112 protein-coding genes (2 of these 112 only partly in view) are annotated in these 109,043 nt (G+C 70.7%); 62 read left to right on the top strand and 50 right to left on the bottom strand.

The window, feature by feature from the left end; genetic code table 11:
* The 5 genes in view from KHU32_RS01065 to terL are tightly spaced (at most 37 nt apart) and all read left to right on the top strand, a layout consistent with a single transcriptional unit that may run on beyond the window.
* On the top strand, nucleotides 1-1,373 hold the 3' portion of the coding sequence (locus KHU32_RS01065) for a hypothetical protein (protein WP_213668202.1). Its footprint begins 508 nt before the window's first position; only the last 1,373 of its 1,881 coding nucleotides appear in the window; its start codon lies off the left edge, out of view; it ends in the stop codon at nucleotides 1,371-1,373.
* Nucleotides 1,373-1,813 carry a hypothetical protein gene (locus tag KHU32_RS01060; RefSeq protein WP_213668201.1) on the top strand — a complete coding sequence of 147 codons (441 nt, stop codon included), beginning with the start codon at nucleotides 1,373-1,375 and terminating at the stop codon, nucleotides 1,811-1,813. Before KHU32_RS01065 ends, KHU32_RS01060 begins: the two co-directional genes overlap by 1 nt.
* 37 nt (nucleotides 1,814-1,850) lie before the next feature.
* On the top strand, nucleotides 1,851-4,133 hold the full coding sequence (locus KHU32_RS01055; RefSeq protein ID WP_213668200.1) for a glycosyl hydrolase family 28-related protein: 2,283 nt from the start codon (nucleotides 1,851-1,853) through the stop codon (nucleotides 4,131-4,133).
* Nucleotides 4,130-4,459, top strand: a complete 330-nt coding sequence (locus KHU32_RS01050; RefSeq protein ID WP_213668199.1) for a UBA domain-containing protein — start codon at nucleotides 4,130-4,132, stop codon at nucleotides 4,457-4,459. Before KHU32_RS01055 ends, KHU32_RS01050 begins: the two co-directional genes overlap by 4 nt.
* On the top strand, nucleotides 4,437-5,861 hold the full coding sequence (gene terL, locus KHU32_RS01045) for a phage terminase large subunit (RefSeq protein ID WP_213668198.1): 1,425 nt from the start codon (nucleotides 4,437-4,439) through the stop codon (nucleotides 5,859-5,861). Before KHU32_RS01050 ends, terL begins: the two co-directional genes overlap by 23 nt.
* Nucleotides 5,862-5,876: 15 nt before the next feature.
* On the opposite strand, the gene KHU32_RS01040 is transcribed toward terL, so the two are convergent.
* Nucleotides 5,877-6,098 carry a hypothetical protein gene (locus tag KHU32_RS01040; protein WP_213668197.1) on the bottom strand — a complete coding sequence of 74 codons (222 nt, stop codon included), beginning with the start codon at nucleotides 6,096-6,098 and terminating at the stop codon, nucleotides 5,877-5,879.
* Nucleotides 6,099-6,149: 51 nt separating this feature from the next.
* Between KHU32_RS01040 and KHU32_RS01035 the strand changes: the two genes are divergently transcribed.
* From KHU32_RS01035 to KHU32_RS01020, 4 genes are read left to right on the top strand one after another with little or no spacing between them, the layout of a single operon-like run.
* A complete protein-coding gene (locus KHU32_RS01035) occupies nucleotides 6,150-6,449 on the top strand; it encodes a hypothetical protein (RefSeq protein WP_213668196.1) in 300 nt (99 codons plus the stop codon).
* Nucleotides 6,446-6,919 carry a cell wall hydrolase gene (locus KHU32_RS01030; protein ID WP_213668195.1) on the top strand — a complete coding sequence of 158 codons (474 nt, stop codon included), beginning with the start codon at nucleotides 6,446-6,448 and terminating at the stop codon, nucleotides 6,917-6,919. The genes KHU32_RS01035 and KHU32_RS01030 overlap by 4 nt, the downstream gene beginning before the upstream one ends.
* 60 nt (nucleotides 6,920-6,979) lie before the next feature.
* Nucleotides 6,980-7,603: a glutathione S-transferase family protein gene (locus KHU32_RS01025; protein ID WP_213668194.1), complete on the top strand. Its 624-nt coding sequence runs from the start codon at nucleotides 6,980-6,982 to the stop codon at nucleotides 7,601-7,603.
* A gap of 23 nt (nucleotides 7,604-7,626) precedes the next feature.
* Entirely contained in the window at nucleotides 7,627-7,983 is a 357-nt protein-coding gene (locus tag KHU32_RS01020) for a DUF952 domain-containing protein (RefSeq protein ID WP_213668193.1), read from the top strand.
* On the opposite strand, the gene KHU32_RS01015 is transcribed toward KHU32_RS01020, so the two are convergent.
* Nucleotides 7,956-8,846 (bottom strand): DMT family transporter, encoded by an 891-nt coding sequence (locus KHU32_RS01015; RefSeq protein WP_249680467.1) that lies wholly within the window; start codon nucleotides 8,844-8,846, stop codon nucleotides 7,956-7,958. The two genes, KHU32_RS01020 and KHU32_RS01015, sit on opposite strands and share 28 nt — an antisense overlap.
* A 90-nt stretch (nucleotides 8,847-8,936) precedes the next feature.
* Here KHU32_RS01015 and KHU32_RS01010 point away from each other — a divergent pair, with 90 nt between their 5' ends.
* The gene (locus KHU32_RS01010) at nucleotides 8,937-9,983 is read left to right on the top strand and encodes a quinone-dependent dihydroorotate dehydrogenase (protein ID WP_213668192.1); all 1,047 of its coding nucleotides are present in this window, start codon (nucleotides 8,937-8,939) and stop codon (nucleotides 9,981-9,983) included.
* Nucleotides 9,980-10,846 carry a TIGR01459 family HAD-type hydrolase gene (locus KHU32_RS01005; RefSeq protein WP_249680466.1) on the top strand — a complete coding sequence of 289 codons (867 nt, stop codon included), beginning with the start codon at nucleotides 9,980-9,982 and terminating at the stop codon, nucleotides 10,844-10,846. The genes KHU32_RS01010 and KHU32_RS01005 overlap by 4 nt, the downstream gene beginning before the upstream one ends.
* A 48-nt stretch (nucleotides 10,847-10,894) precedes the next feature.
* Here the strand turns inward: KHU32_RS01005 and KHU32_RS01000 are convergent, their stop codons facing one another.
* The 3 genes from KHU32_RS01000 to KHU32_RS00990 all read right to left on the bottom strand — a co-directional run bounded on the left by KHU32_RS01000 (nucleotide 10,895) and on the right by KHU32_RS00990 (nucleotide 13,862).
* Nucleotides 10,895-11,875: a tripartite tricarboxylate transporter substrate-binding protein gene (locus KHU32_RS01000; protein ID WP_213668191.1), complete on the bottom strand. Its 981-nt coding sequence runs from the start codon at nucleotides 11,873-11,875 to the stop codon at nucleotides 10,895-10,897.
* Between the two features lie 65 nt (nucleotides 11,876-11,940).
* Complete coding sequence (locus KHU32_RS00995; protein ID WP_213668190.1) at nucleotides 11,941-12,723, bottom strand: MipA/OmpV family protein; 783 nt, start codon at nucleotides 12,721-12,723, stop codon at nucleotides 11,941-11,943.
* Entirely contained in the window at nucleotides 12,720-13,862 is a 1,143-nt protein-coding gene (locus tag KHU32_RS00990) for an SDR family oxidoreductase (RefSeq protein WP_213668189.1), read from the bottom strand. The genes KHU32_RS00995 and KHU32_RS00990 overlap by 4 nt, the downstream gene beginning before the upstream one ends.
* Before the next feature lie 502 nt (nucleotides 13,863-14,364).
* On the opposite strand from KHU32_RS00990, the gene KHU32_RS00985 reads away from it, so the two are divergent.
* Together KHU32_RS00985 and KHU32_RS00980 are read left to right on the top strand one after the other, a co-directional pair.
* The gene (locus tag KHU32_RS00985; RefSeq protein WP_213668188.1) at nucleotides 14,365-15,048 is read left to right on the top strand and encodes an AzlC family ABC transporter permease; all 684 of its coding nucleotides are present in this window, start codon (nucleotides 14,365-14,367) and stop codon (nucleotides 15,046-15,048) included.
* Nucleotides 15,045-15,359: an AzlD domain-containing protein gene (locus KHU32_RS00980; protein WP_213668187.1), complete on the top strand. Its 315-nt coding sequence runs from the start codon at nucleotides 15,045-15,047 to the stop codon at nucleotides 15,357-15,359. Before KHU32_RS00985 ends, KHU32_RS00980 begins: the two co-directional genes overlap by 4 nt.
* Nucleotides 15,360-15,366: 7 nt before the next feature.
* On the opposite strand, the gene KHU32_RS00975 is transcribed toward KHU32_RS00980, so the two are convergent.
* From KHU32_RS00975 to KHU32_RS00950, 6 genes are all read right to left on the bottom strand, one after another.
* On the bottom strand, nucleotides 15,367-16,353 hold the full coding sequence (locus tag KHU32_RS00975; RefSeq protein ID WP_213668186.1) for a sensor domain-containing diguanylate cyclase: 987 nt from the start codon (nucleotides 16,351-16,353) through the stop codon (nucleotides 15,367-15,369).
* 75 nt (nucleotides 16,354-16,428) lie between these two features.
* Nucleotides 16,429-17,400 (bottom strand): Bug family tripartite tricarboxylate transporter substrate binding protein, encoded by a 972-nt coding sequence (locus tag KHU32_RS00970; RefSeq protein WP_213668185.1) that lies wholly within the window; start codon nucleotides 17,398-17,400, stop codon nucleotides 16,429-16,431.
* Between the two features lie 119 nt (nucleotides 17,401-17,519).
* On the bottom strand, nucleotides 17,520-17,909 hold the full coding sequence (locus KHU32_RS00965; protein WP_213668184.1) for a RidA family protein: 390 nt from the start codon (nucleotides 17,907-17,909) through the stop codon (nucleotides 17,520-17,522).
* Entirely contained in the window at nucleotides 17,906-18,532 is a 627-nt protein-coding gene (locus tag KHU32_RS00960) for a hypothetical protein (RefSeq protein WP_213668183.1), read from the bottom strand. The genes KHU32_RS00965 and KHU32_RS00960 overlap by 4 nt, the downstream gene beginning before the upstream one ends.
* Nucleotides 18,533-18,614: 82 nt before the next feature.
* A complete protein-coding gene (hslO, locus tag KHU32_RS00955; RefSeq protein ID WP_314075566.1) occupies nucleotides 18,615-19,568 on the bottom strand; it encodes an Hsp33 family molecular chaperone HslO in 954 nt (317 codons plus the stop codon).
* 162 nt (nucleotides 19,569-19,730) lie between these two features.
* Complete coding sequence (locus tag KHU32_RS00950; RefSeq protein WP_213668182.1) at nucleotides 19,731-20,228, bottom strand: MarR family winged helix-turn-helix transcriptional regulator; 498 nt, start codon at nucleotides 20,226-20,228, stop codon at nucleotides 19,731-19,733.
* Nucleotides 20,229-20,363: 135 nt separating this feature from the next.
* Here KHU32_RS00950 and KHU32_RS00945 point away from each other — a divergent pair, with 135 nt between their 5' ends.
* From KHU32_RS00945 to KHU32_RS00930, 4 genes are all read left to right on the top strand, one after another.
* Nucleotides 20,364-21,398, top strand: coding sequence for a M29 family metallopeptidase (locus KHU32_RS00945; protein ID WP_213668181.1), 1,035 nt, complete (start codon nucleotides 20,364-20,366; stop codon nucleotides 21,396-21,398).
* On the top strand, nucleotides 21,395-22,147 hold the full coding sequence (locus tag KHU32_RS00940) for an alpha/beta fold hydrolase (protein WP_213668180.1): 753 nt from the start codon (nucleotides 21,395-21,397) through the stop codon (nucleotides 22,145-22,147). The genes KHU32_RS00945 and KHU32_RS00940 overlap by 4 nt, the downstream gene beginning before the upstream one ends.
* Before the next feature lie 3 nt (nucleotides 22,148-22,150).
* On the top strand, nucleotides 22,151-23,413 hold the full coding sequence (locus KHU32_RS00935) for an acyl-CoA dehydrogenase family protein (protein ID WP_213668179.1): 1,263 nt from the start codon (nucleotides 22,151-22,153) through the stop codon (nucleotides 23,411-23,413).
* A gap of 70 nt (nucleotides 23,414-23,483) precedes the next feature.
* Nucleotides 23,484-24,791 (top strand): class I adenylate-forming enzyme family protein, encoded by a 1,308-nt coding sequence (locus KHU32_RS00930; protein ID WP_213668178.1) that lies wholly within the window; start codon nucleotides 23,484-23,486, stop codon nucleotides 24,789-24,791.
* A gap of 5 nt (nucleotides 24,792-24,796) precedes the next feature.
* Here the strand turns inward: KHU32_RS00930 and KHU32_RS00925 are convergent, their stop codons facing one another.
* The 6 genes from KHU32_RS00925 to KHU32_RS00900 form a co-directional block, all read right to left on the bottom strand.
* On the bottom strand, nucleotides 24,797-25,735 hold the full coding sequence (locus tag KHU32_RS00925) for a ketopantoate reductase family protein (protein WP_213668177.1): 939 nt from the start codon (nucleotides 25,733-25,735) through the stop codon (nucleotides 24,797-24,799).
* Nucleotides 25,736-25,890: 155 nt separating this feature from the next.
* A complete protein-coding gene (locus KHU32_RS00920) occupies nucleotides 25,891-26,283 on the bottom strand; it encodes a RidA family protein (protein ID WP_213668176.1) in 393 nt (130 codons plus the stop codon).
* 242 nt (nucleotides 26,284-26,525) lie between these two features.
* On the bottom strand, nucleotides 26,526-27,308 hold the full coding sequence (locus tag KHU32_RS00915; RefSeq protein ID WP_213668175.1) for a DUF4394 domain-containing protein: 783 nt from the start codon (nucleotides 27,306-27,308) through the stop codon (nucleotides 26,526-26,528).
* A gap of 121 nt (nucleotides 27,309-27,429) precedes the next feature.
* Nucleotides 27,430-28,104, bottom strand: a complete 675-nt coding sequence (locus KHU32_RS00910) for an anti-sigma factor (protein WP_213668174.1) — start codon at nucleotides 28,102-28,104, stop codon at nucleotides 27,430-27,432.
* The gene (locus KHU32_RS00905; RefSeq protein WP_213668173.1) at nucleotides 28,101-28,631 is read right to left on the bottom strand and encodes a sigma-70 family RNA polymerase sigma factor; all 531 of its coding nucleotides are present in this window, start codon (nucleotides 28,629-28,631) and stop codon (nucleotides 28,101-28,103) included. The genes KHU32_RS00910 and KHU32_RS00905 overlap by 4 nt, the downstream gene beginning before the upstream one ends.
* The gene (locus tag KHU32_RS00900) at nucleotides 28,628-29,254 is read right to left on the bottom strand and encodes a hypothetical protein (protein ID WP_213668172.1); all 627 of its coding nucleotides are present in this window, start codon (nucleotides 29,252-29,254) and stop codon (nucleotides 28,628-28,630) included. Before KHU32_RS00900 ends, KHU32_RS00905 begins: the two co-directional genes overlap by 4 nt.
* A 35-nt stretch (nucleotides 29,255-29,289) precedes the next feature.
* Here KHU32_RS00900 and KHU32_RS00895 point away from each other — a divergent pair, with 35 nt between their 5' ends.
* Nucleotides 29,290-30,120, top strand: coding sequence for an aldo/keto reductase (locus tag KHU32_RS00895; protein WP_213668171.1), 831 nt, complete (start codon nucleotides 29,290-29,292; stop codon nucleotides 30,118-30,120).
* 16 nt (nucleotides 30,121-30,136) lie between these two features.
* Here the strand turns inward: KHU32_RS00895 and KHU32_RS00890 are convergent, their stop codons facing one another.
* On the bottom strand, nucleotides 30,137-31,546 hold the full coding sequence (locus KHU32_RS00890; RefSeq protein ID WP_213668170.1) for a TRAP transporter large permease: 1,410 nt from the start codon (nucleotides 31,544-31,546) through the stop codon (nucleotides 30,137-30,139).
* Between the two features lie 4 nt (nucleotides 31,547-31,550).
* Nucleotides 31,551-32,099 (bottom strand): TRAP transporter small permease subunit, encoded by a 549-nt coding sequence (locus tag KHU32_RS00885; RefSeq protein ID WP_213668169.1) that lies wholly within the window; start codon nucleotides 32,097-32,099, stop codon nucleotides 31,551-31,553.
* Nucleotides 32,100-32,288: 189 nt separating this feature from the next.
* On the opposite strand from KHU32_RS00885, the gene KHU32_RS00880 reads away from it, so the two are divergent.
* Genes KHU32_RS00880 through KHU32_RS00845 form a run of 8 tightly spaced genes read left to right on the top strand, consistent with a single transcriptional unit; the run spans nucleotide 32,289 to nucleotide 40,602 of the window.
* Nucleotides 32,289-34,286, top strand: coding sequence for a proton-conducting transporter transmembrane domain-containing protein (locus KHU32_RS00880; RefSeq protein ID WP_213668168.1), 1,998 nt, complete (start codon nucleotides 32,289-32,291; stop codon nucleotides 34,284-34,286).
* Nucleotides 34,286-35,248: a respiratory chain complex I subunit 1 family protein gene (locus tag KHU32_RS00875; RefSeq protein ID WP_213668167.1), complete on the top strand. Its 963-nt coding sequence runs from the start codon at nucleotides 34,286-34,288 to the stop codon at nucleotides 35,246-35,248. Before KHU32_RS00880 ends, KHU32_RS00875 begins: the two co-directional genes overlap by 1 nt.
* A gap of 40 nt (nucleotides 35,249-35,288) precedes the next feature.
* On the top strand, nucleotides 35,289-35,957 hold the full coding sequence (locus tag KHU32_RS00870; RefSeq protein WP_213668166.1) for a hydrogenase-4 component E: 669 nt from the start codon (nucleotides 35,289-35,291) through the stop codon (nucleotides 35,955-35,957).
* Nucleotides 35,954-37,375, top strand: coding sequence for a proton-conducting transporter transmembrane domain-containing protein (locus tag KHU32_RS00865; protein ID WP_213668165.1), 1,422 nt, complete (start codon nucleotides 35,954-35,956; stop codon nucleotides 37,373-37,375). The genes KHU32_RS00870 and KHU32_RS00865 overlap by 4 nt, the downstream gene beginning before the upstream one ends.
* Entirely contained in the window at nucleotides 37,372-38,871 is a 1,500-nt protein-coding gene (locus KHU32_RS00860) for a hydrogenase large subunit (RefSeq protein WP_213668164.1), read from the top strand. The genes KHU32_RS00865 and KHU32_RS00860 overlap by 4 nt, the downstream gene beginning before the upstream one ends.
* Complete coding sequence (locus tag KHU32_RS00855) at nucleotides 38,868-39,239, top strand: glyoxalase superfamily protein (protein WP_347265487.1); 372 nt, start codon at nucleotides 38,868-38,870, stop codon at nucleotides 39,237-39,239. The genes KHU32_RS00860 and KHU32_RS00855 overlap by 4 nt, the downstream gene beginning before the upstream one ends.
* Nucleotides 39,239-39,757 (top strand): NADH-quinone oxidoreductase subunit B family protein, encoded by a 519-nt coding sequence (locus KHU32_RS00850; RefSeq protein ID WP_213668163.1) that lies wholly within the window; start codon nucleotides 39,239-39,241, stop codon nucleotides 39,755-39,757. Before KHU32_RS00855 ends, KHU32_RS00850 begins: the two co-directional genes overlap by 1 nt.
* A complete protein-coding gene (locus tag KHU32_RS00845; protein ID WP_347265486.1) occupies nucleotides 39,754-40,602 on the top strand; it encodes a DUF429 domain-containing protein in 849 nt (282 codons plus the stop codon). The genes KHU32_RS00850 and KHU32_RS00845 overlap by 4 nt, the downstream gene beginning before the upstream one ends.
* Nucleotides 40,603-40,707: 105 nt before the next feature.
* Here KHU32_RS00845 and KHU32_RS00840 read toward each other — a convergent pair whose 3' ends face one another.
* From KHU32_RS00840 to KHU32_RS00825, 4 genes are read right to left on the bottom strand one after another with little or no spacing between them, the layout of a single operon-like run.
* Nucleotides 40,708-41,163, bottom strand: a complete 456-nt coding sequence (locus KHU32_RS00840; RefSeq protein WP_213668161.1) for a GNAT family N-acetyltransferase — start codon at nucleotides 41,161-41,163, stop codon at nucleotides 40,708-40,710.
* A gap of 53 nt (nucleotides 41,164-41,216) precedes the next feature.
* Complete coding sequence (locus KHU32_RS00835; RefSeq protein ID WP_213668160.1) at nucleotides 41,217-42,140, bottom strand: peptidoglycan-binding protein; 924 nt, start codon at nucleotides 42,138-42,140, stop codon at nucleotides 41,217-41,219.
* Complete coding sequence (locus KHU32_RS00830; protein ID WP_213668159.1) at nucleotides 42,137-42,727, bottom strand: hypothetical protein; 591 nt, start codon at nucleotides 42,725-42,727, stop codon at nucleotides 42,137-42,139. Before KHU32_RS00830 ends, KHU32_RS00835 begins: the two co-directional genes overlap by 4 nt.
* On the bottom strand, nucleotides 42,724-44,121 hold the full coding sequence (locus tag KHU32_RS00825) for a hypothetical protein (protein ID WP_213668158.1): 1,398 nt from the start codon (nucleotides 44,119-44,121) through the stop codon (nucleotides 42,724-42,726). Before KHU32_RS00825 ends, KHU32_RS00830 begins: the two co-directional genes overlap by 4 nt.
* 186 nt (nucleotides 44,122-44,307) lie before the next feature.
* Here KHU32_RS00825 and KHU32_RS00820 point away from each other — a divergent pair, with 186 nt between their 5' ends.
* A complete protein-coding gene (locus tag KHU32_RS00820) occupies nucleotides 44,308-44,631 on the top strand; it encodes a hypothetical protein (protein WP_213668157.1) in 324 nt (107 codons plus the stop codon).
* Between the two features lie 124 nt (nucleotides 44,632-44,755).
* Nucleotides 44,756-45,517, top strand: coding sequence for a class II aldolase/adducin family protein (locus tag KHU32_RS00815; protein WP_213668156.1), 762 nt, complete (start codon nucleotides 44,756-44,758; stop codon nucleotides 45,515-45,517).
* Between the two features lie 60 nt (nucleotides 45,518-45,577).
* Here the strand turns inward: KHU32_RS00815 and KHU32_RS00810 are convergent, their stop codons facing one another.
* Nucleotides 45,578-46,609 (bottom strand): aspartate-semialdehyde dehydrogenase, encoded by a 1,032-nt coding sequence (locus tag KHU32_RS00810; protein ID WP_213668155.1) that lies wholly within the window; start codon nucleotides 46,607-46,609, stop codon nucleotides 45,578-45,580.
* Between the two features lie 144 nt (nucleotides 46,610-46,753).
* On the opposite strand from KHU32_RS00810, the gene pqqA reads away from it, so the two are divergent.
* From pqqA to KHU32_RS00730, 16 genes are all read left to right on the top strand, one after another.
* On the top strand, nucleotides 46,754-46,834 hold the full coding sequence (gene pqqA / locus KHU32_RS23510) for a pyrroloquinoline quinone precursor peptide PqqA (protein ID WP_213669605.1): 81 nt from the start codon (nucleotides 46,754-46,756) through the stop codon (nucleotides 46,832-46,834).
* Nucleotides 46,835-46,860: 26 nt separating this feature from the next.
* Nucleotides 46,861-47,766, top strand: a complete 906-nt coding sequence (gene pqqB / locus KHU32_RS00800) for a pyrroloquinoline quinone biosynthesis protein PqqB (protein WP_213668154.1) — start codon at nucleotides 46,861-46,863, stop codon at nucleotides 47,764-47,766.
* Between the two features lie 8 nt (nucleotides 47,767-47,774).
* The gene (gene pqqC, locus KHU32_RS00795) at nucleotides 47,775-48,551 is read left to right on the top strand and encodes a pyrroloquinoline-quinone synthase PqqC (protein ID WP_213669604.1); all 777 of its coding nucleotides are present in this window, start codon (nucleotides 47,775-47,777) and stop codon (nucleotides 48,549-48,551) included.
* Nucleotides 48,552-48,603: 52 nt separating this feature from the next.
* Nucleotides 48,604-48,861, top strand: a complete 258-nt coding sequence (gene pqqD / locus KHU32_RS00790) for a pyrroloquinoline quinone biosynthesis peptide chaperone PqqD (protein WP_213668153.1) — start codon at nucleotides 48,604-48,606, stop codon at nucleotides 48,859-48,861.
* Nucleotides 48,858-49,934, top strand: a complete 1,077-nt coding sequence (gene pqqE / locus KHU32_RS00785) for a pyrroloquinoline quinone biosynthesis protein PqqE (RefSeq protein ID WP_213668152.1) — start codon at nucleotides 48,858-48,860, stop codon at nucleotides 49,932-49,934. The genes pqqD and pqqE overlap by 4 nt, the downstream gene beginning before the upstream one ends.
* An 83-nt stretch (nucleotides 49,935-50,017) precedes the next feature.
* Nucleotides 50,018-51,235, top strand: coding sequence for a PQQ-dependent sugar dehydrogenase (locus KHU32_RS00780; RefSeq protein WP_249680465.1), 1,218 nt, complete (start codon nucleotides 50,018-50,020; stop codon nucleotides 51,233-51,235).
* Nucleotides 51,235-51,822 carry a c-type cytochrome gene (locus KHU32_RS00775; protein WP_213668151.1) on the top strand — a complete coding sequence of 196 codons (588 nt, stop codon included), beginning with the start codon at nucleotides 51,235-51,237 and terminating at the stop codon, nucleotides 51,820-51,822. The genes KHU32_RS00780 and KHU32_RS00775 overlap by 1 nt, the downstream gene beginning before the upstream one ends.
* 95 nt (nucleotides 51,823-51,917) lie before the next feature.
* Nucleotides 51,918-53,084 (top strand): cell division protein ZapE, encoded by a 1,167-nt coding sequence (gene zapE, locus KHU32_RS00770; RefSeq protein ID WP_213668150.1) that lies wholly within the window; start codon nucleotides 51,918-51,920, stop codon nucleotides 53,082-53,084.
* A 133-nt stretch (nucleotides 53,085-53,217) separates the two neighbouring features.
* Nucleotides 53,218-53,754, top strand: coding sequence for a hypothetical protein (locus KHU32_RS00765; protein ID WP_213668149.1), 537 nt, complete (start codon nucleotides 53,218-53,220; stop codon nucleotides 53,752-53,754).
* Between the two features lie 251 nt (nucleotides 53,755-54,005).
* On the top strand, nucleotides 54,006-54,959 hold the full coding sequence (gene mdh, locus KHU32_RS00760; protein ID WP_213668148.1) for a malate dehydrogenase: 954 nt from the start codon (nucleotides 54,006-54,008) through the stop codon (nucleotides 54,957-54,959).
* Between the two features lie 8 nt (nucleotides 54,960-54,967).
* A complete protein-coding gene (locus KHU32_RS00755; RefSeq protein ID WP_213668147.1) occupies nucleotides 54,968-55,216 on the top strand; it encodes a hypothetical protein in 249 nt (82 codons plus the stop codon).
* Nucleotides 55,213-56,409 (top strand): ADP-forming succinate--CoA ligase subunit beta, encoded by a 1,197-nt coding sequence (sucC, locus tag KHU32_RS00750; protein ID WP_213668146.1) that lies wholly within the window; start codon nucleotides 55,213-55,215, stop codon nucleotides 56,407-56,409. Before KHU32_RS00755 ends, sucC begins: the two co-directional genes overlap by 4 nt.
* A 2-nt stretch (nucleotides 56,410-56,411) precedes the next feature.
* Nucleotides 56,412-57,308 (top strand): succinate--CoA ligase subunit alpha, encoded by an 897-nt coding sequence (gene sucD / locus KHU32_RS00745; protein ID WP_213668145.1) that lies wholly within the window; start codon nucleotides 56,412-56,414, stop codon nucleotides 57,306-57,308.
* A 118-nt stretch (nucleotides 57,309-57,426) separates the two neighbouring features.
* Nucleotides 57,427-60,306, top strand: a complete 2,880-nt coding sequence (locus tag KHU32_RS00740; protein ID WP_213668144.1) for a 2-oxoglutarate dehydrogenase E1 component — start codon at nucleotides 57,427-57,429, stop codon at nucleotides 60,304-60,306.
* Nucleotides 60,307-60,420: 114 nt separating this feature from the next.
* Complete coding sequence (gene odhB, locus KHU32_RS00735; RefSeq protein WP_213668143.1) at nucleotides 60,421-61,647, top strand: 2-oxoglutarate dehydrogenase complex dihydrolipoyllysine-residue succinyltransferase; 1,227 nt, start codon at nucleotides 60,421-60,423, stop codon at nucleotides 61,645-61,647.
* A gap of 2 nt (nucleotides 61,648-61,649) precedes the next feature.
* Nucleotides 61,650-61,877 (top strand): hypothetical protein, encoded by a 228-nt coding sequence (locus tag KHU32_RS00730; protein ID WP_213668142.1) that lies wholly within the window; start codon nucleotides 61,650-61,652, stop codon nucleotides 61,875-61,877.
* A 77-nt stretch (nucleotides 61,878-61,954) separates the two neighbouring features.
* Here KHU32_RS00730 and KHU32_RS00725 read toward each other — a convergent pair whose 3' ends face one another.
* Nucleotides 61,955-62,920 (bottom strand): Bug family tripartite tricarboxylate transporter substrate binding protein, encoded by a 966-nt coding sequence (locus KHU32_RS00725; RefSeq protein ID WP_213668141.1) that lies wholly within the window; start codon nucleotides 62,918-62,920, stop codon nucleotides 61,955-61,957.
* A 225-nt stretch (nucleotides 62,921-63,145) separates the two neighbouring features.
* The gene (locus tag KHU32_RS00720) at nucleotides 63,146-64,123 is read right to left on the bottom strand and encodes a Bug family tripartite tricarboxylate transporter substrate binding protein (RefSeq protein WP_213668140.1); all 978 of its coding nucleotides are present in this window, start codon (nucleotides 64,121-64,123) and stop codon (nucleotides 63,146-63,148) included.
* Nucleotides 64,124-64,225: 102 nt separating this feature from the next.
* On the opposite strand from KHU32_RS00720, the gene KHU32_RS00715 reads away from it, so the two are divergent.
* From KHU32_RS00715 to KHU32_RS00705, 3 genes are all read left to right on the top strand, one after another.
* Complete coding sequence (locus KHU32_RS00715; RefSeq protein ID WP_213668139.1) at nucleotides 64,226-65,554, top strand: replication-associated recombination protein A; 1,329 nt, start codon at nucleotides 64,226-64,228, stop codon at nucleotides 65,552-65,554.
* A gap of 34 nt (nucleotides 65,555-65,588) precedes the next feature.
* Nucleotides 65,589-65,930 carry a fluoride efflux transporter FluC gene (locus KHU32_RS00710; protein WP_213668138.1) on the top strand — a complete coding sequence of 114 codons (342 nt, stop codon included), beginning with the start codon at nucleotides 65,589-65,591 and terminating at the stop codon, nucleotides 65,928-65,930.
* An 81-nt stretch (nucleotides 65,931-66,011) separates the two neighbouring features.
* Entirely contained in the window at nucleotides 66,012-67,349 is a 1,338-nt protein-coding gene (locus KHU32_RS00705) for an LLM class flavin-dependent oxidoreductase (protein ID WP_213668137.1), read from the top strand.
* A gap of 81 nt (nucleotides 67,350-67,430) precedes the next feature.
* On the opposite strand, the gene KHU32_RS22955 is transcribed toward KHU32_RS00705, so the two are convergent.
* The 4 genes from KHU32_RS22955 to KHU32_RS00685 all read right to left on the bottom strand — a co-directional run bounded on the left by KHU32_RS22955 (nucleotide 67,431) and on the right by KHU32_RS00685 (nucleotide 71,141).
* Nucleotides 67,431-67,967 carry a glyoxalase superfamily protein gene (locus tag KHU32_RS22955; RefSeq protein ID WP_249680464.1) on the bottom strand — a complete coding sequence of 179 codons (537 nt, stop codon included), beginning with the start codon at nucleotides 67,965-67,967 and terminating at the stop codon, nucleotides 67,431-67,433.
* 224 nt (nucleotides 67,968-68,191) lie between these two features.
* Nucleotides 68,192-69,079 carry a glycosyltransferase family 2 protein gene (locus KHU32_RS00695; protein ID WP_213668136.1) on the bottom strand — a complete coding sequence of 296 codons (888 nt, stop codon included), beginning with the start codon at nucleotides 69,077-69,079 and terminating at the stop codon, nucleotides 68,192-68,194.
* Nucleotides 69,076-69,633, bottom strand: coding sequence for a hypothetical protein (locus KHU32_RS00690; RefSeq protein WP_213668135.1), 558 nt, complete (start codon nucleotides 69,631-69,633; stop codon nucleotides 69,076-69,078). The genes KHU32_RS00695 and KHU32_RS00690 overlap by 4 nt, the downstream gene beginning before the upstream one ends.
* Nucleotides 69,630-71,141 (bottom strand): aldehyde dehydrogenase family protein, encoded by a 1,512-nt coding sequence (locus KHU32_RS00685; RefSeq protein ID WP_213668134.1) that lies wholly within the window; start codon nucleotides 71,139-71,141, stop codon nucleotides 69,630-69,632. The genes KHU32_RS00690 and KHU32_RS00685 overlap by 4 nt, the downstream gene beginning before the upstream one ends.
* Nucleotides 71,142-71,260: 119 nt before the next feature.
* Here KHU32_RS00685 and KHU32_RS00680 point away from each other — a divergent pair, with 119 nt between their 5' ends.
* The 4 genes from KHU32_RS00680 (at nucleotide 71,261) to KHU32_RS00665 (ending at nucleotide 74,411) form a co-directional block, all read left to right on the top strand.
* Entirely contained in the window at nucleotides 71,261-71,767 is a 507-nt protein-coding gene (locus KHU32_RS00680; protein ID WP_213668133.1) for a pyridoxamine 5'-phosphate oxidase family protein, read from the top strand.
* 75 nt (nucleotides 71,768-71,842) lie between these two features.
* A complete protein-coding gene (locus tag KHU32_RS00675) occupies nucleotides 71,843-73,051 on the top strand; it encodes a CaiB/BaiF CoA transferase family protein (RefSeq protein WP_213668132.1) in 1,209 nt (402 codons plus the stop codon).
* Between the two features lies 1 nt (nucleotide 73,052).
* Nucleotides 73,053-73,895, top strand: a complete 843-nt coding sequence (locus tag KHU32_RS00670) for an alpha/beta fold hydrolase (RefSeq protein ID WP_213668131.1) — start codon at nucleotides 73,053-73,055, stop codon at nucleotides 73,893-73,895.
* Nucleotides 73,896-73,994: 99 nt separating this feature from the next.
* Nucleotides 73,995-74,411, top strand: a complete 417-nt coding sequence (locus tag KHU32_RS00665; RefSeq protein WP_213668130.1) for a hypothetical protein — start codon at nucleotides 73,995-73,997, stop codon at nucleotides 74,409-74,411.
* Between the two features lie 3 nt (nucleotides 74,412-74,414).
* Here the strand turns inward: KHU32_RS00665 and hemB are convergent, their stop codons facing one another.
* The 4 genes from hemB to purD form a co-directional block, all read right to left on the bottom strand.
* The gene (gene hemB, locus KHU32_RS00660) at nucleotides 74,415-75,413 is read right to left on the bottom strand and encodes a porphobilinogen synthase (RefSeq protein ID WP_213668129.1); all 999 of its coding nucleotides are present in this window, start codon (nucleotides 75,411-75,413) and stop codon (nucleotides 74,415-74,417) included.
* A gap of 109 nt (nucleotides 75,414-75,522) precedes the next feature.
* Nucleotides 75,523-76,809, bottom strand: coding sequence for an O-acetylhomoserine aminocarboxypropyltransferase/cysteine synthase family protein (locus KHU32_RS00655; RefSeq protein ID WP_213668128.1), 1,287 nt, complete (start codon nucleotides 76,807-76,809; stop codon nucleotides 75,523-75,525).
* 104 nt (nucleotides 76,810-76,913) lie between these two features.
* The gene (locus KHU32_RS00650; protein ID WP_213668127.1) at nucleotides 76,914-77,660 is read right to left on the bottom strand and encodes an SDR family NAD(P)-dependent oxidoreductase; all 747 of its coding nucleotides are present in this window, start codon (nucleotides 77,658-77,660) and stop codon (nucleotides 76,914-76,916) included.
* 93 nt (nucleotides 77,661-77,753) lie between these two features.
* Complete coding sequence (gene purD, locus KHU32_RS00645; protein WP_213668126.1) at nucleotides 77,754-79,022, bottom strand: phosphoribosylamine--glycine ligase; 1,269 nt, start codon at nucleotides 79,020-79,022, stop codon at nucleotides 77,754-77,756.
* Nucleotides 79,023-79,094: 72 nt separating this feature from the next.
* Between purD and xseA the strand changes: the two genes are divergently transcribed.
* The 5 genes from xseA to KHU32_RS00620 all read left to right on the top strand — a co-directional run bounded on the left by xseA (nucleotide 79,095) and on the right by KHU32_RS00620 (nucleotide 87,388).
* Complete coding sequence (gene xseA / locus KHU32_RS00640) at nucleotides 79,095-80,525, top strand: exodeoxyribonuclease VII large subunit (RefSeq protein ID WP_213668125.1); 1,431 nt, start codon at nucleotides 79,095-79,097, stop codon at nucleotides 80,523-80,525.
* On the top strand, nucleotides 80,522-81,304 hold the full coding sequence (locus tag KHU32_RS00635; protein ID WP_213668124.1) for a M23 family metallopeptidase: 783 nt from the start codon (nucleotides 80,522-80,524) through the stop codon (nucleotides 81,302-81,304). The genes xseA and KHU32_RS00635 overlap by 4 nt, the downstream gene beginning before the upstream one ends.
* Nucleotides 81,305-81,463: 159 nt before the next feature.
* Nucleotides 81,464-82,762: an efflux RND transporter periplasmic adaptor subunit gene (locus KHU32_RS00630; protein ID WP_213668123.1), complete on the top strand. Its 1,299-nt coding sequence runs from the start codon at nucleotides 81,464-81,466 to the stop codon at nucleotides 82,760-82,762.
* A gap of 10 nt (nucleotides 82,763-82,772) precedes the next feature.
* On the top strand, nucleotides 82,773-85,934 hold the full coding sequence (locus KHU32_RS00625; protein WP_213668122.1) for an efflux RND transporter permease subunit: 3,162 nt from the start codon (nucleotides 82,773-82,775) through the stop codon (nucleotides 85,932-85,934).
* Nucleotides 85,931-87,388, top strand: coding sequence for a TolC family protein (locus tag KHU32_RS00620; protein WP_213668121.1), 1,458 nt, complete (start codon nucleotides 85,931-85,933; stop codon nucleotides 87,386-87,388). The genes KHU32_RS00625 and KHU32_RS00620 overlap by 4 nt, the downstream gene beginning before the upstream one ends.
* Here the strand turns inward: KHU32_RS00620 and KHU32_RS00615 are convergent.
* The 10 genes from KHU32_RS00615 to hpnI all read right to left on the bottom strand — a co-directional run bounded on the left by KHU32_RS00615 (nucleotide 87,385) and on the right by hpnI (nucleotide 97,435).
* Nucleotides 87,385-88,728, bottom strand: a complete 1,344-nt coding sequence (locus KHU32_RS00615) for a hypothetical protein (RefSeq protein WP_347265485.1) — start codon at nucleotides 88,726-88,728, stop codon at nucleotides 87,385-87,387. The two genes, KHU32_RS00620 and KHU32_RS00615, sit on opposite strands and share 4 nt — an antisense overlap.
* 13 nt (nucleotides 88,729-88,741) lie before the next feature.
* Nucleotides 88,742-89,185 carry a molybdenum cofactor biosynthesis protein MoaE gene (locus tag KHU32_RS00610; RefSeq protein WP_213668120.1) on the bottom strand — a complete coding sequence of 148 codons (444 nt, stop codon included), beginning with the start codon at nucleotides 89,183-89,185 and terminating at the stop codon, nucleotides 88,742-88,744.
* Nucleotides 89,186-89,187: 2 nt separating this feature from the next.
* Nucleotides 89,188-89,439 (bottom strand): molybdopterin converting factor subunit 1, encoded by a 252-nt coding sequence (gene moaD, locus KHU32_RS00605; protein WP_213668119.1) that lies wholly within the window; start codon nucleotides 89,437-89,439, stop codon nucleotides 89,188-89,190.
* Nucleotides 89,440-89,443: 4 nt separating this feature from the next.
* A complete protein-coding gene (locus KHU32_RS00600; protein WP_213668118.1) occupies nucleotides 89,444-90,067 on the bottom strand; it encodes a hypothetical protein in 624 nt (207 codons plus the stop codon).
* A 53-nt stretch (nucleotides 90,068-90,120) separates the two neighbouring features.
* Complete coding sequence (gene pgsA / locus KHU32_RS00595; RefSeq protein ID WP_213668117.1) at nucleotides 90,121-90,723, bottom strand: CDP-diacylglycerol--glycerol-3-phosphate 3-phosphatidyltransferase; 603 nt, start codon at nucleotides 90,721-90,723, stop codon at nucleotides 90,121-90,123.
* 4 nt (nucleotides 90,724-90,727) lie between these two features.
* Nucleotides 90,728-92,635 carry an excinuclease ABC subunit UvrC gene (uvrC, locus tag KHU32_RS00590; protein ID WP_249680463.1) on the bottom strand — a complete coding sequence of 636 codons (1,908 nt, stop codon included), beginning with the start codon at nucleotides 92,633-92,635 and terminating at the stop codon, nucleotides 90,728-90,730.
* A 1,536-nt stretch (nucleotides 92,636-94,171) separates the two neighbouring features.
* Nucleotides 94,172-94,597, bottom strand: a complete 426-nt coding sequence (gene folB, locus KHU32_RS00585) for a dihydroneopterin aldolase (RefSeq protein ID WP_213668116.1) — start codon at nucleotides 94,595-94,597, stop codon at nucleotides 94,172-94,174.
* A 53-nt stretch (nucleotides 94,598-94,650) separates the two neighbouring features.
* A complete protein-coding gene (locus KHU32_RS00580; RefSeq protein WP_213668115.1) occupies nucleotides 94,651-95,436 on the bottom strand; it encodes an SDR family oxidoreductase in 786 nt (261 codons plus the stop codon).
* Between the two features lie 17 nt (nucleotides 95,437-95,453).
* Nucleotides 95,454-96,302: a hopanoid biosynthesis-associated protein HpnK gene (hpnK, locus tag KHU32_RS00575; RefSeq protein ID WP_213668114.1), complete on the bottom strand. Its 849-nt coding sequence runs from the start codon at nucleotides 96,300-96,302 to the stop codon at nucleotides 95,454-95,456.
* Nucleotides 96,299-97,435, bottom strand: coding sequence for a bacteriohopanetetrol glucosamine biosynthesis glycosyltransferase HpnI (hpnI, locus tag KHU32_RS00570; protein ID WP_213668113.1), 1,137 nt, complete (start codon nucleotides 97,433-97,435; stop codon nucleotides 96,299-96,301). Before hpnI ends, hpnK begins: the two co-directional genes overlap by 4 nt.
* A 45-nt stretch (nucleotides 97,436-97,480) precedes the next feature.
* On the opposite strand from hpnI, the gene KHU32_RS00565 reads away from it, so the two are divergent.
* Nucleotides 97,481-98,395, top strand: coding sequence for an MlaA family lipoprotein (locus KHU32_RS00565; RefSeq protein ID WP_213668112.1), 915 nt, complete (start codon nucleotides 97,481-97,483; stop codon nucleotides 98,393-98,395).
* Nucleotides 98,396-98,447: 52 nt separating this feature from the next.
* On the opposite strand, the gene KHU32_RS00560 is transcribed toward KHU32_RS00565, so the two are convergent.
* Nucleotides 98,448-100,523: a TonB-dependent receptor gene (locus tag KHU32_RS00560; RefSeq protein ID WP_213668111.1), complete on the bottom strand. Its 2,076-nt coding sequence runs from the start codon at nucleotides 100,521-100,523 to the stop codon at nucleotides 98,448-98,450.
* Nucleotides 100,524-100,724: 201 nt separating this feature from the next.
* Entirely contained in the window at nucleotides 100,725-101,630 is a 906-nt protein-coding gene (locus KHU32_RS00555) for a LysR family transcriptional regulator (protein WP_213668110.1), read from the bottom strand.
* 161 nt (nucleotides 101,631-101,791) lie between these two features.
* Between KHU32_RS00555 and wrbA the strand changes: the two genes are divergently transcribed.
* Nucleotides 101,792-102,391, top strand: a complete 600-nt coding sequence (wrbA, locus tag KHU32_RS00550) for an NAD(P)H:quinone oxidoreductase (protein WP_213668109.1) — start codon at nucleotides 101,792-101,794, stop codon at nucleotides 102,389-102,391.
* Between the two features lie 4 nt (nucleotides 102,392-102,395).
* Here wrbA and KHU32_RS00545 read toward each other — a convergent pair whose 3' ends face one another.
* Complete coding sequence (locus KHU32_RS00545; RefSeq protein WP_213668108.1) at nucleotides 102,396-103,349, bottom strand: 2-hydroxyacid dehydrogenase; 954 nt, start codon at nucleotides 103,347-103,349, stop codon at nucleotides 102,396-102,398.
* A gap of 158 nt (nucleotides 103,350-103,507) precedes the next feature.
* Here KHU32_RS00545 and KHU32_RS00540 point away from each other — a divergent pair, with 158 nt between their 5' ends.
* Nucleotides 103,508-104,977, top strand: coding sequence for an amidase (locus tag KHU32_RS00540; RefSeq protein WP_213668107.1), 1,470 nt, complete (start codon nucleotides 103,508-103,510; stop codon nucleotides 104,975-104,977).
* Between the two features lie 70 nt (nucleotides 104,978-105,047).
* Here KHU32_RS00540 and KHU32_RS00535 read toward each other — a convergent pair whose 3' ends face one another.
* Both KHU32_RS00535 and KHU32_RS00530 read right to left on the bottom strand, forming a co-directional pair.
* A complete protein-coding gene (locus KHU32_RS00535; protein WP_213668106.1) occupies nucleotides 105,048-105,545 on the bottom strand; it encodes a hypothetical protein in 498 nt (165 codons plus the stop codon).
* Between the two features lie 260 nt (nucleotides 105,546-105,805).
* Nucleotides 105,806-106,303, bottom strand: a complete 498-nt coding sequence (locus KHU32_RS00530; RefSeq protein WP_213668105.1) for a hypothetical protein — start codon at nucleotides 106,301-106,303, stop codon at nucleotides 105,806-105,808.
* A gap of 263 nt (nucleotides 106,304-106,566) precedes the next feature.
* On the opposite strand from KHU32_RS00530, the gene KHU32_RS00525 reads away from it, so the two are divergent.
* The 3 genes from KHU32_RS00525 (at nucleotide 106,567) to KHU32_RS00515 (ending at nucleotide 108,577) form a co-directional block, all read left to right on the top strand.
* Complete coding sequence (locus KHU32_RS00525) at nucleotides 106,567-107,166, top strand: nitroreductase family protein (RefSeq protein WP_213668104.1); 600 nt, start codon at nucleotides 106,567-106,569, stop codon at nucleotides 107,164-107,166.
* A gap of 7 nt (nucleotides 107,167-107,173) precedes the next feature.
* Nucleotides 107,174-107,932: a phytanoyl-CoA dioxygenase family protein gene (locus KHU32_RS00520; protein ID WP_213668103.1), complete on the top strand. Its 759-nt coding sequence runs from the start codon at nucleotides 107,174-107,176 to the stop codon at nucleotides 107,930-107,932.
* 96 nt (nucleotides 107,933-108,028) lie between these two features.
* Nucleotides 108,029-108,577 carry a Yip1 family protein gene (locus tag KHU32_RS00515; RefSeq protein ID WP_213668102.1) on the top strand — a complete coding sequence of 183 codons (549 nt, stop codon included), beginning with the start codon at nucleotides 108,029-108,031 and terminating at the stop codon, nucleotides 108,575-108,577.
* A 60-nt stretch (nucleotides 108,578-108,637) separates the two neighbouring features.
* On the opposite strand, the gene modA is transcribed toward KHU32_RS00515, so the two are convergent.
* Nucleotides 108,638-109,043: the 3' portion of a molybdate ABC transporter substrate-binding protein gene (gene modA / locus KHU32_RS00510; RefSeq protein ID WP_213668101.1), read on the bottom strand. 374 nt of this gene lie beyond the right edge of the window; only the last 406 of its 780 coding nucleotides appear in the window; its start codon lies off the right edge, out of view; it ends in the stop codon at nucleotides 108,638-108,640.

The raw sequence follows: 109,043 nt of genomic DNA, 5'->3' as shown, positions 1-109,043 counted from the left end.
CGGTCACGGCCTCGGCGCCCATCTTCAGCCCTGCGCAGCTGCATTCCGCCTTCCGCTTCCGTGGCCGGCTGGGGACGATCAGCGCCGTCGCCTCGGCCACCACTGCGACGCTGGCCCTGGCCGAGGAATTGCCGGACACGCAGCCCAGCGCCGATTGGGAGGAGGCAGTCTTCAGCTGGGCGCGCGGCTTTCCCGTCACCGCCTGCTTCCATCAGGACCGCCTCGTCATCGGCGGTTCACGCGACCTGCCCAACCGCCTGTGGCTCTCGCGCTCCGGCTCGCTCTTCGACTTCGACAAGGGCAGCGGTCTCGACGACGAGGGCATCGAGTTCGGCCTCTTCTCGGACCAGGTGAACGCCATCCGTGCCGTCTTCTCCGGCCGCCACCTGCAGGTCTTCACGACGGGCGGCGAATGGATGGTGACGGGCGAGCCGCTGACGCCTTCCTCCATCCAGCTCAATAGGCAGACCCGCATCGGCAGCAGCCCCGCGCGCCTGATCCAGCCGGTGGATGTCGACGGCAGCACCATCTTCGCCGCGCGCAGCGGCAGCGCGATCCACGAATTCGCCTATACGGACGTGCAGCAGGCCTACCAGTCCAACGACCTCGGCATGGTCGCGCAGCACCTTCTCCGCGGGCCCGTGGCCATGGCCTACGACCAGACCCGGCGCCTGCTGCACGTCGTCATGGAGGATGGCGGCATGGCCACGCTCACCCTCTTCCGCAACGAGGAGGTGACGGCCTGGACGCGACAGGAGACGCACGGCGCTTTCCGCAGCGTCGCCGAGCTCGACGGGCGCGTCTTCGTCGTGGTGGAGCGCTTCGGTACCACGCGGCTGGAACGCTTCGAGCCGGGCTTCGGTCTCGACGCCGCGCTGGACGGCATGGCAGCCGTTGCCCAGATCCATTGGAGTGGCCTCGCGCATCTCGAAGGGGCCGCGGCGGGCATCCTTGCGGACGGCGCGCCGCGCGACGATGCCACCGTCTCGCACGGCGCCGTGACGCTCGACGCTCCGGCGCGAAGCGCGCAGATCGGCCTGCGCTTCGCCCATGAGATCGAGCCGCTGCCGCCGGAGATGTTCAGCGCCGCCGGTGCGCGCGCGGCACCGCTGCGCCTGGTCTCGGTCGGCTTCCGCCTGCTGGAGACCTCGGCGCTGGACGTGGATCTCGGCCGCGGCCCGGCGCCGGTCTCCTTCCGCCGGCTGGACACGCCGGTGCTCGATGCCGCGCCGCCGCTTTTCAGCGGCGACGTGCGGCTCTCCGCGCTCGGCTGGCGGCGCGACGCGATGCGTCCGCTCTGGCGCATCCAGGGCGATGCGCCGCTGCCGCTCACGCTGCTCTCCGTCACCACCGACATGAGGACGAACGACTGATGGCCGCTCTGGGTTCCCTCGCGACGCTCGCTTCGGCTGGCGTCGGCCTCTATGCGCAGAACCGCGCCCTGCAGCAGAACGCCGCGACGCAGCGCGCGCAGGCCGAGCTGACGCAGAAGCAGGAGGTCGCGCGGCAGCAGCAGCTCACGCTCCAGCAGCAGGCCGATCAGCGCGCGCGTGGCGAGCAGGTGGCGCGCACCGTCGCCTCGGTGCGGGCGCGCCTGGCCAGCGGCGGCCTTTCCGTCGACGACGGTTCGGCCGCCGTGGTGACGCAGGGGCTGAAGGCCGATGCCGCCGCCGGCCAGGCCGACAGCGACGCGCTGTTTCGCGCGCGCCTTGCTGCCGGCCGCTCCTCCCTGCTTCAGCCGGACGGCTCGCTGACGACCTGGCTGCGCGCGGCGCCGACCTTCGGCAACGCGCTGCGCAACCTGCTGGACTGACATCCCTGCCGCCAACCAACGATCTTCGGAGCAAACGATGTCCGAGCACATTCGCATCGGCGATATCGCGCCGCGCGTGCACTACGTCGCTGACGGCGTGCAGACGGAATTCACCTATCCCTTTCCGATCTTCCAGGCCGGCGACATCGCCGTGCTGCGCGACAGCGTGCCCGCGCGCTTCGGCTACACGGTCGATGGCGCGGGCCGCTCGGGCGGCGGCACGCTGCGCTTCGCCCAGGCACCGGCGGCCGGCACGCGCGTCACTATCCTGCGCCGGCTTCCTATCACGCGCGTCACCGACTTCCAGTCGAACGGCGTGCTGCGCGCGGCCACGCTCAACGACGAGCTGGACAGCCAGATGGCCTCCCTGCAGGAGGTGCGCGACGACGTCTCCGGCACCCTGCGCCTCGACTTATCCGAGGCGCCGTCGGGCACCGTGCTGCCGTTGCGGCAGGCGCGCGCGGACAAGCTGCTGGGCTTCAACTCCCTGGGCGAGGTCACCGTCTATGACCGCAGCGGCGTGCTGGCCGCGGCCTTTCCCGGCGCCATCCCGCGCAGCGTCGAGGACAAGCTGGCCGAGACGCTGACGGCGCGCGACTTCGGCGCGGTGGGCGACGGCATCACCGATGACGGGCCGGCACTCCAGGCGGCGATGAACGCGGCGGGCAGCGCCGGGCGCTACCTCGTGATCGGCGAGGGTACCTTCCGCACCACCATGCCGCTGGCGCTGTCCGGCAATGCCGCGGGCCTGACCATGCGCGGCAGCCTGCTCTATGCGGGCCCCGGCGGCCGGGCGGCGCTGACGATCGGCGATGGCGGCGCCATACGCAACGCGACCAAGGCCTATAAGGGCCTGCGTGTGGCGCGCGCGACGGTCAGCGACTGGACCGATTTCGACGATGTCGGGATCCTGCTGCGCAACATGGATGCCTGCCTGGTCGAGGTGCATCTCGCCGAGGGCTTCACCGTCGGCATCCGCACGCTCGGCGTGGAGCGCGGCTTCGAGGACAGCAACCTCTTCCTCGGCCGCATCGTCAACAACTGCATCGGCCTCGACATCCGCTGCCAGACCGCGGCCGGCTGGAACACCTCCATGCGCTACCATGGCGGGCATTTCGCGGTGGCGAGCGCGCTGCATCCGACCCTCAGCCGCTACGGCGTCCGCTTCTCGGCGGCACCGGGCGCCTATGTCGCGCACAACCGCCACGTCTTCTTCGGCCCGGCCTTCGAGCTCCAGGCCCGCGACCGGCCGGCGATCCTCGGCATCCCCTTCCTGTCGGAGGTGAGCAGCCGCGCGGTCATGGCCTATGGGCTGCGCATGGAGGGCTGCTCGCCCTATGCCGCGCACCACACCGCCAATGCGCAGGACCACGTCTACGAGATCGCCTGGGCGAGCCAGGGCTATGCACTCGACGTGCTCTATGGTCCCGGCGCCACGCGCGTCGGCGCGGTGCTGCGCGGGCTGCACCAGGCGGCGGCGCATCGCGAGTTCACGCGCGAGGTCGGCAGCGTGCCGAGCCTGCGCGCCGCCGCCTTCCGCTGGACGGCGACGCAGACAGGCTTCGACCGCCTGGCCTGCCTTTCCTCCAATGTCGGCGGCGGCGCGGCGACGCTGGCCGACTTCGCCTTTCCCGGCCTGGAGAGCTTCGTGCTGACCGATCGCGGGGTGATCCTTCCCGGCGGCCGCGGGCTCGGCTTCGTCGTCGATGCGCGGCGCGCGCGGGAATTCGCGCTCGCCGTGGATGCCGATAATCCGCGCCTGGTCGTGCAGTGCTTCGACGGTGCCATGAACCTGCTGACCAGCGGCGCGGGCCAGCTCGTGCGTGCCTCGGGCATGTCGCTCACCTGGAGCGAGTCCGCGCGATGGTGGCAGGGCTCGGCCGATATGACGGATGCGGATCTCACCAGGCTGCAGGTCGTGCGGCTGGAACCGGCGGTGGCCTTTGCCATCATCGGCGTGGCGCGGATCGGCGCGAATTACGAGGTGCGGGCCATGCGGCTCTGCACCGATCCGGCCGTCTCGCCGCCGCTGCTCTACGGCCTGCCGGATCTGCGCCATGGCTCGCGCGAGCTGAAGGCCGAGGCCGAGTGGGATGCGCCGCTGATCGCCGCCGGCGCCACGGCGCAGCTCAACGTGCCGCTGCCCGGCGCGCGGCCTGGCGACTTCGTGCAGGCGGCCTTCAGCCTCGCGACCTCGGGCGTGCTCTTCCTGGCGCAGGTGGGCGCGCAGGACGTGGTGTCCGTCACCGCCTGGAACCGCACCGCCGCCGGGGTGGACCTCAATCCAGGAACGGTGCGCGTGCGGCTGGTGAAGTCTTGAAGCGCCGCAAGCCGCGCCCCGTCGCCGAGCCCGACCTCGCGCCCGCCGTCGCCGAGGTGATGGCCGATTACATGGGCTTCCTCCGCGCCTCGCGCGTGGAGGGGGAGGCCGATCCCAAGGCCTTCGGCGCCCGGCATGCCGCGGCGAAGTCGGCGCTCGGGCATATCGAGCAGCTGCTCAAGCTCTCCGGAGCCTCGGAGGACGAGGCGGCGCAGGCGCTCGACGAATGCCGGGCCGCGCTGGGGGAGGCGCGCCGCGAGATCGGCGGCCTGTCCGATGATCCACCAGAGGAGACGCCCCCCGATGACGACGGAGACGCCGGCTGACCTGCTGGAATTCGTCTGGGTCTGGAACCGGCTCCAGGGCCTGGGCACGCCGCCCGTGCATCGCCGCATCCTCCGCTGGCTGGAACAGGAAGCGCCGTCGCAGCGCCGGCTGCTGATGGCCTTCCGCGGCTGCGGCAAATCGACGCTGATCGGGCTCTTCTGCGCCTGGTCGCTGTACCGGCGGCCGGAGCTGCGCATCCTGGTGCTCGCGGCCGAGCAGTCGCTGGCGGGCAAGATGGTCGGGCATGTCCGCCGTATCATCGAGCGCCATCCCCTCTGCGCGCCGCTGCTGCCGGAGCGCGACGAGGCCTGGGCGGCCGACCGCTTCACGGTGGCGCGGCCCGGCGCGCTGCGCGATCCCTCGATGCTCGCGCAGGGCCTGCAGGGGAACATCACCGGTGCGCGCGCCGAGCTCGTGATCTGCGACGATGTGGAGGTCGCGGGCAATTGCGACACGCCGGGCAAGCGGCTCGACCTGCGGGAGCGGCTGGCGGAGACCGAGTTCGTCCTGACCCCGGGCGGCACCATCCTCTATGTCGGCACGCCGCACACGGAGGAGAGCCTCTACCGCCCGGGCGACCCCTTCCTAGCGGGCTACCGCCGCCTGGAGGTGCCGATCGAGGACGCAACGGGCCGCAGCGCCTGGCCGGAACGCTTTTCCGAGGCCGCCATCGCCGCGCTGCGCCGGCGCGTCGGCCCGCTGCATTTCCAGCGCCAGATGCTGCTCCAGCCCATCGCCGCCGGGGCCGCGCGCCTCGATCCCGCGCTGCTGCTGCGCTACGCCGAGGAGGTGGAGTATCGCGAGGCCAATGGCTGCGCGCAGCTCTGGCTGCTGGGGCGGCGCATGGCCTCGGGCGGCGGCTTCTGGGATCCCTCCTTCGGGCGCGTGGAGGGCGGGGACGGTTCCGTCCTGGCCGCGACCTATACGGATGGCGAGGGCGGGCACTACCTCCATCGCCTCGCCTGGATCACCCAGCGCGAGGACGCGCCCGACGATCCGGCGACGCAGCAGTGCCGCCAGGTCGCGGCTCTGGCGCAGGAGCTGCGCCTGCCGGTGCTGCGCGTCGAGACCAACGGCCTCGGCCGCTTCCTGCCGGCCTTGCTGAGACGCGAGATGGCGCGGGCCGGCGCGGCCTGCGTCGTGGTGGAGCATGCCAGCCACCGCGCCAAGGCCGACCGCATCCTCGCCGCCTTCGATCCGCTGCTGGCCGCGCGCCGGTTGCACGCGCATGACAGCGTCTTCCGCACCGGATTCGTGCGCGAGATGGCCGAATGGCGACCCGAACTCCGCGGCGCCCGCGACGATGCGCTGGACGCCGTCTCGGGCTGCCTGCTGGCCGAGCCGGTGCGGCTGCCCGCGCTGTCGCGCGTGACAGGGCCCTCCTGGCGGGGGGCGGGCTGAGCCGCCCGCCTGCCGTCAGGCGGCGGGGCGCTTCAGAATCTCGCTCGCGTGGCGGACACGCCCGGCCGCGGTGATCTCGAAGCGGCCATCCTCGCGCGGCTGGGCGAAGCCCATCTCGGCCAGCCGTTTCAGGCAGGGCTCGTCCGCGAGGCCGGTCGGCCGCCCGTGCCGGCGCACCAGGGTCAGCCGGTGCAGCGCCGAGCGGCAGCAGGTTTCCAGATACGGCTCATTCCACATTCCCCGCTTCTACCACGCGCGGCGCGGTTTGGCGCGCCCCGAGGAGGTCCCATGGATCCCACCGACCCCACCACCTTCTGGTGGATCAACGCCGCGCAGGCGCCCGCCATGGGCGCGCTCTACTGGCTCCTCTACGGCATCAGGCGCGACCTGGACCGGCGCGGCGGCCCCGACCCGCAGGACGGCCTCAGCCGCACCCGCGAGGACCTGGCGGCCTTCAAGCTGGAGGTGGCGCGGACCTACGTGCCCCTCTCGCTCATCCGCGACGTGGACCGCCGCCTGACCGAGCAGCTCCTGCGCATCGAGAGCAAGCTGGCCGAGGTCCATCGCCGGCAGGATCGCGGCGAATGAGCGCGCCCCATCCCCTGCCGGCGGCCAGCGCCGCGGGCGAGCTGCTGGCCCGCATCCTCCATGCCGAGGCCGGGGGGCGGCCGGTGAAGGCGGTCGAGGGGCTGGCCTGCCTGGCGATGAACCGGGCGCACGCGGCCCTCGCCTCGCCGGAAGGGCGGCTCCGCTTCGCCGCCGGCACCGCGCCCGAGACCCTGCCGAGGGCGCTGATCGCCGTGCTGCGCGCGCCCTTCCAGTTCCCGGTGCTGCATCCGCGCCACCGCCGGCATGCGCGCTTCGCCCATCCCCGCGACGACGATCCCTTCCTGGCCGTGTGCCGGCGCGTGGCCCAGCGGGCGCTCTCGGGCGCGCTGCGCGACACGGCCGGCGGCGCCACGCATTGGCATGCGGACACGCTTCAGCCGGCCTGGGCCCTGGGCCGCGTGCCCTGCGCGGAATTCGGCGGCCTCGTCTTCTATCGGCTGGAGGGCTGATGGCGTTGCCGGCCCGGGGCGGATCGGGGATGGTTGGAAAAATCCCGACGGTGCCGCCCCATGCTCACATTCTACTATTCCCCCAATGCCTGCTCCCTCGCCTCGCACATCGCGCTGGAGGAGGCCGGTGCGGCCTATGAGCCGCGCCGCGTCGATTTCGGCGCCGGGCAGCAGAAATCCGCCGACTACATGGCGCTGAACCCGAAGGCGCGCGTGCCCGCGCTGGTGACGTCGCGCGGCGTGCTGACCGAGACGCCGGCCATCCTCGTCTTCATCGCGCAGAGCTTCCCCGAGGCCCGGCTGGCGCCGCTGGACGACGCCTTTGCCCTGGCGGAGATGCAGGCCTTCAACAGCTACCTCTGCTCGACCGTGCACGTCGCGCATGCGCACAAGGTGCGCGGCACGCGCTGGGCCGATGAGGAATCCTCCTTCGCCGACATGCGCCGCAAGGTGCCCGAGACCATGAGCGCCTGCGCCGAGCTCCTCGAGACTCACCTGTTGAAGGGCCCCTGGGTGATGGGCGAGGCCTTCACCGTCGCCGACCCCTACCTCTTCACCATCGTGCAATGGATGAAGGGCGACGGCGTGGATCTCGCCGCCTTCCCGCGCCTCTCCGCGCATCGCGCCAACATGGCGGAGCGGCCGAGCGTGAAGAAGATCCTGGCGCGCGAGAGCGCGGCCTGAATGGCCGGCCTCGGGAGGCACCGATGGACGCGCTGATCTACACCCTCGTCCGCGGCGAGGACTGGCGCGCTGCCGAGGCCGCCGGCGCCTATCACGGCAGCGCCGACGACCGGCGCGACGGCTTCCTGCATTTCTCGGCCGCCGCCCAGCTGCGGGCGAGCGCGGCGAAGCACCGTGCGGGCGAGGCCGATCTCTGGATGGTGGAGGTCGAGGCCGCGGCGCTCGGCGAGGCGCTGCGCTGGGAGCCGGCGACGGGCGGCAGCCGGCCCGGCCTCTTCCCGCATCTCTACGGCCCGCTGCCGCTATCGGCGGTGCGCCGCGCGGTCCATGTGCCGCTGGATGCGGGGGGGCTTCACGCGTTCCCGGCCGGGATCGCTTGAGACTGCCGGGCGGCGCGCGACACCGCGCGCTCGCTCATCACGCAGGCCATCGCCACCACCGCGCCGCCCGCGACGACGGGCAGGGTCGGCACATTGCCGAAGATGGCGAAGTCCAGCGCGACGGCCCAGGGCAGGGCGACGAAGTCGAAGGGCGCGAGGCGGGACGGCGGCGAGACCCGGAAGGCCAGCGCCAGCATGACCGTGCCGGTGCCGGCGATGACGCCGTTCACGATCAGCTGGGTCCATTGCAGCGCCGAGGGCTCCACCCAGTGCCAGGCCGCGAAGGGCAGGGTGGCCGCGCCGCCGATGATCGCGGGCCATAGGACCAGCCGCGCGACGCCCCGCTCGTCCCGCAGGCTGCGGTTGAGGATGACGTTCGTCGTGTAGCAGATCGTGCCCACCAGGGCGCAGGCGAAGCCGAAGAGGCTGCCGCGCTCGCCCTCGCCCAGATGCGGCGAGAGCGCCAGCAGCACCCCCGAGAACCCGACGGCGGACCAGAGCCAGGCGCGGCCGGGCACCGGTTCCTTCAGGTAGATCGCGGCCCCGATCAGGGTGAGGAAGGGTGCCGTGAAGAAGATCAGGTAGCCGTCGGCCAGGGGCAGGTGGCGGAAGGCCAGGAAGAAGAAGGTTGCGGCGCCGAGCATGGAGAGCGCCCGGGCCAGGTGCCGCCCCGGATGGCGCGTGCCGAGCGGCCCGCCCGCCCCGCGCACCAGCCCGCGGGCGAGGAAGAGCAGCCCCAGCAGGACCGCGTAGCGGAGGAAGATGGTCTGCGCGGCGGAGAAGCCGCCCGAGAGAAGCTTGCTGTTGGCGTCCAGCAGACCGAACAGGCCAATGCCTGCCATGAGCAGCAGCGGGCCGCGCAAAGCTTTTCCCCCAATTCCCGGAATTCCCTGGTGTCGCCGTGGGCGGGCCGCCTGTCAACGCGGGGCGATCTGCCCTATCCAGGCCGGGTCATGACGCCCTCCCTCGCCTCCGCCCTCATGCCGCTGATGCGCGGCCTCGACGCCGAAACCGCGCATCGGGCTGCCCTCCGGCTTCTCGCGCTCGGCCTTGCCGGCCGGGATTCGGGGCCCGACGCCCCGAACCTCGCCACGCGGGCCCTTGGCCTCGGTTTCTCCAACCCGATCGGCCTCGCCGCCGGCTTCGACAAGGATGCGACGGCCATCCTGCCGCTGCTGCGCCTGGGCTTCGGCTTCGTGGAGGCGGGCACCGTCACGCCGCGCCCCCAGGCGGGCAATCCCCGCCCGCGCCTCTTCCGGCTGACGGAGGACCAGGCGGTCATCAACCGCATGGGCTTCAACAATGCGGGCCTGGATGAATATCTCGGCCGCCTGAAGGGCCTTTCCCTCCCGCTGCCGGGCGTGCTCGGCGCCAATGTCGGCGTGAACAAGGAGGGCGCGGACCCCGAGCGGGACTACCCCGCCCTCTGCCGCAGCGTCGCCCCGCATGCCGACTACGTGACGATCAACGTCTCCTCCCCCAACACGCCCGGCCTGCGCGACCTGCAGGGCGAGGAGCGGCTGGCCGCCATCCTGGCCGCGGTGAACCCGCCCGGCGTCGGCAAGCCCGTGCTGGTGAAGCTGGCGCCCGACCTCGCCGAGGACGCGCTGGCGCCGATCGTCGAGGTCTGCGTGGCCGCCGGCGTCGCCGGCCTCATCATCAGCAACACGACCATCGCCCGCCCGGCCAGCCTGCGCTCGCCACTGAAGGGCGAGGCGGGCGGCCTTTCGGGCGCGCCGCTCTTCGAGCGCTCCACCGAGATGCTGGCGCGGGCCTATCGGATCGCCGATGGGCGCCTCGTGCTGATCGGCGCCGGCGGCGTGTCGAGCGGTGAGCAGGCCTATCGCAAGATCCGGGCGGGCGCCTCGCTGGTGCAGCTCTACTCGGCCTTCGCCTATGGCGGCCCGGCGTTGATCGGTCGGATCAAGCGCGAGCTTTCGGCCCTGCTGGCGCGGGATGGTTTCCCCTCGGTCGCGGACGCGGTAGGGACCGAAGCATGAGCTTGCCGATCCTCGAGGGCCTGGCCCCCGTCTCCGACCGTTACGACGGTTATGTCTTCGACCTCTGGGGCGTCGTGCATGACGGGAGGCAACCCTATCCCGGCGTGATCGACTGCCTGGCCGAGCTGAAGGCTCGCGGCAAGAAGGTCGTCTTCCTCACCAATGCGCCGCGCCGCTCCTGGTTCATCCAGGGCATGCTGGACCGCATGGAGATCGACCGCGGCCTCTATGACGGCATCATCTCCTCGGGCGAGGTGGCCTGGCGCTGGCTGAGCCGGCGCGACCAGCCCTGGTTCGAGAAGCTGGGCCGCAAGGCTTTCCACATCGGCCCCGAGCGCGACCTCTCCGTCGTCGAGGAGGGCGCGGCCGAGCTGGTGGCGACGCCGGAGGAGGCCGACTTCCTCCTCAACACCGGCCCCGACCCCGACCGCAAGTCGAAGTCGGTGGAGCCCTATCGCCCGATCCTGGAGGCCTGCTTCAAGGCCGGCCTGCCCATGGTCTGCGTCAATCCGGACCGCGCGGTGATGGTCGCGGGCGAGCGGCTGATCTGCGCCGGCGCCTTCGCGGACGTCTATGCCGAATGGGGCGGCGATATCTTTGAGGTCGGCAAGCCGGACCCGGCCGTCTATGGCCCGGTGATGGAGCTGCTCGGCATGACCGATCGCGCCCGGGTGGTCGCCGTGGGCGATACGCCGCACACGGATCTCGCGGGCGCGCAGGCGGCCGGCATCGACAGCCTCTGGGCGCTCACCGGCCTCGCGGCCGATGCGCATGGCGCCGACCCCTCGCCGGACTATCTCTTCGAGGTGGCGGCCGAGGAGAAGGTGGCGCCGGTCGCCGCGCTGCGCAGCCTGCGCTGGTAACGACTCGCCTCGGGGCGCCGGGCTTTCGCGCGGCGCCTCCGGGGGCGATCAGTCTTCCGGCCGGAAGCCGGATTCCTGCACGACCGGGCCCCATTTCGTCGTCTCGCGCTGGATGCGGGCCGCGAAATCGGCGCTGGGGCTGGTGAAGGCCTCGAACTCCCGCGCCTCCAGATTCTGCCGCAGCTCGGCATTCTGGGCCGCCGTCACCAGCGCCGCATTCAGCGCCTGGACGAGTGCGGCCGGCGCGCGGGCCGGCAGGAAGGCGCCGAACCATTCGTCGGTCGTGAGGTCCGGGTAGCCCTGCTCCGCGAAGGTCGCGATATCGGGGAAGCGCGGCACGCGCCGTTCGCTGGTCACCGCGATCATCCGCAGGCGGTTGGAGAGGTGATGCTCCACCTGGTCGCCGATGACGTTGATGGTGGCCGGGATCTGGCCCGCGATGGCGTCGGTGATGGCCGGGGCGGCGCCGCGATAGGGCAGATGGGTCAGCTCGATCCCGGCCGCGCGGGCCAGCATCACGCCGGTGAAATGCGGCACCGAGCCCGCGGCCGGCGAGGCATAGGCGATGCCGTTGCGGCTTTTCGCGAAGTCCACGAACTGGGCGAGGTTCGTCACCCCTGGCGCCGCCGGTCCGACCGCAAGCGAGAAGGGATAGAGCACGACCGGCGTCACCGGCTGCAGGTCCGCGATGGGGTCGTAGCGCAGGCGCTGGCCGTAGAGGTGTGGGTAGATCGTCACCATGCTGGCGGGGGTGATGAGGATGGAGGTGCCGTCGGGCTCGCTGCGCAGCAACTCCTCGATGGCGAGCCGCCCCGTGGCGCCGACGCGGTTGTCCACCACCACCTGCGGCGCCCAGACGCCGCGCAGCCGCTCGGCGAAGAGGCGGCAGGCCACGTCCACCGTGCCCCCGGCCGGGAAGCCGGCCAGGATGCGCACCGTGCGGTTCACGACGGGCGCCTGCGCATGGACGAGGGCCGGCGCGGCGAGCAGCGGGGCCGCGAGCAGGGCGCGGCGGGGCAGGCGTGTCATCGGGGCTTCTCTTTCGTGATGGCCTGCCTCCTCTATCACCCCGCCTTCGGGCCTGACCATGCGGACTACCAGGCGCGCCAGACCAGGAAGAGGCCCGCATAGACCTGCTGGCGGGAGCCACCGTCCCGCACCAGGGGCGAGCGCGCGGCTGCATCCCCGAGCCGAGCCCATTCGGCGAAGCCCCGCAGCGCCCAACGATCGGCGAGGCGGTATTCCGCGCTGAGGATGCCGCCCGCGCGCTCCAGCCCGCCAGGCGCGCTGTAGGCCGGGCGCCCGCTGGCCGCGGCGTTGATCGGGCCGATGCCGAAGAAGGATTGCGCGAAGCTGCGGTTGACCACGCGAAGCTCCGGCCCCGCCTCCACCCCCAGCGGCCCGAGCGGGAAGGAGAGCAACGCCCGCGCCTCCAGCGCCAGGCCGCGATGCGCCTGCGCCACGTCCTGCGTCAGCGTCGCGTCGGCGTAGAAGGGGCCGCGCTCAAAGGCGATGAAGCCGCCGGCCTCGATCGTGTCGGAGAAGCTGCGCAGGCCATGGAGTTCGCGCCGGTCGTCGGCGGTCCGGCGGCCGAAGCGCAGGCGGGCGGCTGGCCCGAAGGAGAGGCCGGCCGCTTCCAGCGCGGTGACGCGCAGGCCGTCCAGCAGGTCGAACTCCACGCGCGACCCGTAGCCGCCGCTGACGACGGGGAAGGGGAAGACGCGGGAGACGCGCGCGCCGGGATAGGCCGGGTAGAGCAGCGGCCCGGCGCCCAGATTGACCTCCAGCCCCTGGCGCGGCGTGGGCATCTCCTGCGCCTGGGCGGCGGCGCAGGAGAGGAGGAGCGCCGCGAGGAGATGGCACAGGCGCGCGGTCACGCCGCGACCGGCGCCGGCGTCTCGAACATGTCCATGTCGTCCAGGAAGGCGTCCAGGATGCCGAGGCCCCCGGGGTTCTCGAGGCAGGGCACGAGGTATTCGGGCAGGCTCGGCGGCGGCGCCATGCCCTCGGCCAGCAGGCGCGAATTGTCGAAGGTCGCGTCCAGCGCGCAGAACTCGAAATACTTCCGGCAGCCGCGATGCATGAGCGTCAGCCGGGCATCCCCGCCGCCGAAGGTCGCCTTGAAGCGCGTGCTCAGCAGCTGACGGTCGCCGGCGGGCAGGTGCGTCAGCGGCTGCAGCGGCTCGCCGCGCCAGTTGGCGAAGGCCTGCCGCAGCGCGGGCCAGTAGGTGCGCGCGCCGGTGCCGGCCGAGACGTGATAGAGATCGTGCGCGAGCTTCGGCTTGGTCAGCAGCAGCAGCAGGGCATCGGCGGTCCAGTCGCTGGGGATGAAGTCGATCCCCCCCTCCGGATCGCTGCTCACGAGATGCATCGCATCCGCCGCCCGCACGAACCACAGGATGGAGGAAGACGGCGCGGCCCCCAGCCGCGAATGCCCGACGACGATCGACGGCCGCGCGATGACGACCGGGAGGTCGAAGTAGCGCTCCCGCAGGGCCGTCTCGGCGCAAGCCTTGGTGTAGGTATAGGGCGCGATGTGGATGGCCGCGGCGTCGGGATAGGCATCCTCGTGGATCATCCGGGGCGCATTGCTGCCGCAGACGGTGGCGGTGCTGACATGCAGGAAGCGCTCGAGCCGCGGCATGGCGGTCGCGGCCTCGGCCACCGCCATCGTGCCCTCGAAGTTCATCCGCCAGCTGCTCTCCTTCGCGAAGAAGGAGGTTTCGGCCGCGAGATGCAGGACATGGGTCATGTCCCGGAAGCGGCCATCGGGGATCCGGGAGAGGGACTTCAGGTCGCCGCAGAGGATCTCCGTGCGGGCGGCGATCTCGGTCGCGGTCTGCAGGTCGGTCAGCCGACGCAGCCGGGTCAGGAGGCGGAACCGCGCCTCGCTGTCGTCACGCGCGCGGACAAGGGCGGTGAAGCGGGCTTCCGGCCAGGCCTGCGCGGCCTGGGCGAGCACGGCGCCGCCGATGAGGCCAGTGGCGCCCGTGATGAGGACATGGGGAGAGGTCATGCGGGGATCTTTGCTGCGTGTCCGAAGGACGGATGGAGGGCGTGTGCGGGCGATCACGGCCGGGAGGGCGCCAAGCAGCGGGCGCCGCCCTGATGGGGACGGCGGTTGCCTGGCGTTCCTGGCCCGTGGGTTCGGGCGGCGATGACGGAGGAAGACGGCGGTGAACCGGGTTCGGGCGCTAGCGCCCCGGCCCTAGCTCAGCGCGGCCGGCGGGGGCGTGGAGAAGGCCCCGGAGGCGAGGGGACCGCTGGCCCGACGCAGGGAGAAGGGCATGGCCGGCCGGGCCTGCTTCCGCAACGAAGACACGAGGGTGTGACGCATGGCGGAAGGCCTGTCGGGTGATGACATCCACATGACGCCATTCAGCTTGCGTTCAGGTTTCAGTTACATTATGTTTCATTCAGGTTCGGTTCAGAAATAATTCAGCTGGCATTCATCTTCAATACAAAATCGTAATGGGGCGATCTGGACGGCGCGCGCCGCTGCGGTGATCCTGCGGGCGATGATTTTCCGCTCCGCCTGCCGCGAGGCGCTTGGCGCGCCGGCGCTGGCCATGGCCGCGACCTTCATGGCCTTCGGCGCGGCGGTGCAGGCCGCCGGGCTCGGCATGGGCTGGGGGCTGGCGGCCGGCCAGCTCGTTTACGGCATGCCCGGGCAGATGGTGCTGCTGGCGGCGGTCGGCGCGCCGGGCGGCGCCCTGCCGGCGGTGCTCGGCGCCGTCGCGGCCAATGCCCGCTTCCTGCCGATGGCGGTGGCGCTGGGCCCCTGGCTCGGCCCCCATGTGCGGCTGCGCTTCCTGGCGATGCCGTTCATCGCCGTGACCCCCTGGGCCATGGCGATGCGCCGCCTGCCCGACCTTCCGCCGGCCGACCGCCTCGCCTGGTTCCTGGGCTTCGCCCTGACCTCCTGGACCGTGGCGGGGCTTTCCACCTGGCTCGGCCATCTCGTCGCGCCGGTGCTGGACGGGTGGATCCTGGCCGCGCTGCTCTTCGTCAATCCGCTCTACTTCGGCACGATCCTGGCCGGCGACACGCGCTTCGCCCCGGCCCGGCGCGCCGTGCTCTGCGGCGCGGTGGCGACGCCGCTGGTGCTGCTGCTCCCGGCCTCCTGGGCCTTGCTCGGCGCCGGGCTGGTGGGTGGGACGGTCGCCTTCCTCTGGGGCCAGGCCAAGGAGCGGCGCCCGTGAGCAGTGCCGCCCTTGCGCTGATCCTGCTGATCCTCGCCTGCGCCGGCATGCGGGCGGCGGGGCTGCTGGTGGCGGGCCGGCTGAAGCCGGATCATCCCTTCGTGCGCTGGGCGGGATCGGTGGCGCAGGCGACGCTGACCGCCTTCGTGCTGGCGGCGGTGATCGCCCCGGGCGGCATCATGGCCTCGCTGCCCTTGGTCGCGCGGGTGGCGGGCCTCGCCGCGGCGGTCGCGATCCTGTTCTGGCGCGGCGGGCTGCTGCTCCCCGTGCTGGGCGGGCTCGCGGTGACGCTGGTGCTGGCGGCGCTCTGACCGGCCTTCAGCCCTCGCTGGCCTCAACGACGATCCGGTTCTTGCCCTGGCGCTTGGCCGCATAGAGCAGGCGGTCGGCCGCCTTCAGCGCGGCCTCCGCGTCGGCCGGCGCCGTCGGGAAGAAGGCGAGGCCCATGGAGAAGCTGACGGCGAACCCCTCTCGCGCGACGGCCTCGTCCAGCGCCGCCTTGATCCGCTCGGCGGCGCCGCGGCCATTCGTGGGATCGGAGCCCATCAGGAGCACCACGAACTCGTCCCCGCCCAGGCGCCCGCAGACTTCCTCCCGGCGGGTGGTGGCGGCCAGGGTCTCGCCGATGAGCCGCAGCAGGTCGTCCCCCGCCTCGTGGCCGCGCAGGTCGTTGACGGATTTGAAGTGGTCGACGTCGAAGAAGAGCACGCCGAAGGGCAGGCCGTGCCGCTCGACCACCGCGATGGCCTTCTCGATCTCGAGCTCGATGGCCGCGCGGTTGGCGATGCCGGTCAGCCCGTCGCTGAGCGCCAGGGCGCGCACCTCGCGCACGCGGCGGCGCATCTCCAGGATCTCGACGGCGGTGCTGGCCAGGCTGACGAGCTTCGCCTGCTCGGACTCCGAGCAGGCATGGGCCGCGGTATCGACCGCGCAGATGGCGCCGAGCGCCGAGCCGTCCGGCGCCACGAGCGGCGCGCCGACGTAGAAGCGGACACCCGGATTGGCGGTCACGAAGGGGTTGTCGGCGAAGCGCGCATCCTTCGTCGCATCCTCGACCAGCATGGGCGTGTCCTGCTCGATCGTGCGGGAACAGAAGGTGACGCCGTTCGGCAGGCCGCCCAGCTCCAACCCCGCCATGCCGACGTGATGCGTCGTGTTGTCGTCCACCAGCGTGACGGCGGCCATGGGCACGCCCAGGGTCAGGCGGACCAGGTTGCAAAGGCTGTCGAGGCCGTGATCCCGCTCCATGCCGGCGGGATCGTAGGCACGAAGGGCCGCGAGCCGCTTCTTGTCGTGGAGGCGCATGGCCGGATCATGCGGATGGAGGGGAGTATTGCAACCAGTTCAGGACGCCGGCCTGGGTGGCCGGCGCCCCATGGCTCATTCCACCCGGATGTTGCGCTCGCGGATTACCCGGCCCCAGCGCTCGTAGTCCCGCGCGATGACCTGCTCCATCTCGGCCGGCGTGCTGCCGACGGCATCGAGCCCCGCGGCCGCCATGCGCTGGACGACCGGCGGATGTGACACGGCCTCGCGGACGGCGGCGCCGATCCGCTCGATGGCGGCCGGCGGCGTGCCGGCGGGAACTGCGATGGCCCCCCAGCTCTGCACGCTCGCCTCGCCCAGCCCGGCCTCGGCGAAGGTTGGGATGTCGGGCAGCAGGGAAAGGCGTTGCCCGCCGCTGGTCGCCAGCGCGCGGATGGCGCCCTGGCGCACCTGGGCGATGGAGCTGGCGGGCTGGTCGATCATCACCTGGATCGTGCCGCTCACCAGATCCGCCATGGCCTGGCCCGAGCCGCGATAGGGCACATGCACCATCTGCGTGCCGGAGACGGCCATGAAGAGCTCGGTGAAGAGATGCGTGCTGGTGCCGACGCCGGAGGTCGCGAAGGAGAGCTGACCCGGGCGCTCCCGCACATAGGCCAGGAATTCGGCGATGGTGTTCACGGGGATGCGCTGGTTCACCACCACGATGACGTCGGTCGTGAAGATCATCGAGGCCATGGAAAGCTCGCGCCGCACGTCGACCGAGCGCATGAGGCCGAGATGCGGGGCCATGGTGAAGCCGCCATTGGTGGCCACCATCATCGTGTAGCCGTCCGGCGCGCTGCGGGCAGTGGCCTCGGCGCCGACCGCGCCGCCGGCGCCGGTCCGGTTCTCCACCACCACGGACTGGCCCAGCGTCTCGCCCATGCGCTCGGCGATGAGGCGGCCGCCGACATCGGTGCTGCCGCCGGGCGCGAAGGGCACGATCAGCCGCAGCGGCCGGGTGGGCTGCCAGGCGGGCTGCGCCTGCGCCAGGGCGGGCAGGAGCAGGGGGGCGGCCAGAAGGCCGCGACGCGTTGTTTTCATTTGTTTGGACATTCCCGAGCAGTGAGCGATGCGGGGCGAGTTTCGTCTTGCTCGCTTCAGCCGCCCGGGGAGTATTGTTTCTTCTTCTTCCCTCCGCCAGCCGGTCCAGGCCGGCCCGGCTACGCCGAAAGGAAGGCCTCCGCCTCGACCTCGACGAGGAATCTCGGGCTGGCGAGGCCCGCCACGATCAGCAACGTGCTGGTCGGCGCCGCGCCCTCCAGCGCCTCGTCGCGCAGGCTCCGCCAGGGGGCGACGAGGGAGGAATCCGTCAGGAAGACCGTGATCTTCACGAGATGGGCCGGGCCCATGCCATGCGCGGCCAGCACGGCCTTGAGATTGGCCAGCGCCTGGCGGATCTGCGCCTTGCCCTCCGCGGGCACCTGGCCGTCCGGCGCCATGCCGACCTGGCCCGAGACGACGAGCCGCTTGCCCGGGCCCTCGACCAGCGCGGCCTGGGAGTAGCGCGAGGCGGGGACCGGCGCGCCGGGCGGGTTCGAGAAGGTGATCACGGCAGCGCCTCGCGGCTGACCGGCGGGGGTGGCGCGGCGGCGGTGCCCTCCACCAGATAGGGGCGCAGGGAGCGTCGGATCTGATACTCGAACTCGGTGTTCAGATCGAACATCGCCTGCCGCAGGAGCGACTCGGCGACGATCCGGCGCTCGCTCGGCGTGCTCGGCGCGGTCTGGGACCTTTCGGCCGAGGCCTCGGCGAAGCCGAGCCGGCGGTCGTTCTCGCCCAGGATCTCGAGCCGCGCGGTGAGCTGGCAGGTGAGCTGCTCGCCCGGATCGGAGGCGAAGGCCCCGCCGCGGCTTGGGTTGCGGTTCCGCAGGATCTGGGCGCGCGTCGCGCTGAAGCGGGCGCGGTGCTGGGAGCCGAAGGCGGCCAGCCGGTCGCGGCCCATGACCAGCACGGCCTCGGCCGCGCTGGGCTGCAGGTCGCGGCCCAGGTCGTTCGGGCCTGCATTCGGCGTGCGGTCCTCCGTCACGATCGCGGAGACGTCGAGCCGGATCTGCGTGAGATGGCCATAGGAGATCGGCGGTCCCTCCAGCCGCGGCGGCGGCGCGGAGGAGCACGCGGCCAGGGCGGCAGGCAGCGCGGCGGGCAGGATCAGCAGGGCGCGGCGTGGCAGCATGGGGTCTCCCTTGGTCATGTCCGGGCCCTGGCGGGGCCCGGGCGAGCCGATTTGGCCGCTGAGTGTCAGCCGTGTCCAGGCATCAGGCGTGCCCGGCGGCGCGATCGATGCTCTCACGGTTGAATTTGAAGTCGAAATTGCAGAATTCGCAGGTCATGGTGATGGTCCCCTCCTCGGCCATGTGGTCGAGATCCGCGGTGGGGAAGCCCTCGAGGACCGTCACCAGGCGCGAGCGGGAGCAGCGGCAGCCATAGGCCAGGGCGCGCGACGGCGCGACCATCAGCCCTTCCTGGTGGAACAGCCGGTGCAGCAGGCGCTCCGGCGGCAGGGCATCGTCCAGCAGCTCCTCGTCCTTCAGCGTGCTGGCCAGGGCGACGGCCGTGGTCCAGGCATCCTCCCCGTCCATCGCGTCGAGCTCGGCGCCGAGGCCGCCCTCGGTCGCGACGCGCTCCATGATGAAGGCGGCCGCGCGCCAGCCTTCGTCCGTCTTCGCGCAGGCGAGGCGCAGATGGGTGCGCAGCTGCTCCGAGGAGGCGAAGTAGCTGGCGGTCATCTCCGTCAGGTCCACGCCCTCGATGGCGACGATGCCCTGGTAGCGCTCCATGTCCTGTCCCTGGTCGCAGGTGAAGGCCAGGTAGCCGCGGCCGAGCAGGGCCCGCGCCGAGGGATTCTTGCCGTACATGGCAAGCTTCTCGGGCTCGATCCGGACATGGCCGCGCAACTCGCCCGTATCGGTGCAGTCGGCGAGCAGCATGGAGATCGGCCCGTCGCCCTTGGCCTGGAGCGAGAAGCTGCCGCGGAACTTGAGCGCGGCGGCGAGGCCCGCGGTCAGCGCCAGGGCCTCGCCGAGCAGGCGGGTGACCGCGTCGGGATTGGCATGGCGGGTGAGCAGGGCGTCGGCGAGCGGTCCGAGGCGCACGAGGCGGCCGCGCACGGGCTTGCCCTCCAGGTGGAAGGGGGTGACGCCGCGGGGAACCACCAGGTCGGGGACCGGCGGACGGTCATGGTCGAGGAAGGGGGGCGTGGATTGGGTCACGCCTCCCGAGATAATGCAGACGGTCCCCGGTTGCGAGGTACCCGGTGGCTGAGGCGCCACCGGAGACGCTTCAGCGCAGGATGAGGATGAGGATCTGCACGACCGCGGCCAGCGCGACCAGGATCAGCGCGATCCGGCCCAGCTGGTCCGGATCGGGCAGCTTCAAGCGGCGATGGCGGTCGCGCTGCGGCGCGTCCGCGGGGGCTTGGTCATCATGGCGCGCAGCAGCTGCTTGAGCTGCAGGCGGTCCAGGGACGGGAAGCGGGACAGCACCTCCGCCTCGTGCGCCTTGGCGGCGATCAGGAGGTCGCGGACGATCTGCTCGCCACGCGGCATCATCTGGATTCGCACCACGCGGCGGTCACGCTGGTCGGGCATGCGCTTGACGATACCATCGCGGACCATGCGGTCCAGCAGCTTCGTCATGGTGGGCTGCTGCAGCAGGCAGGCCTCGGCCAGGCCGGTCACCGTCTCGCCCGGGCTGCCGGACAGCGTCGCCAGCACGCGCCAGACCGGCACGGAAACGCCCGCCTTGCGCAGGACGGAATGGAACTCGGTCGAGACGGCATGCGAGGCCCGCGCCATCAGGTAGAGCAGGTAATCGTCGACGAAACGTTCGTCGGTGGCAGTGGCGGTGTCGCGAAGCAGGATCCCGTCCATGAAGCATCCCCTAACCCGGTTGTTTTCGTTCGGGAGATTGATGGTCACGTTCGTTGGCATGCAATTAAGGGGAATTACGGATCGTCGACGCATGAAACCTCATGCGATATCCAGGGTCCGAACCGGAGGCCGTTTTTGACCATCCTTCATTTGGAAGCTTCGTGGATCGAGGCCTTCGAGTCGGTGTTCCGCCGCTGCCGCGTGGCACCGGGGGAGGCCGTCTGCCTGTTGGCCGAAAGCCGCTCCCGCCCGCTGAACATCGCGCTCGCGGAAGCCGCGCTGGCCCGGCTCGGCGCCCGCTACTACCGCTGCACCCTGCCGACGCCGCGGCAGACCGCCCCCGTCCCGGTGCGCTCGACCGGCGCGTCGCGCGCCATCGCGGGTCATCCGGCGGTGCTGGCGGGGCTGGCGGCCTCGACCTTCATCGTCGACCTGACGGTGGAGGGGCTGCTGCATGCGCCCGAGCTCAAGCAGATCCTCGGCGCCGGCAGCCGGGTGCTGATGGTAAGCAACGAGCATCCCGACGCGCTGGAGCGCCTGGTCCCCGTCGACGAGGACGAATCGGCCGCGAAGGCCGCGGTGAAGCGGGCGCGGGCGGCGAAAAGCATGCACGTCGCCTCCGCCGCCGGCACCGACCTGCACGTCACGATGGAGGGCGCGCCCACCGTCGGCGTCTGGGGCTGGACCGACCGGCCGGGCACCATGGCGCATTGGCCCGGCGGCATCGTGGTGAGCTTCCCGCGCGCCGGAAGCGTGCGGGGGCGCCTCGTCCTGGATGCCGGCGACGTGAACCTGACCTTCAAGCGATACATCGAGCGCCCCATCGCGCTCACCATCGAGGACGACCACATCACCCGGATTGAGGGATCAGGCGCGGATGCCGAGATGATGCGCCGGTACCTCGAGTCATGGGGCGACCGCGCGGCCTATGCCGTCTCGCATGTCGGCTGGGGGCTCAACCGGCGCGCGCGCTACGAGGCGCTGGCCTTCTACGACCGCGAGGACACCAACGGCACCGAGCTGCGCGCCGTCGCCGGCAACTTCCTCTTCTCCACCGGCGCGAACGAATTCGCGAATCGCTTCACCGAGGGGCATTTCGACATCCCCATCTTCAACACCACGATCACCCTCGACGGCGAGGCGGTGGTCCGCGAGGGAGTGCTGCTGTGACCATCGAGGCGGGTGAGGGAAGGACCGTGCTGCTGCTGCACGGCATCGGCGGCAGGGCGAGCATCTGGCAGCCGACGGTCGAGGCGCTGGGCGTCGACCACCACGTGATCGCGATGGACATGCCGGGCTATGACGGCGCCTCGCCGGCGCTGGACAACTTCGCCGCCGTGGCCGATGCGGCGGCCGCGCTGCTGACCTCGCGCGGGATCGGACAGGCCGACATCGTCGGGCATTCGCTGGGCGGCATGGTCGCGCTGGAGATGGCGGTGCGCCATCCGGAGCTGGTGCGGCGCCTGGTGATCGTCGCGAGCTCGCCGGCCTTCGGCAGCCGCGACCCGGCCTTCCGCGAAGGCTTCCTCGCCGCGCGCCAGAAGCCGCTGGACGAGGGGATCGGCATGGCCGGCGTGGCGCGGATGGTGGTTCCCGCCATGCTGGGGCCCGACGCCGACCCCGGCGCGCTTCCCGCCGCGACGGCCGCCATGTCGACCGTGGATGAGGGCGCCTATCGCACCACGCTGGCGATGCTCACGACCTTCGATCGCCGTGCCGACCTGCCGAACATCATGCAGCGAAGCCTGCTCCTGGGCGGCGAATCTGACACGACGGCGCCGCCGCGCGGCATGCAGCGCATGGCCGATGCCATGCCGGCGGCGCGGCTGACCGTGATCCCCGGCGTCGGCCACCTGCTGCCGCTGGAGGCGCCGGATGCGTTCCACGCCGCGGTGCGCGGGTTCCTGGCGGAGGCCTGAGGCATGGGCGGCCCTTCCGCGCCGGTGCCGGACGCGCCCATCTTCGATCCGCGCGGCTTTCGCCTCTCGCCTTTCGAGGCGGAGCTGACGGCCCGGGCGCGGGAGTTCGGCGCGCGCGTGCTGGCGCCGCGCGCCGCCCGCTGGGACCGCGAGGCGAGCTTTCCCACCGACAATTACGACGACATGCGCAAGGAAGGCTGGCTCGGCATCTGCGTGCCGATCGGGGAGGGCGGCATGGGCGCCGACTTTCGGGCCTATTGCCTCGCCGCCGCGGAGTTCGGCCGCTACTGCGGCGCCACCGCGCTGACCTGGAACATGCATGTCTGCAGCACGCTCTGGAGCGGGCTGCTGATCGACGACCTGGAGATGGACGCCGCCACGCGTGCGCTGCATCTCGAGCGCCGGGCGGGGCATTACGCGAATATCCTGGAGCGCGGCGCGATCTTCTCGCAGCCCTTCTCCGAGGGCGGTGCCGCGGCGGCGGGCACCGTCGCTTTCGGCACGACGGCGACGCCCGTCGAAGGCGGCTTCCGCATCAACGGCAAGAAGATCTTCGCCTCGCTATCGGGGCACGCCGACTATTACGGCATCCTCTGCACCGAGGTGCATGGCGAGGAACGGCTCTCGCGGCGCGACACGCTGTATCTCGCCATCCCGAAGGACGCGCCGGGCGTGAGCGTCGAGGGTGAGTGGGATCCGCTGGGCATGCGCGGCACCGTCAGCCGCAACCTGATCTTCCGCGATGTCTTCGTGCCGACCGAGGCCGCGCTCATGCCGCCTGGCCTCTACTTCCAGGCGGCGAGCCGCTGGCCGCACATGTTCATGACGCTGACGCCCACCTACATGGGCCTCGCCCAGGCGGCGTATGATTTCTGCGTGCGCTACCTGCGCGGTGAGCAGCCGGGTACGCCACCCGTGAAGCGCCGCATGTACCCGACGAAGCAGATCGCCGTTGCGGAGATGCGCGTGATGCTGGAGCAGACCAAGGCGCTCTGGTTCCAGGCGGTCAGCGAGGCGGGTCCCGATCCCTCGAAGGAGCAGATGCTCCGCGCGCTGGCGGCGCAGAACACGGTGATGGAGAACGCCAATGCCATCGCCGCCAAGGCGGTGCGCACCTGCGGCGGCCAGGCGATGCTGAAGTCGCTGCCGTTGGAGCGCATCTATCGCGACAGCCGCTGCGGCTCGCTGATGCTGCCCTGGACGGCCGAGCTCTGCATCGACCGCGTCGGCCGCGACGCCCTCTACGAGAAGGGCGAAGTTGATTGAAGGCGCCTCGTGGCCGGAGATGCAAGAACCTGAGGTTCTTGCTGGGGTGCTCGAGGGGCGACGCCCCTCGATGAGCTTTTGTCTTTCCGCCCTGCAGCCCCAGATCGTCGCCGAAGAGCAGGCGTTGCGGCAGGCCGGAGCCGAAAGGGGCGACCGCATCGGCTGGATCGGCCTGAACGATCCCGCGATGCTGGCGACGCTCTTTGCCTGCGAGCATCTGGGCCTCACGCTCGTGCCGCTGAACTGGCGGCTGGCGGCCGAGGAGCTGCAATGGATCGCCGCTGACGCCGGGTTGCGGCTGGTGCGCCAGGGGCCGGAGAGCGGCGCCGTCGTGCCGCGCCCTGCGCCGTCGGCGGCGCGCTGCGAGGCGCTGCTGATCGGCTATACTTCCGGTACCACGGGCCGGCCCAAGGGCGCGATGCTCTCCGCCGCCGCGCTGCGCGCCAATGCCGAGAATGCCAGGCGCCTCTTCGAGCTCACACCCACGGATCACGTGCTGACGGTGCTGCCGCTCTTCCATGTCGGCGGCCTCAACATCGAGACGGTGCCGGCGCTGCTGGCTGGCGCGCGCGTGACGCTGCTGCCGAAATTCGAGCCCGATGCCTTCTTCGACGCGGTGGAAGCGCTTCGACCCAGCCTGACGCTGTTGGTGCCGGCGGTGATGGCGGCGCTGGTGGGCCATCCGCGCTGGGTGGGCGCGGACCTTTCCTCGCTGCGCGCCATCGGCGCGGGCTCCTCGGAGGTGCCGACCGCCCTGATCGAGGCGTTTCACCAGCGCGGCATCCCGGTCCAGCAGGTCTACGGCATGACCGAGACCTGCCCCATCGCCATTGCGCAGACCCGTGCGGAGGCGTTGGCGGCGCCGGGCTCCATCGGCCGGGCGGCGCCGCTCTGCGAGGCGCGGATCGGCGCGGCGGGCGAGATCGAGATCCGCGGCCCCAACGTCATGTCCGGCTACTGGCAGCGCGAGGCCGAGACGGCAGAGGTGCTGCGCGACGGCTGGTTCCGCACCGGCGATGCCGGGCAGCAGGATTCCGAGGGGCGCTTCTGGTTCACCGACCGGCTGAAGCGCGTGATCATCTCGGGCGGCGAGAACATCTACCCGGCCGAGCTGGAGCGCGTGCTGCGCGAGGTCCCGGGCCTCTGCGACTGTGCCGTGCTCGGCCGGCCGGACCCGCGCTGGGGCGAGGTGCCGGTGGCGGTCGTCGTCGCGACGGCGGAGTTCGACGAGGTGGCGATGGCCGCGCATTTCGAGCGCAAGCTCGCGCGCTTCAAGCACCCGCGCGGCGTGATCCGCGTGGCCGAGCTGCCCAAGACGGCGCTAGGCAAGGTGCAGGTGGAGAAGCTGCGGGCGCTGGTGGAGCGCGCCCGCAACTGAACGGCTCAGCCGTGGGGCAGGCGCCCGGCCGCGCGCCGCTGCTCGTAGGCGCGGGCCTGCAGCGCGGCCATCTCATGGATCGCCGTCTCCACGCCCGCGCGCTTCGCCGCTTCGGCGAGGAAGCCCAGGATATGCTCGCCCTCGATGCGGTTGCCCGCCTCCACGTCGCGCAGCATCGAGGTGGCATAGGCGCTCGTGCCGTCGCTGAAGAGCGCGCGGTACTCGGCCATGAAGGCCTCGGGCATCGGATGGCCGTGATGCGCGGCGATGGCGGCGTTGCGCTCCAGCAGGCTGATCAGCAGGGGTGAGCCGCCGGCGCGCACGATCTCGCCGACATTGGCGCGCATCAGCACGGTGCCGACAGCGCTGGTGCCGAGGTGCACGAGCTTCTCCCACAGGCGCTGGTTGATGTTCGGCACCGCCTTGGCCTCGACGCCGATCGCCTTGGCATAGGCGGCTTCCAGCGCCTGCACGCGCGGGCTCATCGCGCCGTCCAGCTCACCGAAGGTGAGCCAGCGCCAGTCGTTGAGCTGCTTCACCACGCCCGCCGGCGTCAGCGTCGCCTGGATCTTGCAGAGGCCGCCCAGCACGCGCTCGACGCCGAATGCACGCTTCAGCGTGTCGATGTGCGAGAGGCCGTTCAGCACGGGCAGGATGGCGGTGCGGCCATCCACGCCGGGCCGGATGGTGGAGATGGCGTCGTCCAGGTCGTAGGCCTTGTTGCTCAGCAGGATCACGTCCCAGCCGGGCTGCAACTTGGCGGCCTGGATCGTCTTCACGGCGAGCTTGGCGTTGCCGAACTGGCTCTCGATCGCCAGCCCGTCCTTCGCCAGGGCCGCGGCGCGCCCGGGACGCACGAGGAAGGTGACGTCGCCACCGGCCTCGGCCAGGCGGCCCCCGAAATATCCCCCCAGCGCGCCCGCGCCCAGCACCAGAACCCGCATGACATTCCCCTTCCCGACAGGAGGCGAGCATCGCGCGTCCTGCCGCCGCGGCCTAGAGCATCACCCGATCAGATGGAATCATCTGGTCGGGTAAAGATGCTCGAAAAACAAAGGGTAGAGCGTTTACCGTGAAGCCCTTGCGAACGGAAAATGCTCTAGATGGCGGCGATGCAGTCCATCTCGATGTCGAAAGGCCCGAACCAGGAGGGCACGGTGATGAAGATCCGCGCGGGCGGGTCCTTCGGGAAGTAGCGCGCATAGATCGCGTTGACCGCGCCGAACTTCTCCGGCGTCGTGCAATAGACGTTGCACTTCAGCACGTTCTCCATCGAGGTGCCCGCCGTTTCGAGGCAGAGCTTCATCTGCTCGAGCACGAGCTCCGTCTGACGCTCGATGGGGACCTCGGCGATTTCGCCCGTGGCGAGGTCGAAGGGCGGCAGGCCCGAGACATGGACATAGCTCGCGCCGCGCACCACCACCGATACAGGCGCCTGGCGCCGGTCCAGGAAGGTCGACAGCGGTTCGACGCGGATGACTTCGCGCTTCATGGGGAGGCTCCTTCGTTGTGGGAGCGCCCTTTGCCGGGAAAATCCCGGCCGCAGTTTCGGCGGCGGCCGAAGCATCGGGCCCCGAAATCATGAGGTGCGGGCCCGGAGACGCGCACGCCGCCATCCAGGGGAGCCCGAATGGCGGCGGCGCTTTCCCCCGCGCGCCCGCGCCGGAGAGGCCCCGGGGAGGAGCCGGGGCATCAGGCGCGGCAGTCCTGGTCAACGCGCGGGGGCGCGCTTCTTCACCGCATCGCGGCGATGTCGATCACGCTCGTGCCGCGCGGCAGGGTCACCGTGCCGCGCGGGGTCAGTGCGCCGCTGGCGAGGTCCAGCGAATGCAGGGTCGCGCCCGCCATCACGAAGCCCTGGTTGCTCGTGCCGTCGCTCAGGATGTCGAAGGCGACATTCGCCGGCACCTGGGCGGAAAGGGGCGCGCGGGGGCTCTGCACGCCGTCATTGGGCGGATTCTGGACGTTGAGGCTGCGGGTCGAGGTGTCGATGGTCAGCAGCATCGTCGCGGTCGCGCCCGCCATGCTGTTGGTATAGGCGCCGGCCGTGACGCGGGGCATCTGCGCGGCGGCGGGGCTGCCCTCGGCGTTCTTGAGGCGGCCGTCGGTCACCGCCTCGCCCGTCTCGACGTTCACGCGCAGGTTCTGGCCGTCCATGCCGATGATGCGCACGCGGTTCGCCACCGGGTTGAAGTCGAAGATGGCGTGGCCGGCAGCCTGGAAGGGCACGTTCAGCTGGCTCACCTGCGTCGCGCGGCCGGACTGGGCATCGATGGTGACGATCTGGCCCTGGCTGGTGATGCCGTAGAGGCGGCCATCCTGCGGGCGCTGGTCGATGCCGACCACCCGGCCATTCGTGCCGGTGATGGCGGTGGCGGGGCTCGCGCGGCGCGTCTCGCTGTCGATGCGGATGAGCTTGTTGTCGCCGGTCAGGCCGATCAGCGTGGCGGCCTGGGCGGCGGTCGAGGCGAGCAGGGCGACCGTGCCGAGCAGCGCGAGGCGAAGGGGATGCTTCATGGCGATTCGTCTCCGTTGTCGCGCGGCGTGATCGCCTCGCTGCCTGCGTTACGGAGCGCGCTGCCGGATGGATGCAGCGAAGCCTGCGATTCTTTTCTTTTGATGTCGACGCGGCGGAAGTTCAGCTCCCGCCGGCCTCGCTGAGCCGCCCGATGAACAGGATGGGCCCGGTGGGGCGGCCCGTGGGCGAGCCGCCCGGCGGCTCCAGCGTGATCTCGATCAGCATGCCGGGCGAGGGGCGGAGCGTCGTGGGCGTCACGCTGAAGCGCCCGGCCTCGGGCACGAGGCCCAGCGAGGTCGGTGCCGTCGCGCCCTGGGGCAGCGCCCAGAGCTGGGCGACGCGCCCGGGCTCGACCGCGCGCCGGTTGAGCGCGGCGAGGCGAATGGTGTCGCCCGCCGCCTCGACGAGCCAGGCGGGCTGGTCGCTGCTGGTCAGCAGCACTGTCATCAGCGGGGCCTGGGGCGCGGGGCGCAGCAGGATGAAGGCGGCGAGCCCGGCCGCCACCGCGCTGGCGCCGAGGCCCAGCGCGGGCCAGGGGAAGCGCCAGCGGGGGCGTGCGGTGGCCGGGGCCAGGGCCAGGCCCAGGCCGCGCTCGATCCGCGCCCAGAGCTCGGGCGGCGGCGCTTCCGGCGGCGCCAGGGTGAGCAGGGGCGCGAGGCGCTGCTCCCAGGCCGCGACGGCGGCGGCCAGCTCGGCATCGGTCTCCATTCGCGCGCGCAGCTCGGCCGCTTCCCGGGCCTCCAGCGTGCCCAGCACATATTCGCCGGCCAGCGCGTCGCGTTCCTCCGGGGTCATGCCAGGCACTCCCTGAGGCTGAGCAGACCGCGGCGGATCCAGGCCTTCACGGTGCCGAGCGGCAGTTCGAGCCGCGCCGCGATCTGCGGATGCGACAGCCCGTCCACGAAGGCCAGGAGGATCCCGCGGCGATTCTTCTCGGGCAGCTGCTCGAGGCAGGAGCGCAGCCGCGCGCCCTCCTCGCCATCGGCGATGGCGCTGAGCTGCGTCGCCTCGACCGGCCGGTCGCCGAGCGTCGCGTCGTCGGTCGGCATCTCGCGGCCCCGGCGGCGGGCGATGTCCAGCGCCGCGTGCCGGATGACGGCGCCCGTCCAGGCCTCGGGCGCGCCCATGGCGGCGTCGAAGGAGGCGGCGCGCCGCGCGATGTTGAGGAAGCCGTCATGAAGCGCGTCCGCCGCCTGGTCGCGATCGCGCAGGATCGCCATGGCGATCCCGAAGAGGCGCACCGACTGCGCCTTGTAGAGCGCATGCAGCGCCGCCCGGTCGCCGCCGGCAATGCGGACCAGCAGGGCGGCGGTGTCGCTCATCTCACGAGGCTTTGCAGGCGGTCGAAGATGTCGCGCAGGCCGAGGCCCGGCTCGGCCGGCGGCGGGGCGGAGCCCGCGGGCTGCATCGTGCGCAGGCGGGCGAGGGCATTGGCCGTGCCGGCGAGGCGCAGCTCGGCCGGTTCGGTCGCCGCCGTCGTGCTGCTGCCGAGGCCCGCCATGCGGACCAGCGCCCGCCCGGCGGAGGGAAGCTCCTGCGCGGCGCGCTCGACATCGGCGCGGCGGGGTGCGCAGACGAGGTTGCGGCCTTCCAGCCCGCAGGGGAGCTCCATCATCTCGTTGCGGTCGAAACGCAGCTGGGCTGAGCCCGCGACGGCCAGCACGGCGCGCGAGGCGCTGTCCAGCGAGAGGTCGCGTGCCGTCACCACCGGCACCAGCTTGCCGCCGCGATCCTGGATCTCGAGCGCCAGGCCGGCGCCGACGGTCGGCCGCTCCACCCAGTCGCGATGGGCGAGGGTGCAGGCGCTGCGGTCGGTCATGCGGTCCGTCGCGCAGCTGAGGCGCCAGCTGCCGATCTCCTCGACGGAGGGCTGGGCCAGGGCGGCGCCCGCCAGCAGGGTCGTGGAAAGCAGGGGCGGGGCGAGGAAGGTGGCAAGCTTGCTCATGGGCGCTAGTCTACCAGCCGGCTGGAGGAACGACGATGTCACTTGTGAGATGGCCCGACGGCACTGAGGTCCCCGCCCTCGGCCAGGGGACCTGGCATATGGGCGAGCGGGGCAGCGACCGGAAGGCCGAGGCCGCCGCCCTGCGGCTGGGCATCGAGCTCGGCCTGACGCTGGTCGACACCGCCGAGATGTACGGCGAGGGGGGCGCGGAAGAAGTGGTGGCGGAGGCCATTGCGGGTCAGCGCGACAAGGTTTTCCTCGTCTCCAAGGTCTATCCGCACAATGCCTCGCGCCGCGGCCTGCCGCAGGCCTGCGAGCGCAGCCTGAAGCGCCTCCAAACTGAAACGATAGATCTCTACCTCCTTCATTGGCGCGGCTCCGTTCCTCTGGAAGAGACGGTCGAGGCCATGGAACGGATGCGCAGCGCGGGAAAAATTTTGCGCTGGGGCGTCTCCAACCTCGACGTGGACGATCTGGAGGAGCTGGGCCCGGCGCTGGCCGACTGCGCCACCGATCAGGTGCTGCTGAACCTCGAGCATCGCGGGCCGGAATTCGACCTGCTGCCCTTCTGCGCCGACCAGGGCATGCCGGTGATGGCCTATTCCCCGGTCGGGCAGGGCGGCGCGCTGCTGCGGCACCCGGAGCTCGTGCGGCTGGCGAAGGCGCGTGGGGTGACCCCGGCGCAGATCGCCCTGGCCTGGACGCTTTCGAAGCCGGGCGTGATCAGCATCCCCAAGGCGACGCGGCCCGAGCATGTGCGGCTGAACGCGGCGGCGCGCGAGATCGTGCTGACGGCGGAAGAACACGCGGCGCTGGATGCCGCCTTCCCGCCGCCGCGGCGCAAGCGCTCGCTGGCGATGCTTTAGCGGTCGGCGTCCGGGGCTACCTGAACACCGGCATCGCATCCTCGTCCTGCGGCGGCGAGGGAGGGACCTCGATGGTGACGCTGGCCGGGTCCACCCCGGACTCGCGGTGCACGAAGTAGGTCACGCTCTGCGGCCAGAAGATCACGATGGCCACCAGCAGCAGCTGCAGGAACAGCCACGGGATCGCGCCGAGGTAGATGTCCTTCGTGGGCAGCGACTTCGGCGCGATGCTGCGCAGGTAGAAGAGCGCGAAGCCGAAGGGCGGGTGCATGAAGCTCGTCTGCAGGTTGATGCAGAGCAGCACGCCGAACCAGACGAGGTCGATGTCCAGCTTGGTCGCCACCGGGGCGAGCAGCGGGATGATGATGAAGGCGATCTCGAAGAAATCGAGGAAGAAGGCCAGGAGGAAGACGAAGACGTTCACGAAGATCAGGAAGCCGACCTGCCCGCCGGGCAGGTGGCTCAGCAGGTGTTCGACCCAATGCGAGCCGTCGACGCCCTGGAACACCAGGCTGAACACCGTGGCGCCGATCAGGATGAAGATCACCATGCTGGTCAGGCGCATGGTGTTGCCCATCGCCTCGCGCATCAGCTTCCAGGTGAAGCGGCCATTCATCATGGCCAGGACCACGGCGCCCGCGGTGCCCATCGCGCCGGCCTCGGTCGGCGTCGCGAGGCCCATGAAGATGGTGCCCAGCACCAGCAGGATGAGCACGATCGAGGGCACCATGCCCTTCAGCACCCGCCAGTAGAGCGGCCAGCCGCGCGGGACCAGCGCCTCGGGCGGCAGCGGCGGGACCTTGTGGGGCGCGAAGATCGCCACGCCCGCGATGAAGGCCATGAAGATCAGGATCTGCAGCACCGAGACGCCGATGGCGCCGGCATACATGTCGCCGACCGAGCGCCCGAGCTGATCGCCCAGGATGATCAGCACCAGCGAGGGCGGGATGACCTGGGTGATGGTGCCCGAGGCTGCGATCACGCCCGTGGCGATCCGGGTGTCGTAGCCGTAGCGGATCATGATCGGCAGGGAGATCATGCCCATGGCGATGACCGAGGCCGCGACCGTGCCGGTGATGGCGCCCAGCACGGCGCCCACCAGGATGACGGCATAGGCCAGGCCGCCGGGGATCTTCCCGAAGAGCTGACCCGTGCCCTCGAGCAGGTCCTCCGCCAGGCCGCAGCGCTCCAGGATCGCGCCCATGAGCGTGAAGAAGGGGATGGAGAGCAGCAGGTCGTTCGACAGGATGCCGAAGATCCGCAGCGGGAGATTTCCCAGATAGGCGGTGTTGAAGAAGCCCAGCTCGATCGAGAGGAAGCCGAAGAACAGCCCCACCGCCGAAAGGCTGAAGGCGACCGGGAAGCCGATCAGCAGGAAGACCACCAGGCCGCCGAACATCAGCGGCGGCATCAGATCGAGGGTCATGGCGTTATTGCTCGGGCCGGTGATAGTCGGTGACGATGTCGACCTGCCCGGGCTGCCCGCGCAGCAACGCGACGCGCTTCACCAGCTCGGAGAGCCCCTGCAGCACGAGCAGGAAGAAGCCGAGGGGCATCAGCAGCTTGGCGGGCCATCGCAGCATCCCCCCCGGTGCCGGAGAGGTCTCGCCGCGCAGGAGGGAGTCGAGAAAGTAGGGCCAGGTCATCCAGGCCAGCAGCATCATGCCGGGCAGCAGGAAGAAGACGAGGCCGAAGATATCCACGTAGAGGCGCCCTCGCTCGCCCAGCGAGCCGAAGACCAGGTCCACGCGCACATGCTCGTTCCGGTACAGGGTGTAGCTGGCGCCGAGCATGACCACGGCGGCGAAGAGGTACCACTGCACCTCGAGCCAGGCGTTGGAGGAGAGGTTGAAGCCGTAGCGGCTGAAGGCGTTGCCGGCGCTGACCGCGCAGGCCAGCAGAACGCACCAGTCGGCGACCCGGCCGAACTTCTCGTTCATCCAGTCCACGCCCCGGCTGAAGGCGAGAAGCAGCTTCATCCCCGATGACCCTCCAGAACGCGGCGCGATGGGCGGTCCGGCGGTGCGGTCCGATGACATCTCCCTTTTTCGTTCCGTAAAGATGATTTGGCGAATGTCCAGTGCCTCGACCTCGCCCCTGGCGTCGGGGACGCCTAAACTCCCTGACATGGGGACGCGAATCGACGCTGAGGGCCGGGGACCGGGCGGGTGCTGACGCTGCTCGGCCTTGCCTTCCTGGCGCTTCTGGTCCTCGCAGTCCTGGGCGGCACGGGGCGGGCGCCCCGGATCGCCTTCCTCGGTTGCGCCGTGGCGATGGGCGCGATGGGCCTCGTCGGCGCCTCGGCCCTGCTGGGCGGGGAGGTGCCGCCCACGCCGCTGCCCTTCGGGCCGCCCTGGGCGCCCGCGCTGGTCGCGGTCGATGCGCTTTCGGCCTGGTTCCTGCTGATCCTGGCGCTGGTCGGCGTCCCGGCCTCGCTCTTCGCCGCCGCCTCGTCCCCGCCGCCGCGGGCGGAAGGCGCGGCCTTCCCGCTCTTCCTGGCCGGCATGGCCGCGGCGCTGGTCGCGGCCGATGGATTTTCGATGCTGCTGGGCTTCGAGGTGATGTCCCTCGCCTCCTGGGGCCTGATCGCGGCGCGGCATCCGCGCGGCCCGGGCCGGCGGACGGCGGGACTCTATCTCGGCTTCGCGCTCTTCTCCGGCCTCTGCCTGATCGCGGGCTTCGCGCTGCTGGCGCCGGCGGGGCTGGGCTTCGCCGCCATCCGCGCGACGCCGCCCGAGGGCTGGCAGGCGGGCGCGGTGCTGGTCTTCGTGCTGCTCGGCGCCGGCTCCAAGGCCGGGCTCGTGCCCTTCCACGTCTGGCTGCCGCGGGCGCATCCCGCCGCCGCGACGCCGGTCTCGGCGCTCATGTCGGGCGCCATGGTGAAGGTCGCGCTCTACGTCATGCTGCGGATGCTGCTGGACCTCGCGGGTCCGGCCCAGCCGCTCTGGTGGGGCCTGCCGCTGGTCGCGGTGGGGGGGGCGACGGCGCTGCTCGGCGCGCTGCGCGCCAATCTCGAACAGGACATCAAGGCGGCCCTGGCCTGCTCCACGCTCGAGAATATGGGGCTGATGGCGGTGGGGCTCGGCCTCGCGCTGCTCTTCCGGGGTGCCGACCTGCGGCCGCTGGCCGCGCTGGCGCTGGCGGCGGTGCTGCTGCATGCGCTGAACCATGCCGGCTTCAAGGCGCTGCTCTTCCTCTGCGCCGGGGCGGTGGTCGGCCTCGCCGGCAGCCGCGACCCCGACCGGCTGGGCGGCCTGATCCATCGCATGCCCTGGGTGGCGGGCTGCGCCATGTTCGGCGCTGCCTCGGCCGCCGCGCTGCCGCCCTTCTCTGGCTTCGCGAGCGAGTGGCTGCTGCTGCAATCGCTGATCCAGGGCTTCCGGGTGGCGGAGATGTCGGTCCAGCTCGTCGCGGCCGCAGCCCTGGCGGTGACGGGCATGGCCGTGGGGCTGGCGGCGGCGGCGATGGTGCGCTTCGTCGGCCTCGTCTTCCTCGGGCGGCCCCGCACCCCCATGGCCGCCGGCGCCCAGGACGCGACCGGGCTGATGCGCGCCTCCCTCCTGATCCCGGCGGTGGCGAGCGCGCTGCTGGCCGTGCTGGCGGCGCCCATGCTGTCCCTGGCCGGCGGGGCGATCCAGGTGCTGCTGGGCCCCAATGCCCGCCCCGCGGTGGCGGGCTTCGACCTTGCCCTGGGTGAGCTCGGCACGCGCTACGCCCCCTGGGCGGTGGCCGGCCTGCTGGCGCTCGCCGTGACCATCCTCGTCTTCGCCGTGCGACGCCGCTCGAAGCTGGAGGCGGTCCATGCGCCGGCCTGGGACTGCGGCTTCATGGCACCGCCGCCGCATCTGCCCTTCGGCGACCCGCTCAGCCAGGTCAGCGCCGCCGGCCTCGGCCAGCCCATCCGGCGCAGCCTGGGCGGCGTCGCCCTGGTGATCCATGAGCGGCACGGCGCGGCCGCCCCGGGCTCGGCCCAGCCGGCGACGCTGCGCGTGACGGCGGAGGACCGGGGCGTCGCGCAGCTGTTGCGTCCCTTGGCCCGCGCCCGGCGCCGCCTCTCCCGCGAGGCCGAGGGGCTGCGCAACCTGACCCTGCGCGCCTATCTCGGCATCGCCTTCGGCACGCTGCTGGGCCTGCTGTCCCTCGTCGCCTGGCTGGAGCGCGGCTGATGCTCCAGGCCTTCGGCAGCCTCATCACCCAGCTGCTGCACGTGGCGCTGATCCTGGCGGTCGCGCCGGTGCTGGTCGGCGTGGTGCGCTGGCTGAAGGCGCGGCTGATGGGGCGGCGCGGGCCGCATCTCCTGCAGCCCTGGCGCGATATCCTGAAGCTGCTGCGCAAGCGCCCGGTGATGGCCGAGACGGCGAGCGTGGTCTCCCAGGCCACGCCCTATCTCGCCCTCGGCGCCACGGCGCTGGCCGCCGCCCTGATCCCGAGCTTCGCGCAGGGCATGCTGCTGGCGCCGCTGGCGGATCTCGTGCTGATCGGCGGGCTGCTCGCCCTGGCGCGCGTCTGCCTCGCCCTGAATGGGCACGATGCCGGCACGCCCTTCGGCGGCATGGGCGCGGCGCGCGAGATGACCTTCGCGGTCTTTGCCGAGCCCGCCCTGCTGGTCTGCGTCATGGTCCTGGCCGTGCTGGCCGGGGGCTCCAACCTCGACGCCATCGCCGCGACGCTGCGGGAGGGTGCGGTCGGCCTGCGCATCTCGCTGCTCTTCGCCGCCTTGTCGCTGATCGCGGTGATGCTGGCGGAGAATGCGCGCATCCCGGTGGACAATCCCGCGACGCATCTGGAGCTCACCATGGTGCACGAGGCGATGCTGCTGGAGGCCTCGGGCCGGCACCTCGCGGTCTGGGAGATGCAGGCGGCGTTGAAGCTGACTCTGTGGTTCGCCCTGCTGGCCGCGATCTTCATTCCGTTCGGCACGGCGCCGGCGGGCGGCGGGCCGCTGGCCTGGGGCATCGGGCTGGCGCTGTGGATCGTGAAGATGGGCGTGCTGGCGCTCGGCCTCGCCTTCTTCGAGAGCGCCATCGCCAAGATGCGTGTCTTCCGCGTGCCGGACTTCCTGGGCGGCGCGCTGCTGCTGGCCGTGCTGGCGGCCGCGCTGATCTTCTTCTCCATGGGGCTGGCGTGATGCGCGGCCGGCCTGGCGCCCCGTGGCCCTCGGAGGCCCGATGACCTTCGGCCAGCTCCCCTACGACATGGCGCATGTGCTGGGCGGCGGCATGCTGCTCGTCTCCTTCGTGCTGCTCTACCAGCGGCGCACGGCCGCGCTGGTGAACGCGCTGGCGCTGCAGGGCACGCTGCTGGCCGCCGCCGCCGTCTGGCAGGGCTACGTCCAGGGCGCGCCGCAGCTCTACGTCACCGGGATGATCGCGCTGGCGGCCAAGGGCATCGCGATCCCCGTCTTCCTGCATCGCCTGATGCGGCGCCGGATGCCGGACCGCGCCATCGAGCCGGCGCGCGGCATCGGCCTCAGCATGCTGGGCGGCGTGATGCTGGTCGCGCTCGCGATCCTCGTCGTCCTGCCGGTCACGACCGGCGCCCAGGCCCTGGCGCGCGAGAACCTGGCCATCGCGCTCTCCATCGTGCTGCTGGGGATGCTGACCATGCTCACGCGCCGCAGCGCGCTGGGGCAGGTGGCGGGGCTGATGACGCTGGAGAACGGGCTGGTGCTGGCGGCGGTCGGCGTCACCGGCATGCCGCTGGTGATCGAGCTTTCCACGGCCGGGCTCGTTCTGGTCATCATCGTCATCGCCGGCTTCTTCGCCCGCCTCCTGCAGGAGCGCTTCGACAGCCTGGACACCGACATGCTCCATCCGCACCGGGGGGAGGGGCCATGACCCTCGCCGATGGCATGGTGCTGCTGCCGGTGCTGGCCGCCCTGCTGGTGGCGGCGCTGCCGGCCCAGGCGGCCCGGCTGAACATCGCGGCCTCCGCCGGCTCGCTGGTGCTGGCGCTGCTGCTTCTGGCCGCCGGGCCGGGCGGCGAGGGGCTGCTGCGGCCGGATGCGACGAACCTGCCGCTGGTGCTGGTCGCGGCCCTGGTGGGCCTCGGCACCGCGATCTTCTCCGCGCAGGACATCGCGCATGAGGGCTTCGACCGGCGGCGCACCCGCTATTTCCATGCCGCCTTCCAGGGCTTCATGGCGACGCATTTCCTGGCGCTTCTGTCCGACAATCTCGGCGTCATGTGGGTCGCGATCGAGGCCGGGACGCTGGCCTGCGTGCTGATGGTGGCGCTGCCGCGCACGCCCTCGGCCATCGAGGCCGCGTGGAAGTTCTTCATCCTCTGCGGCGTGGGCATCGCGCTGGCGCTCTTCGGCATCATCGTGCTGGCGCTGGCCGCGCAGCCCATGCTCGAGGGCGGTGCGCAGCTCTCCTACGGGGCGCTGCGCGCGGTCGCGGCGCGGGCGGATCCGGGGCTGCTGAACCTCGCCTTCGTCTTCCTGCTGGTGGGCTTCGGCACCAAGGCGGGCCTCGTGCCGCTGCATTCCTGGCTGCCCGATGCGCATGCCGAGGGCCCGACGCCCATCGCCGCCGTGCTTTCCGGCCTGCTGCTCAACGCGGCCATGCTGGGGATCCTGCGCAGCAAGGCGATCGTCGGCGCGCATCCGGGGGCCATCGCGCCCGGCGGCTTCCTGCTGGCGCTGGGCTTCGCGACGCTGCTGCTGGCCGCCTTCTCTCTCTGGCGGCGGCGCGACGCCAAGCGCCTCTTCGGCTGGAGCAGCATCGAGCATATGGGCATCGTCGCCATCGCCTTCGGCATCGGCGGCGTGCCGGGGCACATGGCGGGGCTGCTGCACCTCTGGGGGCATTCGCTGGTGAAGCCCGCGGCCTTCTTCGCCATCGGCCGGGCGGCCCGGCTGAAGGGCGGCCAGGGCATCGGGACGATCGGCGGCCTCACGGTCAATCATCCGGCGCTGGGCTGGGGCCTCGTCCTGGCGATGGCGGCGCTGGCCGGTCTGCCGCCCTTCAGCCTCTTCGCCTCCGAGGTGCTGCTGGCGGCCGAGGTCGGTCGTGTGCAGCCCTGGCTGCTGCCGCTGCTCGTCCTGGGGCTTCTCGTGGCCGGGACGGCGCTGCTGCGCGCCATGCAGCGCCTGTGCTTCGGCGCGCCCACCCCTGAGCCCGAGCCGGGGCGGGCGGGCCTCGCCACGCTGGTGCCGCTCTGGATCAATCTCGCCCTGGCCGCGCTGCTGGCGCTGGCCCTGCCCGCGCCGTTGGCCGCGCTGCTGCTGGATGCCGCGAGGTCCCTATCATGAGCCCGCGCGCCGTCATCGAGAGCGGCCACGCCGCCGGCTGTCACCCCTGGCCGCGCTACGAGCTGAGCGCCGAGGGCTGGCTGCGGCTGCGCGAGGCCCTGGCGGCCGAGCCCGGCTTCGCGCTGCTGGCCTTCTGGGGCGAACCGGGCCGGGCGCATGCCGCCTTCCTCGACGAGGCGCGGATGGAGGTGATCCTCGCCTCCGTCGCCGCGCCGGAGGGCTGGTTCCCCGCGCTTTCGCCCGTTCGCCCCGCCGCCGCCTGGTTCGAGCGCGCGATGCGCGACCTCTGGGCCCTCGGCGCCGAGGGCGGCACGGACGACCGCCCCTGGCTGGATCACGGGCGCTGGCCGCTGCTGGGCCCGCTTTCCGGCCGGCCGCCGCGGCACGAGCCGGACCCCTATCCCATGGAATTCCTGCCGGTGGAGGGCGAGGGGATCCACATCGTCCCCGTCGGCCCCGTCCATGCCGGCATCATCGAGCCCGGGCATTTCCGCTTCCATATCCAGGGCGAGACCATCGTCCGGCTGGAGACGCGGCTGGGTTATCTGCACAAGGGCCTGCTGAGCCTCATCCAGGGGAAGTCGCCGCGCGCGGCGGCCCGTTTCGCCGCCCGGCTCTCAGGCGACAGCACGGTCGCCCATGGGCTCGCCTTCGCCCGCGCGGCCGAGGCGGCGCTGGGGGTGGAGGTGCCGCTGCGGGCGCAGGCCATCCGCGCCGCGATGCTGGAGCTGGAGCGGCTGCACAACCATCTCAACGACCTCGGCTTCATCGCCAATGACGCGGCCTTCGCCGTGATCCACGCGCGCGCGGGCCTGCTGCGCGAGGGGCTGCTGCGGGCCAACCAGCTGGCCTTCGGGCACCGGCTGATGATGGATGCGCTTCAGCCGGGCGGCGTGGCGCAGGAGCTGACGGCCGACGGCGTCGCGATCCTGCTCGGCGCGATCGGCGCCGTCGCGGCGGAGCTGCCGGTCCTGCTGCGCTACTACGAGGATCATGCAAGCCTGCAGGACCGGGTGCTGGGCACCGGCACGATGAGCGCCGGCCTCGTCCAGGCCTTCGCGCCCGGCGGCGTCGTCGGCCGCGCGGCGGGGCGCGGCTTCGACGCGCGCGTGCTCTCGCGCGAGCTGCCGCCCGGCGAGCTGATCACCCAGCCGGGCGCCGACGTGGATGCCCGCTGGCGCCAGCGCCATGCCGAGGCGCTGCAATCCATCGCGCTGCTCCAGGCGTGGTTGCCTGCCCTTCCGCCAGGCGAGGCGCTGACCACGCCCATGCCGCATAAGGGCGGCGAGGGCATCGCCCTCGTCGAGGGCTTCCGGGGGGAATGCCTGGCCTGGATGCGGCTGGACGATGGCGGCCTGATCGAGGCCTGCTATCTCCGCGACCCCTCCTGGCTGCACTGGCCGCTGCTGGAGGCCGCGGTGATCGGCAACATTCTCGCGGACTTCCCGTTGATCAACAAAAGCATCAACGGCAGCTACAGCGGAGTGGACCTGTGACGCAGACCGTGACGCCCATCCTCCGCATCTTCGATGTCCCGAAGGCGCGCGAATTCTACCTGGACTTCCTCGGCTTCGCCTGGGACTGGGAGCATCGCTTTTCGGAAAATGCGCCGCTCTACGCGCAGGTCTCGCGCGGGGGAGCGGTGCTGCACCTTTCCGAGCATCACGGCGATGCAAGTCCGGGGGCGGCGGTCCGCATCCAGGTGGCGGACGCGGCGGCCTTGCAGCAGGAGCTCCTCGCGAAGAACCACCGTTTTGCGCGGCCGGGCCTCGAGAAGGCGCCCTGGGGCGAGCAGAGCGTCACCGTCACCGACCCGTTCCATAACCGGCTGGTCTTCTTCACCCCGGATGAAGGGGGGAGCTGATGCTTTGGCCGAAGCTCGCGCGCTGCCTCGTCTCGCGCCCCGTCACCGACCCGCCGCCCGTCGTCCCGCCCGAGATCGTGGCCGAGCTGCGCGCCCGACTGGAGGAGGCATCCCAGATGCGTCTCGGCCGATCGCTTGCCATCCGCCAGGTGGATGCGGGCAGCTGCAATGCCTGCGAGCTCGAGATCAACGCGCTGCAGAACGTGGCGCATGACCTGGAGCGCTTCGGCCTGCGCTTCGTGGCCAGCCCGCGCCATGCCGACATCCTGCTCGTCACCGGCCCGCTGACGCGCAACATGGCCGAGGCGCTGCTCCGCACCCGCGCCGCGACACCGGACCCGATGTGGGTGGTGGCACTGGGCGACTGCGCGGTGGATGGCGGCATCTTCCGGGGCAGCTACGCCGTGCTGGGCGGCGTGGAGGCGGCGCTGCCGGTCGACCTCGTGATCCCCGGCTGCCCGCCCTCGCCCACGCAGATCATGGAGGGGCTGGTGGCGCTGATCGAGGCGCATGGGTGAGGTCTCGTTCCGATACGTTGATCGGCTTCGATTCAGCGTGGACGGACAACCCTAAGGCACCGGGTGCGATCTGCGCCGTGAGCCTGGAGGAGGGGCGTCCGGTGCGGTTTCATCCGCCTCGGCTCGTGTCCTTCGACGGCGGTTTGGAGTTCATTCGGCAGGTGCGGTCGCCCGGGGCCACCCTCGTTGCCCTGGACCAGCCCACCGTCGTGCCGAATCTGACGAGCATGCGGCCCGTGGAACGCGCTGCCGCCTCCCTCGTCAGCTGGATGGGAGGTGGGGTGCAGCCGTCCAACCGCGGACGCATCGGCATGTTCTGCGACGACGCGCCGATCTGGTGGTTTCTCCGACAGCTCAAGGCAATGGAAGATCCGGAACTGGCACGGATCGCCACCGACGGACTGCACCTCATGGAGGTGTTCCCCGCCATTTCATTGGCGGCGATGGATGCGGATTTCTTCGGATATCGCAGAGGCCCTCGCTACAATCCTGCCCGCAGGACATTTCGGATCGAGGATTGGAGGCGCGTCGCGAAGGCGGCTGCGCGCGAGGCGGCTTCGATGGGATTCGATGAAATCGGGGAGTGGTGCCGCGTCGCGGCGTCCGTGGACGCGCCGAGAAAAGCGGATCAGGATCGCCTCGACGCGGTTTTATGCCTGCTGATCGCGCTGCGCTGGCGGCTTCGTCCCAGGGAGGAATCGCTGATCCTGGGCAATACGACCACTGGATACATGGTGATGCCGGCGGCTCCCGCGGTGCGCGAGCGATTGGCGGTGGCCGCCTTGAGGATGTCGGTCCCCATGGATGGCCATCTGCCAACCGGCGCTGATCGTCAGGGAGCTTAAGGGAGGAACCGAAGCCTATCCGGCCAGAGCTACTGGCCGATGGAGATGCAAAATATGAGGTTCTTACCGAGGGTTTGAGGGGCGGCGCCCCTTAAGCCTGCTCCGCTAAATCGGCTTCGTGTAGACGATGAAGCCCATGTGCTGCGCCACCTTGTCGTAGAGCAGGCGCCCGGCCGCGTTGGTCGTGTGCGTTTGCCAGTAGACGCGGCCACAGCCGGCCTCCCGCGCCCTGTCGTGCACGCCCTGGATCAATGCGCGGCCGACGCCCTTGCCGCGTGCGGCGGGCGTGGTGAAAAGGTCCTGCAGGTAGCAGGTCGGGCCGAGCAGGGTCGTGCTGCGGTGGAAGATGTAGTTCGTCATGCCGAGCAGCGTGCCGTTCTCCTCGGCAACCAGGCCGAAGACCGGCTCATAGCCGTCGAAGAAGCGCGACCAGGTCGCCTGCGTGATCGCGGGATCCAGCGCCGTCTCGCCCTCGCGGTCATAGAAGGCGTTGTAGCCGAGCCAGAGCGGCAGCCATTGGTCGAAATCCTCGCGGGCGACGGGGCGGATGGTGACGGGCATGGGATTCTCCTTGGCCCCCATCCTCGCGAGGCGGCGCGCCGGCAGCAAGGGGCTCACGCCAGCCAGTCCCGGAAGGTCGGCACGGCGGCACCGGGCGGTTCGCTCGCGAAGAGCGCATAGGCATCGCCCAGATGCGCGATGAAGACGTCGGCGTGCCAGGCATTGCCGCGCCGCGTCTGGACCAGGCCCCAGGGATTGTCGGCCTGGCGATCCGCGCGGAGGCTGCCGGCGTTATAGGCCGTGGCGACCAGCGGCGGATCGAAGCGCGTGATGCCTGGTGCCTGGCGCCGGATATAGGCGGCGCCGGCCAGGGCCGAGACCGCCGGGTCCAGCAGCCGCGCGCGATCGAGCGAGGGGTCGGACAGCGCCTCGCGCGCCGTGGAGATCAGGGTCTGCATCAGCCCGGTCGAGACCCGGTGCGGCGTCGCGGCGTCGGAGGTGAAGCCGGGCTCCTCCCGCACGGCATCGGCGCGGCCGGCGCTTTCCGTGCAGGCCGAGGCGAGCAGGAGCTCGACGGGCACGGCGAAGCGGGTGGCCGCCGCCTCCAGCGCGGCGCGATGGGTGGCCCAGCAGCGCGCCGCGACTTCGGGCCTGGGGTTTTTCCGCGCGGTGGCCTCGCCCTCGATTTCGACGCCGGCGCGGGCCAGCCGCCAGCGGCGGCGGCCCGGTCCCAGGGGCGCGCCGTGCATTGTCAGCAGGGCCGGGAGGTAGGGCCGCAGCCCCTCCTGCCAGGGGCGCTCGCGGGTCAGGGCGGGCTGGCCCAGGAGCCGCGCCCAGGTGAGCGGCCCGATCACGCCATCGGCGGCCAGGCGCTCTCGGCGCTGATAGGAAATGACGGCGTCGCGGGTGACGGGGCCGAAGACGCCGTCCGCGTCGCCGCGCAGGCTGCCCGCGCGGGTCAGCGCGAGCTGAGCGAGGCGGACGTCCTCACCGCGGACCAGCGGCAGGCGGAAGGCAAGCAGGCGCTCGAGGATCATGGCGTGGCTCCGCAGGCGGGGATGCTGGCGAGGCGGCGAGCGAGATCGGCAGCCTCGCGCGAGGCCGGCGGCGCGAGGGCGAGCCCGGCCTGGGCGGCGGCGCAGCGCTGGAGATCGGTGCCGGCGCCCGGACGCGCGGCGACCAGCGCCGCCCGCGCGCCGAGCAATGCCGAACCGGCTGCCGCGGCGGCGACCGCGGCCCGCGCCGCCTCGGCCGCGCCCATGGCGGGTGGAGAGAGCTCGGCGAGGCAAAGGCGGGCCTGGGCCTCGCCGGCCGCCAGGCGCGGATCGGGGGCCAGCGCCCGCGCGGCGGCATAGGAAGCGGCGGCGCAGGGAAGATGCGTGGCCTCGGCCGGGCAGGCGGCGCCGGGCGCGCGGCGGGCCAGGGCCAGGGAAAGGCAGGCCTCGCCATGCCGTGCGTGCAGCCGGGCACAGGCGGGATGGCCTTCGGGGCAAGCCACCGGCTCGGCGGCGATCTCGGCCGGCGTCGCCGTCTGCCAGCGCGCGAGCAGGGCGATGGGCGGGTCGATCGCCCTCGCCAGCGATGCGCAACCAGCGAGAAGAAGGAGCAGGGCGGCGGACCTCATGGCGCCAGCTCCGCCAGCAGGGGAACGGGGTCCGTATGGCTCTCGCGCAGCTCGCCCAGCAGCAGCGCCAGGGCCTGGAGCGCGGCCTGTGCCGTCTCGTCGCCCGGGACGGGGAGGGAAGGGCGCGCGGTGGGGCCGGGGCGGAGCGCCGGGGCCGCCCCTTCCAGCGATTGCGCGATGCGGGCCACCAGTTCGGGCGCGAGGTCGGCTTCCACGCGTTCCTCCAGCAGGGCGCGGCGGAATTCGGCGAGGCCCAGCGCCGCCTCCTCGGGGCTGGCGAAGCCGGGATAGCGCGCCCAGAGGCGATCGGCCGCGTCCTCCCGCAGGCAGGTGTCGAGCAGGCCGGCCAGGAAGCCCGGTTCGATCAGGCGCGGCGTGAAGAGCCGGGCGAAGATCGGTGCGTCGGCGAGGCGGAGCTCGGCCGAAGCGGGGGTGACGGTGCCGGGCTCGAAGAGGGCCGGGTCGTAGGGCGCGTCGAGCAGCCGTGCGCGGAAGCGCCGCCAGGCCGCGGAGCCCAGATTCCAGCCGAGGCCGAGCAGCAGCGCCACGCCGCCGAGCGGCCCGGCGGCCGTCGCCGGCAGGAGCGGCGCCGCCGCGTGAAGGACGGAGGCGAGCGGCCCGTCCCGCCCGGTCAGCGCGGCGGTGGCGGATTGCAGCGCGGCGAGATCCGCCTGGCCGCCGAGCGCCCGCGCCGCGCCCAGCGCCTGCTCGGCCCGGTCCAGCCAGGTCTCGGCCTCGGCGGGAAGAAGGCCCGCCGGCAGGGCGGGGCCCAGCCGCTGCACCAGCAGCCGCGCGACACCGAGCTGGCGCTCGAGCGTGGCCATGGCCTCGGCGAGGCGCGAGGGCTGGGTGGCCCGGGTGGCGGCCTCGCGGGCGGCCGCCTCGCTGGCCTGGAGCGCCTCGCTCACGCGCTGCTGCCCCTCCAGCGCATCGCCGAGGCGGCGGGCGGCCTGGGCCTCCGGCGTGGTGGAGCGGGCGCCGAAATAGAAGCCGAAGACGCCCGCGATGATGCCGTTCACATAGCCCGCGATGGCGTCGTTGAGTCCGAGGCTCTGGCTGAAGAGCAGCAGCGGCAGGCCGACGATGCCGACGATCAGCGCCAGCAGCGCACGCACCGTGCCTTCGGGCAGGGCCAGCGGCAGGTCGCGGAGGGCGGCCATCTGCTCGGGGGTGGTGGCAGGATCGCGCAGCAGGGTGAAGCAGCGGGCCGCGAGCCACCAGAGGAAGGCGGCGAAGCCGAGGCCGACCAGGAAGATCAGCAGCGCGACGAGCGTGCCGGGCGCCTCCAGCAGCGGCCCGGGGCCGAGACCCGCCAGGCGCGCGCAGAAGAGGATGGAGACGCCGGACAGGCCGATGAGAAGAATGCGAAGGGGGATGGCGAGGAAGCTGGGCAAGGGGAGACCTCCAGGCGGAGGCGATATATGTTCCTATTTTGTTCTTATTTGCAAGGAGTTTATTCTTCTTGGCGCGGGCAAGCATTCCCCTTGGCCTAGGTCTATCCTCCTGGCGAAGCGGTTATGATTCGCGTATCCGTCGCGCGTTCGCGCCCATGAGGGGCGTCGAACTTAAGGAAATCTCTCATGAGTGTTTCTCGCTTCGCGCTCCTCGCCGGTCTCGGCGCGGTGCTGGCCATGCCGGCCCTCGCCCAGTCCAACAACCCCGATTTCAGCCTTCGCAATCGTGGCAACGTGGACATCAACGAGATCTATGTGTCCTCGTCGCAGGTCGACAACTGGGGCCGCGACCGCCTGGGCCGCAACGTCCTGGAGCCGGGCCGTAGCCTGGAGATCGTGCTGCCGGCCGGCCAGTGCGTGAACGACATCCGCGTGGTCTATTCGAATGGCCGGAGCCAGGAGCGCCGCCAGGTGAACACCTGCAACCTGACCGATGTGAGCTTCCCCTGAGCTCCTGCGCGGGGGGCTCGCCCCCCGCGTTGCCTCCCGGCGGGAAGGGGCCGCACGATGCCCCTAGGCGCGAAAGCCCAAAAGGTCTTAGCTGGCCCCCGCGAAACGATCCCGGGATGAGAAAATGTCCGCCGCCGTCAAACCCGCTCCCGCCAGCATGAGCGATGCCGAGTGGAAGGTCCGCTGCGACCTCGCCGCCCTCTATCGCGTCGTGGAGCATCTGGGCTGGACCGACCTGCTCGAGACGCACATGTCCGTGCGCGTGCCCGACGAGCCGGGCACCTTCCTCATCAACAACTACGGCGACATGTTCGACGAGATCACGGCGTCGAGCCTCGTGAAGATGGACATGGAAGGCCGCGTCCTGGGCGGCGGCACCAAGTTCAACTCGGCCGGCTTCACCATCCACAGCGGCGTCTACAAGGCCTGCCCGGAGGTGAACTGCATCATGCATTCGCACACCCGCGCCGGCGCCGGCGTCTCGGTGCTGCGCCAGGGCCTGCGCCCGATCAGCCAGGACGCGCTGCATGTGCTGGACGACGTCGTCTACCACGAATACGGCATCCCCTCCTCGGTCGAGGAATGCGAGGCGCTGGGCGAGAGCGCGAAGAAGGGCGGCTGCCTCGTGCTGCTGAACCACGGCCTGCTGACGGCCGGGAAGACCATCCCCTCCACCCTCAACCGCCTCTACCTGCTGGAGCGCGCCTGCGAGGTGGAAATGATCGCCCGCAGCATGGACGAGGAGCCGGTCTTCATCGCGCCGCACATCGTCGAGCGCGCGGCCAAGCGCTTCTCCGTCCTGCGCGACCAGCCGGAATACGGCGTGCGGCAGTGGGAGGCGCTGCTGCGGCGCATCGACCGGGACGGCGCCGACTACAAGCGGTAAGGCCGATCCCGATCATGCCGCTTCGCATGATCGGGTGACGCGGCCCCAGGGAAGCCGGCTTCAGCCGGCCGGCTTCTTCAGCAGCCCCTGCGCGTGCAGCTCCTCGGCGATCTGCACCGCGTTGAGCGCGGCGCCCTTGCGCAGATTGTCGGCGACGCACCAGAAGGCCAGGCCGTGCGGCACGGTCGGGTCGCGGCGCAAGCGCGAGATGAAGACCTCGTCGTCGCCCGCCGCGTCGACCGGCGTGATGTAGCCGGCATCCTCGCGCTTATCGAAGACCGAGATGCCCGGCGCCTTCTTCAGCGCGGCCGTGGCCTGCGCGACGGTGATCGGGTTCTCGAACTCCACATGCACGGCCTCGGCATGGCCGATGAAGACGGGCACGCGCACGCAGGTGGCGATGAGCTGGATGTCGGGATCCAGGATCTTCCGCGTCTCGACCGACATCTTCCACTCCTCCTTCGTCGCGCCGTCCTCCACGAACTTGTCGATATGGGGGATGACGTTGAAGGCGATGGGCTTGGTGAACTGCTCCACCGTCGGCATGTCGTGCACGAAGCTGCCCTTGGTCTGGTTGAAGAGCTCGTCCATGCCCTCCTTCCCGGCGCCGGAGACGGATTGGTAGGTCGAGACCACCACGCGCTTCACCTTCGCGAGGTCGTGCAGCGGCTTCAGCGCCACGACCAGCTGGATGGTGCTGCAATTCGGGTTGGCGATGATGTTGCGCTTGCGGAAGCGGGCCAGCGCCTGCGGGTTCACCTCCGGCACCACCAGCGGCACGCCCGGCTCCATGCGGAACTGGCTCGTATTGTCGATGACGACGCAGCCCTGCTCGGCGGCCCGCGGCGCATGGATCGCCGAGATGGCGGCGCCGGGGCTGAAGAGCGCAATGTCGGTACCGGTGAAGTCGTAGGTCTCGAGGTTGCGGATCTTCAGCACCTGGTCGTCGCCGAAGCTGACCTGCTGGCCCACGGAGCGGGGCGAGGCGAGGGCGATGACCTCGGAGACGGGAAATTTCCGCTCGGCGAGAATCTTGAGCAGTTCGCGGCCCACCGCCCCGGTGGCACCCACGATCGCGACCCGATAGGCCATGGCATTCTCACTCCGCAACTCGACAGGCGGGCTTTACGCTCTCTGGTTCGACTGCGTCCAGCGATCACGGCCCTTGATGGGCGCCGGCAATGTCGCCATCCTTTCAGGGCCGGCAAAGGGCCGGCCAACATCGGGAGTATCGTCATGGCCTGGAAGAAGCCCCGCGTCGTCGAGGTATCGCTCGCGCTCGAGATCAACAGCTACGCCTGCGCCGAGATCGGCTGAGGCCCCTGCGGGCCTGAGTCTTGCCGGTGCTGCGTGCCATCGTGCTGGGGGCGGGGGCCGGCGGCGGCTTCCCGCAATGGAACTCGGCGGGCCCTGGCTGCCGTCGTGCGCGGGCCGGTGACCCGGCCGCGAAGCCGCGCAGCCAAGCCTCCCTGGCCGTGAGCGCGGATGGCAGGGACTGGGTGGTGGTGAATGCCTCGCCCGACCTGCGCCAGCAGATCGCCGCCACGCCGGCGCTGCACCCGCAGGCCGCGCCACTGCGCAACTCGCCCATCGCGGCGGTGGTGCTGACGGGGGCGGAGGTGGATACCCTCGCCGGCCTGCTGACGCTTCGCGAACGCCAGGCCTTCCGCCTCTTCGCCGCCGCGCCGGGCCTCGCCGTGCTGGCGGAAAATCCCATCTTCCGCGCCCTGAACCCCGACTTCGTGACGCGCGAGGAGATGGTGCCGGGCACCGCCTTCGCCCCGGTTCCCGGCCTGACCATCGAGGCCTATCCGGTGCCGGGCAAGGTTCCGCTCTTCGCCGAGGCCGGGGCGGATCCCGGCATGGCGGAGGACGGCGAGGCGATGGGCCTCGCCATTTCCGCGGGCGGCGCCACGCTGCATTACGTCCCCGGCTGCGCGATGATGACGCCGGTGCTCTCGGCCCGCCTGCGCGGCGCGGCCTGCGTGATGTTCGACGGCACGCTCTTCACCGACGACGAGATGATCGCGGCCGGTGCCGGCCCCAAGACGGGCCGCCGCATGGGGCACATGCCCATCTCGGGCGAGGGCGGCTCGCTCGAGGCCTTCGAGGGCCTGGGCGTCGCGCGCCGCATCTACGTCCACCTCAACAACACGAACCCGGCCCTGCTGGACGACAGCCCCGAGCGCGCGCACCTCGCCGCGAAAGGCTGGGAGGTCGCGGAGGACGGGATGGAGATCGCGCTTTGACCCTGGCCATGCCGGACCGACCAAAAGCCGAGCCCCGCCCTGCGTCGCCGCCCGGGGCGAAGGGCGCGCTGCTGGCCCCCGAGGAGCTGGAGGCGGCGCTCCGCGCGATCGGCGCCGAGCGCTACCACAGCCTGCATCCCTTCCACCGCCTGCTGCACACGGGGAAGCTCGACAAGGGCCAGGTCCAGGCCTGGGCGCTGAATCGCTACTACTACCAGGCGAGCATTCCGGCGAAGGATGCCTCGCTCCTCGCGCGGCTGCCCACGACCGACCTGCGCCGCGAATGGCGCCGCCGCATCGAGGACCATGACGGTGACGGCACCAAGCCCGGCGGCGTCGAGCGCTGGCTGGCGCTGACCGACGGCCTCGGCCTCGACCGCGACTACGTCGTCTCGCTGGCCGGCCTGCTGCCCGGCACGCGCTTCGCGGTGGATGCCTACGTCCATTTCGTCCGGGAGAAGAGCGTGCTGGAGGCCGTCGCCTCCTCGCTCACCGAGATGTTCTCGCCCAACATCATCCAGGAGCGCGTGGCCGGCATGCTGCGCGGCTACGACTTCGTGAGCGCGGAGACGCTGGCCTATTTCACGCCGCGCCTCACCCAGGCGCCGCAGGACGTGGACTTCGCGCTGGGCTATGTGAAGGAGCATGCCGATACGCGCGAGAAGCAGGAGCTCTGCCTCGCCGCGCTGCGCTTCAAGTGCGACCTGCTCTGGGCGCAGCTCGACGCGCTGCACTTCGCCTATGTGGCACCGGGCCTGCCGCCGCCGGGCGCCTTCCGGCCATGAGTCCGCGCGCCTCGGCACCACGGCCGGTCGCCGCTCCGTGGTTGGTCGCGCGATGACCCCGAAATTCGCCCCCGGCGCCCGCCTGCACGAGGACAAGGCGCGCGCGCGCTGGGTGGTGATGGCGCCGGAGCGCATGTTCGTGCCGGACGAGACGGCGCTTGAGGTGCTGCGCCTGGTGGACGGCCAGCGCGACGAGGCGGCCATCGTCGCGCTGCTCGCGGAGAAGTTCGCGGCCCCCCGCGAGGAGATCGCGGCCGACGTCGCGGAGATGCTGCGCGACCTCGTCGTCCGGGGCGCGCTCAGCGGATGAGCGCGATCGAGCCGCCGCTGGCCCTGCTCGCGGAGCTCACGCATCGCTGCCCGCTGCGTTGTCCCTACTGCTCCAATCCGGTGGAGCTGGCGCGCGCGCGCGACGAGCTGGCCACCGCGGAATGGGCGCGCGTCTTCCAGGAGGCGGCGGCGCTCGGCTGCCTGCAGGTCCATCTCTCCGGCGGCGAGCCCACCGTGCGGCGCGACATCGTGGAGATCACGGCGGCGGCGCGGGAGGCCGGGCTCTACACCAACCTCATCACCGCCGGCGTGCTGCTGGAGGCGCCGCTCCTGGCGCGGCTCGTCGAGGCCGGGCTCGACCATGTGCAGCTCTCCGTGCAGGACGCGGACGAGGCGGGGGCCGAGCGGATCGGCGGGCTGCGCGGCGCCCAGGAAAGGAAGCGCCGGGCGGCCGCACTGGTCCGGGAGATGGGCCTGCCGCTCACCCTGAATGCCGTGGTGCACCGGCAGAACCTGCACAACCTGCCGCAGCTCATCGCGATCGCGCTCGACTGGGGCGCCCAGCGGCTCGAGGTCGCGCATGTGCAGTATTACGGCTGGGCCCTGGCGAACCGCGACGCGCTGCTGCCGACCCGCGCGCAGCTCGACGAGGCGACGGGCCTCGTCGAGGCCGCGCGGCAGGCGCATCGCGGCCGCCTCGTCATCGACTATGTGGTGCCGGACTATCACGCGGCGCGCCCGAAGGCCTGCATGGGCGGCTGGGGGCGGCGCTTCCTCGCCGTCTCGCCGATGGGCGAGGTGCTGCCCTGCCATGCGGCGAAGTCCATCGCCGGCATGGTCTTCCCCAATATCCGCGACACCTCGCTGGAGGCGGCCTGGACGGGGAGCGACGCCTTCAACGCCTTCCGCGGCACGGCCTGGATGGCGCCGCCCTGCCGGGGCTGCGCGCATGCCGAGCGCGACTGGGGCGGATGCCGCTGCCAGGCCTTCGCCCTGACCGGCGATGCCGCGGCGACCGATCCGGCCTGCGCGCTCTCACGCGATCACGGGCTGCTCGCCGCCGCGGTGGCCGAGGCCGGGGAGACCCGTTTCCGGTACCGCGAATTCTCCTGACCGGGGCCCAAGTCCGGGCTTGCAACCGTTACCCATTCGTCATTCCATCAACAGGCAGCCCAAAGGGCGCAGGGAGAAACATCATGATCAAGAAACGCCTCATGCTCGGCCTGGCCGCGGCGCTGATCGCCGGCCCGGCCCTCGCGCAGCAGGCCGCGCCGGCCGTCCCCGGCTGGGCCGTGGGCCGGCCCGAGGGCTCCACCCTTGCCCCGCACGGGCCGACGCTCACGGTCACGCCGGTCGAGCGGCTGCCCGTCGCCGCGCTGCGCCTGCCGGCCGGCTTCTCGGCCTCGGTCTTCGCGCATGGCATCCCCGGCGCCCGCGCCATGGCCGAGGGGCCGAACGGCACCATCTTCGCCGGCAGCCGCGTGATCGGCCGGGTCTATGCCATCACCCGGAACGCGGATGGCACGACGCGCACCCGCGTCATCGCCCAGGGTCTGAACAACCCCAACGGCATCGTGATGGTGGGCAACAGCCTCTTCGTGCTCGCCCTCAATAGGGTGCTTCGCTACGACAATATCGAGGCCAATCTCGACAACGTGCCGCCGCCGGTGGAGCTGACCCAGGCCTTCGGCCTGCCGGGCGAGGCGGATCACGGCGGCAACCATTTCTGGAAGGTCGCGTCGCTCGGCCCGGACGGCCGAATCTACACCAATGTCGGCGCGCCCTGTAACATCTGCAGCATCGATCGCGACCGCTTCGCGCTGCTCGTCTCCTTCAATCCGGATGGCAGCGACCGGCGGATCGAGGCGCGCGGCGTGCGCAACAGCGTGGGCCTGGCCCATCATCCGGTGACGCGCGAGCTCTGGGCCACCAATCACGGCCGCGACTGGGCCGGCAACGACGTGCCCAACGACACGCTGATCCGCATTCGCCGCACCGGCGAGGATCACGGCTATCCCTTCTGCGTCGGCAACTGGGCCGATCCGCAGGAGAATGCCGGGCGCAACTGCAGCGAGTTCGCGCAGCCCGCGGCCCTGCTCGGCGGTCATGTCGCGCCGCTAGGCATGCGCTTCTACACCGGCACGATGTTCCCCGAGGCCTACCGGAACCAGATCTTCATCGCCCGCCGCGGCTCCTGGAACCGGGAGCGCCTGAGCGGCTACGACGTCGTGATGGCGAAGCTGGACGCGCAGGGCAACGTGACCAGCGTCGAGCCCTTCATGACCGGCCTGCTCGATGAGGCCAACCAGCGCTTCCTCGGCCGTCCGGCAGATATCCATGTGCACAGCGACGGCTCCCTGCTGGTGGCCGACGAGCAGATGGGCGCGATCTACCGCATTACCTATCGCCAGTGATGCGGCTTTCGGTACTGGCGGCGGCCTTCCTGGCCGCCGCGCTTCCCGGCGCCGCGCTCGCGCAGGACGCGGCCCGGGGCGCTGAGCTCGCGGCGCAGAGCTGCGTCGCCTGCCACGGCGCCAATGGCCGCAGCCAGACGGAGGACATCCCCTCCCTGGCCGGCCAGCCCGCCGATTTCATCACGCTGCAGATGATCCTCTTCCGCGAGCGCATCCGGCATGTGGAGCTGATGAACGACGTCGCGGCCAATATGCCGGACCGTGACATCGAGGATCTGGCCGCCTTCTTCGCCAGCCTGCCTCCCGGCCCGCCGGACGAGCGCCGGCCGCGCGACGCGGCCCTCTTCGCCGCCGGCCAGGCGCTGATCGGCCCGCGCCATTGCGGGACGTGCCATGTCTCCGATTTCGGCGGCCGGGCGCAGATTCCCCGGATCGCCGCCCAGCGCGAGGAATTCCTGGAGCGCGCGATGCTGGAATACCGGGACGGGCGGCGCGCCGGGGCCGATACGCAGATGAACGGCGCCGTCGTCGGCCTCTCCAACGGCGATATCGCCGCCATCGCGCATTACCTCGCGCAGCTGGACTGACATGGGCCGCGGCCCCGGCGCCCCTCCGGCGCCGGGACGCCCTGGCCGGGGGGGCGAGTTGAGCCGGCGCCGCGCCCGGTCTATCCCTCCCGCCCATGGATTCCCTGATCACCCGGAACGAGGGTCCCCTCGCGGCCTACCGCGCCCGCGTTTCCGAGGGCGCGCTGCGCGCCGACCCGGCGCAGGCCCATGCTGCCGAGATCCTGCAGACGCTCTGGCGCAACCTGCGCGGCTACGACCCGAAGCCGGCGGCGCCTGAGGCGAAGGGCTTCTTCGGCAAGCTCTTCGGCGGCGGCAAGCGCGGCTCGGGCGACCTCGCGGCCCCCGAGGGCACGCCGGAGGGCCTCTACCTCGTCGGCGCCGTGGGGCGCGGCAAGTCCATGCTGATGGACCTGTTCTTCGACACGGCCGAGGTGCCGCGCAAGCGCCGCATCCATTTCCACGCCTTCATGCAGGAGGCCCACGCCCGCATCCATGCCTGGCGCCGGGCCAATCCGGGCGCGGACGACCCCATTCCGCCGCTCGCCGACCAGATCGCCGCCGAGGCGTCGCTGATCTGCTTCGACGAGTTCCAGGTCCATGACATCACCGATGCGATGATCCTGGGCCGGCTCTTCGAGGCGCTTTTCGCCCGTGGCGTCGTGATGGTGGCGACCAGCAACACGGCCCCGCAGGACCTCTTCAAGGGCAAGCCCGGCCGCGACGCCTTCCTGCCCTTCATCGCGCTCATCCAGTCGCGGGTGGAGGTCTTCTACCTGGAATCCGCGCAGGACTACCGGCGCGAGCGTATCCGCGGCCTGCCCACCTGGCACCATCCGGTGAACGGCCGCTCGGAGCGCGCGCTGGACGCCGCCTTCCTGGAGCTGACGGGCACCCCCCAGGGCGAGCCGGCGAGCCTGCAGGTGCTGGGCCGCGCCGTTCCGGTCGGCGAGGCGGCGCGCGGCGTGGTGCGGACCTCCTTCGACGAGCTTTGCGGCCGGGCGCTCGGCCCCGCCGACTACCTGGCCCTGGCGACGCATTTCCACACGCTGGTGCTCGACGCCATCCCGCGACTCGGGCCGGAGAATTTCGACCGGGCGCGCCGCTTCATCACGCTGATCGACGCCCTCTACGAGCACCGCTGCAAGCTGGTCGCCTCGGCCGAGGCGGGGCCGGACCTGCTCTATGAGCAGGGCGAGAACGCCGCCATGTTCGAGCGAACTGCATCACGATTGATGGAAATGCAAAGCCAGGAATATTTGGGGTTGCCTCACCTGCCTTGACGTAATACGCCGTAATAAGATGGTCGCGTGTGTCGCTCGCAACCGTCGCGTTGGTGTCGCCGCCCCGTGCGGCGATTGGGGAATCGGGGGATTCATGCGGAAATTGTTCGGAGGCCTTCTCGGCCTATGCCTGATGGCCGCGCTTGTGCCGGTCGAGGCTTCGGCGCGCACGGACGCACGGGCCAGTGCCCAATCCAGCTCCTCGCGGCCCGCGGCGGCCCGCCAGGCTCCGCGGCAGGCCACGGCCCGGCCCGCTGCCCGCGCCACCACCGCTTCCCGCCCGACGGCGGCCCGCAACACCGGCGGTGCCAACGCCGCGCGCTCCAATCGGGGCGGGCGTGACGTCGCCGTCGCCAACCGGGGCCGTGGCCGCGCCGCCGCGCCGGCGCGCAGCAGCCGTTCGGTGAACAGCCGCGTGGCCGCCGCCGTTCCCTATGGCCGCTCCGCGGCCGCCGTGCCGCAGGCGCGCAACATGCGGACCACCGCCATGGCCTCCTGCACGGTGCGCCGCGGCCGCCGCGTCTGCTCCGCCACCGCCTCGCGCGCCGAGCCGCTGCGCTGGACCGGTGGCCTCGCCCCCGCCGCCATGAGCCAGATGGCCTGCCCGGACGGCACCATGGCGACCATGGCTGTCGGCCATAACGACATCACGCGCTGCGTCCCGCTCTAGGGCCGGCCGCAGGGGCGTCTCACCGCTTCCCCGTCGGGGAACGCCTCCAGGGGGCCTGGGCACGTCGAGTGCCCGGGCCTTTTTTGCGTCCGGGGGTCTTTTTGAATTTGGTGTGATCGGCGCCCGTGCCGCCCCGGCCCGCCGGCCTCGTTGCGCAGGCGCAGGGAATCCCCGGCCGCGCCTTGCCCGGCCGCGCCAACGGGGCTACCCATGCGCCCGCAAACCTGCCCCACTGCATAGAGGAAGGCCCCATGGCCCGCAGCAAGATCGCGCTCATCGGCGCCGGCAACATCGGCGGCACGCTCGCCCATCTGATCGGCCTGAAGGAACTCGGCGACGTCGTGATGTTCGACGTCTTCGGCGGCGTCGCGGCCGGCAAGGCCCTCGACATCATGCAGTCCAGCCCGGTCGACGGCTTCGACAGCGCAATGTCCGGCGGTTCGGACTACGCCGCCATCGAGGGCGCGGACGTCATCATCGTCACCGCCGGCTTCCCGCGCATGCCGGGCATGAGCCGCGACGACCTGCTGACGAAGAATGCGGGCGTGATGGGCCAGGTGGCCGAGGGCATCAAGAAGTACGCCCCCAACGCCTTCGTGATCTGCATCACCAATCCGCTCGACGTGATGGTGTGGGCGCTTCAGCAGAAGTCCGGCCTCCCGGCGAACAAGGTCGTCGGCATGGCCGGCGTACTGGACAGCAGCCGCTTCCGCCTGTTCCTGGCCGAAGAGTTCGGCGTCTCCGTCGAGGACGTGACGGCCTTCGTGCTGGGCGGCCACGGTGACACCATGGTGCCGCTGACCCGCTACTCCACCGTTGCCGGCATCCCCGTCCCCGACCTCATCAAGATGGGCTGGACGACGCAGGAGAAGATCGACGCGATCGTGCACCGCACCGCCAATGGCGGCGGCGAGATCGTGAAGCTGCTGGAGAAGGGCTCCGCCTTCTACGCCCCGGCCGCCTCGGCCATCGCGATGGCCGAGTCCTACCTGAAGGACAAGAAGCGCGTCCTGCCCTGCGCCGTCATGCTGAACGGCGAGTATGGCCAGAACGACTTCTACGTCGGCGTGCCGGTCGTCATCGGTGCCGGCGGCGTCGAGAAGATCGTCGAGGTCGAATTCCTCCCCGAGGAGAAGGCTGCCTTCGACAAGTCCTGCGACGCGGTGAAGAAGCTGGTCGAGGACTTCAAGGCGCTGGGCGTCTGAGACGACCCGTGCGGGTCACGCTGATCGACGGCGTTCAAAGCACCCGCATGGCCCTGCCGAACCCTGGCGCCGCGTTCGACCTTTCGGTCGGGCGCGGCGCCGCCGTTTCCGGCCGAGGCTGGAAACGCGAAATTCCACGCTTCGGAATGCAACAGGAAAGACGGCTTGCGGAGGCGGCGCGAGACGGGCTGTTCTCGCTGGCCGCCATCCGTCGCGACTGGCACAATGGACCGAGCTTGAGGATCCCCCACGCATGAATATTCACGAATATCAGGCGAAGGAGCTGCTTCGCCGCTACGGCGTTGCCGTGCTGGAAGGCCATGTGGCCTGGACGGCCGACGAGGCCGAGGCCGCGGCGAAGAAGCTGCCCGGACCGGTCTATGTGGTGAAATCCCAGATTCACGCGGGCGGCCGCGGCGCGGGCCGCTTCGCCGAGGATCCGAACGGCAAGGGCGGCGTGCGCGTCGTGAAGTCCGTGGCGGATGCCAAGGCGGCGGCCGAGGCGATGATCGGCAAGACGCTGGTCACCAAGCAGACGGGCGAGGCCGGCAAGGTCGTCAGCCGCGTCTATGTCGAGGATGGCTGCGACATCAAGCGCGAGCTCTATCTCGGCCTGCTCGTCGACCGCGAGACCTCGCGCCTCACGATCATGGCCTCCACCGAGGGTGGCATGGAGATCGAGGAGGTCGCCGAGAAGCACCCCGAGAAGATCCTGAAGGCGGCGATCGACCCGGCCTCGGGCATCTCGGGCTTCCATGCCCGCAAGCTGGCCTTCGGCCTCGGCCTCGAGGGCAAGCAGGTCGGCAGCTTCGTGAAGTTCGTGACCTCGCTCTACGGCGCCTTCCAGGAGCTGGACTGCGCCATCGTCGAGATCAATCCGCTGGTCGTGACCGGCGCGGGCGACATCGTGGCGCTCGACGCCAAGGTCTCCTTCGACGACAGCGCGCTCTACCGCCACAAGGACCTCGAGGCCCTCCGCGACGACACGGAGATGGACCCGAAGGAGCTCGATGCCGCCAAGCACGAGCTGAACTACGTGGCGCTGGACGGCGAGATCGGCTGCATGGTCAACGGCGCGGGCCTGGCCATGGCGACGATGGACATCATCAAGCTCTACGGCTCCTCGCCCGCGAACTTCCTCGATGTGGGCGGCACGGCCGATGCGGCGCGCGTCACCGAGGCCTTCCGGATCATCACCTCCGACGCGAATGTGAAGGCCATCCTGGTCAACATCTTCGGCGGCATCGCCAAGTGCGACATGATCGCGACCGGCATCGTGGAGGCGAGCAAGAACCTCTCCCTCGAAGTGCCGCTGGTCGTGCGCCTCGAAGGCACCAACGTCGAGCTGGGCAAGAAGATCCTGGCCGAGAGCGGGCTGGCGATCATCCCCGCGGACAACCTGGCTGATGCGGCCCAGAAGGTCGTCGCCGCCGTGAAGAAGGCTGCCTGACCATGGCGATCCTCGTCGACAAGAACACCAAGGTCATGACCCAGGGCTTCACCGGCGCCCAGGGCACCTTCCACGCCAGCCAGGGCATCGCCTATGGCTCGAACTACGTGGGCGGCGTGACGCCGGGCAAGGGCGGCACGCAGCACCCGAGCCTGAACCTGCCGGTCTTCAACACGGTGGCCGAGTGCCGCGAGGCGACCGGGGCAGATGCCTCGGTCATCTACGTCCCGGCCGCCTTCGCCGCCGACTCCATCCTGGAGGCGATCGACGCCGAGGTCCCGCTGATCATCTGCATCACCGAGGGCATCCCCGTCCTCGACATGGTGAAGGTGAAGCGCGCGCTGGACGGCTCGGCCTCGACGCTGGTCGGCCCGAACTGCCCGGGCGTGATCACGCCCGACGCCTGCAAGATCGGCATCATGCCGGGCCATATCTTCAAGCGCGGCTCGGTCGGCATCGTCTCGCGCTCCGGCACGCTGACCTATGAGGCCGTGGCGCAGACCACGGCGGCCGGCCTCGGCCAGAGCTCGGCGGTGGGCATCGGCGGCGATCCGGTGAAGGGCATGGACTTCATCGACGTCCTGGAGCTGTTCCTGGCCGACGAGGAGACCAAGTCGCTCATCATGATCGGCGAGATCGGCGGCCAGTCCGAGATCCTCGCGGCCGAGTACCTGAAGAGCGAGAATTTCGGCCCCGGCAAGCCCAACAAGCCGGTGGTAGGCTTCATCGCCGGCGCCACGGCGCCTCCGGGCCGCCGCATGGGTCATGCCGGCGCGGTGATCTCGGGCGGCCAGGACACGGCCGTCGCCAAGATGGAGGCCATGGCCGCGGCCGGCATCCTCGTGGCGGACAGCCCGGCCTCGCTGGGCTCGACCATGGTGCGTGCACTGAAGGGCTGACCTGCGTGGGGCGGGAGGCCAAATTCCCGCCCCAATGCTCATATTATTTTAGAGAACGGGCTATTAGAGTCCGAAGATTGCATTCTCATCCGCGGAACGGGTGGAACGGAGCGACGACATGGCTGGAGTGGACATCCTCGCAAGCGCGATGAACGGGGCGAATGCCGCGTATCTCGCCGACACCTATGCCAGGTGGATCGAGGACCCCTCGAAGGTCGACCCATCCTTTGCCGAGCTGTTCACCGCCCTCAACGACGACGCGCGCGCCGTCCTGACGGATGCGATGGGCGCCTCCTGGGCGCCGCGCCCGCGGGGCGGCTTCGCGCCTCCCGAGGAAGCGAAGCCGGCGGCCAAGGGTGGCGGCAAGGGCGGCGCCCCCGCCGCCGATCCCGAGACGACGCGACGCGCGGTGCTGGACAGCATCCGCGCGCTGATGCTCATCCGCTCCTACCGCGTGCGCGGCCACCTGGAGGCGCAGCTCGATCCGCTGGGCCTGCAGGTCACGCCGCCGCATCCGGAGCTGTCGCCCAAGTTCTGGGGCTTCGAGGAGGCCGATCTCGATCGGCCGATCTTCATCGACAAGGTCCTCGGCCTCGAGACGGCGACGATCCGCCAGATCATGGAGCGCCTGCGCGCCACCTATTGCGGCCATATCGGCGTCGAGTTCATGCACATCCAGGATCCGGACCAGAAGTCCTGGATCCAGCAGCGCATCGAGGGCGCCCCCTGGGCCGGCAGCTTCGACGCCGCTGAGAAGCGCAAGCTCCTGAGCCAGCTCACCGAGGCCGAGGGCTTCGAGGCCTTCTGCGCCAAGAAGTATGTCGGCACCAAGCGCTTCGGCCTGGAGGGCGGCGAGAGCACCATCCCCGCCGTGCTCGCCACCATCGAGACGGGCGCCGGGCAGGGCGTGAACGAGGTCGTCATCGGCATGGCCCATCGCGGCCGCCTGAACGTGCTCGTGAACGTGGTGAAGAAGCCCTTCATGCAGGTCTTCGCGGAGTTCAAGGGCTCCAGCTTCAAGCCGGACGACGTCCAGGGCTCGGGCGACGTGAAGTACCACCTCGGCACCTCCACCGACATCGAGATCAACGGCAAGACCGTCCACCTCTCGCTGCAGCCCAACCCCTCGCACCTCGAGGCCGTGAACCCCGTCGTCGCCGGCAAGGTCCGCGCGCGGCAGGACATGGCGGGCGACGTGAAGACGCGCACCAGCGTCATGGGCATCCTGCTGCATGGCGATGCCGCCTTCGCCGGCCAGGGCCTGGTCTATGAGACGCTGGCGATGAGCCAGCTCATCGGCTACCGCACGGGTGGCACGATCCATATCGTGACCAACAACCAGATCGGCTTCACCACCGTTCCGGTGCACGCTTATTCGGGCCTCTACTGCACGGACGTGGCCAAGTCGGTGCAGGCGCCGATCATCCACGTGAATGGCGACGATCCGGAAGCCGTGGTCTGGTGCGCGCGCCTTTGCGCCGAGTTCCGCATGCGCTTCCAGGCGGATGTCGTGCTCGACATCGTCTGCTACCGCCGCCACGGCCATAATGAGGGCGACGAGCCCGCCTTCACCCAGCCGGTGATGTACAACCGCATCCGCGCGATGAAGACCACGCGCACCCTCTATGCCGAGCGCCTGGCCGCCGAGGGCAGCGTGACCGCCGCCGATGCGGCCTCGATCCTGGACGGCTTCAACGCGAAGATGGAGGACGCCTTCCAGGCCGCCGCCAGCTTCAAGCCGAACAAGGCCGACTGGCTGGAAGGCCATTGGTCCGGCCTCAAGGCCGTCGGCAACGGCGAGGGCGTGGAGCAGCTCCACGAGACCGCGGTCTCGCTCGACACGCTGCGCGAGGTGGGCGGCGCGCTCTGCCGCGTTCCGGCCGATTTCGGCGCCAACCCCAAGATCACCCGCCAGCTCGAGGTCAAGAAGAACGCGATCGAGGGCGGCGAGGGCATCGACTGGGCGACGGGCGAGGCCCTGGCCTTCGGCACCCTGCTGCTGGAAGGCCACCGCGTCCGCCTCTCGGGCGAGGACGTGCAGCGCGGCACCTTCAGCCAGCGCCACGCCGTGCTGGTCGACCAGGTGGGCCAGCAGGAATACGTCCCGCTGAACAACATCAAGGAAGGGCAGGCCAAGTTCGAGGCCTTCAACTCCCTGCTGGCCGAGTTCGGCGTGCTCGGCTTCGACTATGGCTACTCGCTGGCCGATCCGCGCACCCTGGTGCTCTGGGAGGCGCAGTTCGGCGACTTCGCGAACGGCGCGCAGGTCATCATCGACCAGTTCATCGCCTCGGGCGAGACGAAGTGGCTGCGCATGTCCGGCCTCGTGATGCTGCTGCCGCATGGGCAGGAAGGGCAGGGGCCGGAGCACTCCTCCGCCCGCCTGGAGCGCTACCTGCAGCTCTGCGCCGAGCGGAACATCCGGGTCTGCAACTTCACGACGCCGGCCAACTACTTCCACGCGCTGCGCCGGCAGCTGAAGGCCAATTACCGCAAGCCGCTTGTCATCATGACGCCGAAGAGCCTGCTGCGGCACAAGCTGGCGGTCAGCAGCCTCGCCGAGTTCGGTCCGGGCAGCGCCTTCCGCTACGTGATCCCCGAGGTCGAGGCGATCGCGCCGGACGAGAAGGTGAAGCGCGTCGTGCTCTGCACCGGCAAGGTCTATTACGACCTCGTGCAGGAGCGGCAGGCCAAGGGCATCGACGACGTGGCGCTGATCCGCGTCGAGCAGCTCTATCCCTTCCCGGAGAAGAGCCTCTCCGAGGCGCTGGCGCCCTACAAGAACGCCGAGGTGGTGTGGTGCCAGGAGGAGCCGGAGAACAACGGCGCCTGGACCTTCGTCGACCGGCGGATCGAGGGCGTGCTCAAGAAGCTCGACATCAAGGCCAAGCGGCCCGACTACGTGGGCCGTGACGCCGCCGCCAGCCCGGCGACGGGGCTGGCCAAGGTGTATCAGACCCAGCAGGATGCGCTGGTTCGCGCCGCCCTCGGAGCCTGAGGGACGGCGCCCGCGGCCTCGGGGATCCGAGGAAAAAACGGGACGCCGGCCCTGTTCGGGCTGACGTCCTGGCTTCATCTGCTTTAAGAACCCGCCAGGAATAGAGTGAAGACGATGGCAACCGAGATTCTCGTGCCCACCCTGGGCGAAAGCGTCAGCACCGCGACCGTCGCACGCTGGCTCAAGCAGGCCGGTGAGGCTGTGGCGGCGGATGAGCCCCTGGTCGAGCTCGAGACCGACAAGGTCACCGTCGAGGTGAACGCGCCGGCCGCCGGCGTGCTTGAAAGCATCACCGCCCAGCAGGGCGCGGAAGTCGAACCCGGCGCGCTGCTCGGCAGCATCGCCGCCGGCTCCGGCGCGGCGCCCAAGCCGGCGGCGCCCGCCGCGGCCCCGACCGCTGCGGCCAAGCCCCCGGGCACGGGCGCCGGCTCCGTCGCCGCCGCCGAGGACAAGGCCTCCGCCGCGACGCCGCTGCCCGCCGCGGCCAAGCTGATGGCCGAGAACAACGTCACCCCCGCCCAGATCGGCGCCGGTTCGGCCAAGGACGGCCGCATCGCCAAGGGCGACGTGCTCGACTTCCTGAGCCGCCCCGCCGCCCAGGCCCCGGCCGCCGCGCCTAAGACCGAGCGCGCGCTGGATGCCGGCGAGGAGCGCGTGAAGATGACGCGCCTGCGCGCCACCATCGCGCGCCGCCTGAAGGAGGCGCAGAACACCGCCGCCATGCTCACCACCTTCAACGAGGTGGACATGGGCGCGGTGATGGCGCTGCGCGCCGAGTACAAGGACGCCTTCGAGAAGCGCCACGGCGTGAAGCTCGGCTTCATGTCCTTCTTCGTCTCGGCCTGCGTGGCCGCGCTGAAGGAATTCCCGGCCGTCAACGCCGAGGTCGAGGGCGCCGACACGGTCATCTACCGCAAGGCCGTCCATATGGGCATCGCGGTGGGTGGGCCCTCGGGCCTGGTTGTGCCGGTGCTGCGCAACGCCGACGAGATGGGCTTCGCCGAGATCGAGAAGCGCATCGGTGACTTCGGCAAGCGCGTCCGCGACGGCCAGCTCAAGCTGGAGGAGATGGCGGGCGGCAGCTTCACCATCACCAATGGCGGCATCTACGGCTCGCTGATGTCGACCCCGATCCTGAACCCGCCGCAGTCGGGCATCCTGGGCATGCACAAGATCCAGGATCGTCCGATGGCCGTCGGCGGCAAGGTCGAGATCCGCCCGATGATGTACCTGGCGCTGTCCTACGATCACCGGATCGTCGACGGGAAGGAGGCCGTGTCCTTCCTCGTCCGCGTGAAGGAGGCGATCGAGGATCCCCGCCGCCTGATGCTGGGCCTCTGAGGATGCGCTCCAGGGAAGGCCAGCTCAGCGACAACCGCCCGATCTCCCGCACCCGTCCGGAGAAGGAGAAGCAGCTGCGGGAACTGAAGGAGGTTCTCGCGGGGATGAAGGCCCACGCCTCGCCCGCGCTGCGCGATTCCGTGAAGGCGAAGATCAAGGAGCTCGAATCCGAGCTCGCGGCCCCGCCGCCGCCGCCGCGTGACCGCCGGCCGCCGCGCCGCGAGTTTTGAGGCGAGGGCCGATTTCCGGCCCCTCCAACGGATCGGATGACGAGACGGCGCGGGGAGTCCCCCGCGCCGTTTTCGATTCAGCCGAGTTCCATGCCGGTCTCGCGCACGATGCGGCCCATGGCCTCGCGCTGCTGGCGGACATATTCGGCGAAGGCGCCCGGCTCGCTGCCGACGGGGACGGCGCCCAGCGTCTCGAGGCGCGCGCGCACCGTCGGATCGGCCAGGGCGGTCTTCGTCGCCGCGAGCCAGCGCGCGACGATCGGCGCGGGCAGGCCGGCGGGGCCGTAGAGGCCGTTCCACTCGTTCAGCTCGTAGCCCGCGAAGCCCTGCTCGGCGACGGTGGGCACGTTCGGCAGGGCGGGCAGGCGCTCGGCCGAGCTGACCGCCAGCGCACGGACCTGGCCGTCCTGGACCAGCTGCATCGAGGAGGCGACGGTGGCGAAGACGAAGCTGAGATTGCCGCCCATCAGGTCCTGCAGGGCCGGGGCGCCGCCGCGATAGGGGACGTGCGTCACGTCGATCCCGGCGCGGTTGGTGAGCAGCGCGGCGGCCAGGTGCGCGGCCGTGGCATTGCCCGAGGAGCCGTAGGTCAGCCGGCCCGGGCGGGCCTTCGCATAGGCGATGAACTCTTCCAGCGTCCGCACCGGCAGGCTGGCCGGCACGATCATGATCTGCGGCCAGACCAGGACCTGGGTGATGGGCGTGAAGGCGGTGGCGTAGTCGAAGGCCAGGCCGCGCATCAGGGTGGGGTTCACCGTATGGGCCAGGGCGTCGATCATGACGGTCAGCCCGTCCGGCGCGCTGCGCGCGACCTCGGCCGCGCCGATGGCGCCGCCCGCGCCGCCCCGGTTCTCGACGATCACCGACTGGCCGAGCGCCGCCGTCATGGGCACCGCCAGCAGGCGGGCCGAGGTGTCCACGCCGCCGCCCGGGGCATAGGGGGCGATGAGGCGGACGGAGCGCGCGGGCGACCAGGGGGCGGCACCCCCTTGGGCGAAGGCCGGCGTGGCGAACAGCGTGGCCAGCAGGGAACGGCGGAACATGGCTTACTCTCCGGTCGAATCAGGGGCGCGGCCCGCCACGTCTTGCCGGGGCGGCGGGCCGCGAAGAAAGCGGCCCTGAAGGCGGGATGGGCATTCCGCCCCAGGGAATGGGCGCGGCGACGACGCCGGTTGGCCCGCGAAGAGCACAGAGCCGTGGGGCGAGGCAAGTCCGGAGATCGCACGCGTCGGTTGCGGGACGCCGGGGCCCAACCGAGGGCTCAGGGGTCAGCCGTCCAGCCGGATGCCCTCGGCGGCGATGAGGGCGCCCATGGCCGCGCGCTCGTCTTCCAGGAAGCGGGCCAGCGCCGCCGGCCCCTCCGCCGCGGGGATCAGGCCCAGCTCGGTCAGGCGGGGGCGCAAGGCGGGCTGGTTCACGGCCTCCGCGGCCGCGGCCGCGGCACGGTCGATCGCGGCCGGCCCGGTCCCGGCCGGCGCGAAGAGTGCCAACCAGTCGCCGAGGGAGAAGCCCGGAAATCCCTGCGCCGCGAGGCTGTCCGCCGCGCCCGGAAGGGAGCTGCCGAGGGAGCGGATCTGCCCCTCCCGCAGCAGGGGCGCGGCCAGGGCGATGGAGGTGAAGCCCATCGCCACGTCGCCGCGCAGCAGGCCGGTGATCTGGTCGGCGCCGCCGCGATAGGGGATGTGCTCGGCCGCGATGCCCGCCCGGCGCAGCAGCGCCGCCATGGCGAGATGCGTGCGCGAGCCGATGCCCACGCTGCCATAGGCGGGCGGGCGCCGCTCGGCGCGGAGGCGGTCCAGTAGTCCGGCCACGGTCCTGATGCCGAGATCGGCCCGCACGACCAGCAGCAGAGGCAGGGTCGCAAGGAGGGTCACCGGGGCGAAGGCGGTGCGATAGTCGAAGCCGAGGCCGTGCATCAGGAAGGGGTTCACGGCCTGGCCGCCGGAATCGAGCAGCAGCGTCGCGCCGTCGGGCGGGGCCTGCGCGACCACGCCCGCCCCCACCGCGCCCGAGGCGCCGCTGCGGTTCTCGGGCGTCACCACCGAGCCCAGCAGCTCGCCCAGTCGCGGCGCGATCAGGCGCGCCAGGAGGTCGGTGCTGCCGCCGGGCGGATAGGCGACCACCAGCCGGACAGGCCGTTCCTGCGCCCGGGCGCCCCGAAGAGAGGCGGCCAGCGAAGGGACAGCGAGGAGGAGCGCGCGGCGGAACATGCCTCGAGGCGTCGCGCCGCCACCCTCTCGCGTCAAGCTTCGGTTTCGTGAAACCGGGTGGGCCCCCGTGCCCTTCCTGGCCCGAAAGGAATAGACTGCGGCCATGGCCCCCCGCCCCGCCCTCCCCGAGCAAGCCTGATGCGCCGGCCCCGTTCCGAGCCGGCTTCCGGCAACCTTTTCGAGGCCGAGGCGCCGCGCCCCCTGGCCGACCGCCTCCGACCCACCTCGCTCGCGGATGTCATCGGGCAGGACCACCTCCTGGGCCCCGACGGCCCCATCCGGCGGATGGTGGAGAGCCGGACGCTCTCCTCCCTCATCCTCTGGGGGCCGCCGGGCACGGGCAAGACGACGATCGCCCGCCTCCTCGCCCACGAGACGGAGCTGCATTTCGAGTCGCTCTCGGCCATCCAGGGCGGCGTCGCGGATCTGCGGCGCGTTTTCGATGCGGCGCGCGAGCGCCGGGCCATGGGGAAGGGCACGCTACTCTTCGTCGACGAGATCCATCGCTTCAACCGCGCCCAGCAGGACGCCTTCCTGCCCGTGATGGAGGACGGCACGATCGTCCTGATCGGCGCGACGACGGAAAACCCCTCCTTCGAGCTGAACGGCGCCATCCTCTCGCGCAGCCAGGTCTTCGTGCTGAAGGCGCTGGACGACGGCACGCTCTCGGTGCTGCTGGAGCGTGCCGAGGCGCATGTCGGCCGTCCGCTGCCGCTGACCGACGATGCGCGCGAGGCGCTGCGGGGCCTGGCCGGCGGCGACGGCCGCTATCTGCTGAACCTGGTCGAGCAGGTCTACACCGTGCGCTCCGGCCGCGCGCTCGACGTCGAGGCGATGGGCCAGGTGTTGACGCGGCGCCTGCCCTCGCACGACAAGGCGGGCGATGGGCATTACGACCTGCTCTCCGCCTTCCACAAGTCGCTGCGCGGCAGCGACGTCCATGCCGCGCACTACTACGCGGCGCGCATGGTGGTGGCCGGGGAATCGCCCGAGGCGATCTTCCGCCGGCTGGCCTGCGCGGCCTCCGAGGATGTTGGCATGGCCGATCCGCAGGCCATGGTGCAGGTCATCACCGCCTGGCAGGCCTTCGAGCGCATCGGCTGGCCGGAGGGCCGGCTCTTCCTTGCCCAGGCCATCAGCTACGTGGCGACGGCGCCGAAGAGCAACGCCTCCTACATGGCCTTCGAGGCCGCCACGGGCCTGGCCCGCGAGACGAGCCACGTCCCGCCGCCGCTGAACATCCTGAACGCGCCGACGAAGCTCATGAAGGAGCTCGGCTACCATTCGGGCTACCGCTACGACCACGACTATCCCGACGCCTATGCCGGGCAGGAGTTCTTCCCCGAAGAAGCCCGCCGGGGAGGGACGCCGGAGCTCTACCGGCCGAACGAGCGCGGCTTCGAGCGCGACATCCGCAAGCGCCTCGACTACTGGGCGGCGCAGAAGGCCTCCAGGAGGTCCTCGTGACGACAGGGAGCGGCCTGATGCGGCCCATGCGCGGTTGAACTTCGCCCTCGTCGCCGCCGGCGGGGCGGCGGGCTCGGTCCTGCGCTACCTGGCGTCGCTGGCCTTCATGGGCATGGGCTGGCCCTGGGGCACGCTTTTGGTGAACATCCTGGGCAGCTTCGCCATGGGTCTCCTCGCCGGGGTCGGCCTCTCGCCGATGCAGCGGCTGTTCTGGATGACCGGGGTATTGGGCGGCTTCACCACCTTCTCGGCCTTCAGCCTGGAGACGGCGGCCCTCTGGTCGCGCGCGCATTGGGAGGGGGCGGCCTATGTCGCGCTGTCCCTGACGCTGGGCTTCGCCGCCTTCGCGCTGGGCATGTGGCTGACCCGCAGCTGAGGGCGGGCCGCCGATCGCGGGATGACTTGACGCCGCCGGGAGGGCGGCGCCTTGCTGGGGAAGGCGAAGGGAGTAAGCGCCATGAAGACAGGAAATGCGGGCCGGCAGATGCGGATGGGCGTCTTCGTCCAGGCTGCTGGGCACCATGTGGCGGGCTGGCGCCACCCCGACGCCATGCCGGGCGGCGCCAATCTCGGGCTGATGCAGCACCTCGCCGCCACGGCCGAGCGCGGCAAGTTCGACCTGTTCTTCCTGGCCGACAACTTCACCACCGGCTACGGCGAGCATCCCTCCACCATCGGCCGGTTCGAGCCGCTGACACTGCTCTCGGCGCTCTCGGCCACCACGCGGCATCTGGGCCTGGCCGCCACGGCCTCGACCACCTATGCCGAGCCCTATCACATCGCCCGCGCCTTCTCCTCGCTCGACCACCTCTCCGACGGGCGGGCGGCCTGGAACGTGGTCACGACCTCCTACGCGAAGAACGGCGCGATCTTCGGCCGCCAGCACCCCTCCCATGCCGAGCGCTACGCCATCGCCGAGGAATTCGTGGAGGCCTGCCGCCAGCTCTGGGACAGCTGGGACGACGACGCCTTCGTCATGGACAAGGAGGCCGGGACCTTCGTGCGGCCGGGCACGCTGCACCCCGCCGCTTTCCACGGGAAGTACTTCGACATCGCGGGCGGGCTGAACCTGCCGCGCTGCCCGCAGGGCCAGCCCGTCATCATCCAGGCCGGCAGCTCCGGCCCGGGCCAGGCGCTGGCGGCGCGCACGGCCGACGTGGTCTTCACCGCGCAGAATCACCTGGGCGATGCGCAGGAATTCCACCGCAGCCTGAAGGGCCAGCTCGCCCAGCACGGGCGTGGGCCGGAGGATCTGCACATCATGCCGGGCTTCATGCCCGTGATCGGCCGCACCGTGGCCGAGGCGAAGGAGCTCTTTGCCGAGCTCAGCAGCAAGCTCGACATGCGGCAGGCCAATACCGTGCTCTCCGACCGGCTGGGCACCGACATGTCCGGCTACGACCTCGACGGGCCGGTGCCCGAATTGCCGGAGAGTGACCAGCTCAAGAGCCGCGCCCTGCTGCTGCTGGAGACGGCGCGGCGCGAGGGGCTGACGCTGCGCGAGCTCTGCCACCGCGCCGCCGCCTCGCGCGGGCATATGCTGGTGGTGGGTACCGCCGGGCAGGTGGCCGATACGATGGAACAGTGGTTCGTCGAGGGCGGGGCGGACGGCTTCAACCTCATGCCGCCCTTCTTCCCGACCCAGTTCGACGCCTTCGTGGACCAGGTCGTCCCCATTCTGCAGGAGCGCGGGCTGTTCCGCCGCGAATACGAGGGGACGACGCTGCGCGAGAATCTCGGCCTAGCGCGCCCAGCCAGCCGTCATGCCGCGCCGATGGGCCGCGCCGCCGAATAGGGCGTCATCGCCGGGCGCATCATGAATGGTGCGCGGCTGCCGTGATGGCGGCGGGGATGGCCCGCCGCCATGACCTCATGCCTAGGGCTTGTCCTGGCAGAAGCGGATGCGGTTGCTGAACGGATCGGTCACCGTCATCACCAGGCCCCAGGGCTGATCCTCTATCCCGGGCTTGCCGTAGGTATAGGCCTTCTGCGTCAGCTCCTGATGGAAGGCCCTGATGCCTTCCATGCGGACGAAGACCGTCGAGCCCGGGCTGGCATCCCCGTGATGCTCGCTGAGATGCAGCACCAGCCCGGCGCGCGACACCTGGGCGTAGAGCGGGAAATTGGCGCCGAAGCGGTGTTCCCAGTCGAGATCGAAGCCCAGGAAGCCGAGATAGAACTCCTTGGCCTTCTCCTGGTCGAAGATGCGCAGGATCGGGCAGGTCTGCCGGAACCCGATACCCGGTTCATTGCCGGTATCGGGGGTCATCGCCGCCAGGACGTTCCAGTTGTCGGCACCGTGCTGGGCCGCCACGATTTCCAGTGCGGCGGAGTGCGGAATCTCGATCTGGCGCTGCCGCAGGGCATTGCGCAGGGCTTTCGCCATGGTCTTGGGATCGGGAACAGGTCGCATGAAACCCTCTATGGTCATCCGGCGAATGGCTCGTCAGGGCTCGCGTTGCTGACGCATTCGCCGCCCAGGAGGGTTGCGGTGCGGAAGGGTGGTTTCGATGCTTTCACCATCCCCTGAGGGGTGCGAGCGGCAGGCAGCATCAGCCGCGACGAGGGGTAGACGGCATCCGGTCCGCGATCAAGTGGAGGGCGGCAAAGGGGCACCGCGGCCCTGGTCGAGGAAGCCTATGTGCCCGAAGGGCCCTGCCGTCGCCGGCCCAGTGCGATCTCCGTCGCCTTGCGTCCCGTGATCCAGGCCCGCATTCCGGCCGCGCGGCCCGACCATTTCTCCCGCCGCGGATCCTGCCGGCGGAACAGCGCCTTGAGGCCGAGGCCCGGCGCTTCGCTGAGGGCCAGGCGCCAGGCGGCCGCCTGCCCATGGTGCTTCGCCTCCAGATGCAGGCGGGACCAACCCTGGTGGAAGGCCTTCCACCAGTTCAGCGTCTCCGAGGGTGCGCTGCTGGCGCCGCCCTCATGCCGAACGCGGGCGCCTTCCACATGGATCAGCGCATGGCCCGCGGCGCGCATCCGCAGGCAGAGGTCGTCATCCTCGAAATAGAGGAAGATGCCGGGGTCGAAGCCGCCGAGCGCGCGGAAGGCGGACATGCGCAGGAACATCGCCGAGCCCCCGACATACCAGCAGCAGGCATCTCCCGAGGGCTCCACCACCGGCCCGCGCAGCCGCCGGAAGGGGAGGTCGTGGCCGAACTGCATGCGGCCGTCGGGCGCGATGATCTCGGGTGCGAACATCGCCCCGCCCGGATAGCGGCGCGCGGCCGCGACGAGACCGGCAACGGCGCCGGGCTCCAGGCTGGCATCGGCATTGAGCAGCAGGCCGAATTCGGTGACGACCTCGGCGAAGCCCGCATTGGCGCCGGGCCCGAAGCCGAGGTTGCGTTCGGCCCGGATGACGCGCGCACCAGGGCGCGCCGCCAGCGCGACCAGCGCGCTGTCGTCCGGGCTGGCATTGTCCACCACGACCACCGGGCATTCCGGCGGGATCGCAGCAAGGCAAGCCGGCAGCAGCGCCGCCGAGTTATAGGCGACGATGACGACGCTGACGTCGCGGCTCACGGGCGGGCGGGCGCGGTCTCGGCCAGGGCCTTGAGGAAGGCGGCCACGGCCTCCTCCTCGGACATGGGCGTGTCGAGCTCAGGCGCGCCCACGGCAACGAGGCCGCCGGTCCAGAAGCCTTCCGCGCCGTCGGCGGGCACCGCGTATTGCAGCATCCCGATGCCGGCCGGCCCCCGGTAGGAGATGTAGGGGCAGCGGCGGTACTTCTTGGTGCGCACGCCGCCGCCGGTCTTGGGGCCGCCATCCTTCGAGAGCAGCGCGTGCGGCTGCTTCACGCCCCGCGCCTTGGCCGTCTCGGAGGACAGGTCGAAGCGCGCCTGCGCCTCGGCCGCGACCTCGAGGATCCGCTTGGTGGCGGCCTCCAGTACCGGGTCCACAGCCGCGCGGGCGCCGACGGGGATCACCCGGCGGGCGTCGAGCGCGAGCTTCGCGGCGTCGCGGAACTCCGTCGCCTTGGCGTGGAGCTTCGCGTTCGGACCGGCGAGGATGGCCTCCGCATTGGCCACCATCGCCTTGAGCTCGGCGGTCGTCTTGCTGTCCAGGGAGTTGCTCACGCCATGTTGACCATGATGGTCTTCTTGTGGGTGAAGTGTTCGAGCATGGCCTCCAGCGAGGCCTCCTTGCCGAGGCCCGAGCTCTTCACGCCGCCGTAGGACAGGTTGGCCTGGACGACCAGGTTCTGGTTGATCTGCACGAGGCCGGCCTCCAGGCGGTGCGCCAGGTCGAGGCCCACCTTGAGGTTGTTGGTCCAGAGGCTGGCGGCGAGGCCGTACTCGCTGTCATTCGCCTCGGCGAGCACCTTCTCGGCGTCGTCGAAGGGCTGGATGACGGTGACGGGCCCGAAGATCTCCTCGCGCACCAGGCGAGAATTGCCGTCGAGGCCGGTGAAGATCACGGGGCGGATGAAGAGGCCCTTCTTCAGCGCGGAGTCCTTCGGCATGGCCGAGCACTCATGCGCCGTGGCGCCGGCGGTCTTCTTGCCCTCGTCGATGAAGCCCTGGACCTTCTCGAACTGGCCCTCGCTGATGATGGTGCCGATGTCGGTCTTCTCGTCGAGCGGATCGCCCATGACCATGGCGTCCACGGCCTTCTTCATCTCGTCGACGAACTGCTGGAAGATCGGCCGCTCGACATAGATGCGGCTGGCGGCCGTGCAGCTCTGGCCCTGGCGCGTGAAGCGCATGGAGGTCAGCGCGCCGGAGACCGTCTTGGCGAAGTCGCAGTCCTGGAAGACGATCATCGGCGACTTGCCGCCGAGCTCCAGCGTCACCGGGATGAGCTTCTGCGAAGCGGCCTTGGCGACGATCTTGCCGGTCTCGACCGAGCCGGTGAAGGTCACCTTGCGGACCAGCGGATGCTCGACCAGGGGCGCGCCGCATTCGGGGCCCATGCCGCTGACCATGTTGAACACGCCGGCCGGCAGCACCCGGTTCATCAGCTCGCAGATGCGCAGCACGGCGAGCGGCGCCTCTTCCGCCGACTTCACGACGACGGAGTTGCCCGCGACCAGCGCCGGCGCGACCTTCAGCGTCATCAGCAGCATCGGCACGTTCCAGGGGATGATCGCCCCCACCACGCCCAGCGGCTCGCGCACCGTCACGCTCAGCACGTTCGGGGCGAAGGGGACGCTCTCGCCCTTCAGCTCGGAGCCGAGGCCGCCGAAGAACTCCAGGATGTCGGCGACGGTGCCGGCCTCGACGCGGCTTTCGGTGCGGAGCGCCTTGCCGGTCTCGAGCGCGATGAGGCGGGCCAGCTCCTCCTGATGCTCGCGGATGACGGCCGCGCACTGGTGCACGAGGGCGCCGCGCTTGCGGGCGGGCACCTTGGCCCATTCCTTCTGGGCCCGGGCGGCATCGCGGACGGCGGCGTCGACGTCAGCCGCGTCGCCCTCGGCGGCCTGGGCCACCTCGGCGCCGGTGGCCGGGTTCACGACGGCGAAGTTCTTGCCGCTGAGGGCGGGAACATAGCGGCCGCCGATGAAATGAAGCCCGGACAGCTGCTTGGCGAGGGCGAAGCAGTCGAGCTCGGGGGCGGAGGGGGTGGCGTGCGGCGTTTCGAGCATCGGGCATTCCTGAAGGCTGGTTCCAGGGGACCATGAACCGGTTGGGGGGGCGGGGGCAACCCTTGGGGCAACCGGGGGCCACCCGGGCCGTTGAAAGGGCAAGGCCGGAAGGACCCCCCATGACCCAGCACATCTCTGACGACGAGGCCCGGATCAAGGTCCGGGAACTGATCAAGGATATCGGCTTCGTGATGCTCGTCACGACCGACCAGGAAGGCTCCCTCAGCTCCCGGCCCATGGCCGTCATGGCGGTGGAGGGGGACAAGGTCTGGTTCTTCACCGACGCGAACAGCCCCAAGACCATGGAGATCGGCCGCGACCACGAGGTGCTGCTGGCCTGCGCCAACCCCTCCGGCCAGGCCTTCGTCTCCGTCAGCGGGCGGGCCCGCGTGCTGCAGGACGAGGCGAAGCAGAAGGAGCTCTGGAGCGAGGGCGCGCGCCTCTGGTTCCCGAAGGGGCATAAGAGCGAGAACCTCGCCCTCATCGAGGTCGACATGCTGGGCGCCGAATACTGGGACAGCCCAGGCTCGAAGGTGCTCTTCGCCTATGGCTACGTGAAGGCGCTGGTGGCCGGGAAGACGCCCGAGACGGGCGAGAACGCCAAGGTGCGCTTCAAGGGCGGTTAAGGGGCGGCGGATTGCGCCCTGGCCGGGGCGCGTCTAATCCCAAGGGGTCCGTTTGGCCTTCAGGGAATGTCCTTAATGTCCGCCTCTTCTCCCGGTCCGCTCAGCGGCCTGCGCGTCCTCGACCTGACCCGCGTCCTCGCGGGCCCCACCTGCACGCAGATGCTGGGCGACCTGGGCGCCGAGGTCATCAAGATCGAGCGTCCGGAAGCCGGCGACGACACGCGCGGCTTCGCGCCCCCCGTCTGGCCGAAGAGCGGCGAGAGCGCCTATTTCGTTGGCGTGAACCGCAACAAGAAGTCGGTCACGCTCGACATCTCCAAGCCGGAAGGCCAGGCGATCATCCACAAGCTCCTCGAGAGCTGCGACATGCTGGTGGAGAACTTCAAGGTCGGCGCGCTGGCGAAGTACGGCCTCAGCTACGAGAAGCTGAAGGACAAGTACCCCCGTCTGATCTACTGCTCCATCACCGGCTTCGGGCAGACCGGCCCCTACGCGCCGCGCCCGGGCTACGACGCGCTGATCCAGGCGATGGGCGGCATCATGTCGCTGACCGGCGAGCCCGGCGGCTCCCCGCAGAAGTCCGGCGTGCCGGTGGCCGACCTCTTCGCCGGCCTCTACGGCTGCATCGGCCTGCTGGCCGCGCTGAACCACCGCCACGCGACGGGCGAAGGCCAGCAGATCGACATCGGCATGCTGGACACGCATGTGGCCTGGCTGGCCAACCAGGGCTCCAACTTCCTCTCGACGGGCGAGAACCCGGTGCGCCTGGGCAACCAGCACCCGAACATCGCGCCCTACCAGGAATTCCCGAGCAAGGACGGCTACCTGATCCTGGCCGTCGGCAACGACCCGACCTTCGAGCGCTTCTGCAAGAATTTCGGCCAGGAGCACCTGCTGGCCGACGAGCGCTTCTCCACCAACCCGAAGCGCGTCGCGAACCGCCAGCTGGTGACCGACACGCTGACGCCGCTGATGAAGAGCAAGACCACGGCCGAATGGGTGGAGGCGCTGGAGGCGCTGAAGATCGCCTGCGGGCCGATCAACACGCTGAAGGACGTCTTCGCCGACCCGCATGTCCAGGCCCGCGGCTGCGTCATCGAGATGGAGCATGCTTCCGGCGAGACGGTGAAGGTGACGGCCAATCCGGTCCGCCTTTCCGCCACCCCGCCGACCTACCGCATCGCGGCGCCGGTCCTCGGCCAGCATAACGACGAAGTGCTGGGCGGCCTGCTGGGCATGAGCGAGGCGGAGATCGCCGGCCTCAAGGACCAGGGGATCGTCTGAGATGGAGACGCCCCGGATCGGCGCGCTGCGTGGCACGTTCGACTTCGGGGCGGTCACCTTGCGATGGACGGAATGGGGGCCTGTCTCCGGCCGGCCCGTCGTCTGCGTCCATGGCCTGACGCGCAACGGCCGCGACTTCGACGCGCTGGCCCAGGCCCTGGCGGCCCAGGGCCGGCGGGTCATCTGCCCCGACGTGCCGGGGCGCGGCATTTCCGACTGGCTGCCCGACGGCGCGCTCTACGCCGTTCCCACCTATGCTGCGGCACTGGTGCCGCTGCTGACGCAGCTCGGCGAATACGACTGGGTCGGCACCTCGATGGGCGGGCTCATCGGCATGGGACTCTGCGCCATCCCGGGCGTGGGCCTGCAGCGGATGGTGCTGAACGATATCGGGCCCTTCGTGCCCGTCGCCTCGCTGGAGCGCATCCGCGACTATCTCGATGCCTTCCCCGAATTCGGCAGCCTGGCGGAGCTGGAGGCGCAGCTGCGCCGCGTCCACGCGCCCTTCGGGCCGCTGAGCGATGCGGAATGGGCGCACCTCGCCCGGCACAGCGCGCGGGTGACGGCGGCGGGCCGCTTCGTGCTGCATTACGACCCGGCGATCGCGGCGCCGATGGCCAATCCGCTGAGCGACGTGGATCTCTGGCAGCTCTGGGAACACGTCGCGCGGCGCCCCGTGCTCGTCCTGCGTGGCGAGAGCTCGGACCTGCTGCTGGCCGAGACCGCGGCGCGCATGGGCCAGAGCCCGGGCGTGACGGTGGAGACCATCGCCGGCTGCGGCCATGCGCCCGCCCTGATGGACCCCGCGCAGATCGGCCTGATCCTCCGCTTCCTGGAAGGTTGAGCACGGCCCTTCGAGACGGCGGGGAAATATGTCTCCGCCTTCTTATTCCCTGATCCGGCTCGATTTGCGAGGATCGCCGCAGCAAAAGCGGAGGAAGAGATGCTTGCGATTCCGAAACTCGCGATTCAGGGACTGGCCGGCACGGCCTTCCTGCTGGGTGCGACCCTGGCCGCCACGCCGGCTCTCGCCACCGGCACCGTCGTGAACCACCTGCGGCTCCCGCAAGGGACCACGATGGCGACCTGCCTGCAGCGCGCGGCGGTGGCGATCGCCTCGAGCGGGCTGAGCCCGCTCAACACCACGCAATCCGCCGCCTGGGGCCAGCGCGAGGGCGGGCGCATCTACACGATCTACTGCATCCCCGCCAACGACGTCGCCATCTTCGTCGGCGCCGGCAACACCTCGGGTGAGGTCTCCTCCGACGTCACCGCGATGATGAACGCCTTCCGCTCCGGCGGCACCGGTGGCGGTGCAGGCGGAGGCGGTGGTACGGGCGGCGGCGGCTCCCGGAAGTAGCCCTCAGCCGGCCTTGAGCAGGCGTGCGGCCTTCAGCGCGAAGTAGCTGAGCACGCCGTTCGCGCCCGCGCGCTTGAAGGAGATCAGTGCCTCCATCATCGCGCGGTCGTGGTCGAGCCAGCCGCGCTCGACCGCGGCCATGATCATCGAGTACTCGCCGCTCACCTGGTAGACATAGGTGGGCATGCCGAATTCGGTCTTCACCCGATGGACGATGTCCAGATAGGGCAGGCCCGGCTTCACCATCACCATGTCCGCGCCCTCGGCGATGTCCAGCGCGACCTCGCGCAAGGCTTCGTCGCTGTTGGCGGGGTCCATCTGATAGGTCTTCTTGTCGCCGATCAGCGCGCCGGTGCTGCCCACCGCGTCGCGGAAGGGCGCGTAGTAGCCCGAGGCGTATTTCGCGGCGTAGCTCATGATCCGCGTGTGGATCAGGCCCTTCGCGTCCAGCGCGGCGCGGATGGTGCCCACGCGCCCATCCATCATGTCGGACGGCGCGATCACGTCCACGCCCGCTTCCGCCATCGCCACGGCCTGCCGGCAGAGGATCTCCACCGTGTCCTCGTTATGGACGTAGCCGTCGCGCAGCACGCCGTCATGCCCATGGCTCGTATAGGTATCAAGCGCGACGTCGCCGATCAGGCCGAGGTCGGGGTGCGCGGCCTTCAGCGCGCGGGCGCCGCGGCACATCAGGTTGTCCGGGTTCAGCGCGCCGGTGCCTTCCTCGTCCCGGTCCTCGACCGGCGTGTAGGGGAAGAGCGCCACGGCCGGGATGCCGAGCGCCACCGCCTCGGCGACATGCTCCGCCGCGCGGTCCACGGAGACGCGGACGATGCCGGGCATGCTCTCCACCGGCACGACCTTGTTTTCGCCCTCGGTGAGGAAGATTGGCCAGATGAGGTCGGCCGGCGTCAGCCGGTTCTCGGCGGTGAGCTTGCGCGTCCAGGCGTCATGGCGATTGCGCCGCAGGCGCGTGGTGGGAAAGGAACCGTAGAAGTTCATGGGGCCTCCGATGGCCGGAACGTCGTCGGAGGCCGTTATAGGAGCGGCAGCGCGCCACGCCTATGCCGGGAGCCCTGGGCATTATGCCCAGGGCCCGCGCGTAGGATGCTTACGACAGGGCCTGCTTCAGATCCGCCAGGATGTCGTCGATATGCTCGATGCCGATCGACAGGCGGATGTAGCCGGGCGTCACACCGCTCGCCGCCTGCTCGGCCTCGTTGAGCTGGCTGTGCGTGGTCGTCGCCGGATGGATCGCGAGGCTGCGCGCATCGCCGATATTGGCGACGTGGTAGAACATCTTCAGCTTCTCGATGAAGGCCTGTCCGGCTTCCTTGCCGCCCTTCAGCTCGATGCCCATCAGGCTGCCGTAGCCGCCCTTGAGATAGGCGTCGGCGCGGCGCTTGGCCTCGCCCGTCATGACGGAGGGGTGGATCACCTTGGTCACGCTCGGCTGGCCGGCGAGGAAGGCCGCGACCTTCACGGCGTTGCTGCAATGGCGCTCCATGCGCAGCGGCAGCGTCTCCAGCCCCTGGAGGAACATGAAGGCGTTGAAGGGCGCCATGGGCGCGCCGATGTCGCGCAGCAGGCAGGTGCGCATGCGCAGGATATAGGCGATGGGGCCGAGCGGCTTGGCCGCCTGGCTCCAGACCGCGCCGTGATAGCTCGCATCGGGCTTGTTCAGCGTGGGGAAGCGGTCGCCGCCGGCTTCCCAGTCGAAGTTGCCGCCATCCACCACGATGCCGCCGATGCTGGTGCCGTGGCCGCCGATCCACTTGGTCGTGGAATGCATGACGATGGCCGCGCCATGCTCGAAGGGCCGGCAGATCACCGGGGCCGCCGTGTTGTCCATGATCAGCGGCACGCCGAGCTTACGGCCGATGGCGGCGACTTCCGCGATCGGGAAGACCTGCAGCTTCGGGTTGGGCAGCGTCTCGGCGTAATAGGCGCGGGTGCGCGCGTCGGTGGCGCGGGCGAAGGCCTCGGGGTCGGCCGGGTCCACGAAGCGGACCTCGATGCCGAACTGCTTCAACGTGTTCGCGAAGAGGTTGTAGGTGCCGCCGTAGAGGTCGGTGCTGCTGACGATATTGTCGCCGGCCTCGCAGAGATTCATGACCGTGAAGGTGGTCGCCGCCTGGCCCGAGCCCACGGCGAGCGCCGCGGCGCCGCCCTCGAGCTGCGCGATGCGCGTCTCCAGCGCATCGCAGGTCGGGTTCATGATGCGGGTATAGATATTGCCGAGCTCGGCCAGGCCGAAGAGGCGCGCGGCATGGCCGGTGTCCTGGAACTGGAAGCTCGTCGTCTGGTGGATCGGCACCGCGACGGAGCCGGTGTTGGGATCGGCCCGGTGGCTGCCGCCATGCAGGGCGATGGTCTCAGGGTGCTTGTACTGACTCATTGTGGAACTCCCAATCTACGATGAAGAATGACATTTCCCGTCGCGTGAGGGAAGGCGGCGTGCCGGTTCCGATCGGAAGGATGGCATGCCGCCCGAGCGGGGCGTCAGGTCTCCGCGCCGCCATTCACCTGCAGCATCTGGCCGTTCACATAGGCGCCGCCCTCGCTGACCAGCAGCCGGACGACCGACGCCACCTCGGCGGGGGTGCCCATGCGCCGGCTCGGCACCTTGGCGACATAGCCGGAGCGCGCATTCTCCACGCCGGGTTCGTCGTCATCGGCCGCGATGGGGCCGGGCGAGACGGCGTTCACCGTGACGCCCTGGGCCGCGAATTCCTTGGCCAGCGCCTTGGTCAGGCCCCAGGCGCCGTGCTTGGCGACGGAGACCGGCGCGCGGCCGGCATAGCCGTGGATGGCGTTCATCCCGGTGAAGTTCACGATGCGGCCCCAGCCCTGGGCGATCATGCCCGGCAGCACGGCCTGGGAGAGCCAGACCGCCGCCTCCAGATCCACCGCCATCACGCGGGACCAGTCCTCGGGGCCGATCTCCAGGAAGGGCTTCTGCGGCCGCAGGGCGGCGTTGTTCACCAGCACGTCGATGGTGCCGAAGGCGGCCAGAGCCTCGGCAGCGAGGCGCCGGCACTCGTCCCGCCGGCCCACATCGCCCATGGCCACCAGCGCCTGCACGCCGAGGGCGCGTGCCTCGGCCGCCACGGCCTCGGCGGCGGCGCGGTCGGAGGAGCCGTTGACGACGACGTCGAAGCCCTCGCCGGCCAGCATCAGGACGGTGGCGCGGCCGATATTGCGCCCGGCGCCGGTGATCAGCGCGGCCTTGCGCGGGTTCTGGGTCATTCCTGGCTCACTTTTCCTCGTTGCCCGGCCTTCCCGGAGGCGACCGTGTCCTCCCCCTCTATCACCCCGCCCCGGCGCGGGACACCGGCGGCGCTAGAGCGCGCGCCAGCCGATGTCCCGGCGGCAGAAGCCCTCGGGCCAATCCACCTGGGCCACGGCGGCATAGGCGGCGTCGCGCGCCTCCTTGAGGGTGGCGCCCGTCGCGCCGATGCCCAGCACGCGGCCGCCATTGGCGACGAGGCGGCCATCCTCATCGCGGGCCGTGCCGGCGTGGAAGATCTGCACGCCCGGCACCTGGGCCGCCGCCTCCAGCCCGCGGATCTCGGTGCCCTTGCGCGGCGCGGCGGGGTAGCCCTCGGCGGCCATCACCACGAGCAGGCTGGCGGACTTCTCCCAGCGCAGGTCGAAATCCTTCAACTCGCCCTGGGTGGCGGCCAGCAGCGCCGGCAGCAGGTCGCTGCGCAGGCGGAGCATGAGCGCCTGGCACTCGGGATCGCCGAAACGGACGTTGAATTCCAGCAGCTTCGGGCCCTCGGCCGTCAGCATCAGCCCAGCGAAGAGGATGCCCTGGAAGGGCGTGCCGCGCCGCGCGAGCTCGGCCAGCACGGGCGTGATGCAGCTTTCCATCACCTGGGCCTGCAGGGCCTCGGTGAAGGCGGGGGGCGGGGAATAGGCGCCCATGCCGCCCGTGTTCGGGCCCGTATCGCCGTCGCCCACGCGCTTGTGGTCCTGCGCGGCGCCGAGCGGGACGGCATGCGTGCCGTCGCACAGCGCGAAGAAGCTGATCTCCTCGCCGACCATGCATTCCTCGATGACGAGGGTGGAGCCGGCGGCGCCGTAGATGGCGTCCTCCATCATCTCGGTGACGGCCTGCTCGGCCTCCTCGACGGTGGTGGCGACGACCACGCCCTTGCCGGCGGCGAGCCCGTCGGCCTTCACCACGATCGGCGCGCCCTGGGCGCGGATGTAGGCTTTCGCCGCCGCGGCGTCGGTGAAGCGGCCATGCGCGGCGGTGGGCGCGCCGGCGGCATTGGCGATTTCCTTGAAGAAGCTCTTGCTGCCCTCGAGCAGCGCCGCCGCCTTGCGGGGGCCGAAGCAGGCGATGCCGGCCTCGGCGCAGGCATCGGCCATGCCCAGCGTCAGCGGCACCTCGGGGCCGACCACGACGAGGTCCACGCCCTCCCGCTTCGCCAGCGCCACCTGGCCCGCGATATCCTCCGCACCGACGGGAAAGCACTCGGCGATCTCGGCGATGCCCGGATTCCCGGGCGCGCAGATCAGCCGCGTCAGCAGGGGCGACGCCGCGATCGCCCAGCACAACGCATGCTCGCGGCCGCCGCCGCCCACCACCAGAACCTTCATCGATCGCACCCTGATCTGGCCCCCTGAGAGGGGGCGCCTCCGCAACGCCGCGATCCGTCCTATACTGAGAGGATGGACGGACCCGGCAACAACATTCCCGAATACGGTGTGGGCGAGTTGGCCGGCGCCATCAAGCGCACCCTGGAAGGCGCCTTCCAGCGCGTGCGCGTGCGCGGCGAGCTGACGGAGGTGAAGCCCTATCCCTCGGGCCACATCTACCTCTCCCTCAAGGACGAGAATGCGAAGATCGAGAGCGTCGTCTGGAAGAGCGCCGTCTCGCGACTCGGGCTGAAGCCGGAGAACGGGCTGGAGGTGATCGCCACCGGCCGCGTCTCCACCTATGGCGACCGCTCCAAGTACCAGCTCATCATCGAGAAGCTGGAGTATGCCGGCGAGGGCGCGCTGCTGGCGCGGATCGAGCGGCTGCGGCTGGCGCTGCTGAAGGAAGGCCTCTTCGACGTCGAGCGGAAGCGCCGTTTCCCGCTGCTGCCCGAGGTCATCGGCGTGGTGACCAGCGAGCGCGGCGCCGTCATCCAGGACATCCGCACCACCCTGGCCCGCCGCTTTCCCCGGCGCCTGATCCTCTGGCCGGTCCCGGTGCAGGGGGAGGGGGCGGCCGAGAAGATCGCCGCCGCCATCAACGGATTCTCGGCGCTCAAGCCTGGTGGGCCCGTCCCCCGGCCCGACGTGCTGATCGTGGCCCGGGGCGGCGGCTCGCTGGAGGACCTGATGGCCTTCAACGAGGAGGTCGTCATCCGCGCGGCGGCGGAATGCACCATCCCGCTGATCTCGGCCGTGGGGCACGAGACCGACACCACCCTCATCGACTTCGCCAGCGACCGCCGCGCGCCCACGCCCACCGCCGCCGCCGAGCTGGCCGTGCCCTCGCGGGTGGAGCTGGCCGCCGACATCGCCCAGCGCGGCTCGCGAATCGCCCAGCGCATCGCCGCCCTGCTGCGCGAGAGCCGGCTGCACCTGCACCGTGCCGAGCGCGGCCTGCCCGACCTGCCCGCCATGGTGAATCAGCTGCGTCAGCGGCTGGACGACCGGGGCGAGCGGCTGCGCGTCGCATTGCCCGGCTTCGTGCAGGCCAAGCGGCAGGAGGTCGCGCGGCTCGGCGCCCATCTGCGCCACCCGCGCGAGGCCATCGCCGCCGGCCGCAGCGCGGTGGGCACGCTGGACCACCGCATGGGCGCTGCCTGGGCCCGCGCGCTGGCGAAGCGCCAGGGCGCCCCGGCCCTGGCGCGGCTCTCGCCGGCACCGGTCCTCGGGCTGATCCGCGAGCGCGCGGCGAAGGTCGAGGGGCTGGCCGCCCGGCTGGAGGCGGTGAGCTACAATGCCGTGCTGGCGCGCGGCTTCGCCCTGGTGCAGGGCGCCGGCGGCCAGACCATCACCGCCGCCGCCGAGGTCACGCCCGGCGCGAAGCTCACCTTGACCTTCCAGGACGGCCAGGTGGCCGCCACGGCCGCGCCGCCCAAGCTCGTGCAGGGAACGCTGTTTTGAAGCGCCGCGCGCTCCTCGCTCTGCCGGCCCTGGCGCTGGCCCGGCCCGCCGCCGCGCTGGAATGGCGCGGCGCCCCAAGCCAGGGCGCCCTTCTGCTCGGCCGCGGCGCAGCCGGCACGCGGCTGGCGCTGGATGGGCGGGCGGTGCGCGTCTCGCCGGAGGGCTATTTCGTCCTCGGCTTCGGGCGCGACCACGGCCCCCAGGCGACGCTGACCGAGAACGGCGCCCGTCGCACCATCGAGGTCGCGCCCCGGCAATGGGATGTGCAGCGCATCAACGGTCTGCCGCCCGGCCAGGTCACGCCCGATGCCGCGATCCTGGAGCGCATCCGCGTGGAACGGGAGCGGCTGGCGGCCGCGCGCGGACTGGACACCCCCCGCACCGACTTCGCCGCCGGCTTCGTCTGGCCGGCTCGCGGCCGGATCAGCGGCATTTACGGCAGCCAGCGCATCCTGAACGGCCAGCCGCGCCAGCCGCATTACGCGCTGGACGTCGCGGGGCCGGTCGGCACGCCCATCGCGGCGGCGTGCTCGGGCCGCGTTTCCCTGGCCGCTGAATTCCATTTCTTCGGAAAAGTGCTCGTGCTAGATCACGGCCACGGCGTGAACACGCTCTATGCCCATCTGTCCGCCATCGACGTGCGGGAAGGGCAGGAGGTCCGGGCGGGCCAGCGCATCGCCGCGATGGGTGCCACCGGCAGGGTGACCGGGCCGCACCTGCATTTCGGCCTGAGCTGGTACACGCTCTGGCTCGATCCGCAGCCGCTCCTGCCGGCGTGACGGGTGGGGGTTCTCCCCCGGCACGGACCCTGCGCGGGACGGTGTGGATAGAAATTCACCGGGCCTCCCTGGCCATCTTGTTCAGCTTCAGTTAATGTGAACAAACGGGCGAGCCTCGACCTGCTGGCCTGATTTTCGCGCGAATGGTTCGGGACATTCATGAACGTGATTCACCAGGATCCGGCAAAGCCCGATCAGCGCGCTGCGCCGGCGACGTCTGCGCCCGTTTCGGAGCCGGCAACCCCGCCGCGGACCAGCCGCCGGTTCCTGCCCTGGCTCGGCCTGGCCTTGGTGCTGGGCGCAGGCGCTTATTATTACGTGAACCACGTCGAGAAGCCGGCCCCCGCCCAGGCGCCGGCCCAGGCGGGCTTGCCCGCCGGCGAGTTCCGGCTGAGCGAGAACGAGATCCGCGCCCTGCGCATCGAGCCGATCGCCATGCGGGAATTCCGCCCCGAGCGCCTCGCCGAGGGCCGCATCGCCTATAACGACGACCGCTCCACCCCCATGCTCTCGCCCTATACGGGGCGGGTCATGCGCGCCTTCGCCCGCGTGGGCGACCAGGTCGAGGCCGGCGCGCCGCTCTATGAGATCGAGACGCCCGACGTCACGGGCGCGGCCAACGACCTGCTGGCCGCCCTCGACAACGTGCAGAAGAACACCGTCGCCCTCGCTCAGGCCCGGCGCGAGGATGCCCGGCAGGCGTCCCTCTTCTCCGCCCGCGCGGCCTCGCAGCGCGATGTCGAGCAGGCCCGCGCCGCCGCCGCCGCCGCCGAATCCGATCTGCGCAGCGCCAATGCCCAGGCCGAGGCCAATCGCGACCGCCTGCGCGTCCTCGGCCGCACGCCCGAGCAGATCACCGAGATCGAGCGCACGCGCCAGGTCAGCGGCCTCATCACCGTGACCGCGCCGCTCGCCGGCACCATCACCCAGCGCCGCGCCGGCCCGGGCCAGTGGCTGACGGCCGGGCAGGGCGATCCCGTCTTCACCATCGCCGACCTCTCGACCATGTGGCTCGTCGCCAATGTCCGCGAGCTCGACGTGCCGCTGATCCAGGTGGGCCAGCGCGTGGATGTCACGGTCGGCGCCCTGCCGAGCCGCCGCTTCGAGGCACGCATCGTCCGCACCGCCGCGGGGCTCGACCCCTCGACCCGCCGCCTGACGGTGATGGCCGAGGTGCAGGATCCGAGCCACGAGCTGCGGCCCGAGATGTTCGCGACCTTCCGTATCGAAGTGGGCGAGACCAACCGCGCCCCCGCCGTGCCGGCCAGTGCCGTGATCTTCCGCGGCTCCGAGGCGGATGTCTGGGTGGCGCTGCCTGACCGGCGCTTCGTGATGCGGCGCATCACCCCGGGCATCAGGTCGGGCGAGCTGATCGAGGTCCGCCAGGGGCTCGCCGACGGCGACCGGGTGGTCACCGGAGGCGCGCTCTTCATCGACCGCGCCTCGCGCATCGACTGAGGAACGACGGATGCGCCAGCTCGTCGCCATCTCGCTGCAGCAGCGGGCGCTTGTCATCCTCATGTTCGTCGTCTTCGTGGCGGTGGGTGCCTACGCCTTCCTGAAGCTGAACATCGAGGCCTATCCCGACCCGGTTCCGCCGCAGGTCGTGATCATCACGCAGAATCCGGGCGCCTCGGCCGAAGAGATCGAGCGCTACGTCTCCATCCCGGTCGAGCTCGCCATGGCGGGCCTGCCCAATCTGAATTCCGTCCGCTCGACGAGCCTCTTCGGCCTCTCGGACGTGCGCGTGCAGTTCACCTTCGCCTATACCTACGAGCAGGCGCTGCAGCAGGTGCTCAACCGGCTCGCGCAGCTGAACGAGCTGCCGGACGGCGTGCATCCCGAGATCAGCCCGCTCTCGCCCATCGGCGAGATCATGCGCTACCGCGTGGTGGGGCCGCCGGGCTTCTCCTCGGACGAGCTGAAGACGCTGCAGGAATGGGTGCTGGAGCGCCGCTTCAAGCGCGTGCCCGGCGTCGTGGACGTCACCAGCTTCGGCGGCCGCAGCAAGTCCTACAATGTGACGGTCAACCTGGCCCGCATGAACGCCTTCGGGCTGCAGCTGCCGGCCGTGATCGCGGCCGTGCGCGCGGGCAACAACACGGTCGGCGCGGGCACCATCAACATCGGGCCGCAGGCGGCGGTGGTGCAGGGCATCGGCCTCATCCGTCGCGTCGAGGACATCCGCAACATCGTCCTCGCCGCCTCGCCCGACGGCTCGCCGGTGCTGCTCTCGGACATCGCCGAGGTCGAGGTGGGCAGCCTGCCGCGCCTGGGTGTCGCCGGGCACGAGAACGACGATGACGTGGTGCTGGCGACGGTGCTAATGCGCCGCGGCGAGCAGACCCTGCCCACCATCCGCGGCGTGCAGCAGGAGGTGGAGCGCATCAATGCCGGCGGCGTGCTGCCGCCCGGCGTGCGCGTGGTGCCGCTCTACGACCGCGAGGACCTCGTGAAGGTCGCCACCCATATGGTGGTGCACAACATCATCGTGGGCGTCCTGCTGATCCTGGCGATCCAGTGGCTCTTCCTCGGCGACCTGCGCGGCGCCGTGGTCGTCGCGGCTACCATCCCCTTCGCCTTCTTCTTCGCCGTCCTGGTGATCCTGGCGCGCGGCGAGAGCGCGAACCTGCTCTCCATCGGCGCGCTGGACTTCGGCCTGCTGGTGGATGCGACCATCATCATGGTCGAGAACATCTACCGCCACCTGGCGCTGGCGCGGCGCAACCCGCAGCTCTACGCCAACCCGCAGGCGGCGGGCGGGCTTTCCGGCATTTCGCTGACGGTGCTGCGGGCGGGCAGCGAGGTGGCCAAGCCCATCCTCTTCGCGCTGCTCATCGTCATCGTCGCCTTCATCCCGCTCTTCACCATGGGCGGGATCGAGGGGCGCATCTTCGGCCCGATGGCCAAGACCTACGCCTATGCCATCGGCGGCTCGCTGATCGCGGCCTTCACGATCGTGCCGGCCCTTTCCGCCGTGCTGCTGCGCGAGGACAGCCAGGAGCGCGACACGCCGCTGGTCCGCCTCCTGCGCTGGGCCCATGGCCGCCTCTACCACGTCGCCATGGCCGCACGGGCCTTCGCGCTGACCCTCGCGGCAGTGCTGGTCGCGATCTCGCTCTTCGTGCTGTCGCATCTCGGCGCCGAGTTCCTGCCCACGCTGGAGGAGGGCAACCTCTGGGTGCGCGCGACCATGCCGGGCACCATCTCGCTCGAGGAAGGGCAGCCCACGGTCCGCGGCATCCGGGCCACGCTGATGGAGTTCCCCGAGGCGATCACCGTCACGTCCCAGCAGGGGCGGCCCGATGACGGCACGGACAGCGCCGGCTTCTTCAACGCGGAATTCTTCGTCCCCCTGCGCCCGCCCGAGCAATGGACCACCGCGCGCGACCGCAACGGCCTCGTCGCCGCCATCAATGAGCGGCTGTCGGAGCGCTTCCTCGGCGTGCAGTTCAGCTTCGCCCAGGCGATCAGCGACAACGTCCAGGAGGCGGCCTCGGGCGTGAAGGGCGCGAACGCCATCAAGGTCTACGGCCCCGACCTGGACGTGCTGACCCGGCAGGCGGAGCGGATCCGCGGCCTGCTCAACCAGGTGCGCGGCCTGACCGATATCGCGATCTTCCCGACGCTGGGTCAGCCGACCGTCTCCGTGACGATCGACCGCGCGCGGGCCGCGCGATTCGGCCTGCAGGTGAGCGACATCAACGATGTGATCCAGGCGGCCATCGGCGGGCGTGAGTCCGGGCGGCTCTACGAGCCCGGCGGCGACCGAAACTTCCCCATCACGATCCGCCTCGCGGCTTCGGAGCGCGACAATGTGGACGCGATCCGCCGCATTCCCGTCGGCGGACCGCGCGGCGCGGTGCTGGCCGACGTGGCCGATATCGAGATCGTCTCCGGCACGGCCTATGTCTATCGCGAGGAGAGCTCGCGCTACGTGCCCATCCGCTTCTCCGTCCGCGGCCGCGACCCGGCGAGCGCGGTGATCGAGGCGCAGTCCCTCATCGACCGGGAGCTGCAGCTCGAGCCCGGCTACCGGCTCGACTGGCTGGGCGAGTTCCGGAACCTGCAGGACGCGGTCGCCCGGCTGCTGACCATCGTGCCGGTGGCGCTGATGATCATCATGGTCCTGCTCTACGTGCAGTTCGGGAATTTGCGGGAAATGCTGCTGGTGATGGCGATGATCCCGCTCTCCCTGGTGGGCGGCATCATGGCGCTGGGGGTCGCGGGGCTGAACTTCTCCGTGCCGGCGGCCATCGGCTTCCTCGCGCTCTTCGGCATCACGGTGATGGAGGGGATCATCATGCTCTCGCACTTCAATCACCTGAGGCATGAGGGCATGACCTGGCGCGCGGCGCTGGATCAGTCGGGCCAGGACCGTCTGCGGCCGGTTTTCATGACCTGCTTCGCGAGCTTCTTCGGCCTGGCGCCGATGGCGGTGGCGACGGGCATCGGCGCCGACGTTACGAAGCCGCTGGCGATCGTGGTGGTCGGCGGCATCGGCCTGGTGCCGATCTTCATCCTGGTGATCTTCCCGGCGCTGATCGACCTTTTCGGCCGGCCGCGGGATCTGGCGCGGCAGGAGGCGACCCTGGCAGCCCGCCGCGAACGCGCGGGGCTGACGGCATGAGGTCCTCCCTTCTCCTGACGCTTCCGGTCCTCGCCCTCGCCGGTGCGACCGCGCTTCCGGCGCTGGCCCAGGCGCCGGCCACCCCCGCCTCGCCCGCGCGGCCGGCACGTGTGGCCGGTCCCGGCATGCAGCCCCTGCCGCTGCCCGGCCAGGCGCGCGTGCTGACCCTCGGCGAGGCCGAGCGCCTGCTGATCGAGCGCAACCTCACCGTCATCGCTGCCCAGCGCGGCATCGACATCGCCCGCGCCCAGCGCCTCGTTGCTTCCTCCATCCCGCCAATGCAGCTCAGCGCCGGCAATATGATCGGCGAGTTCAACGAGACCCGTTATTCCGGTGTGCGCGGCGCGCGCTTCCACGGCCCGAACAACAACGTGAATATCGGTCTCACCGCCGTCATCGAGCTCGGCGGCAAGCGTGAGCTGCGCACGCGCTATGCCAACGAGAACATCGCCGTCGCGGAGGCGCAGGTCCTGGACGCGCTGCGCAACCAGATCTTCAACCTGCGGCAGAACTTCATCGCTGCCCTCGCGGCTCGGGCCAACCTCGAAGTGGCCGTCGCCAATCGTGGCAGCCTCGACCGCACCGAGAACCTGCTGCGGCGCCAGGTCCGCGACGGTGCCCTGCCCGAGGGCGACCTGCTGCGCTTCCAGGCCAGCCGCGTGCCCTTCGAGGCCGATGTCACCACCGCGGCCCAGGCCTATGTCGCGGCCGTCGCGCAGGTGGCCGTCGCCCTCGCGCTGGATGCCGCCGCGCCGGTCCCGGCCGCGGCGCCCTCCCGCGATGCGACGCGCGTGGCGCTGCCGGCACTGGCCATCGACGTGCGCGGGCGCTTCGACACGGCGCCCGATATCGGCGTCTCGCGCGGGACCCTGGGCGATGCGGTGCAGAGCCGGCCTGACGTCGTGGTCGCCTCCCGCCAGGCCTCGGCGGCCGGGGCCAATACCACGCTGGCGGAATCCCAGCGCTGGCGCGACGTCACGGTCAATGGCGGCTGGACGCGCACGCAGCTGTCGCAGGATCTTCCCAATTCGTCGCAGCCGCTGATCGCGAACAACCAGTTCACGATGAACCTCTCGGTGCCGCTGTTCACCAGCCGGATCACGCGCGGCAATATCGGCGTGGCGCAGGGCGAGCAGTCGGCGAGTGAGGCGCAGGCGCGCAACGCGCTGCTGCAGGCCCGTGCCGACTTCGCCACCGCCTGGTCCGCCTACGAGCAGGCGCGGGCCCTGCTGCGCCTCTACACCGGCGGCGCGCTGACCCGGGCCGAGCAGGCCTATCGCAGCTCCGAGCAGGCCTATCTCGCGGGCGGCCGCAATCTGCTCGACGTGCTGGATGCGCTACGCACGCTGAATGCGACGCGGGTCGCGGCCAACAACGCGCGCTCTTCCTACCTCACCGCCCTCGCGCAGCTCGAATTCGCGACCGGCGTCGACGGGCTGGCGCCGCGCCTCTAGGCCTCGATCCGTCGGGAGGCCGGCGGGACTGCAGGGCGCCCCGCGAACAGCATCGCCGCCAGTGGCAGCAGCCAGACGACCCGCGCCTGGTAGCGGTGATGCGGCATGGAGAGCACGCCCGTCGCCAGGGCATTGCCGGTCAGCCCCACCAGAAGGCAGAGCAGCAGGCCGAGGCTGCGCAGGTCGCCCGACCGATGCGCCCGCCGCCAGGCCAGCAGCACGAAGGGCACCGCGAGCAGCAGGGCGATCGAGAAGAGCGGATTGAAGCGGCGCCCGATGGGCTTCAGCTCGTCCCGCATCTGCCGGGAATTCTCGAGGCGAGCCAGCTCGGCGGGCGGAAAGCCCTTCGCGACCTCCCGCTCCACCCCTGTTCCGGCATCGTGCCGCGAAAGGGTGTCGCCGATCTGGCTGCGGCGGAGCTGCGCCACGAAGTTGGAGAGCGCGTCGCCCAGCACCGCGAGCGGTTCCCGCCGCAGCGTCTCGGCGACGATGATGCGGGCCTCCGGGGCGAGGAGCACGCCGCCCAGGAAAATGGGCGTGCCGTCCGGCCGGCGGTTCACGGGGCTGTCGGGGGTCCAGAGGAAGACGTCCGAATTGGTGGGCAGCCGTCCGGCGAAGGCACAGAGATACCAGCCGGCCTCGGGGCAGCGCGCCTCGATGGTGCGGGCGGCGGGCCCATCCGCGATCAGCCGCGCGAGGAAGAAGGTGCTGCCATAGGGCGAGACCGCCAGCCGCCCATGCCCGACCAGGTTGGTGGCGAGCAGCAGCGCCAGGGCCCCAGCCAACGGAATCCCGGCGCGGAGCACCGTGCCCCAGCCTGCGCGCAGGATCGCGGCCAGCACGACCAGCGCGAAGATCACCGGCAGGTTGGAGAGGTGCGCGGCGGTGGCGAGGCTGCCCAGCACGATCAGCCAGGCCCGTTCCGCGCGGCCCAGCCGGTCCCATCCCCAGCCCAGCAGCGCCACGCAGAGCACGGCGACGGGGGTGAGGATGTCGGGCATCACCATGGCGGCCGACCACGGCGCGGCGGTGAAGAAAGCGAGCGCCGCGCAGGTGGCGAGGTGGCGCCAGGGCCGGGCCTGCCCCAGCACGTGCGCCAGCAGCCAGACGAGGTGCGAGACGATCAGCCCCTGGGCCAGCACCGTGCCCCAGAGCGTCACATGCTGATGGAAGACCCAGGCGAAGGGGCCGTAGATCCAGGGCTTGTCCCAGATCATCAGCGGTTCGACCGTCTGGGCCAGGAAGGCGGTGCTGTCGCTGAAGACCAGGGGATAGCCGTTGAGGAAGGCCGGCCAGATCAGCAGCAGCCCGCCGGCGATCACGGCGAGCGCGCGCCTCACCAGCGCTGGCCTTTCACCAACGCTCCGCCGCCGCGTCGTCCCCAGCCTTGGCCTCGACCCAGCGCGCGCCGCCGGCGGCGAATTCCTCGCGCTTCCAGAAGGGGGCCTTGGTCTTCAGCCAGTCGATCAGGAAGGCGCAGGATTCCAGCGCGGCCGCGCGGTGGGAGCTTGCGGTGAGCACCAGGACGATGGGCGCGCCCGGCTCCAGCCGGCCCACGCGGTGGATCACGGTGCAGCCCGTCAGCGGCCAGCGCGCTTCCGCCTCGGCGACGAGGCGGGCGAGCGCCCGCTCCGTCATCGCGGGATAATGCTCGAGCACCATGGCCGAGAGGCCGTCATCCGCGCGGCAGAGCCCCACGAAGCTCGCGATCGCGCCGATATCCGTGCGGCCCGCGCTCAGCGCCGCGCTCTCGGCGGCGGCATCGAAGGGCGCCTCCTGCACGGCGATGCGGCCCATCCTCAGCCCCCCGTGACGGGAGGGAAGAAGGCCACCTCGTCGCGATCCGAGACCGGCGTGCCGGGCGTGGCGAAGTCCTGGTTCACGGCGGCGCGGATGGCCGTGGGATTGGCGAAGGCCTCCGCATGGCGGGGGCTCAGCGATCCCAGGTGCCGCATCAGGGCGCCGACATCCGTCACGCCCTCCGGCAGCACCATGTCCTCCCCTGCCGCCCCGACCTTTTCACGAACCCAGGCGAAATAGAGGATCTGCATGACGTCAGCGCGGCGTCGGAACCTGCTGCACGTCGCCGCCCGGGCCGATGATGGTGGTCATGTTGCCGTCGCGGATGGCGACGCCGGGGCCCTGGGGGGAGATCGTGGACTGCACCCTGTCGGTTCCGCCGGTCGTGTTCACCGGGCCCTGCGGCGTGAAGATCACCTGGCCCTGGTTCCGCGGCGTATCGGTGCGCGCCGCGCGCGGCGGGGCCGGCGGCGGCGCATCGAAGGCGCGCATGGGCGGGACGCCCGTCACGACAGGATCGGCCGGGGCGGCGCTGCCACGGCGGCGCGGGGGCGGGGTGTCCTCGCTCGGCCGCAGGCCGCGCAGGGCCTCGTCCGGGTTGGCGAGGGTGGCGCGGGGACCTTCCTCGCGCGGCCAGACATCGCCCGGCTCGGTGGTGAGGGGCGGGAGCGCCGCGGCCTCGCCGCGATTCTGGATGCGCTGCACCGTCAGGCTGTCGGCCGGCACGGCCGGGCGCATGCCGCCCCAGCTGGGGCCGTAGCGGTCGGACATCCATCCGGTGGTCGAGGCGAATCCCGACTCCAGGCTCGAACAGCCGGACAGCGCCGCGCCCAGCCCGAGCAGCAGAAGCACCTTGGGCCCCGACTTGTTCAAACGCATATTCGACTCCCGCAACCTGTCGCGACGCAACATGCGCCGAGGTTCCTACGTTCTCAAGGCCGCTTGGTCGATTCGAGATGGGGGGTATCGCGGCTCACGTGATGCAGCCCCGCCACCCAATAGTCCCAACCCGTTACCAGCGTCAGTGCCGCTGCCGTCCAGAGCATGATCTCGCCGATCAGCGATATTGGCAGGAAGTCGAGGCCGACAACCCGGGCGCCGCTTTCGCCGGCCAGCAGCAGGCCGAGAGCGCCCATCTGGAAGCCCGTCTTCCACTTCGCCAGCGCCGTGACCGGCAGGCCGACATTCAGCCCCGCCAGATATTCGCGCAGGCCCGAGACCAGGATCTCGCGCAGCATGATGACAATCGCCGGCAGCAGCGCCCAGTTGGGCAGCCGGTCGAACCCGGCCAGCAGCATGAGCGCGGCGCCCACCAGCAGTTTATCGGCGATCGGGTCCAGCATGCGACCAAAATCGGAGACGATCTTGCGGTCGCGCGCGATCTTCCCGTCGAAGTAGTCGGTGATGGCAGCTGCGGAGAACAGCATGCTCGCCGCGAAGTCCGCCCATGGCTCCCTGAGGGCCACGGAAAGGACGAGCAGGGGGATCGCGAGTATCCGCGAGACGGTCAGGAGGTTGGGCAGATCGGTCGGCACGCCCCTATGTAGCTTGGCCTGCGCCCGGGTGGAAATGCTGGTGAATCCGACGTGCCAAGGCGGGGCCCACGCCGGGGCATTGGGCGAGGTCCTGTTCCCCCGCATTCCGCACGCCGCGGGCCGATCCGAAGTGGTTCAGCAGCTCCCGCTTCACCTTGGGGCCGACGCCCGGCACGTCGTCCAGCTCCGAGCGGGTGAGCGCCTTGGCCCGGCCGGCGCGGTGCGTGTTGATGGCGAAGCGGTGCGCCTCGTCGCGCAGGCGCTGGAGGTAGTAGAGGACCGGATCGCGCGGCGGCAGCTGGAAGGCCTCGCGGCCGGCCAGGTGGAACCATTCGCGACCGGCGTCGCGGTCCACGCCCTTGGCGATGGCGACCAGCGGGATGTCGTCCAGGCCGAGGCCGGCCATGATCTCCCGCGCGGCGCTGAGCTGCCCCTGGCCGCCGTCGATCACCACCAGGTCCGGCCAGCCTTCCTCGGCGCGGGCGGGGTCCTCCTTCAGGGCGCGGCCGAAGCGGCGCTCCAGCACCTCGCGCATCATGGCGAAGTCGTCGCCGGGGGTGAGGGCGGATTTGATGCTGAACTTGCGGTAGGCGCCCTTCGCGAAGCCGTTGGGGCCGCCGACGATCATGGCGCCATAGGCGTTGGTGCCCATGATGTGGCTGTTGTCGTAGACCTCGATCCGCTCGGGCCGTTCCGGCAGGTCGAAGAGCTTCTGCACGCCGTCCAGCAGCTGGCCCTGCGCGGTGGTCTCGGCCAGCTTCCGCTCCAGCGCCTCACGGGCATTGGTCTCGGCATGGACGACGACCTCGCGCTTGTCGCCGCGCTGGGGGCGATGGAGCTCCACCTTGCGGCCGGCCTTCACGGCCAGCGCCTCGGCGATCAGCGGGGCCTCCTCGACCTCGTGGCTGAGCAGGACGAGGGGCGGCGGCGGCAGGTCGTCGTAGAGCTGGGCGAGGAAGCTGCCCATCACCTCCTCGGGCGTGATGTCCGTGCGGGCATGGGTCAGGAAGTAGGGGCGGTTGCCGTTGTTGCGGCCGCCGCGGAAGAAGAAGACCTGCACGCAGGACTGTCCGGCCGCCATGTGCAGCGCCACCACATCGGCATCGCCCACGCCGTCCATGTTGATGCGGCTGTTCCCCTGGATCTGGGTGAGGCCGCGGATGCGATCGCGCAGCGAGGCCGCGCGCTCGAATTCCAGCGCCTCGGCGGCCTGCTCCATCTCGCGGGCCAGGCGCTTCTGGATGGTCGGGACCTCGCCGGCGAGGAACTGCTTCGCCTCGGTGACCAGTGCGCCGTACTCCTCCTTCGAGACGCGGTCGACGCAGGGGGCCGAGCAGCGCTTGATCTGGAAGAGCAGGCAGGGCCGGTCGCGCGTGTCGAAGACGGTGTCGCGGCAGGTGCGCAGCAGGAAGACGCGCTGCAGCGCCGTGATGGTCTGGTTCACCGCCCAGACGCTGGCGAAGGGGCCGTAATAGGCGGCGCCCTTGCGGCGCTCGCCACGGTGCTTGGCGATCTGCGGGAAGGGATGGTCGTCGCTGACCAGCAGCCACGGATAGGATTTGTCGTCCCTGAGGACGATGTTGTAGCGCGGCCTCAGCTTCTTGATGAGGTTGGCTTCGAGCAGCAGCGCCTCGACCTCGGAAGAGGTCGTGATGACCTCCACGCGGCGCGTCTCGTGCACCATGCGGCGCAGGCGCTCGGGCAGGCGGGAGAACTGGGTGTAGCTCGTGACGCGCTTCCGCAGCGCGCGCGCCTTGCCGACGTAGAGCGCGTCGCCCTTGCCATCGAGCATCCGGTACACGCCCGGCGACAGCGGCAGGGAGGGCAGCACGGCCTCCAGCACGGCGAGGCCGCTGGTCGGCTCGGCCTGCGGTTCCCCCGGCGGATCCCCCGGCGGTTCCTCATGTTGCATGGGCCCCCGCATAACCTTCGGCGTGTGATTGCTCAAGCTTCCAACTATCCCCGGAGCCTGTGGATAAGGCTGTGGGAGAGATGGTGCTGACGGGCGTTCAGGCGGCGTATGAGCTGGGGTTTAGTCGAATTGACTTAATTTAGGGCAGATATTCAGGGTATTGATTTTATTGAATTTTATTTTGACGTTCCTCGGATGAAGGCAGCCATGATGAAGAAAATATTGACGAATCAATGCGCCGCGGCTGGTCGCGCCAAGCGGTGGATGACTGCGGCTTTCCGGTGAAGAGGCGAAGGGGATCTCACCTGTCTTCCCGGCGAGGGAGGGGTGATGAGGATTCGGAAGGGAGCGGCGGCCAGGTCCATACTGCATGTGCCGTACTGGCCTGCGTTGGGGTGCCTAAGGTGATTGCGGGAGCCTGGCTGGGGGACGACCTGTGCGGTGGGACGGTTCCGGCCGCGCGTGGACAGCTCGGCAAACAAAGAGCCGTCCGGTGAGCAAGGGGCTCCGGACCATCGCCTCTGGCGAATAGAACATCGGCGAACCGCAATCGACATGACGTGCAAGGGGAAAGCCCCGCCCCATCGCCTCAAACCGTGCCGGCCGCGGGTGAATGAGGCCGTGGCACAAGTCTGATGAACCGAGGAAAATCAGCTCTCGGTGGACGGGCCTTGGCATACCCGCCGGCTTCGGATCGCTCAAGGCTGCAACTATCCCCTGACTCTGTGGAAAACACTGTGGGAGAGGAGGTGGGCATGGCCCTTCACGCGGCGTTTAACCTTGCGTTCAATCGAATTGACTGAAATTGAGGCAATTATTCAACGTATTGATTTTGCTTCTTATTATTCTGTTGAATTTCTGACGCTGCCTGCCATGACACGGTGAGTGTTGACGAATCGAACACGCTCGAAAATTGGCCGGAAAGCGGGTGGCTTGCGTGTTCCGTCGTCGGTCTGGCCTGGAAGAGCTCACTTTGAGCTGGCCAGGCCTCCCCAAGCCCTTTGCCAGGATAGCGGTGCGAATGGTTGGGCTGACGGGCCTTCCCGGAAGGCGCCGGCACGATACTGGTGCGAGGCGCCTCATGAAGTCCGGTGAGGGAAGTGGCTCCGTCGGGTGGTGATGGCTCCAGAGGGCTCCTGGCGCTCTCTTGCGGCAGCGCATGGGCCGTCGCCGCGCCTCTTTCTGGAGGAGGCGCGAGCGTCTCCGAACCCACCTATACCGACCTTCCAACTATCCCCGGGGCCTGTGGATAAGGCTGTGGGGTACTTGGTGCGGACAGGCTCTTACACGGCGTCTAAGCTGGATTTCCGTCGAATTGACCATATTTCAGGCATCCGGGAAATCTGTTGATTTCATTGGGATTTTTTCGATGAAAGCTTGCTTGCGTCGGCCGATTTTCAAAAAATGTTGCCGAATCAAGGCACCTGGGGATTCCGGGCCGAGCGGTGGATGATTCGTTCGCGACAGCGAAAACAAGCTTGACTCCGCCCGCACCCCAAGGCGCAGCGGGCGATAGTCAGTTCCGATAGAAGGACCTCAGAGGTTCGTCTGATCCCGCGTGCGCTCGATCGTCACGCCCACCGTCTCGGCATCGGCGAAGGCGTCCGGCTTCTCGATGGAGACGCGCGCCGTGCGGACCCTCGGATCCTCCAGCGCGGCGGCCGCGATCGTCTCAGCCAGGGTTTCTACCAGCAGGACGTGCCCCCGGGCCACCGCCTCGCGGGCGGCGTAGACCACGCGCTCGTAGTTCACGACGCGGCTGAGGTCGTCGGGCCCGATACCCACGGCTGCGCTCTCGTCCACCACGGCCAGGTCGATATGCACGCGGATCCGCTGCGGCCCGACCTTCTCGTGCGCATAGATGCCGAGGCGCGCCTGGAGCTCGAGGCCACGGACGAAGACCTGGCGGAGCTTCAGGGTCCCGTTCGAGGGAAGGGGGGCAGGCGGGGTGACACTGGTCATGTCGGGGTTCCGAGGCGCCGAAGTGCGGGGCGGCGCAACATAGTCCGCGATGGTCATTCGGCCATCCCCCCTGCGCCGCCGCCCGGGGCCCATTGGAGATGCTGGCCGCCGTCGAGGGTGAGGATCTGGCCGGTGACCGAGGGCAGCGCGACCAGCGCCAGCGCCGCCGCACCAATCTCCTCCGGGGAGCTGCCCCGCCGCAGCGGCACCGAGGCGCATTGCCGCTCGAACTGCGCGGCGGTCTGGCGCGGGCTCGGCAGGGTCGGGCCGGGGCCGATGCCGTTCACGCGGATGCGGGGCGCGAGCGCCAGGGCCATCTGCTGCGTGAGCGCCCAGAGGCCGGCCTTGGAGACGGTGTAGGTGACGAAATGCGGCGTCAGCGACAGGACGCGCTGGTCCAGCATGTTGATCACAACGCCCTCGGCCGCCTCGGGCAGGCCGCGGGCGAAATCCTGCATGAGCACGAAGGGTGAGCGGAGATTGGGCTCCAGGTGCAGGTCCCAGCTGGCGCGGGTGGCATCGTCCCACTCGTCACGCTCGAAGGTGCTGGCATTGTTCACCAGCACGCCGACAGGCCCGAGCGCCGCGCGGACGGCCGGCAGCAGGCCGACGACCTCGGCCTCCTGGGTGAGATCGGCCTGGAAGGCGGCGGCACGGCGGCCGAGCCGCGTGATCTCCGCCGCCAGCGCCTCGGCTTCGCCGACCGAGCCGTTGTAGTGGATCGCGACGTCGAAGCCCGCCCCGGCCAGCGCCAGGGCGATGGCCCGGCCGAGCCGCTTCGCACCCCCGGTGACGAGGGCGACGCGCGGAATCTGCTCGGAAATCGGAAACGGGCTCACCCGGCCTTCCTGAGGCGTCAGGCGGCGTTCGGCAAGAGCATGGCCGCGTAGCCGCCGCGGGGCGTGCCGGCCAGCGCCTCGGCCACGCGAGGGTCGATCAGCGCGGCGAGCTCGCCCGGGTAGTCGTAGCCCGGGGCGCTGCCGGAAAAGCCGCCGGCCGTGGCCGGGTGGAAGTAGAGCTCCGTCACGCCGTCGGGCAGGTGCGGCAGCACGCCGAGCAGGCGGTCGGCCGTGAAATGGCCGGACCAGGCGAGGCCGACCACGCGGTCCGGCGCCACGAGGCCGTGGCGCGCGGCCCGCCGGCGCAGGAAGCGGCACCAGGGGCGGATGGCCCATTCACCCGTGCCCGGCGCCTCGGCCTCGATGGCGCGGACGAGCGTGCCTGGCTCCCAGGGCAGCCGCAGGCAGCGCATGCCCGCCGCCGCGGCGGCGCGGATTAGCGCGGCCGCGATGTTCGGATGCAGGTGATAGTGCTTGTGCGCGTTCACATGGTCGCAGGGCAGGCCGGTCTCGGCGAAGCGGGCCATCTGGGCCGCGACCTCGGCCGCCAGCTCCGCGCGGGCCTCGCGCGAGACGGCGAGCGTCAGCCCCATGCCCGCCATGTCGTCGCGGAAGCGGCCGTTCCTTTGCGTCAGCGACGGGAGCTGCGCGGCGGGGAGGGTGGGCACGCCATCCGTCAGCGTCAGGTGCAGCCCGACCGCCAGGCCGGGATTGGCCCGCGCCACGCGCACGCCCTCCTCGAAGCCGGCCTCACCGGTCATGAGGCTGGCGGCCGTCAGCACGCCCTCGCGATGGGCGCGCTCGATCCCCTCATTGGTCTCGGCGGCGAGGCCGAGGTCGTCGGCATTGAGGATGAGGCGCCTCACCGGGCCTCCTCCACCATCTCGCCATTGGGGCCGATGCGGTAGCGGCGGTCGCGCCAGACGACCTGGCCGCGGGCCAGGGCCGTCAGCCAGATGGCGAAGGAGAGCAGGTCGCGGACGGGCAGCCAGGCCCAGCGCCGCCAGCCGCCGGCCACGCCCAGCGCGGAATCCACGCCCGAGGCCAGCGCCCAGCGGGCGCCCAGCGCGATGGCCAGGGCGCCGACCGTCCAGTCGCTGGGCGAAAGGGCGAAGGCCAGCAGCGCCCAGGGCAGCGGATGCGTCAGGCCTAGGCCCAGGAAGCCCGGGAAATTCAGCAGACGCAGCGTCCGCGCCCAGCGCAGCTCATGGGCCCAGAGCGCAGCCAGGCTCGGCTCGTGCATCACATGGACGGGGATCGACGGCGAAACCTCCACGCGCAGGCCGAGCCGGCGCACCGCGGCACCCAGTGCATGATCGTCGGCCAGCAAGGGCAGCAGCGGCTCGAAGCCGCCGATCTGCTCCAGCGCGTCGCGCCGCAGGGCCATGGTGGCGCCGTAGCAGCCCTGGGCCTTGCCGAGGCTCTCGCCCAGCGCGGCATTGGGCAGGAAGTGCCAGTCGATGCCGAGCGCGGCCAGCCGGGACCAGGCGCCGTCATCGGCGGCCTCGCCGCGATAGAGGCAGGTGACGAGACCGGTTTCGGGATCGGCCAGCGGCGCCGTCACCGCGGTCAGCCAGTCCGGCGCGCAGCGCATGTCGGCATCGGCGACGACGAGGGCCGGGTGCTGGGCCTCGGCCGCCAGGTGCACGAGCTGCGAGACCTTGCGGTTGGCGCCCAGCACCGCGCCCCCGGCGAGGAAATGCGCTGGCGTCGGGCTGGCCGTCATCGCGGCCTCGGCGACCGGCCGCGCGGCATCCGCGGGGTCGGCGGTGCCGAACAGCACCTCCCAGGGCGCGGCATGGGTCTGCCCCAGCGTCGCGGCGAGGTTGCGGGCCAGGCCGGGCTCGTTGCCGTGCAGGGGCTTGAGGATGCTGGCCGCCAGCGCGGGCCCCCGCGGCGGGGGCGTCGTGGCGAGGCGGCGGAGGGCGCGGCGCGCGGCCAGCGCCTGGCCGGCGCCGGCCAGCGCCAGCAGCAGGAAGGGGATCGCGATCCAGGACACGGGCCTCATATCGCGCAGCACGGCGGGGTGCGGTAGTGTCCCCCCGTGAAACGAACACGCTCGACCCTGCTGCTCGCGCCCGTGCTGGCGCTGGGCCTCGCCCTTGGCGCCTGCGCCAGCTCCGACGGCCGGCCGGCCACGGATCCCCGGGATCCCTGGGAGGCGACCAACCGCCAGATCTTCGACTTCAACCTGCGACTCGATGATGCGGCCATCCGGCCGGCAGCCGTCGCCTATCGGGACGGCGTTCCCGACGGCATGCGCACCGCCATCCGCAACTTCCTGAGCAACCTGAACGAACCGGTGGTCTTCGCGAACAACATCCTGCAGCTGCGCCTGCTGGATGCCGGCCACACGCTGATGCGCTTCTACATCAACACGGTGGGCGGCGGCCTCGGCTTCTTCGACATCGCGACGCCCAACGGCCTCGTCCGCCGCACGGGCGATTTCGGCCAGACGCTCCATTCCTGGGGCGTGCCCGACGGGCCCTTCCTGATGCTCCCCATCATGGGCCCGACCGTGGTCCGCGACGCGATCGGCGACGGCATCGACGCGGCCGCCAACCCGATCGGCCTGCTGACGGGCTCCATCTTCTCGAGCGCGACGGCGCATATCATCGGTGTCGGCCGTGGCGCGCTCAGCGGCATCGACCTGCGGGCCGAGAATATCGACACGCTGGATGCGCTGCGGGCCGACAGCCTCGACTTCTACGCCCGCCTGCGCAGCATCACCCGCCAGCGCCGCGACGCGGAGCTCGGGCGCAGCGGCAGCGAAACCGACGCCATCGTGCCGCTCGACGATCCGGGCGACGAAGCGGGCGGCAGGGCGGCGACGCCCGCTGCCATGCCGGGCACCCCGGCGGCGGCGCCGGCCGAGCTGCCGGGCATCCACATCACGCCCCCGCCCGGCGAACCCGACCCCGCCTGGGCGCGCAACATGCCCCCCGGCGCGCGCTTCTGAAGCCTCCCCGCTCCCGCCAAACGGCGGGAGCGGGTGACGACGAACAGAGGTCCTAGAGCGTGCGGGAGAGGCCGGCGAAGATGCCGCGCCGCATGCCGTATTGCGGCGCGCCGACGCCGATGCCGGTGCCGTCGCGCAGCTGGTAGCTGCGGTCGAAGAGGTTCAGCACGTCCAGCCGCGCGGTCCACTTCCCGCCGCCGGCGATGGTGAATTCCTGGCTCAGGCCCAGGTTCACTGTCACATAGGGCGTCACGACCTGGCTGTTGGCGAAGCCGCGCCGCATGCCGCTGCCATAGAGCAGCGTCGAGGAGATATTGCCGCCCTCCCAGACGTTATAGGCCACGCCCGCCGAGCCGGTGATGAGCTGGTCATGGTCGGTGCGGACGAACTTCTTCTGCACCTGCGCCAGCTCCGCCTCGCTCCAGAAATACTGGTTGGAGACGAGGCCGCGCCCCTCCGAGCGGGACAGCGTCAGGTTGCCGTAGGCCAGCAGCGCGCCGCGGCGCCATTGGGCGGAGAGCTCCGTGCCGAAGACCCGGCCCTCGCGGTAATTGTAGGGCGAGAAGATATAGGCGCTGCCGAACTGGCCGAGGTCCTGCATGTCCCGGACCGAGCGGTAATAGGCCTCGGCGCCCAGCGTCAGGTTCTCGCCGATGCGGTGGCGCAGGCCGAGGTTGAAGTAGTGCGCGCGCTCGGGCCGGGCGGGGCTCGCCTGCAGCACCTCGGGCGCCAGCGTCGTGCCGACGTAGCGGTACAGCGCCGGGCTCGTCAGCAGCTCGGAGGGCGGGGGCGTGAAGTAGCGCGCATAGCCGAGGGAGACGGTCGTGGCGTCGCTCGGCCGCCAGACGAGGTTCGCGCGCGGGCTGAGCTGCGAGGCGTTCACCTGCTGGTTCATCACGTCGAAGCGGCCGCCGAAGTTGAGCGTCAGCTGGTCGGTGATCCGCCATTCGTCCTGCGCGTAGACGCCGTAGAGCTGCCCTTCGATGCGCCCGCGCTCGCGGATGGTGTAGGGCGCGTCGAAGGTGGCGCCCTGCGCGTCCAGCGGCAGCACGGTGCTGTTGGCGATGTTGCGCGTCACGTCGCCGGAGACGAAGAACCCCGCGCGCAGCGTATGCGCCTCCGCGAGCCGCCAGGAGGCATCGCCCTGCAGACCGATGGAGGTGTTGCGCTTGCGCGTCTCGGCCCCCACGCCCGAGAGGATCACCTCGCCCACCGTGTCGGGCACGTAGCTGATCGAGGTCTGCCGCATGAAGGCGGAGACCTGCACGTCCAGCGCACCGTGCGAATGCTGCACGGCCAGCAGGCCGAAGCTGGAGCGTTGCCACTGCCGCGCGCGCAGGCTTGCGCTGTCATAGCTGTCCTGGCCGAAGGCGGTGAATTGCGGCGCCTGGCCGGGGACGTTGGGGATCTGGAAGCGCGACTGGTTGGTGCCGCCGATGAAGGAAAGGCGCGTCCGGTCGTCGAGGAGCCAGGCCATGTTCACGAGGCCGCGCACCTGCTCGGTGCTGTTGTGGATGGCCTGGGGCGCGCTGGTCGGATTCTCGAAGCCGCGATCGCTGCGCAGGTAGCTGCCGGTCACGTAGTATTCGAAGGGGCCGACCGCGCCGCCATAGGCGAGGCTCGGCTGGAACTGGCCGAAGCTGCCGCCATAGAGGCTGGCGCTGCCGCCGGGATCCTGCGCACCGGAGCGCAGGCCGATATCGACGATGCCCGCCGTGCGGTAGCCGAACTGCGCCGGCAGGGCGCCGGTCACGAGCTCCACCGCGCGCAACCCGCGCGCATCGAAGAGCTGGCCGAAGCCGCTGATCGCCTCGGGGATGATCACGCCATTGATGCGGTACTGCAGGTTCCGGTGATCGCCGCGGACATGGAGGTCACCCTGCGCCTCCTGCACCACGCCGGGCGCCTGCAGCAGCACCTGGTTCAGCGAGGCGCCGCCGCCCTGGGGCAGGCGCTCGATGGTGTCGCGGTCGATGCGCGTCACGCTGGCGCCGAGCGAGGGGGCGATGCCTGTCCGCGCCGTGTCGAGGCGGGAGGACTGCACCTCGATGGGGTCGAGCTCGATGACCGGGCTCGCTTCCTGCGCCGCCGCCAGGCAGGGGACGAGGGCCAGGGGCAACCCGCGCATCAATATGTGCACCATTCTTCACCTCTTCATCGGTAGAGCTGTAGAGATCTTCAGTAAATCAAATAAAAACAATAACTTATGTAAAGAAGCCGATTCAGGGGGCGTCCGCAACCGGCGGGCTGAGGACATGAAAAAACCCGCTGGCGTGGGGCCGGGCGGGCTGGGAATCCGCAGGCGAAGGGGCGGTTGGGCCCCGCGCGGTCAGGGGGTGTCCGAGGCCTGGCCCTGGAAGCGCGCGATGAGCCAAGCGGCGGCCGGGCCCGGCGGGACGTCCGCGCGATAGATGCCCTGGAGCGGGTACTCCGCCGAGCGGAAGTCCGGCATGTCGAGCCGGACCAGGCGCCCGGCTTCCAGATCCTCGCGCACCACGGGCAGCGGCATGTTCCCCCAGCCGATGCCCTCGCGCAGCAGCATGTGCTTGGAGCCGAGGTCGGCCAGGCGCCAGGTCCGCACGCCGACCACGGCGAAGTCATGGCCCTCGGTGAGCGGGGAGCGGTCGGTCAGCACCAGCTGGACGTGATCGCGCCCCGCGCCGACAGGATTGCGGCCCGCCTTGGCCAGCGGATGGTCCGGCGCCGCGACGGGCACCAGCTCCACATGCCCCAGCGCCACCCGTTCCAGCGCGGGCAGGGGCTGCAGGAGCATGCCGCTGACGCCGAGGCTCGCGCGCCGGTCCAGCACCATCTGGGCCACGGCACCCAGTGCCTCGACGTAGAGGCGCAGCGTGACGGTCGGGAAGGCCTCGCTGAAGGCCCTGAGCGCATCCACCACCCGCGCCGCCGGCAGCATGACGTCGAGGGCCAGGTGGACCTCGGCCTCGAGCCCTTGCCGGAGGCCCCTCACCCTCGCGCGCAGGCCGTTCACGCCATTGGCGATGGCACGCGCCTCGGTCAGCACGGCCTTGCCGGCCTCGGTCAGCTGGGGACGCCGGGTGGTTTCCCGGTCGAAGAGCGCGACGCCGAGCTGCGCCTCTAGCTGGCCGATGGAATAGCTGACGACGGAGACGGCGCGGCCGAGGCGGCGCGCGGCGCCGGCGAAGCTGCCGGCCTCCTCCACGGCGAGGAAAACCTTCAGCTGATCGAGGGTGGGGGTGCCGGGCTCCGACATTTCTAAAATCTCGAATGTTCTGGACAATATTATCCTGGTTTTCTGAAAATGTGCCGGGGCCTAGATGGAATTCGAAGCCCAGCCCCACGCCGGGTGATCTCTTTCGCCAAGCCGGCCCGCTCCCGTGGCCTCACATCAGGCGAACCATTCAGGAGGCCGACATGGCAAAGGTTCTGGTGCTCTACTACTCGTCCTACGGCCACATCGAGACGATGGCCGGCGCCGTCGCCGAGGGGGCGCGCGCGGCCGGCGCGCAGGTCGACATCAAGCGCGTCCCCGAGACGGTGCCGCTGGAGATCGCCCAGGGCGCGCACTTCAAGCTCGACCAGGCCGCGCCCGTGGCCCAGGTCTCCGACCTCGCGGATTACGACGCGATCATCGTCGGCACGGGCACGCGCTTCGGCCGCATGTCCTCGCAGATGGCGGCCTTCCTGGACCAAGCGGGCGGCCTCTGGGCGCGCGGCGCGCTGAACGGCAAGGTCGGCGCGGCCTTCGCCTCGACCGCGACGCAGCATGGCGGGCAGGAGACGACGCTCTTCTCGATCATCACCAACCTGCTGCATTTCGGCCTGGTGATCGTGGGCCTGCCGTACAGCCACCAGGGCCAGATGGCGCTGGGCGAGGTCGTCGGCGGCGCGCCCTACGGCGCCACGACCATCGCGGGCGGCGACGGCTCCCGCCAGCCCAGCGCGATCGAGCTGGAGGGCGCGCGCCACCAGGGCGAGCTGGTGGCGAAGACGGCGGCGAAGCTCTTCGGCTGAGCCGTCAGGCCTCGGGCAGCAGCGAGGAAAGCGGCCGCCCCGCGACGAAGGCGTCCAGATTGTCGATCAGCACCTTCTGCTGGTCGCGCTGGGCGCCGCGCGAGAGTGCCGCCATATGCGGCGTCAGCACCGCGTTCTCGAGCGCCTTCAGGCGCTCGGGCACCTGGGGCTCGTTCTCGAAGACGTCGAGGCCGGCGGCGAGGATTTTCCCCGTCTCCAGCGCCTCGCAGAGCGCCGTCTCGTCCACCACGCTGCCGCGGGCGATATTGACCAGCACGCCCTGCGGCCCCAGCGCTTCCAGGATCTCCGCATTCACCGCGTGGCGGTTCTCCGCGCTCGCGCGCACGGCCACGACCAGCACATCCGCCCAGGCCGCGAGCTCGTGCAGGCTGCCGAAATAGGCGTGCTCCGCCTCCGCCCGGCGGGAGCGGTTGTGGTAGCCGATCTCCATCTCGAAGGCGGCCGCGCGGCGAGCGATCTTCAGCCCGATGGAGCCCATGCCGTAGATGCCCAGCCGCTGCCCCGCGAGGCCCGGCGTCATCGGCACGCGATCCAGCGCGAGATTCGCCCATTGGCCCGAGCGCACGACGCGGTCGCCGCGCGCCACGCCGCGCCCCGCCGCGATGACGAGGCCCATGGCGAATTCCGCGACGGAGGTCGCGTTCGCATCGCCCGCATGGGTGACCGCGATGCCCCGGCGCGCGGCCACGGCGCGGTCCACGCCCTCGAAGCCCGTGCCGTAGCAGGAGATGAGGCCGAGCTCCGGCAGCGCCTCGATCAGCGCGGCATCGGTCCGGAGGCTGCCGAGGGTGATCAGCGCCCGCGCCTTCTCCGCGCCCGGCGGCACGGGCAGCGGGTTGTCGCGGTCGAGCGGCCCGAAGATCTCGAAGCGGTCCGCCAGCCGCTCCCGCAGCTTCGGAAGAATGGGCATGGCGAAGAGGAGGGCAGGCTTGGACATGGGAGAAGCTTCCGGCTGACGGATGCTGCAATGCAGCATGCGGGGGCGGGCGTCGCAAGGCTCCCGGGAGGGCCCGCGCAAATTGCTTACAAGGACTCTCGCACAAGAGCCGCCGCGCAGGCTGGGCGGCCCCGCGAAGCGGTGCCAGACTTCGCGCCATGCATGACGATCTGATCCGCCTGACCGCCACCGAGGCGGTGGCCCGCCTTCAGCGCCGCGAGGTCTCGCCGCTGGAGCTCATCGATGCCGCGGAGGCGCGTGCCGCCGCCGTCGAGCCTGAGGTGAACGCGATGCCGACCCTCTGCTTCGACCGCGCGCGCGATCACGCGAAGCGGCTGATGGCGGGGCAGGGGCGGGAGCTCGAGGGCCAGGCCGGCTGGCTCGGCGGCCTGCCGGTCAGCATCAAAGACCTGACGGACGTCGCCGGAGTCCGCACCACCTACGGCTCGCCGATCTTCAAGGATCACGTGCCCTCCGCCTCGCACCCCGTGGTGAAGCGGATCGAGGCGCATGGCGGCATCGTCGTCGGCAAGTCCAACACGCCGGAATTCGGCGCCGGCGGCTCCACCTTCAACGAGGTCTTCGGTCGCACCCGTAATCCCTGGAACACCTCCCTCACCTGCGGCGGCAGCACGGGCGGCGGCGCGGTCTCCGTCGCGACGGGCGAGGTCTGGCTCGCCCAGGGCACCGATCATGGCGGCAGCCTGCGCCGGCCCGGCACCTATTGCAGCGTGGTGGGCCTGCGCCCCTCGCCGGGCCGGGTGACGCGGGGGACGGTGAACAACACCTTCTCGCCGCTCTCGGTGCAGGGGCCGATGGCGCGCAACGTGCCCGACCTCGCGCTGTTCCTCGACAGCATGGCCGGCTGGTGCCTGGCCGACCCGCTGACCTACGACGCGCCGGCCCGCAGCTACGCCGAGGCCGTGGCGGCGGCCGAGGCCGAGCGGCCGAAGCGCATCGCCTTCACGGCCGACTTCAACGGCCAGCTGCCGGTGGACCGCGAGACGCGGGAGATCTGCATGAAGGCCGTCCGCGCCTTCGAGGCGGCGGGCTGCATCGTGGAGGAATTCGCGCCCGATCTCGCGCAGCTTGGCGAGGCCTTCCTCATCCTGCGCAGCCAGTCCTTCGTCGTGGACCGCGAGGCGCAGCTGCAGACGCATCGGGACCTCATCAAGCCCGACATCATCTGGAACACCGAGCGCGGGCTGAAGGCGACGCCGAGCCAGCTGGCCTGGGCGGATCGCGAGCGCGCGGCCTTCTATCGCCGCATGGTCGCACTCTTCTCGAAGTACGACGTCTTCGTGACGCCGGGCGCCGCCACGCCGGCCTTCGACGTGATGCTCCGCAACCCGGACACCATCGCCGGCGTGAAGCTGGAAAACTACATGGCGGGCTCGATGATCAATGCGGCGATCACGCTGGCGGGCTGCCCCGCCGTCGCCGTTCCGTGCGGTTTCGACCAGTACGGCCGGCCGGTCGGCCTGCAGGTGGCCGCGCCGCCGCGCCGGGACGACATCGCGCTGCAGGCGGCGGCCCTGTTCGAGCGCGCGAGCGGCCTCGCCGCCCTGGTGCCGATCGATCCGCGCCCCGGCACGGTGCCCCCGTCGGAGCTGCCCGCCGGCGGCTAGGGGCGGGCCCTTTCCGGGTCATCGCGGCGCGGCAACTGGTGCCGTGCCGATGATCCGGCCCGATGGGCCGCTATCCCAGGGCGTCGTTGACCGCGATCTTTTTATGGAAGGCCAGGGTCAGCACGCCGAAAGGAAAGATATTCGGGTTGAACTTGATCTGCGTGATCTCGGGAATCTCTGCCTTGGTGGCCTTGCGCGGTGGGCTCAGCGCGGCCTTGAAGCCAGGATCATTGTACAGATAGACGAAATGAAAATTATCGAAATAGCTTTTGGGGAACTTGGACCAGGTCTGCTGGGAACTGACGGCGAAGTGATTTAACTGGTCCAGCTCTACAGAGCTGTATACCGCCCAGATATCGATGTAGTTGTCCTCCGCGACCGGATGGGCCTGGGTTGTGCAGACCCCATAGCCATAAATTGTTGCCGCCTCGATATTGTTGGCGACGTAGAATCCTTGCCCCAGCTCTCCGCCCGAATTCGCGTCCCAATCGCTGGCGACGGGCTTGATGCCCTTATCCAGTGAGCTGTGATGACGCCGGCTGGTCCCGTGGTAGCCAATCTTGGTCATCTGTCCGCGATCCGACTTGTTTGACGAACAGATGATCCTGGTGGGTCCGGAGATATGTCAATACTTTATGAAATTTCACCTATTCTGTGACAGGTTCAGAAAATTTCCCGAATAACTGTCATTAATCAGGTGTGCGAATACCCGGAATCACGGATATCAGCCCATGATGTAATGGGTCGTGGCGGTTTCCTGCGGCGCTTTGCTGGCCGGCAGAATCCGCGTGATTTCACTCGACGCCCAGCCTGGGCGCCTGTCCTGCATTAATGAAGCATCATCCCGGCCGGCCGTTCCATCGCCTGGGCGGGCATGGCCTGGGCGGGCAGCCGGTGGCCGGCGGCGGACATCATCGCGGTGAAGCGCTCCGCACCCCGCAGCGCCGGTGCCACCGAGCCAGGGGGCACCCAGTCGGAGATGACGTCGAGCGCCGACAGTGTGTCGTCGTTCTGCAGGGCCTCGACCAGGCGCAGCATGGCGACCTCGTCCGCGCCGAGCGAGGGGCAGCGGCAGCAGCGGACCTCGATGATCCGCTGCGCGGACTCGCCGACGACCGACATCATCAGATCGAAGCCCACGGCACCCGCCGAGGCGACGCCCGCCAGGCGGAACATCTCCCGCCAGTCGGGGTGCGGCGTGCCGGGGCGCATCAGCGGCGCGACCCAGGCGCGCAGCGCGGCGACGACGAAAAGCTCCTCCGGTCCGAGGTCGAGCAGCGCGCGCTCGCCAGGGGCGGGATGGTGGTCGGGATTGCAGGGCTCCATCGGGGACGGGACCTCAGTTCGAATTGGCGGGCGGGGGCGGGGCCTGGAGAGGTCCCGGGCCAGGCAGGGGTTTTTCGGCCATGGTTTGCGAGACGGCGCCCGGCGTGGCGAGGAGAAAGGGGGAGAGCGGGGCACAGCGCATCGTCATGTCTCCTGACTGGCTGCGCAAATCTATTGCGATTGAGAGTGATTCGCAATTAGAATTTCACCTCACGGACCAGACGTCCCTTTCGCCCGGTCCTCCCATGTCGGAAACTGACCCCATGCCGGATCATCTCGCTCCTCCCCCTTCCGCGCTCGACGCCCTGCTGGGCCGGGCCTCGGTGCCGCCACGCCTGCTGCGCGCCCCGGTGCCCGACCGCGCGGCCCTGGACCTCGCGGTGTCCGCGGCGCTGCGGGCGCCCGACCATGGCGGCCTGCGGCCCTGGCGCTTCGTCTTCATCGAGGGCGAGGCGCGGCGGGCGCTGGGCGACCTCCTCGCCGCCTCGCTGCTGGCCCGCGCGCCCGACACGCCGGCCGAGCGCCTGGAGATCGAGCGCGGCAAGCCGCTCCGCGCGCCCCTGGTCGTGGCGGCCGGCGCGGCCATCAACCATGACCGGCCCGGCGTTCCGCCCTGGGAGCAGGAGGCCTCGGCCGCGGCCGGCATCATGAACTTCCTGCACGCCCTCGACGCGACGGGCTTCGGTGGCTGCTGGCTGTCGTCGCCGTCGCTGAAGGATCCGGCGGTGCTGACCGCCCTCGGCTTCGCGGCGGGCGATTCCCTGCTGGGCTGGATCTATGTCGGCACGCCCGAGGGCGACCGCCCGCGGCCGATCCGCCCCGCGCCGGAGGCCTTCAGCCGGTACTGGACGCCCGGCAGCTGAGCTCGGGATGGCGGCCGTCCTGGACCGCGAGGCCTTCGCCCGGGACGGGTTTTCCGTCATTCGCCGCGCCGTGCCCGAACCGCTCCTGTCGGCGCTGGACGGCGCGGTCCGGCGCGTCCAGGCCACGGTCTCTGGGCTGCCGCCGTCCCTGCTGGCGCGACTGACCTTCGAGCGCGACCTGCCGGAAGCACATCGGGGCGGCATCGCCGCGGCCGAGGTGGGCGATGCCATCTTCATCCTCGGCGATCCCGTCGCCTTCGACGATGTCTTCTGGTCCGTCCTGCGGGAGCCGGCGATCGGGGGCGCCGTGCGCGATGCCGTCGGCGTGCCGGAGGTGGTGGCGCATTTCATGAACGTCACCATCAAGCACCCGCGCTTCGGGCGCCGCATCGGCTGGCATCGCGACTTCCCGAATCGCTATGCCTGCCCGGCGACGCCGAGCTTCGTGCGCGTGATGCTCTGCCTCGACGGCATGACGGAGGAGGGCGGCGCCACGACCTTCCTCCCCGGCTCCCATCTGATCGACGATGCCGCGGCCCGCGCGCATCCCCGGCCGGAGGAGGCGCAGCTGCACGAGGCCGTGCCGGTGCTCTGCGATCCGGGCGATCTCGTCGTCATTCACCCCAAGGTGCTGCATGGCGGCGGCATGAATGCCTCGGGCCGTGCGCGGCGGAATATCGTGCTGCAGGCGGGGGATGCGGCGGCGCTGCTCGACGTCGTGCCGGAGCAGGAGGAAGTGGCGGGCCATCGCCTCGGGCCTGCCTGATCGGCTGCCGGGCGGCGGCAATTCTTGCTTCGGCGCAAGGTCACCGCGCAGTATCGCGCCGCGCCATGTCCGGCGCGGAAGAAGGGGAGACCGCGAATGGATATCGTGTCGCGCGTGAAGGGCCTGCTGGCCCAGCCGCATGTCGAATGGAATGCGGTGGCGGCGGAGCCCGCCAGCGTGGGCGGCCTCTTCACGGGCTACGTCATGCCGCTTTCCGCGATCCCGGCGATCGCCGGCTTCGTCGGCGCCTATCTGATGATCGGCGGCCTGGTGTCGACGGGCGCGCTCCTGACCGGCGCGGTGATCAGCTACGTGCTCGGCCTGGTGGGCATCTTCATCCTGGCCAAGATCATCGAGCTGCTGATGCCGACCTTCGATGCCCCGAAGGATGGGTTGGCGGCCATGAAGCTGGCGGCCTACGCGCCCACCGCTTCTTGGGTCGCGGGCATCTTCCTGCTGATACCGGTGGTGGGCGCGCTGCTTTCGCTCGTGGGCGCGCTGTACAGCGTCTACCTCTTCTACCTCGGCGCGCCGATCGTGGCGCGGATACCGGCGCAACGGGCCGTCGTCTTCACGATTGCGGTCTTCGTGGTGGCCCTGGTGGTCAACCTCGCGATCGGCGGCGTCGTCTCGCTGCTGTCCTGAGGGCGGCGCGGATCCCGATCATGCGGCCTCGCATGATCGGGTTCTCCGGAACCAAAAGCCTCAGCGGCGGGTCAGCCCGAAGCCGTAGCGCTGCCAGACCGGCGCTGCCTCGGGACCAGTCAGATAGGCCAGCAGCGCGCGGGCCTGGGCACTGCCCTCCGCCCGGCGGGTCAGCGCGAAGGGGTAGGTGACCGGCGCGTGGCTCTCCGCCGGGAAGGTGCCGACCACGCGCACGCCCGTGCTCGCCGCCGCATCCGTGGCGTAGACGATGCCGTAGGGCGCCTCACCGCGCTCCACCAGCAGCAGCGCCGAGCGCACATTGTCCGCACGGGCGAGGCGCGGGGCGATCGCGTCCCACTGGCCCATCCAGGTCAGCGCGGCCTGGGCATAGCGGCCGACGGGCACATGCGCCGGGTCGCCGGTCGCGATGCGGCCATTGGCGCCGAGCAGGGCCGCCAGGTTCGTC

It is taken from the genome of Roseococcus pinisoli (genome assembly GCF_018413645.1).
GTDB classification, from domain to species: domain Bacteria; phylum Pseudomonadota; class Alphaproteobacteria; order Acetobacterales; family Acetobacteraceae; genus Roseococcus; species Roseococcus pinisoli.
Note: the sequence above shows the minus strand (reverse complement) of the source record. Positions and strands in the feature narration are given on the sequence as shown.

Excerpts from the sequence above, each read along its gene's own strand:
- KHU32_RS01060 (WP_213668201.1), top strand. The coding sequence starts at position 1,373 with ATGGCCGCTCTGGGTTCCCTCGCGACGCTCGCTTCGGCTGGCGTCGGC.
- KHU32_RS01055 (WP_213668200.1), top strand. The coding sequence starts at position 1,851 with ATGTCCGAGCACATTCGCATCGGCGATATCGCGCCGCGCGTGCACTAC.
- terL (WP_213668198.1), top strand. The coding sequence starts at position 4,437 with ATGACGACGGAGACGCCGGCTGACCTGCTGGAATTCGTCTGGGTCTGG.
- KHU32_RS01040 (WP_213668197.1), bottom strand. The coding sequence starts at position 6,098 with ATGTGGAATGAGCCGTATCTGGAAACCTGCTGCCGCTCGGCGCTGCAC.
- KHU32_RS01035 (WP_213668196.1), top strand. The coding sequence starts at position 6,150 with ATGGATCCCACCGACCCCACCACCTTCTGGTGGATCAACGCCGCGCAG.
- KHU32_RS01030 (WP_213668195.1), top strand. The coding sequence starts at position 6,446 with ATGAGCGCGCCCCATCCCCTGCCGGCGGCCAGCGCCGCGGGCGAGCTG.
- KHU32_RS01025 (WP_213668194.1), top strand. The coding sequence starts at position 6,980 with ATGCTCACATTCTACTATTCCCCCAATGCCTGCTCCCTCGCCTCGCAC.
- KHU32_RS01020 (WP_213668193.1), top strand. The coding sequence starts at position 7,627 with ATGGACGCGCTGATCTACACCCTCGTCCGCGGCGAGGACTGGCGCGCT.
- KHU32_RS01010 (WP_213668192.1), top strand. The coding sequence starts at position 8,937 with ATGACGCCCTCCCTCGCCTCCGCCCTCATGCCGCTGATGCGCGGCCTC.
- KHU32_RS01005 (WP_249680466.1), top strand. The coding sequence starts at position 9,980 with ATGAGCTTGCCGATCCTCGAGGGCCTGGCCCCCGTCTCCGACCGTTAC.
- KHU32_RS01000 (WP_213668191.1), bottom strand. The coding sequence starts at position 11,875 with ATGACACGCCTGCCCCGCCGCGCCCTGCTCGCGGCCCCGCTGCTCGCC.
- KHU32_RS00990 (WP_213668189.1), bottom strand. The coding sequence starts at position 13,862 with ATGACCTCTCCCCATGTCCTCATCACGGGCGCCACTGGCCTCATCGGC.
- KHU32_RS00985 (WP_213668188.1), top strand. The coding sequence starts at position 14,365 with ATGATTTTCCGCTCCGCCTGCCGCGAGGCGCTTGGCGCGCCGGCGCTG.
- KHU32_RS00975 (WP_213668186.1), bottom strand. The coding sequence starts at position 16,353 with ATGCGCCTCCACGACAAGAAGCGGCTCGCGGCCCTTCGTGCCTACGAT.
- KHU32_RS00970 (WP_213668185.1), bottom strand. The coding sequence starts at position 17,400 with ATGAAAACAACGCGTCGCGGCCTTCTGGCCGCCCCCCTGCTCCTGCCC.
- KHU32_RS00960 (WP_213668183.1), bottom strand. The coding sequence starts at position 18,532 with ATGCTGCCACGCCGCGCCCTGCTGATCCTGCCCGCCGCGCTGCCTGCC.
- KHU32_RS00950 (WP_213668182.1), bottom strand. The coding sequence starts at position 20,228 with ATGGACGGGATCCTGCTTCGCGACACCGCCACTGCCACCGACGAACGT.
- KHU32_RS00935 (WP_213668179.1), top strand. The coding sequence starts at position 22,151 with ATGGGCGGCCCTTCCGCGCCGGTGCCGGACGCGCCCATCTTCGATCCG.
- KHU32_RS00930 (WP_213668178.1), top strand. The coding sequence starts at position 23,484 with ATGAGCTTTTGTCTTTCCGCCCTGCAGCCCCAGATCGTCGCCGAAGAG.
- KHU32_RS00925 (WP_213668177.1), bottom strand. The coding sequence starts at position 25,735 with ATGCGGGTTCTGGTGCTGGGCGCGGGCGCGCTGGGGGGATATTTCGGG.
- KHU32_RS00920 (WP_213668176.1), bottom strand. The coding sequence starts at position 26,283 with ATGAAGCGCGAAGTCATCCGCGTCGAACCGCTGTCGACCTTCCTGGAC.
- KHU32_RS00915 (WP_213668175.1), bottom strand. The coding sequence starts at position 27,308 with ATGAAGCATCCCCTTCGCCTCGCGCTGCTCGGCACGGTCGCCCTGCTC.
- KHU32_RS00910 (WP_213668174.1), bottom strand. The coding sequence starts at position 28,104 with ATGACCCCGGAGGAACGCGACGCGCTGGCCGGCGAATATGTGCTGGGC.
- KHU32_RS00905 (WP_213668173.1), bottom strand. The coding sequence starts at position 28,631 with ATGAGCGACACCGCCGCCCTGCTGGTCCGCATTGCCGGCGGCGACCGG.
- KHU32_RS00900 (WP_213668172.1), bottom strand. The coding sequence starts at position 29,254 with ATGAGCAAGCTTGCCACCTTCCTCGCCCCGCCCCTGCTTTCCACGACC.
- KHU32_RS00895 (WP_213668171.1), top strand. The coding sequence starts at position 29,290 with ATGTCACTTGTGAGATGGCCCGACGGCACTGAGGTCCCCGCCCTCGGC.
- KHU32_RS00890 (WP_213668170.1), bottom strand. The coding sequence starts at position 31,546 with ATGACCCTCGATCTGATGCCGCCGCTGATGTTCGGCGGCCTGGTGGTC.
- KHU32_RS00885 (WP_213668169.1), bottom strand. The coding sequence starts at position 32,099 with ATGAAGCTGCTTCTCGCCTTCAGCCGGGGCGTGGACTGGATGAACGAG.
- KHU32_RS00875 (WP_213668167.1), top strand. The coding sequence starts at position 34,286 with ATGCTCCAGGCCTTCGGCAGCCTCATCACCCAGCTGCTGCACGTGGCG.
- KHU32_RS00870 (WP_213668166.1), top strand. The coding sequence starts at position 35,289 with ATGACCTTCGGCCAGCTCCCCTACGACATGGCGCATGTGCTGGGCGGC.
- KHU32_RS00865 (WP_213668165.1), top strand. The coding sequence starts at position 35,954 with ATGACCCTCGCCGATGGCATGGTGCTGCTGCCGGTGCTGGCCGCCCTG.
- KHU32_RS00860 (WP_213668164.1), top strand. The coding sequence starts at position 37,372 with ATGAGCCCGCGCGCCGTCATCGAGAGCGGCCACGCCGCCGGCTGTCAC.
- KHU32_RS00850 (WP_213668163.1), top strand. The coding sequence starts at position 39,239 with ATGCTTTGGCCGAAGCTCGCGCGCTGCCTCGTCTCGCGCCCCGTCACC.
- KHU32_RS00840 (WP_213668161.1), bottom strand. The coding sequence starts at position 41,163 with ATGCCCGTCACCATCCGCCCCGTCGCCCGCGAGGATTTCGACCAATGG.
- KHU32_RS00835 (WP_213668160.1), bottom strand. The coding sequence starts at position 42,140 with ATGATCCTCGAGCGCCTGCTTGCCTTCCGCCTGCCGCTGGTCCGCGGT.
- KHU32_RS00830 (WP_213668159.1), bottom strand. The coding sequence starts at position 42,727 with ATGAGGTCCGCCGCCCTGCTCCTTCTTCTCGCTGGTTGCGCATCGCTG.
- KHU32_RS00820 (WP_213668157.1), top strand. The coding sequence starts at position 44,308 with ATGAGTGTTTCTCGCTTCGCGCTCCTCGCCGGTCTCGGCGCGGTGCTG.
- KHU32_RS00815 (WP_213668156.1), top strand. The coding sequence starts at position 44,756 with ATGTCCGCCGCCGTCAAACCCGCTCCCGCCAGCATGAGCGATGCCGAG.
- KHU32_RS00810 (WP_213668155.1), bottom strand. The coding sequence starts at position 46,609 with ATGGCCTATCGGGTCGCGATCGTGGGTGCCACCGGGGCGGTGGGCCGC.
- pqqA (WP_213669605.1), top strand. The coding sequence starts at position 46,754 with ATGGCCTGGAAGAAGCCCCGCGTCGTCGAGGTATCGCTCGCGCTCGAG.
- pqqC (WP_213669604.1), top strand. The coding sequence starts at position 47,775 with ATGCCGGACCGACCAAAAGCCGAGCCCCGCCCTGCGTCGCCGCCCGGG.
- pqqD (WP_213668153.1), top strand. The coding sequence starts at position 48,604 with ATGACCCCGAAATTCGCCCCCGGCGCCCGCCTGCACGAGGACAAGGCG.
- pqqE (WP_213668152.1), top strand. The coding sequence starts at position 48,858 with ATGAGCGCGATCGAGCCGCCGCTGGCCCTGCTCGCGGAGCTCACGCAT.
- KHU32_RS00780 (WP_249680465.1), top strand. The coding sequence starts at position 50,018 with ATGATCAAGAAACGCCTCATGCTCGGCCTGGCCGCGGCGCTGATCGCC.
- KHU32_RS00775 (WP_213668151.1), top strand. The coding sequence starts at position 51,235 with ATGCGGCTTTCGGTACTGGCGGCGGCCTTCCTGGCCGCCGCGCTTCCC.
- zapE (WP_213668150.1), top strand. The coding sequence starts at position 51,918 with ATGGATTCCCTGATCACCCGGAACGAGGGTCCCCTCGCGGCCTACCGC.
- KHU32_RS00765 (WP_213668149.1), top strand. The coding sequence starts at position 53,218 with ATGGCCGCGCTTGTGCCGGTCGAGGCTTCGGCGCGCACGGACGCACGG.
- mdh (WP_213668148.1), top strand. The coding sequence starts at position 54,006 with ATGGCCCGCAGCAAGATCGCGCTCATCGGCGCCGGCAACATCGGCGGC.
- sucC (WP_213668146.1), top strand. The coding sequence starts at position 55,213 with ATGAATATTCACGAATATCAGGCGAAGGAGCTGCTTCGCCGCTACGGC.
- sucD (WP_213668145.1), top strand. The coding sequence starts at position 56,412 with ATGGCGATCCTCGTCGACAAGAACACCAAGGTCATGACCCAGGGCTTC.
- KHU32_RS00740 (WP_213668144.1), top strand. The coding sequence starts at position 57,427 with ATGGCTGGAGTGGACATCCTCGCAAGCGCGATGAACGGGGCGAATGCC.
- odhB (WP_213668143.1), top strand. The coding sequence starts at position 60,421 with ATGGCAACCGAGATTCTCGTGCCCACCCTGGGCGAAAGCGTCAGCACC.
- KHU32_RS00730 (WP_213668142.1), top strand. The coding sequence starts at position 61,650 with ATGCGCTCCAGGGAAGGCCAGCTCAGCGACAACCGCCCGATCTCCCGC.
- KHU32_RS00725 (WP_213668141.1), bottom strand. The coding sequence starts at position 62,920 with ATGTTCCGCCGTTCCCTGCTGGCCACGCTGTTCGCCACGCCGGCCTTC.
- KHU32_RS00715 (WP_213668139.1), top strand. The coding sequence starts at position 64,226 with ATGCGCCGGCCCCGTTCCGAGCCGGCTTCCGGCAACCTTTTCGAGGCC.
- KHU32_RS00705 (WP_213668137.1), top strand. The coding sequence starts at position 66,012 with ATGAAGACAGGAAATGCGGGCCGGCAGATGCGGATGGGCGTCTTCGTC.
- KHU32_RS22955 (WP_249680464.1), bottom strand. The coding sequence starts at position 67,967 with ATGCGACCTGTTCCCGATCCCAAGACCATGGCGAAAGCCCTGCGCAAT.
- KHU32_RS00685 (WP_213668134.1), bottom strand. The coding sequence starts at position 71,141 with ATGCTCGAAACGCCGCACGCCACCCCCTCCGCCCCCGAGCTCGACTGC.
- KHU32_RS00680 (WP_213668133.1), top strand. The coding sequence starts at position 71,261 with ATGACCCAGCACATCTCTGACGACGAGGCCCGGATCAAGGTCCGGGAA.
- KHU32_RS00675 (WP_213668132.1), top strand. The coding sequence starts at position 71,843 with ATGTCCGCCTCTTCTCCCGGTCCGCTCAGCGGCCTGCGCGTCCTCGAC.
- KHU32_RS00670 (WP_213668131.1), top strand. The coding sequence starts at position 73,053 with ATGGAGACGCCCCGGATCGGCGCGCTGCGTGGCACGTTCGACTTCGGG.
- KHU32_RS00665 (WP_213668130.1), top strand. The coding sequence starts at position 73,995 with ATGCTTGCGATTCCGAAACTCGCGATTCAGGGACTGGCCGGCACGGCC.
- hemB (WP_213668129.1), bottom strand. The coding sequence starts at position 75,413 with ATGAACTTCTACGGTTCCTTTCCCACCACGCGCCTGCGGCGCAATCGC.
- KHU32_RS00655 (WP_213668128.1), bottom strand. The coding sequence starts at position 76,809 with ATGAGTCAGTACAAGCACCCTGAGACCATCGCCCTGCATGGCGGCAGC.
- KHU32_RS00650 (WP_213668127.1), bottom strand. The coding sequence starts at position 77,660 with ATGACCCAGAACCCGCGCAAGGCCGCGCTGATCACCGGCGCCGGGCGC.
- purD (WP_213668126.1), bottom strand. The coding sequence starts at position 79,022 with ATGAAGGTTCTGGTGGTGGGCGGCGGCGGCCGCGAGCATGCGTTGTGC.
- xseA (WP_213668125.1), top strand. The coding sequence starts at position 79,095 with ATGGACGGACCCGGCAACAACATTCCCGAATACGGTGTGGGCGAGTTG.
- KHU32_RS00630 (WP_213668123.1), top strand. The coding sequence starts at position 81,464 with ATGAACGTGATTCACCAGGATCCGGCAAAGCCCGATCAGCGCGCTGCG.
- KHU32_RS00625 (WP_213668122.1), top strand. The coding sequence starts at position 82,773 with ATGCGCCAGCTCGTCGCCATCTCGCTGCAGCAGCGGGCGCTTGTCATC.
- KHU32_RS00620 (WP_213668121.1), top strand. The coding sequence starts at position 85,931 with ATGAGGTCCTCCCTTCTCCTGACGCTTCCGGTCCTCGCCCTCGCCGGT.
- KHU32_RS00610 (WP_213668120.1), bottom strand. The coding sequence starts at position 89,185 with ATGGGCCGCATCGCCGTGCAGGAGGCGCCCTTCGATGCCGCCGCCGAG.
- moaD (WP_213668119.1), bottom strand. The coding sequence starts at position 89,439 with ATGCAGATCCTCTATTTCGCCTGGGTTCGTGAAAAGGTCGGGGCGGCA.
- KHU32_RS00600 (WP_213668118.1), bottom strand. The coding sequence starts at position 90,067 with ATGCGTTTGAACAAGTCGGGGCCCAAGGTGCTTCTGCTGCTCGGGCTG.
- uvrC (WP_249680463.1), bottom strand. The coding sequence starts at position 92,635 with ATGCAACATGAGGAACCGCCGGGGGATCCGCCGGGGGAACCGCAGGCC.
- folB (WP_213668116.1), bottom strand. The coding sequence starts at position 94,597 with ATGACCAGTGTCACCCCGCCTGCCCCCCTTCCCTCGAACGGGACCCTG.
- KHU32_RS00560 (WP_213668111.1), bottom strand. The coding sequence starts at position 100,523 with ATGCGCGGGTTGCCCCTGGCCCTCGTCCCCTGCCTGGCGGCGGCGCAG.
- KHU32_RS00555 (WP_213668110.1), bottom strand. The coding sequence starts at position 101,630 with ATGTCGGAGCCCGGCACCCCCACCCTCGATCAGCTGAAGGTTTTCCTC.
- wrbA (WP_213668109.1), top strand. The coding sequence starts at position 101,792 with ATGGCAAAGGTTCTGGTGCTCTACTACTCGTCCTACGGCCACATCGAG.
- KHU32_RS00545 (WP_213668108.1), bottom strand. The coding sequence starts at position 103,349 with ATGTCCAAGCCTGCCCTCCTCTTCGCCATGCCCATTCTTCCGAAGCTG.
- KHU32_RS00540 (WP_213668107.1), top strand. The coding sequence starts at position 103,508 with ATGCATGACGATCTGATCCGCCTGACCGCCACCGAGGCGGTGGCCCGC.
- KHU32_RS00535 (WP_213668106.1), bottom strand. The coding sequence starts at position 105,545 with ATGACCAAGATTGGCTACCACGGGACCAGCCGGCGTCATCACAGCTCA.
- KHU32_RS00530 (WP_213668105.1), bottom strand. The coding sequence starts at position 106,303 with ATGGAGCCCTGCAATCCCGACCACCATCCCGCCCCTGGCGAGCGCGCG.
- KHU32_RS00525 (WP_213668104.1), top strand. The coding sequence starts at position 106,567 with ATGCCGGATCATCTCGCTCCTCCCCCTTCCGCGCTCGACGCCCTGCTG.
- KHU32_RS00520 (WP_213668103.1), top strand. The coding sequence starts at position 107,174 with ATGGCGGCCGTCCTGGACCGCGAGGCCTTCGCCCGGGACGGGTTTTCC.
- KHU32_RS00515 (WP_213668102.1), top strand. The coding sequence starts at position 108,029 with ATGGATATCGTGTCGCGCGTGAAGGGCCTGCTGGCCCAGCCGCATGTC.